At 62.8% G+C, this 111961-nt stretch carries 115 protein-coding genes and 1 tRNA gene (2 of these 116 only partly in view); 60 read left to right on the top strand and 56 right to left on the bottom strand.

From position 1 onward, the window contains the following. The 3 genes from argS to ACN5AZ_RS03730 form a co-directional block, all read right to left on the bottom strand. Positions 1-1489, bottom strand: partial view of an arginine--tRNA ligase gene (gene argS, locus ACN5AZ_RS03720; RefSeq protein WP_419427512.1) — the 5' portion only. The gene continues 257 nt to the left of window position 1, outside the view; 1489 of the gene's 1746 nt are visible here — the first part of the coding sequence; its start codon is at positions 1487-1489; its stop codon lies beyond the left edge, outside the window. Positions 1490-1539: 50 nt separating this feature from the next. Beyond that, on the bottom strand, positions 1540-3450 hold the full coding sequence (locus ACN5AZ_RS03725; protein WP_419427513.1) for a cation:proton antiporter: 1911 nt from the start codon (positions 3448-3450) through the stop codon (positions 1540-1542). A 150-nt stretch (positions 3451-3600) separates the two neighbouring features. Further along, positions 3601-4785, bottom strand: coding sequence for a deoxyguanosinetriphosphate triphosphohydrolase (locus tag ACN5AZ_RS03730; protein ID WP_419427514.1), 1185 nt, complete (start codon positions 4783-4785; stop codon positions 3601-3603). A 136-nt stretch (positions 4786-4921) separates the two neighbouring features. Between ACN5AZ_RS03730 and ACN5AZ_RS03735 the strand changes: the two genes are divergently transcribed. Continuing rightward, positions 4922-5245 carry a HesB/IscA family protein gene (locus ACN5AZ_RS03735; protein ID WP_419427515.1) on the top strand — a complete coding sequence of 108 codons (324 nt, stop codon included), beginning with the start codon at positions 4922-4924 and terminating at the stop codon, positions 5243-5245. Positions 5246-5317: 72 nt separating this feature from the next. Here ACN5AZ_RS03735 and ACN5AZ_RS03740 read toward each other — a convergent pair whose 3' ends face one another. The 3 genes from ACN5AZ_RS03740 to ACN5AZ_RS03750 form a co-directional block, all read right to left on the bottom strand. Beyond that, on the bottom strand, positions 5318-6214 hold the full coding sequence (locus ACN5AZ_RS03740) for a DMT family transporter (protein ID WP_419427516.1): 897 nt from the start codon (positions 6212-6214) through the stop codon (positions 5318-5320). Then, on the bottom strand, positions 6211-7269 hold the full coding sequence (locus ACN5AZ_RS03745) for a DUF6902 family protein (protein WP_419427517.1): 1059 nt from the start codon (positions 7267-7269) through the stop codon (positions 6211-6213). The genes ACN5AZ_RS03740 and ACN5AZ_RS03745 overlap by 4 nt, the downstream gene beginning before the upstream one ends. 65 nt (positions 7270-7334) lie before the next feature. Then, the gene (locus tag ACN5AZ_RS03750) at positions 7335-7874 is read right to left on the bottom strand and encodes a hypothetical protein (protein WP_419427518.1); all 540 of its coding nucleotides are present in this window, start codon (positions 7872-7874) and stop codon (positions 7335-7337) included. A gap of 475 nt (positions 7875-8349) precedes the next feature. Between ACN5AZ_RS03750 and xth the strand changes: the two genes are divergently transcribed. The 4 genes from xth to grxD all read left to right on the top strand — a co-directional run bounded on the left by xth (position 8350) and on the right by grxD (position 9976). Continuing rightward, the gene (gene xth / locus ACN5AZ_RS03755; RefSeq protein ID WP_419427519.1) at positions 8350-9159 is read left to right on the top strand and encodes an exodeoxyribonuclease III; all 810 of its coding nucleotides are present in this window, start codon (positions 8350-8352) and stop codon (positions 9157-9159) included. A 73-nt stretch (positions 9160-9232) separates the two neighbouring features. Further along, a complete protein-coding gene (locus ACN5AZ_RS03760; protein WP_419427520.1) occupies positions 9233-9469 on the top strand; it encodes a BolA/IbaG family iron-sulfur metabolism protein in 237 nt (78 codons plus the stop codon). A gap of 14 nt (positions 9470-9483) precedes the next feature. Continuing rightward, entirely contained in the window at positions 9484-9621 is a 138-nt protein-coding gene (locus ACN5AZ_RS03765) for a hypothetical protein (protein ID WP_419427521.1), read from the top strand. Further along, positions 9614-9976 carry a Grx4 family monothiol glutaredoxin gene (grxD, locus tag ACN5AZ_RS03770; protein ID WP_419427522.1) on the top strand — a complete coding sequence of 121 codons (363 nt, stop codon included), beginning with the start codon at positions 9614-9616 and terminating at the stop codon, positions 9974-9976. The genes ACN5AZ_RS03765 and grxD overlap by 8 nt, the downstream gene beginning before the upstream one ends. 136 nt (positions 9977-10112) lie before the next feature. On the opposite strand, the gene ACN5AZ_RS03775 is transcribed toward grxD, so the two are convergent. Then, positions 10113-10514 carry a cell division protein ZapA gene (locus ACN5AZ_RS03775; RefSeq protein WP_419427523.1) on the bottom strand — a complete coding sequence of 134 codons (402 nt, stop codon included), beginning with the start codon at positions 10512-10514 and terminating at the stop codon, positions 10113-10115. Beyond that, positions 10511-11359, bottom strand: a complete 849-nt coding sequence (locus ACN5AZ_RS03780) for a hypothetical protein (RefSeq protein WP_419427524.1) — start codon at positions 11357-11359, stop codon at positions 10511-10513. Before ACN5AZ_RS03780 ends, ACN5AZ_RS03775 begins: the two co-directional genes overlap by 4 nt. A gap of 247 nt (positions 11360-11606) precedes the next feature. Between ACN5AZ_RS03780 and tkt the strand changes: the two genes are divergently transcribed. Further along, positions 11607-13622 carry a transketolase gene (gene tkt / locus ACN5AZ_RS03785; RefSeq protein WP_419427525.1) on the top strand — a complete coding sequence of 672 codons (2016 nt, stop codon included), beginning with the start codon at positions 11607-11609 and terminating at the stop codon, positions 13620-13622. Between the two features lie 153 nt (positions 13623-13775). Here the strand turns inward: tkt and ACN5AZ_RS03790 are convergent, their stop codons facing one another. From ACN5AZ_RS03790 to frr, 13 genes are all read right to left on the bottom strand, one after another. Then, positions 13776-14258 carry a hypothetical protein gene (locus ACN5AZ_RS03790; RefSeq protein ID WP_419427526.1) on the bottom strand — a complete coding sequence of 161 codons (483 nt, stop codon included), beginning with the start codon at positions 14256-14258 and terminating at the stop codon, positions 13776-13778. A gap of 422 nt (positions 14259-14680) precedes the next feature. Further along, complete coding sequence (gene lpxB, locus ACN5AZ_RS03795; RefSeq protein ID WP_419427527.1) at positions 14681-15811, bottom strand: lipid-A-disaccharide synthase; 1131 nt, start codon at positions 15809-15811, stop codon at positions 14681-14683. Continuing rightward, positions 15808-16587, bottom strand: a complete 780-nt coding sequence (locus ACN5AZ_RS03800; protein WP_419427528.1) for an LpxI family protein — start codon at positions 16585-16587, stop codon at positions 15808-15810. The genes lpxB and ACN5AZ_RS03800 overlap by 4 nt, the downstream gene beginning before the upstream one ends. Further along, complete coding sequence (gene lpxA, locus ACN5AZ_RS03805; RefSeq protein ID WP_419427529.1) at positions 16587-17372, bottom strand: acyl-ACP--UDP-N-acetylglucosamine O-acyltransferase; 786 nt, start codon at positions 17370-17372, stop codon at positions 16587-16589. Before lpxA ends, ACN5AZ_RS03800 begins: the two co-directional genes overlap by 1 nt. Then, a complete protein-coding gene (gene fabZ, locus ACN5AZ_RS03810) occupies positions 17369-17830 on the bottom strand; it encodes a 3-hydroxyacyl-ACP dehydratase FabZ (RefSeq protein WP_419427530.1) in 462 nt (153 codons plus the stop codon). The genes lpxA and fabZ overlap by 4 nt, the downstream gene beginning before the upstream one ends. Before the next feature lie 71 nt (positions 17831-17901). Continuing rightward, entirely contained in the window at positions 17902-18495 is a 594-nt protein-coding gene (locus tag ACN5AZ_RS03815; protein WP_419427531.1) for an OmpH family outer membrane protein, read from the bottom strand. Positions 18496-18498: 3 nt separating this feature from the next. After that, complete coding sequence (gene bamA, locus ACN5AZ_RS03820; protein ID WP_419427532.1) at positions 18499-20850, bottom strand: outer membrane protein assembly factor BamA; 2352 nt, start codon at positions 20848-20850, stop codon at positions 18499-18501. Between the two features lie 203 nt (positions 20851-21053). Further along, positions 21054-21185 carry a hypothetical protein gene (locus tag ACN5AZ_RS03825; RefSeq protein ID WP_419427533.1) on the bottom strand — a complete coding sequence of 44 codons (132 nt, stop codon included), beginning with the start codon at positions 21183-21185 and terminating at the stop codon, positions 21054-21056. 193 nt (positions 21186-21378) lie between these two features. Continuing rightward, positions 21379-22728 (bottom strand): RIP metalloprotease RseP, encoded by a 1350-nt coding sequence (rseP, locus tag ACN5AZ_RS03830; RefSeq protein ID WP_419427534.1) that lies wholly within the window; start codon positions 22726-22728, stop codon positions 21379-21381. A gap of 12 nt (positions 22729-22740) precedes the next feature. Beyond that, the gene (gene dxr / locus ACN5AZ_RS03835) at positions 22741-23928 is read right to left on the bottom strand and encodes a 1-deoxy-D-xylulose-5-phosphate reductoisomerase (RefSeq protein ID WP_419427535.1); all 1188 of its coding nucleotides are present in this window, start codon (positions 23926-23928) and stop codon (positions 22741-22743) included. A 16-nt stretch (positions 23929-23944) separates the two neighbouring features. After that, the gene (locus ACN5AZ_RS03840; RefSeq protein WP_419427536.1) at positions 23945-24742 is read right to left on the bottom strand and encodes a phosphatidate cytidylyltransferase; all 798 of its coding nucleotides are present in this window, start codon (positions 24740-24742) and stop codon (positions 23945-23947) included. Further along, the gene (uppS, locus tag ACN5AZ_RS03845; RefSeq protein WP_419427537.1) at positions 24739-25467 is read right to left on the bottom strand and encodes a polyprenyl diphosphate synthase; all 729 of its coding nucleotides are present in this window, start codon (positions 25465-25467) and stop codon (positions 24739-24741) included. The genes ACN5AZ_RS03840 and uppS overlap by 4 nt, the downstream gene beginning before the upstream one ends. A gap of 264 nt (positions 25468-25731) precedes the next feature. Next, complete coding sequence (gene frr / locus ACN5AZ_RS03850) at positions 25732-26292, bottom strand: ribosome recycling factor (RefSeq protein ID WP_419427538.1); 561 nt, start codon at positions 26290-26292, stop codon at positions 25732-25734. Between the two features lie 194 nt (positions 26293-26486). On the opposite strand from frr, the gene ACN5AZ_RS03855 reads away from it, so the two are divergent. After that, on the top strand, positions 26487-27491 hold the full coding sequence (locus ACN5AZ_RS03855) for a GlxA family transcriptional regulator (protein ID WP_419427539.1): 1005 nt from the start codon (positions 26487-26489) through the stop codon (positions 27489-27491). A gap of 62 nt (positions 27492-27553) precedes the next feature. Here ACN5AZ_RS03855 and pyrH read toward each other — a convergent pair whose 3' ends face one another. Beyond that, positions 27554-28288, bottom strand: coding sequence for a UMP kinase (gene pyrH, locus ACN5AZ_RS03860; protein ID WP_419427540.1), 735 nt, complete (start codon positions 28286-28288; stop codon positions 27554-27556). A 114-nt stretch (positions 28289-28402) separates the two neighbouring features. On the opposite strand from pyrH, the gene miaA reads away from it, so the two are divergent. From miaA to ACN5AZ_RS03875, 3 genes are all read left to right on the top strand, one after another. Further along, on the top strand, positions 28403-29311 hold the full coding sequence (gene miaA, locus ACN5AZ_RS03865) for a tRNA (adenosine(37)-N6)-dimethylallyltransferase MiaA (RefSeq protein ID WP_419427541.1): 909 nt from the start codon (positions 28403-28405) through the stop codon (positions 29309-29311). Continuing rightward, on the top strand, positions 29312-30178 hold the full coding sequence (locus tag ACN5AZ_RS03870) for a helix-turn-helix domain-containing protein (RefSeq protein ID WP_419427542.1): 867 nt from the start codon (positions 29312-29314) through the stop codon (positions 30176-30178). Positions 30179-30266: 88 nt separating this feature from the next. Continuing rightward, entirely contained in the window at positions 30267-31976 is a 1710-nt protein-coding gene (locus ACN5AZ_RS03875) for an ABC transporter substrate-binding protein (protein ID WP_419427543.1), read from the top strand. Here the strand turns inward: ACN5AZ_RS03875 and ACN5AZ_RS03880 are convergent. Continuing rightward, the gene (locus tag ACN5AZ_RS03880; protein WP_419427544.1) at positions 31973-32728 is read right to left on the bottom strand and encodes a hypothetical protein; all 756 of its coding nucleotides are present in this window, start codon (positions 32726-32728) and stop codon (positions 31973-31975) included. The genes ACN5AZ_RS03875 and ACN5AZ_RS03880 overlap by 4 nt on opposite strands. Before the next feature lie 302 nt (positions 32729-33030). Then, a complete protein-coding gene (locus tag ACN5AZ_RS03885; RefSeq protein WP_419427979.1) occupies positions 33031-33585 on the bottom strand; it encodes a lytic transglycosylase domain-containing protein in 555 nt (184 codons plus the stop codon). Between the two features lie 242 nt (positions 33586-33827). On the opposite strand from ACN5AZ_RS03885, the gene ssb reads away from it, so the two are divergent. Further along, positions 33828-34343: a single-stranded DNA-binding protein gene (gene ssb / locus ACN5AZ_RS03890; RefSeq protein WP_419427545.1), complete on the top strand. Its 516-nt coding sequence runs from the start codon at positions 33828-33830 to the stop codon at positions 34341-34343. A 76-nt stretch (positions 34344-34419) separates the two neighbouring features. Here ssb and aroB read toward each other — a convergent pair whose 3' ends face one another. Both aroB and ACN5AZ_RS03900 read right to left on the bottom strand, forming a co-directional pair. Next, positions 34420-35532, bottom strand: coding sequence for a 3-dehydroquinate synthase (aroB, locus tag ACN5AZ_RS03895; protein ID WP_419427546.1), 1113 nt, complete (start codon positions 35530-35532; stop codon positions 34420-34422). Then, on the bottom strand, positions 35529-36125 hold the full coding sequence (locus ACN5AZ_RS03900) for a shikimate kinase (protein ID WP_419427547.1): 597 nt from the start codon (positions 36123-36125) through the stop codon (positions 35529-35531). The genes aroB and ACN5AZ_RS03900 overlap by 4 nt, the downstream gene beginning before the upstream one ends. Positions 36126-36215: 90 nt before the next feature. Between ACN5AZ_RS03900 and ACN5AZ_RS03905 the strand changes: the two genes are divergently transcribed. The 4 genes from ACN5AZ_RS03905 (at position 36216) to ACN5AZ_RS03920 (ending at position 40169) form a co-directional block, all read left to right on the top strand. Next, the gene (locus ACN5AZ_RS03905; protein ID WP_419427548.1) at positions 36216-36365 is read left to right on the top strand and encodes a hypothetical protein; all 150 of its coding nucleotides are present in this window, start codon (positions 36216-36218) and stop codon (positions 36363-36365) included. Between the two features lie 22 nt (positions 36366-36387). Continuing rightward, complete coding sequence (locus tag ACN5AZ_RS03910) at positions 36388-37839, top strand: hypothetical protein (protein ID WP_419427549.1); 1452 nt, start codon at positions 36388-36390, stop codon at positions 37837-37839. Beyond that, positions 37836-38771 (top strand): tyrosine recombinase, encoded by a 936-nt coding sequence (locus tag ACN5AZ_RS03915; protein ID WP_419427550.1) that lies wholly within the window; start codon positions 37836-37838, stop codon positions 38769-38771. The genes ACN5AZ_RS03910 and ACN5AZ_RS03915 overlap by 4 nt, the downstream gene beginning before the upstream one ends. 78 nt (positions 38772-38849) lie before the next feature. Next, positions 38850-40169 (top strand): HlyC/CorC family transporter, encoded by a 1320-nt coding sequence (locus ACN5AZ_RS03920; protein WP_419427551.1) that lies wholly within the window; start codon positions 38850-38852, stop codon positions 40167-40169. Between the two features lies 1 nt (position 40170). On the opposite strand, the gene ACN5AZ_RS03925 is transcribed toward ACN5AZ_RS03920, so the two are convergent. Continuing rightward, positions 40171-41457, bottom strand: coding sequence for a DUF2254 domain-containing protein (locus ACN5AZ_RS03925; protein WP_419427552.1), 1287 nt, complete (start codon positions 41455-41457; stop codon positions 40171-40173). A gap of 157 nt (positions 41458-41614) precedes the next feature. On the opposite strand from ACN5AZ_RS03925, the gene ACN5AZ_RS03930 reads away from it, so the two are divergent. Continuing rightward, positions 41615-42238: a nucleotidyltransferase family protein gene (locus ACN5AZ_RS03930; protein WP_419427553.1), complete on the top strand. Its 624-nt coding sequence runs from the start codon at positions 41615-41617 to the stop codon at positions 42236-42238. 20 nt (positions 42239-42258) lie between these two features. Here ACN5AZ_RS03930 and ACN5AZ_RS03935 read toward each other — a convergent pair whose 3' ends face one another. The 3 genes from ACN5AZ_RS03935 to ACN5AZ_RS03945 form a co-directional block, all read right to left on the bottom strand. Further along, complete coding sequence (locus ACN5AZ_RS03935) at positions 42259-42645, bottom strand: response regulator (RefSeq protein ID WP_419427554.1); 387 nt, start codon at positions 42643-42645, stop codon at positions 42259-42261. Between the two features lie 164 nt (positions 42646-42809). Next, entirely contained in the window at positions 42810-47234 is a 4425-nt protein-coding gene (locus tag ACN5AZ_RS03940; RefSeq protein ID WP_419427555.1) for an Ig-like domain-containing protein, read from the bottom strand. Positions 47235-48104: 870 nt separating this feature from the next. Next, positions 48105-48404: a hypothetical protein gene (locus tag ACN5AZ_RS03945; RefSeq protein ID WP_419427556.1), complete on the bottom strand. Its 300-nt coding sequence runs from the start codon at positions 48402-48404 to the stop codon at positions 48105-48107. A 175-nt stretch (positions 48405-48579) separates the two neighbouring features. On the opposite strand from ACN5AZ_RS03945, the gene phnC reads away from it, so the two are divergent. The 5 genes from phnC to ACN5AZ_RS03970 all read left to right on the top strand — a co-directional run bounded on the left by phnC (position 48580) and on the right by ACN5AZ_RS03970 (position 53383). Then, complete coding sequence (phnC, locus tag ACN5AZ_RS03950) at positions 48580-49401, top strand: phosphonate ABC transporter ATP-binding protein (RefSeq protein ID WP_419427557.1); 822 nt, start codon at positions 48580-48582, stop codon at positions 49399-49401. A 57-nt stretch (positions 49402-49458) separates the two neighbouring features. Beyond that, a complete protein-coding gene (phnD, locus tag ACN5AZ_RS03955) occupies positions 49459-50364 on the top strand; it encodes a phosphonate ABC transporter substrate-binding protein (protein WP_419427558.1) in 906 nt (301 codons plus the stop codon). Positions 50365-50525: 161 nt separating this feature from the next. Further along, positions 50526-51413: a phosphonate ABC transporter, permease protein PhnE gene (phnE, locus tag ACN5AZ_RS03960; protein ID WP_419427559.1), complete on the top strand. Its 888-nt coding sequence runs from the start codon at positions 50526-50528 to the stop codon at positions 51411-51413. A 3-nt stretch (positions 51414-51416) separates the two neighbouring features. Further along, positions 51417-52766: a phosphonate ABC transporter, permease protein PhnE gene (gene phnE, locus ACN5AZ_RS03965; protein WP_419427560.1), complete on the top strand. Its 1350-nt coding sequence runs from the start codon at positions 51417-51419 to the stop codon at positions 52764-52766. Next, positions 52766-53383: a chloramphenicol acetyltransferase gene (locus tag ACN5AZ_RS03970; RefSeq protein ID WP_419427561.1), complete on the top strand. Its 618-nt coding sequence runs from the start codon at positions 52766-52768 to the stop codon at positions 53381-53383. Before phnE (ACN5AZ_RS03965) ends, ACN5AZ_RS03970 begins: the two co-directional genes overlap by 1 nt. Here the strand turns inward: ACN5AZ_RS03970 and phnF are convergent. Then, complete coding sequence (gene phnF / locus ACN5AZ_RS03975; RefSeq protein WP_419427562.1) at positions 53380-54108, bottom strand: phosphonate metabolism transcriptional regulator PhnF; 729 nt, start codon at positions 54106-54108, stop codon at positions 53380-53382. The genes ACN5AZ_RS03970 and phnF overlap by 4 nt on opposite strands. A gap of 81 nt (positions 54109-54189) precedes the next feature. On the opposite strand from phnF, the gene phnG reads away from it, so the two are divergent. The 4 genes from phnG to ACN5AZ_RS03995 are packed head-to-tail and all read left to right on the top strand — an operon-like array spanning position 54190 to position 56904. After that, positions 54190-54657 (top strand): phosphonate C-P lyase system protein PhnG, encoded by a 468-nt coding sequence (phnG, locus tag ACN5AZ_RS03980; protein ID WP_419427563.1) that lies wholly within the window; start codon positions 54190-54192, stop codon positions 54655-54657. After that, the gene (gene phnH / locus ACN5AZ_RS03985; protein ID WP_419427564.1) at positions 54657-55226 is read left to right on the top strand and encodes a phosphonate C-P lyase system protein PhnH; all 570 of its coding nucleotides are present in this window, start codon (positions 54657-54659) and stop codon (positions 55224-55226) included. Before phnG ends, phnH begins: the two co-directional genes overlap by 1 nt. Then, positions 55226-56311, top strand: coding sequence for a carbon-phosphorus lyase complex subunit PhnI (locus tag ACN5AZ_RS03990; RefSeq protein ID WP_419427565.1), 1086 nt, complete (start codon positions 55226-55228; stop codon positions 56309-56311). Before phnH ends, ACN5AZ_RS03990 begins: the two co-directional genes overlap by 1 nt. Continuing rightward, positions 56308-56904 (top strand): HAD family hydrolase, encoded by a 597-nt coding sequence (locus ACN5AZ_RS03995; protein ID WP_419427566.1) that lies wholly within the window; start codon positions 56308-56310, stop codon positions 56902-56904. Before ACN5AZ_RS03990 ends, ACN5AZ_RS03995 begins: the two co-directional genes overlap by 4 nt. 13 nt (positions 56905-56917) lie before the next feature. Here the strand turns inward: ACN5AZ_RS03995 and ACN5AZ_RS04000 are convergent, their stop codons facing one another. Further along, entirely contained in the window at positions 56918-57217 is a 300-nt protein-coding gene (locus ACN5AZ_RS04000; RefSeq protein WP_419427567.1) for a hypothetical protein, read from the bottom strand. A 33-nt stretch (positions 57218-57250) separates the two neighbouring features. Between ACN5AZ_RS04000 and ACN5AZ_RS04005 the strand changes: the two genes are divergently transcribed. From ACN5AZ_RS04005 to phnN, 4 genes are read left to right on the top strand one after another with little or no spacing between them, the layout of a single operon-like run. Next, positions 57251-58117, top strand: coding sequence for an alpha-D-ribose 1-methylphosphonate 5-phosphate C-P-lyase PhnJ (locus ACN5AZ_RS04005; RefSeq protein ID WP_419427568.1), 867 nt, complete (start codon positions 57251-57253; stop codon positions 58115-58117). Further along, positions 58114-58893, top strand: coding sequence for a phosphonate C-P lyase system protein PhnK (gene phnK, locus ACN5AZ_RS04010; RefSeq protein ID WP_419427569.1), 780 nt, complete (start codon positions 58114-58116; stop codon positions 58891-58893). Before ACN5AZ_RS04005 ends, phnK begins: the two co-directional genes overlap by 4 nt. An 11-nt stretch (positions 58894-58904) precedes the next feature. Beyond that, the gene (gene phnL, locus ACN5AZ_RS04015; RefSeq protein WP_419427570.1) at positions 58905-59588 is read left to right on the top strand and encodes a phosphonate C-P lyase system protein PhnL; all 684 of its coding nucleotides are present in this window, start codon (positions 58905-58907) and stop codon (positions 59586-59588) included. Beyond that, positions 59585-60142: a phosphonate metabolism protein/1,5-bisphosphokinase (PRPP-forming) PhnN gene (gene phnN / locus ACN5AZ_RS04020; protein ID WP_419427571.1), complete on the top strand. Its 558-nt coding sequence runs from the start codon at positions 59585-59587 to the stop codon at positions 60140-60142. The genes phnL and phnN overlap by 4 nt, the downstream gene beginning before the upstream one ends. Here the strand turns inward: phnN and ACN5AZ_RS04025 are convergent. Beyond that, positions 60124-60792, bottom strand: a complete 669-nt coding sequence (locus ACN5AZ_RS04025) for a DUF1045 domain-containing protein (RefSeq protein ID WP_419427572.1) — start codon at positions 60790-60792, stop codon at positions 60124-60126. The genes phnN and ACN5AZ_RS04025 overlap by 19 nt on opposite strands. A 49-nt stretch (positions 60793-60841) precedes the next feature. On the opposite strand from ACN5AZ_RS04025, the gene ACN5AZ_RS04030 reads away from it, so the two are divergent. The 5 genes from ACN5AZ_RS04030 to ACN5AZ_RS04050 all read left to right on the top strand — a co-directional run bounded on the left by ACN5AZ_RS04030 (position 60842) and on the right by ACN5AZ_RS04050 (position 66401). Then, complete coding sequence (locus tag ACN5AZ_RS04030; protein WP_419427573.1) at positions 60842-61984, top strand: alpha-D-ribose 1-methylphosphonate 5-triphosphate diphosphatase; 1143 nt, start codon at positions 60842-60844, stop codon at positions 61982-61984. A 171-nt stretch (positions 61985-62155) separates the two neighbouring features. Further along, entirely contained in the window at positions 62156-63085 is a 930-nt protein-coding gene (locus ACN5AZ_RS04035; protein WP_419427574.1) for a TAXI family TRAP transporter solute-binding subunit, read from the top strand. A gap of 70 nt (positions 63086-63155) precedes the next feature. Next, a complete protein-coding gene (locus ACN5AZ_RS04040; protein ID WP_419427575.1) occupies positions 63156-65039 on the top strand; it encodes a TRAP transporter permease in 1884 nt (627 codons plus the stop codon). 20 nt (positions 65040-65059) lie between these two features. Then, positions 65060-65653, top strand: coding sequence for a cupin domain-containing protein (locus ACN5AZ_RS04045; protein ID WP_419427576.1), 594 nt, complete (start codon positions 65060-65062; stop codon positions 65651-65653). Between the two features lie 55 nt (positions 65654-65708). After that, positions 65709-66401 carry a GntR family transcriptional regulator gene (locus ACN5AZ_RS04050; protein ID WP_419427577.1) on the top strand — a complete coding sequence of 231 codons (693 nt, stop codon included), beginning with the start codon at positions 65709-65711 and terminating at the stop codon, positions 66399-66401. A 124-nt stretch (positions 66402-66525) separates the two neighbouring features. Here ACN5AZ_RS04050 and ACN5AZ_RS04055 read toward each other — a convergent pair whose 3' ends face one another. The 6 genes from ACN5AZ_RS04055 to ACN5AZ_RS04080 all read right to left on the bottom strand — a co-directional run bounded on the left by ACN5AZ_RS04055 (position 66526) and on the right by ACN5AZ_RS04080 (position 71966). Then, positions 66526-67398, bottom strand: coding sequence for a dioxygenase (locus ACN5AZ_RS04055; RefSeq protein ID WP_419427578.1), 873 nt, complete (start codon positions 67396-67398; stop codon positions 66526-66528). 12 nt (positions 67399-67410) lie between these two features. Then, positions 67411-68715, bottom strand: coding sequence for a TRAP transporter large permease (locus tag ACN5AZ_RS04060; RefSeq protein WP_419427579.1), 1305 nt, complete (start codon positions 68713-68715; stop codon positions 67411-67413). Continuing rightward, entirely contained in the window at positions 68712-69272 is a 561-nt protein-coding gene (locus ACN5AZ_RS04065; RefSeq protein WP_419427580.1) for a TRAP transporter small permease subunit, read from the bottom strand. Before ACN5AZ_RS04065 ends, ACN5AZ_RS04060 begins: the two co-directional genes overlap by 4 nt. Next, on the bottom strand, positions 69269-70339 hold the full coding sequence (locus ACN5AZ_RS04070) for a C4-dicarboxylate TRAP transporter substrate-binding protein (RefSeq protein WP_419427581.1): 1071 nt from the start codon (positions 70337-70339) through the stop codon (positions 69269-69271). Before ACN5AZ_RS04070 ends, ACN5AZ_RS04065 begins: the two co-directional genes overlap by 4 nt. Before the next feature lie 107 nt (positions 70340-70446). Beyond that, entirely contained in the window at positions 70447-71097 is a 651-nt protein-coding gene (locus ACN5AZ_RS04075) for a malonic semialdehyde reductase (protein ID WP_419427582.1), read from the bottom strand. Beyond that, positions 71094-71966 carry a fumarylacetoacetate hydrolase family protein gene (locus ACN5AZ_RS04080; protein WP_419427583.1) on the bottom strand — a complete coding sequence of 291 codons (873 nt, stop codon included), beginning with the start codon at positions 71964-71966 and terminating at the stop codon, positions 71094-71096. The genes ACN5AZ_RS04075 and ACN5AZ_RS04080 overlap by 4 nt, the downstream gene beginning before the upstream one ends. 82 nt (positions 71967-72048) lie before the next feature. On the opposite strand from ACN5AZ_RS04080, the gene ACN5AZ_RS04085 reads away from it, so the two are divergent. The 7 genes from ACN5AZ_RS04085 to ACN5AZ_RS04115 all read left to right on the top strand — a co-directional run bounded on the left by ACN5AZ_RS04085 (position 72049) and on the right by ACN5AZ_RS04115 (position 78891). Next, entirely contained in the window at positions 72049-72435 is a 387-nt protein-coding gene (locus ACN5AZ_RS04085) for a YciI family protein (RefSeq protein ID WP_419427584.1), read from the top strand. A 59-nt stretch (positions 72436-72494) separates the two neighbouring features. Further along, positions 72495-73805: a malonyl-CoA decarboxylase gene (locus ACN5AZ_RS04090; protein WP_419427585.1), complete on the top strand. Its 1311-nt coding sequence runs from the start codon at positions 72495-72497 to the stop codon at positions 73803-73805. Between the two features lie 9 nt (positions 73806-73814). Next, positions 73815-75323: a malonate--CoA ligase gene (locus ACN5AZ_RS04095; RefSeq protein WP_419427586.1), complete on the top strand. Its 1509-nt coding sequence runs from the start codon at positions 73815-73817 to the stop codon at positions 75321-75323. 36 nt (positions 75324-75359) lie between these two features. Further along, positions 75360-76388, top strand: coding sequence for a TRAP transporter substrate-binding protein DctP (gene dctP / locus ACN5AZ_RS04100; RefSeq protein ID WP_419427587.1), 1029 nt, complete (start codon positions 75360-75362; stop codon positions 76386-76388). A 69-nt stretch (positions 76389-76457) separates the two neighbouring features. Continuing rightward, positions 76458-77063 carry a TRAP transporter small permease subunit gene (locus ACN5AZ_RS04105; protein WP_419427588.1) on the top strand — a complete coding sequence of 202 codons (606 nt, stop codon included), beginning with the start codon at positions 76458-76460 and terminating at the stop codon, positions 77061-77063. A 1-nt stretch (position 77064) separates the two neighbouring features. Continuing rightward, the gene (locus tag ACN5AZ_RS04110; RefSeq protein ID WP_419427589.1) at positions 77065-78393 is read left to right on the top strand and encodes a TRAP transporter large permease; all 1329 of its coding nucleotides are present in this window, start codon (positions 77065-77067) and stop codon (positions 78391-78393) included. Between the two features lie 12 nt (positions 78394-78405). Further along, positions 78406-78891 (top strand): GlcG/HbpS family heme-binding protein, encoded by a 486-nt coding sequence (locus ACN5AZ_RS04115; protein ID WP_419427590.1) that lies wholly within the window; start codon positions 78406-78408, stop codon positions 78889-78891. Between the two features lie 117 nt (positions 78892-79008). Here the strand turns inward: ACN5AZ_RS04115 and ACN5AZ_RS04120 are convergent. Next, a tRNA-Leu gene (locus ACN5AZ_RS04120) sits at positions 79009-79094 on the bottom strand. A gap of 125 nt (positions 79095-79219) precedes the next feature. On the opposite strand from ACN5AZ_RS04120, the gene ACN5AZ_RS04125 reads away from it, so the two are divergent. From ACN5AZ_RS04125 to gap, 4 genes are all read left to right on the top strand, one after another. Beyond that, positions 79220-79876, top strand: coding sequence for an exopolysaccharide biosynthesis protein (locus ACN5AZ_RS04125; protein WP_419427591.1), 657 nt, complete (start codon positions 79220-79222; stop codon positions 79874-79876). 66 nt (positions 79877-79942) lie between these two features. Further along, positions 79943-80410, top strand: a complete 468-nt coding sequence (locus ACN5AZ_RS04130) for a disulfide bond formation protein B (RefSeq protein WP_419427592.1) — start codon at positions 79943-79945, stop codon at positions 80408-80410. Positions 80411-80473: 63 nt separating this feature from the next. Further along, complete coding sequence (locus ACN5AZ_RS04135) at positions 80474-80617, top strand: hypothetical protein (RefSeq protein WP_419427593.1); 144 nt, start codon at positions 80474-80476, stop codon at positions 80615-80617. A 123-nt stretch (positions 80618-80740) separates the two neighbouring features. After that, the gene (gap, locus tag ACN5AZ_RS04140; RefSeq protein WP_419427594.1) at positions 80741-81742 is read left to right on the top strand and encodes a type I glyceraldehyde-3-phosphate dehydrogenase; all 1002 of its coding nucleotides are present in this window, start codon (positions 80741-80743) and stop codon (positions 81740-81742) included. A 60-nt stretch (positions 81743-81802) separates the two neighbouring features. Here the strand turns inward: gap and ACN5AZ_RS04145 are convergent, their stop codons facing one another. The 6 genes from ACN5AZ_RS04145 to ACN5AZ_RS04170 all read right to left on the bottom strand — a co-directional run bounded on the left by ACN5AZ_RS04145 (position 81803) and on the right by ACN5AZ_RS04170 (position 84966). After that, entirely contained in the window at positions 81803-82216 is a 414-nt protein-coding gene (locus tag ACN5AZ_RS04145) for a thiol-disulfide oxidoreductase DCC family protein (RefSeq protein WP_419427595.1), read from the bottom strand. Positions 82217-82225: 9 nt separating this feature from the next. Next, positions 82226-82459 (bottom strand): hypothetical protein, encoded by a 234-nt coding sequence (locus tag ACN5AZ_RS04150; RefSeq protein ID WP_419427596.1) that lies wholly within the window; start codon positions 82457-82459, stop codon positions 82226-82228. A gap of 150 nt (positions 82460-82609) precedes the next feature. After that, a complete protein-coding gene (locus ACN5AZ_RS04155) occupies positions 82610-82768 on the bottom strand; it encodes a DUF1127 domain-containing protein (RefSeq protein ID WP_419427597.1) in 159 nt (52 codons plus the stop codon). A 177-nt stretch (positions 82769-82945) separates the two neighbouring features. Beyond that, positions 82946-83437, bottom strand: a complete 492-nt coding sequence (gene coaD, locus ACN5AZ_RS04160; protein ID WP_419427598.1) for a pantetheine-phosphate adenylyltransferase — start codon at positions 83435-83437, stop codon at positions 82946-82948. 117 nt (positions 83438-83554) lie between these two features. Next, entirely contained in the window at positions 83555-83989 is a 435-nt protein-coding gene (locus tag ACN5AZ_RS04165; RefSeq protein ID WP_419427599.1) for a CBS domain-containing protein, read from the bottom strand. 74 nt (positions 83990-84063) lie between these two features. Further along, complete coding sequence (locus ACN5AZ_RS04170; RefSeq protein ID WP_419427600.1) at positions 84064-84966, bottom strand: LysR family transcriptional regulator; 903 nt, start codon at positions 84964-84966, stop codon at positions 84064-84066. Between the two features lie 126 nt (positions 84967-85092). On the opposite strand from ACN5AZ_RS04170, the gene ACN5AZ_RS04175 reads away from it, so the two are divergent. The 10 genes from ACN5AZ_RS04175 (at position 85093) to ACN5AZ_RS04220 (ending at position 93976) form a co-directional block, all read left to right on the top strand. Next, positions 85093-86589 carry a CoA-acylating methylmalonate-semialdehyde dehydrogenase gene (locus tag ACN5AZ_RS04175; RefSeq protein WP_419427601.1) on the top strand — a complete coding sequence of 499 codons (1497 nt, stop codon included), beginning with the start codon at positions 85093-85095 and terminating at the stop codon, positions 86587-86589. Positions 86590-86873: 284 nt separating this feature from the next. After that, complete coding sequence (locus ACN5AZ_RS04180; RefSeq protein WP_419427602.1) at positions 86874-87311, top strand: hypothetical protein; 438 nt, start codon at positions 86874-86876, stop codon at positions 87309-87311. 65 nt (positions 87312-87376) lie between these two features. After that, the gene (locus ACN5AZ_RS04185; protein WP_419427603.1) at positions 87377-88507 is read left to right on the top strand and encodes a glycosyltransferase; all 1131 of its coding nucleotides are present in this window, start codon (positions 87377-87379) and stop codon (positions 88505-88507) included. Positions 88508-88603: 96 nt separating this feature from the next. Continuing rightward, the gene (locus ACN5AZ_RS04190; protein ID WP_419427604.1) at positions 88604-88858 is read left to right on the top strand and encodes a GlsB/YeaQ/YmgE family stress response membrane protein; all 255 of its coding nucleotides are present in this window, start codon (positions 88604-88606) and stop codon (positions 88856-88858) included. 89 nt (positions 88859-88947) lie between these two features. Then, on the top strand, positions 88948-89976 hold the full coding sequence (locus tag ACN5AZ_RS04195) for a sodium:calcium antiporter (RefSeq protein ID WP_419427605.1): 1029 nt from the start codon (positions 88948-88950) through the stop codon (positions 89974-89976). Positions 89977-90118: 142 nt separating this feature from the next. Then, positions 90119-91258: an acyl-CoA dehydrogenase family protein gene (locus ACN5AZ_RS04200; protein ID WP_419427606.1), complete on the top strand. Its 1140-nt coding sequence runs from the start codon at positions 90119-90121 to the stop codon at positions 91256-91258. 16 nt (positions 91259-91274) lie between these two features. After that, positions 91275-92315, top strand: a complete 1041-nt coding sequence (locus ACN5AZ_RS04205) for an enoyl-CoA hydratase/isomerase family protein (RefSeq protein WP_419427607.1) — start codon at positions 91275-91277, stop codon at positions 92313-92315. Then, positions 92312-93193: a 3-hydroxyisobutyrate dehydrogenase gene (mmsB, locus tag ACN5AZ_RS04210; protein ID WP_419427608.1), complete on the top strand. Its 882-nt coding sequence runs from the start codon at positions 92312-92314 to the stop codon at positions 93191-93193. Before ACN5AZ_RS04205 ends, mmsB begins: the two co-directional genes overlap by 4 nt. 102 nt (positions 93194-93295) lie before the next feature. Then, positions 93296-93643, top strand: coding sequence for an excinuclease ABC subunit A (locus tag ACN5AZ_RS04215; RefSeq protein WP_419427609.1), 348 nt, complete (start codon positions 93296-93298; stop codon positions 93641-93643). A gap of 132 nt (positions 93644-93775) precedes the next feature. Continuing rightward, on the top strand, positions 93776-93976 hold the full coding sequence (locus ACN5AZ_RS04220) for a YgaP family membrane protein (RefSeq protein ID WP_419427610.1): 201 nt from the start codon (positions 93776-93778) through the stop codon (positions 93974-93976). A 3-nt stretch (positions 93977-93979) separates the two neighbouring features. Here ACN5AZ_RS04220 and ACN5AZ_RS04225 read toward each other — a convergent pair whose 3' ends face one another. From ACN5AZ_RS04225 to ACN5AZ_RS04260, 8 genes are all read right to left on the bottom strand, one after another. After that, positions 93980-94939 carry a patatin-like phospholipase family protein gene (locus ACN5AZ_RS04225; RefSeq protein ID WP_419427611.1) on the bottom strand — a complete coding sequence of 320 codons (960 nt, stop codon included), beginning with the start codon at positions 94937-94939 and terminating at the stop codon, positions 93980-93982. A gap of 33 nt (positions 94940-94972) precedes the next feature. Next, on the bottom strand, positions 94973-97843 hold the full coding sequence (uvrA, locus tag ACN5AZ_RS04230) for an excinuclease ABC subunit UvrA (RefSeq protein WP_419427612.1): 2871 nt from the start codon (positions 97841-97843) through the stop codon (positions 94973-94975). A gap of 126 nt (positions 97844-97969) precedes the next feature. Beyond that, positions 97970-99064: an ABC transporter ATP-binding protein gene (locus ACN5AZ_RS04235; protein ID WP_419427613.1), complete on the bottom strand. Its 1095-nt coding sequence runs from the start codon at positions 99062-99064 to the stop codon at positions 97970-97972. 12 nt (positions 99065-99076) lie between these two features. Beyond that, on the bottom strand, positions 99077-100705 hold the full coding sequence (locus tag ACN5AZ_RS04240) for an alpha-amylase family glycosyl hydrolase (RefSeq protein WP_419427614.1): 1629 nt from the start codon (positions 100703-100705) through the stop codon (positions 99077-99079). 175 nt (positions 100706-100880) lie between these two features. Next, a complete protein-coding gene (locus ACN5AZ_RS04245) occupies positions 100881-101420 on the bottom strand; it encodes a hypothetical protein (RefSeq protein WP_419427615.1) in 540 nt (179 codons plus the stop codon). Further along, the gene (locus tag ACN5AZ_RS04250; protein ID WP_419427616.1) at positions 101417-102571 is read right to left on the bottom strand and encodes a carbohydrate ABC transporter permease; all 1155 of its coding nucleotides are present in this window, start codon (positions 102569-102571) and stop codon (positions 101417-101419) included. The genes ACN5AZ_RS04245 and ACN5AZ_RS04250 overlap by 4 nt, the downstream gene beginning before the upstream one ends. Before the next feature lie 38 nt (positions 102572-102609). After that, positions 102610-103611 carry a carbohydrate ABC transporter permease gene (locus ACN5AZ_RS04255; RefSeq protein ID WP_419427617.1) on the bottom strand — a complete coding sequence of 334 codons (1002 nt, stop codon included), beginning with the start codon at positions 103609-103611 and terminating at the stop codon, positions 102610-102612. A 68-nt stretch (positions 103612-103679) separates the two neighbouring features. Beyond that, complete coding sequence (locus tag ACN5AZ_RS04260; RefSeq protein WP_419427618.1) at positions 103680-104945, bottom strand: ABC transporter substrate-binding protein; 1266 nt, start codon at positions 104943-104945, stop codon at positions 103680-103682. 244 nt (positions 104946-105189) lie between these two features. On the opposite strand from ACN5AZ_RS04260, the gene ACN5AZ_RS04265 reads away from it, so the two are divergent. The 5 genes from ACN5AZ_RS04265 to eno all read left to right on the top strand — a co-directional run bounded on the left by ACN5AZ_RS04265 (position 105190) and on the right by eno (position 110835). Continuing rightward, entirely contained in the window at positions 105190-106212 is a 1023-nt protein-coding gene (locus ACN5AZ_RS04265) for a LacI family DNA-binding transcriptional regulator (RefSeq protein ID WP_419427619.1), read from the top strand. A gap of 8 nt (positions 106213-106220) precedes the next feature. Beyond that, complete coding sequence (locus ACN5AZ_RS04270; RefSeq protein ID WP_419427620.1) at positions 106221-107543, top strand: GH1 family beta-glucosidase; 1323 nt, start codon at positions 106221-106223, stop codon at positions 107541-107543. A 3-nt stretch (positions 107544-107546) separates the two neighbouring features. Continuing rightward, positions 107547-108503: an ROK family protein gene (locus ACN5AZ_RS04275; RefSeq protein ID WP_419427621.1), complete on the top strand. Its 957-nt coding sequence runs from the start codon at positions 107547-107549 to the stop codon at positions 108501-108503. Positions 108504-108579: 76 nt separating this feature from the next. Beyond that, positions 108580-109488 carry a DMT family transporter gene (locus ACN5AZ_RS04280; RefSeq protein ID WP_419427622.1) on the top strand — a complete coding sequence of 303 codons (909 nt, stop codon included), beginning with the start codon at positions 108580-108582 and terminating at the stop codon, positions 109486-109488. Positions 109489-109560: 72 nt separating this feature from the next. Then, a complete protein-coding gene (gene eno / locus ACN5AZ_RS04285; protein WP_419427623.1) occupies positions 109561-110835 on the top strand; it encodes a phosphopyruvate hydratase in 1275 nt (424 codons plus the stop codon). Between the two features lie 75 nt (positions 110836-110910). On the opposite strand, the gene ccmE is transcribed toward eno, so the two are convergent. Both ccmE and argC read right to left on the bottom strand, forming a co-directional pair. After that, positions 110911-111360: a cytochrome c maturation protein CcmE gene (gene ccmE, locus ACN5AZ_RS04290; RefSeq protein ID WP_419427624.1), complete on the bottom strand. Its 450-nt coding sequence runs from the start codon at positions 111358-111360 to the stop codon at positions 110911-110913. A 235-nt stretch (positions 111361-111595) separates the two neighbouring features. Further along, a protein-coding gene (gene argC / locus ACN5AZ_RS04295) for an N-acetyl-gamma-glutamyl-phosphate reductase (protein ID WP_419427625.1) crosses the window boundary here: on the bottom strand, positions 111596-111961 show its 3' end. It continues 663 nt past the right edge of the window; only the last 366 of its 1029 coding nucleotides appear in the window; its start codon lies off the right edge, out of view; the stop codon is at positions 111596-111598.

Consider the following 111961-nt stretch of genomic DNA (forward strand, 5'->3'; position numbering starts at 1 on the left):
TGCCCACAAGCGCCAGCTCGGCAGGATCGCTCAATCCCGACAGGTCTTGCGCCGCCAGCGTGGCATCATCAACCGCCACATTCTGCTCGGCCACGGCCTTGCGCAGCACGCTGCAAATCCGCGCGTGGGCGTATTGCACGTAAAAGACGGGGTTTTCCTTGGACTGCTCGACCACCTTGTCAAAGTCGAAATCCAGCGGCGCATCGGATTTCCGCGTCAGCATGTGGAACCGTGCCACGTCCGGCCCGACCATGTCCACCAGATCACGCAGGGTGATAAAGGTCCCTGCCCGCTTGGACATCTTGAACGGCTCGCCGTTCTTGAACAGCTTCACAAGCTGGATCAGCTTGATGTCCAGCGGTACACGGTCCTCGGACAGCGCTTTGACCACGGCCTTAAGCCGTTTGACATAGCCGCCGTGATCGGCACCAAAGATGTTGATCAGCAGGTCATAACCGCGCTGCACCTTGTCGTAGTGATAAGCGATATCCGGCGCGAAATAGGCCCATGAGCCATCTGCCTTGGCCACGGGGCGGTCCTCGTCATCACCGAAATCGGTGGACTTGAACAGCCACTGCTCACGCTCTTCCCAATCCTCGTCGGCCTTGCCCTTGGGCTTGGGCAGCGTGCCCCAATAGACCAGACCCATCTCCTTGAGCCGGTCGATGATCTCCTCGATGCGGCCCGTGCCATACAGCGACTTTTCCGAAAAGAAGTAATCCATCCGCACACCAAGCGCGGCAAGGTCGTCTCGGATCAGATCCATCATCGCCTCGGTCGCGAAGACCCGCACATCCGCCAGCCAGACGCTTTCATCAGCGCCGACATAGGCATCGCCGACCTTGGCCTTGAGCGCCTCACCCACGGGGACCAGATAGTCGCCGGGATAGGTGCCATCGGCGAATTCCACCTCTTGGCCGTGCGCCTCAAGGTAGCGCAGGTAGACAGACCGTGCCAGCACATCGACCTGCGCGCCACCGTCGTTGATGTAGTATTCGCGCGTCACGTCATAGCCTGCATAGGCCAGCAGACCGGCCATCGCGTCGCCCACGATGGCGCCACGGGCGTGGCCCACGTGCATCGGCCCCGTCGGGTTGGCCGAGACATATTCCACGTTGACCTTCTCGCCCTGCCCCATGGCAGACCGGCCATATTCCGTGCCCGCCGTCAGGATCGCGCCGGGCAGCTTTTGCCAGACCGTCTGTTCCAGCCGCAGGTTCAAGAACCCTGGCCCCGCCACATCGGCGCTGGCGATCCGGTCGTCGGCCGCCAGCTTGGCGGCCAAGGCTTCGGCGATATCGCGCGGCTTGGCCTTGGCGGGCTTGGCCAGCACCATCGCGGCGTTGGTCGCCATATCGCCGTGCAGCGGATCGCGCGGCGGCTCGGTCGTGACCGGATCGGTGTTCAGCCCCTCGGGCAGAACACCCTCTCGGGTCAGCTGTGCAATCGCATCAAGGACAAGCGCGCGGATATCGGCAAAGAGGTTCATCGGTCAGGCTCCAAAACTTGATGCCCCCTCTACCACGCCCCGCGCCGGATTCAACCGTCCTGCGCAGGCGGTGTGGGCGCTGTTGTGCCTGCGTTGGACTGGCTGGCGATCTTGGCCTCGCGCGCCTCGCGGGCGTCCTCGCCGCTTTTGCGTTCGGGACGCGCCGGTCCGATCGACAGGATTTTCATGCCGACACGGTCCTGCGGGGTCTCGTCAGGGGCCAGAAAGCGCAGCCGCCCGCCGGGGCCAAGCTCGGCCAAGGCCACCGCCTCTGGCAATTTGGCGCGCCAGTCGTCCAGCCGGTATTCCTCGGACAGAGTGGAGACGCGGAATTCATCCCCCCCGGCAATCTGGGCGTTGGCCTCCATATAGGTCTGGTGCAGCGCCAGCGGTTTGCCCCCCAAAGTCGCAGGCAAAGCATGCCGGGTCGAGGTCTGCTTGACCCGTTTGAGCTGAAAGATGTTGTCGCGCCCCAGTTCCGGCGCAAGGTCGGTGGCCACCAGCGTGTTGTAGGGATCGTTCTCCGAGGCGCAGATCAGCTTTTCATAGGCCATCAGCTCCACCCGCTCCTCTGCCGCCTCCGACAGGATATCGCCAAAGAACACCGGCACACCGGCCTCGCGGGCACTGCGCAGCCGCGCATGGTTGGTGTCCGCGATCATCACCGGCAGCTCCATCTTTTTCAACGCCACCGCCAGTTCCACCGACCAGCGCGAGCCGCCAAGGATCAGCACACCGGGTTTCTCGCCCGCGCTCAGCCCCAGCAGCCGCGCAAAAGGTGTCAGCGTAAAGCCGTGCAGGACCACCGTCGCCGCCACCAGCACAAAGGCCAGCGGCGCGATCCGTTCCCCGTCCGAGATCCCCAGACCGGCCAGCCGTTCGCCAAACAGCCCCGCCACCGCCACCAGCACCACGCCGCGCGGTCCGGTAAAGGCCACCAACAGACGCTCTTTCCACGGCACGTTGGTCAGCGCCAGCGCGATCAGCACCGGCAAGGGCCGCGCCACCAGAATGACCACCGCCACAAAGGCAAAGGCCCGCCAGTCCAGCACCGCAAGCCGCTCAAACGACATGCCCGCCGCCAGCAGGATAAACACGCCCGACACCAACAGGACGGTGGCGTGCTCCTTGAAGCGGTACAGCTCGGTAAAGCTGGGCAGGCCCGCATTGGCGATCCACAACCCCATCAGCGTCACCGCCAACAACCCGCTTTCATGCAAAACGGAATCGGACAGCGCAAAAACGCCAAGCAAAACAACAAACAACACCGGAACCTTCATGTACTCCGGCACAAAGCCGCGCTTGAAGGATTGCGCGATGCCAGCCCCCGCAGCCAAGCCCAGAACGCTGGCCACGCCGATGCCGATCAACAGTTCCTGCACCGCGTGACCTGCGCCGGTGGCGGTCTGCGCGACCACCACGACCTCGAACGCCAGCACGGCGGCCAGCGCGCCCACAGGGTCGTTGACGATGGCCTCCCACTGGAGCAACGCCGCCGGACGCCGCGCCAGTTTTGCCTGCCGCAACAACGGCGCGATCACTGTCGGGCCGGTCACGATCATGATGCCACCAAACACCGCCGACGACGCCCAGCTGAGCCCCGCCACAAAATGCAGCGCACAGGCAGAGGCCAGCCACCCAAGCGGCGCGCCGATCACAACCAGCCGCCGCACCCCTTTGGCCGCGTCGCTCAAGCTGTGGAAATCCAGCGTCAGACCGCCCTCGAACAGGATAATCGCCACGGCGATGGCGATCATCGGCGTCAGCATGTCGCCAAACTGCGCCTGCGGGTCCAGCAAGCCCAGCACAGGCCCCACGATCAGACCCGCCGCCAGCATCAGCACGATCGCCGGCAGCCGCAGCCGCCACGCCAACCACTGACCGCCCACGCCAAGCGCCCCTACAAGGGCAAAGGCCACCACCGGATCCAGCACTCCGGCTGCGGTTTGCGCTGTCGCCATGTCACTCTCCTAAAAATCGTTCCACGGAACGTAGACCGGACAAGCCGCTCCGTCGACGCAAATTGGTAAATGCGGCGACAGACAGGGCCGTACGGGCCGCGCCGGGGCTAGAGCGTCACATCAAGATCGACGCATATTGTATTGAAAAATCTAGACTCTGCGCACGCCAGAGGCTTCGTCCAGACCGTCCAGAATATCGCGCCCCGTCAACTGCCCGTGATGCTGCAGGGCAAAGCGGTCGGTCATCCCGGCGATGTAATCGGCCACCAGACGCGCCAATGCGGCCTGCCCTTCGGCGCGGGCCACATCGCCTTGCCACCGATGCGGCAGCAGCGCCGGATCAGCCATGTAGATCGGGAACAACTCTTCCAAAGCCTGCGTCACCCGCTCCCGCACCGCCATCACCTTGGGGGCGCGATACATGCGGGTGAACAGGAAATGGCGAATTTGTTTCAACTGGGCAAAGCCTTCGTCGGAAAAGGCAATCACGGGCCGCCCCAGATCACGAATGTCCTGCGCCGATGTGGCACCACTGTCAGCCAGCCGCGTGCGGGAGGTGTCGATCAGATCGGTGACCATGACCCCGAACACCCGCCGCAGCGCCTCGTGCCGCCGCCGGTAGGGGTCGATGTTGGGATACAGGCGGTCCACCTCGTCATAGGACGGGCCGACCATAGGCAGCTCGCGGATCTCCGCCTCCGAGAATAAACCTGCGCGAAGACCGTCGTGTAAGTCGTGGTTATTATACGCAATATCGTCCGACAGCGCCGCCACCTGCGCCTCGGCGCTGGCATGGGTGTGCAGCTCCAGATCATGCTTGCGGTTGTATTCGGACAGCGCGTAGGGGATCTCTCCGGTGACCGGCCCGTTGTGCTTGGCGATCCCCTCCAACGTGTCCCACGTCAGGTTCAGCCCGTCGAATTCCGCATAATGCCGCTCAAGCGAAGTCACAATCCGCAGCGTCTGCGCATTGTGGTCAAACCCGCCATAGGGCGTCATCAGCGCGTCCAGCGCATCCTCGCCCGTGTGGCCAAAAGGCGTGTGGCCCAGATCATGCGCCAGCGCCACCGCCTCGGCCAGATCCACATCCAGCCCCAGCGTATTGGCCAAGGTCCGCGCGACCTGCGCCACCTCGATAGAATGGGTCAGCCGCGTGCGGTAGAAATCGCCCTCGTGTTCGACGAAGACCTGCGTCTTGTGCTTCAGCCGCCGGAACGCGCTGGAATGGATGATGCGGTCGCGGTCACGCTGATAGCAAGAGCGGTGCGCGCTTTCGTCTTCGCGGTAAAGCCGCCCGCGTGACTGCTGCGGGGTGCAGGCGAATGGTTCGGTCATACGGAAGTGCCTTACGCTGATGGCCGTTGCGGCACCTGTACCTGTCTGGCAGGCAGGAAACAACCATAGCCGCGCAAAGCCTTGTTGCGGGGCGTGCAATTTCCTACATACTGAGTCCGACAGAAAGGATCAGCCGATGAACCTGCCCCCCACCGTGACCCCCCGCGCCTTTGAACGACTTGCTGAAATCGGTGCCGCCGATCAGGGCAAAGCCCTGCGCGTTGCGGTCGAAGGCGGCGGATGTTCCGGCTTTCAATACGACATCAAGCTTGACGACGCAGCGCAGGACGATCTGGTCATCGCCGAGGGCGCCGAACAAGTTGTGGTCGACCCGGTCTCGCTGCCGTTTCTGGCCGGTGCGGTGATCGATTTCGCAGACGAGCTGATCGGCGCGCGCTTTACCATCGAGAACCCGAACGCCACCAGCTCTTGCGGCTGCGGCACATCTTTCTCGATCTAGGCTTTCCAAAATCCGATCGATAAACGACCAAAAGGGCGCATCACGCGCCCTTTTCTTGCGCATGTGCGACAATCACTCGGCCGGGACCATCCGTGCAGCGCGCAGCCGCCCGATGTGATCCTCCACCACCAGCCAGCCACCAGAGCCCACCACCAGCGCGGCCCCCAGCACGGTGCCAATCCCGGGCACCTCGCCAAAGAAGACAAAGCCGATGGTGACCATCCAGACGAATTGCAGGTTCATCAGCGGCGTCGCCACATAGGCGGGCAGCAGGCGCATCGCCTCCGCCACCACGTAGCGCGCGCCAAACAGCGCCAGCGCATAGACGGCGACCCAGACCACATCCACCAGCCCCATGGGTCGCCAGACAAAGGGCAGCGCACAGGCCATCACCACCAGCAGCGCAAGGTTCGGCCAGAACACCTGCGCCATGGGAGCACGTTCGCGCAGCCCGATCACCCGCGCCGCCAGCAACGCCCCCGTCCCCGACAGCGCCGCGACCAAGGCCCACAGATGCCCCGCCGCAAGCCCCGTCACACCGCCCGGCAGCATGCAGATCACGCCGCCCGCGCCCAAGGCCAAGGCGGCCCAAGCGCTGGGGCGCGGCACCTCGTTCAACACCGGCCCCGACAGCACCGCCGCGATCAGCGGGATCAGCGCCACAAACAGGAACACATCCGCAAAGGGCAGCAGCCGGAACGCCATGTAGAAAGCCACCGACGCCAGAACCGTCAGCCCCGCGCGCCAGATCATCGGCCCGCGCGACGTGATTGTCAGACGCTCCCCCGACGCCCGCGCGCCAAAGACCGAAAAGGCCACCACCAATCCGGCGGACAGCGCAAACAGTTGCGGCGCCGCGTATTGACCCGCGAACAGTTTCGCGATCCCGTCGGCGGCGGCCATCATGCCCGTCGACAGGATCACCAACACCGCGCCCACAGTGGCCGTCGAGACGCGCAGCCCCCTCATGCCGCGCCCGCCCGGGCAAAGCCCGCAAAGAACGCCCCGAACAGCGCGCTGCTTTGTGACGCCGTGGTCAGCACCTCGAGCGAGGTTTCCGACAGCGCGGGCACTATATCGCGCCGCATCTGGTCCCAATCGCCGCTGCGACGGTCCATGGCCAGCATCGCTTCGCTGATCTCACGCAGGGCGGTGCGCGGGCGCAGACCACGGTCGAACCGCATCCGGCCCTGTTCCAGCGGCTTGCGGAACAGCGGCGCGCCAATCACCGCCTGATGCCAGTTCAGCACCAAAAACTCGTGGTAGTCATCGTTCACCGCCACATGATCGCCGGCCTCCACCGCAAAGGCAGCCGTCTCGCGTTCCAGCCAGTCGGTCCAGTCCTGCGGCGGCTCCTGCCCGGCATAGACCAGCGCGATGCAGACCTCGGCCAGCAGATCGGCGTTCTGGTCCAGCAGCGCCGTCAGCCCGACGAAATGCAGGCTGGTCAGCGCCTTTGGCCCCAGTTCGGGGTCGCGGCGGCCATATTCCGACAGGTAGTAGACGATATGGGTCAGCTCGTAGGCGGCCTTTTTGTTGGGCAGGGCAAAGGTCGCAGTGCGTTCACAAAAGCCGCGCAGCCGGTCATCCAGCCCCGGATCACGCAAAGGGTCGACCCCTCGGCGCATCATCAGGCGGCGGGCTTCGGCACGTTGCAGATCGGACAGTTCCGCCTCTGCAAGGCCTTTATCACGGGCAAACTCAACCATTCGTTGTGAAGAATTACCAAAATCGCCCAGCTCTTCAAGATCCAATACAATCGAAAGTAGAAATCGATAATATTGCGGGAAAAATTCCAGCCGCGCCTGCGCCCCATCATAGAATTCCGCATGCGTTTGCAGCGCGGCAGGGGCAACGGTCTGCCCCGTACATTCCAGAATGTTCAGCAGTTCGGCGTTTTCTTTCAGCCAGAACACATCCGCGCCCTTGCGACGGTGTTCGGCGAAACAGCCCAAAAGCGCGGTGATCCGCGCCTCCAGTGGCGCAATCCGGGACGGGACGGTCAGGTGGATGACGTTTTGCACGGTCTTCTCCTTGGTCAAAGCGGCAGAGCCCTCTCGCCCCGCCCGGGTTCACGAATGGTGGTGGATCAGGCCTTTACGGGTGCCGACCAAGAGGTGAACGCCTCGACATTGTCGCTGGAGATCTTGTCGCCTGCCGCAGGGCCGGACCACGAGGTGAATGCCTCGACGTTGTCGCCTGATATCTTGTCGCCCGCCGCAGGACCGGACCAAGAGGTGAACGCCTCGACATTGTCGCCGGAGATCTTGTCGCCTGCCGCAGGGCCGGACCAGGAGGTGAACGCCTCGACATTGTTACCGGAGATCTTGTCGCCCGCCGCAGGGCCCGACCAGGAGGTGAACGCTTCGACATTGTCGCCACGGACGGTTTCGCCGCCCATCGGGGCCGACCACGAGGTGAACATCTCGACAGCCGAGCCGTCGTTCAGATCGCCCGCTGCGGGACCGGACCAGGATGTGAACGCCTCGACCGCGTCACCGTTGTCCATGTCGCCAGCGGCCGGGCCGGACCACGATGTGAACATTTCAACCGAATCACCGGCAAAGGCGCTGGCTTCGGTGCGGGCTGATTCTGCGGCAATCTGCGCGGTCTTGAGAATGGCGGTCATGGGGTAACTCCTTGTCAGGGTTGCATTGTCTGTTTGCCCCTTCACGCTGCCCGCAAAACCTGTTTACCGAAAAGTAATTTCTTGTTAAGGTTGATGAATACCCGATTTATCCACAGGCCATGCCATAGCGAATTCTCCCGCAGGGCGAGGGAATACGACTTGTCCACCGATGTCGATTTTCTGGGGATAACCACAGAATTTGCAGCCAACTGTCACTTTGCAGCCTTGCAAAGCCCAAGCCTCTGATTCTGTGTGATAATCTGCGCTAACACGACCGTGTCAGTCGCTGTTCGGATTTGTGTTAAATTAAAACCGGACCCGACACAAATCACTATCTTCCTGACGTGACATCACATCACACGGATAACGGGAAATTCACGCCCCGTGCCGCCTGTGACGCCCTGCCGCTTGACCTCGCGCCCGGAAAGCGGTCTGCCTTGCCGCCAAACGCCGTCGCAGACCAAAGAGGCCGCCCATGAGAATCGTCACATTCAACATCAACGGCATCAAAGCCCGCCTCGAAACACTGACCAAATGGCTCGAATCCGCACAGCCTGACGTGGTGCTTTGTCAGGAAATCAAATCCGTGGACGAGGCCTTTCCCCGCCAGCCCATCGAGGATCTGGGCTATAACGTGGAAACCCACGGACAAAAAGGGTTCAACGGCGTTGCCATCCTGTCCAAATTCCCCATCGAGGACATCGCACGCGGCCTGCCCGGCGATGACAGCGACGAACAGGCCCGCTGGATCGAGGCCACGGTGACCGGCGATCACAGCGCGGTGCGGCTCTGCGGCCTTTATCTGCCCAACGGCAACCCCGTCACCTTTGACGACGCGGGCCAGCCGCTGCGCGAGGGCAAATACGACTACAAGCTCGACTGGATGGACCGGCTGCATGCGCGCGCCCGCGATCTGATGGCGCAGGAGATGCCCGCGCTGATGGGCGGCGACTACAACATCATCCCGCAGGCAGAGGACGCCGCCCGCCCCGAGGCATGGACCCGCGATGCGCTCTATCTGCCGCAATCGCGTCAGGCCTTCCGCCGCATTCTCAACGACGGCTGGACCGAAGCCTTCCGCGCCCGCATCCAAGGGCCGGGCCACTATTCGTTCTGGGATTATCAGGCAGGCGCGTGGAACCGCAACGACGGCATCCGCATCGACCACTTCTTGCTGACCCCGCAATGCGCCGATCTGATGCGCGACTGCTGGATCGAAAAGGACGTGCGCGCCATGGACAAACCGTCCGATCACGTGCCTGTCTGGCTCGACCTCGACCTGTGATCGCGCTGTCGCCTTGCAGCCCCCGCCCTGACACACTAATTTCCCCATAAGACACCAACACAGGGACATTTATATGCCGATCCACGCACCGGACCTCGAAGCACTGCTGCGCCAGTCCTTTCCCGACGCCGAAATCGCCGTCTCGGGGGATGATGGCGTGCATATGTCCGCCATGGTCATCGACGAAAGCTTTCGTGGCAAGAACCGTGTGCAGCAGCAGCGCATGGTCTACGCCGCGCTCAAGGGCAAGATGGACGGCGCCGACGCGGAATTGCATGCGCTGGCGCTGACCACCAAAGCCCCCGACTGAAGAAAGACACCGATATGGGCGCGTTTCTCGCTGACAGCTGGCCATTCTTTGGCGCCATCGCCTTGGTGGTTGTGATCACCTGGGGCGCCCTGCAACCCTACATTCGCCAGGACCGCAAACGGCGGCAGGCGCAGGAGGAAACAGATGACTGACGCAAACACTCAGATCGACGAAACGGTCAAGGCCTTCGACGTCGTGCTTTTCATGAAGGGCACCAAACAGATGCCGCAATGCGGCTTCTCCCAGCGTGTGGCCGGTGTGCTCAACTACATGGGCATCGACTATCAGGACGTGAACGTGCTGGCCGATGATGCCATCCGTCAGGGGATCAAGGACTACTCCGACTGGCCCACCATCCCCCAGCTCTACGTCAAAGGCGAATTTGTGGGCGGCTGTGACATCATCACAGAGATGACCCTGTCGGGCGAGCTCGACACGCTGCTGGCCGAGAACGGCGTCGACTTCAACAAAGAAGCCGCTGACAAGATCCGCGAAGCCAACGGCTGACCACGCGTCGGCACGCGCAACACACCGTAGGGCGGGGATATTCCCCGCCCTTTTTCATGCCCTGATGTGAACTGGATGCAAAAAAGGGGGCCGAAGCCCCCCGTTTTCTCACATGCGGGCGACCGCCCTGCCCGCCTCAGCCTGCGAGCTTTTCGTCCACCGTCTCGGCCAGCGCCTCGGTGCGCGCGGCGATCTCTGCAAGCGCGTCCTGCACACTGGCGGGGATCACCGGCACCTCGACCTTTTCCGGCTCTGGCGCGGGGGCGTTTTTCAGCGCCTCCAGCTCCGCCTGCACAGCGGCCAGCTTTTGCTCTGACGCGCCCAGCTTTTCCTCAAGACCTGCGGTTTTATCCGCCAACATCAGCCCAGCCATCAACAGCATGCGCGGCTCGGGCAGACGTCCGATCTGCTCGACCAGCACCTGCGCCTCTGCGTCCAGCAACGCCGCTGCGGATTGCAAAAACGGCTGTTCGCCTTCCTGACAGGCCACCTCGAAGGTGCGGCCACCAATGTGAATGCTGACTTCGATCTGGCTCATGCGCTTGTCTCCTCGGTGGCATCTGCGGCCTCGGCCAGCAGCGGCTCCAGTGTGGCGACCAGCGCCTCTGCCTCGGCGATCTCCAGCGCGCGGCTGGCGCGCATGGCTTCCAGCTCGGCGGCCAGTGCCTTGTTGATCAACTGCGTGTCACCTACGCCCATGGCGTTGGCCTCGCGCAGGGCGGTGTTGCTTTCGGCAAGCTGGGCATTGGCCGCTCGCAGGCGCTGCACCTCTGCATCCAACGCCTGTAGCGTATCGCGGTCCGGTGCCTCTGCCGCAGGCGCCGCCTCAGCCGCAGCCGCAGCCCCGCCGGACACCATCCGCTCCTTGAGATGGCGCATCCGTTCGGTCAGCTGCGCATTGGCCAGCTTTTCGTCCTCCAGCGCCTCGCGCACCAGACGCAGCTCATCCTCGACGCGGGCCCAGTCGGCGCTGGACACGCCGCTGTCATTGGCCTGCGCGGCCTCAGCGGCGGCAGCAATCGCGGCCTCCGCCTCCGCGCGCACCGCTGCCAGTGCCGCCTCGTGCATCTCTGCCTCGCGGGCGACCGCCTCTTCGACAGCCGCCGCTATCGCCGCCTCTTGGTCTGCCTTGGCCGCCTCAACCGCGTCGGCGACGGCGCTCTCTTGCGCCAGACGCGCGGCTTCCAGCGCTTCCTCTGCCTTGTCGGCCTGTTGCGCTGCCGCCTCGGTCGTCGCCGCCAAAGCACGCTCGCTCTCGGCCAGCTTGTCCTGCAGCGCGCTCAGCTCTGCGCCACCCGGACCGGGTTCATACGCCTCAAGGCCCTGTCCGATCCGGTCCAGCGCACGTGTGATCCGCGCCTGCAATTCGTCGATCTGGGTCATCTGCCCTCTCGCCCCCGTAACGTTTCGGCCTTTACACAACTGATTCCATTCCGAATCAACCCCCGGCCCTTTTGTGGTAAGTCTATCAACTGGGCTCGGGAAATGCTGCCCCCCTTGAACCTTAGCCGATCCAAGGCCTTACTCGGCGGCTTTCACCCTGTTCCGTGCCGTTTTAATGCGCAAACCTTGCCTTTCGTCCATTTGGTGTTACTCAGCCGGAAACGTCGCAATTCAAGGAACACGACCGGTGGACATCCAAGAGCTTCGCACCCGCAACCCCGATCACTGGATGCGCGCGACCGCCATCCGCGCGCTGGCGCTGGACGCCGTGGCCAACGCCAACTCCGGCCACACCGGCATGCCCATCGGCATGGCCGATGTTGCCACCGTCCTGTTCGGCAAGCACCTGAAATTCGACGCGAAAAACCCGCAGTGGCATGACCGCGACCGGTTCATCCTGTCCGCCGGCCACGGCTCCATGCTGATCTATTCGCTGCTCTACCTCTGCGGCGACCCCGAGGTCACGCTCGACGAGATCAAGAACTTCCGCCAGCTGGGCGCGAAGACCGCCGGTCACCCGGAAAACTTCCTGCTCAAGGCCGTTGAGACCACCACCGGCCCGCTGGGTCAGGGCATCTCCAACTCCGTAGGCTTCGCCATGGCCGAGGAAATGCTGCGCGCGCGCTTCGGCAAGAAACTGGTCGACCACCACACCTATGTCATCGCCGGTGACGGCTGCCTGATGGAAGGTGTCAGTCAAGAAGCCATCGCCATCGCAGGCCGTCACGAGCTCTCCAAGCTGATCGTCTTCTGGGACAACAACGACATCACCATCGACGGCAAGGTGTCCCTGTCCGACAAAACCGACCAGATCACGCGCTTCAAATCCGCAGGCTGGCACGTGCAGGAAATCGACGGCCACGACGCCGAGGCCATCGACGCCGCCATCACCGCCGCCAAAAAGGCCGGCAAGCCCTCGATGATCGCCTGCAAGACCCACATCGCATTGGGCCACGCAGCGCAGGACACCTCCAAAGGGCACGGCGCGCTCACCAACGCCGAGCAGAACACCGCCGCCAAGGACGCATGGGGCTGGACCACCGGCCCGTTCGAAGTCCCCGCAGACGTCAAATCCTGGTGGGAAGAGATCGGCACCCGAGGTGCTGCAGACCGCTCTGAATGGGAAGCCCGCCTCGCAGGGATGTCCGAGAGCCGCCAAAAGGAATTCGCCCGCGTGATGAACGGCGAAGCCCCGAAAAAGCTCTCGGCCACCGTCAAGGCGCTGAAAAAGCAGATCTCGGAAACCGCCCCCAAGGTCGCGACCCGCAAGGCGTCGGAAATGGCGCTCGAAGTCATCAACCCGATCATGCCCGAAACCATCGGCGGCTCGGCGGACCTCACCGGCTCCAACAACACGCTGACCGGCGACATGGGCGTCTTTGACGTGGGCAGCCGCAAGGGCCGCTACGTCTACTGGGGCATCCGCGAGCACGGCATGGCCGCCGCGATGAACGGCATCGCGCTCCACGGCGGTCTGCGTCCCTACGGCGGCACCTTCATGGCCTTTACCGACTATGCCCGCCCCTCCATGCGTCTCGCCGCGCTGATGAAGGTGCCGACGGTCTTCGTCATGACCCATGACAGCATCGGTCTGGGCGAAGACGGCCCGACCCACCAGCCGGTCGAACACCTCGCCATCTCGCGGGCGACGCCCAACACGCTGGTGTTCCGTCCGGCGGACGCGGTGGAAACCGCCGAGGCCTGGGAAATTGCGCTGAAACAGACGGACACCCCGTCGGTGCTGTCGCTGACCCGTCAGGGCCTACCCACCGTGCGGACCGAGCACAAGACCGCCAACCTGTCGGAAAAAGGCGCCTACGTGCTGGCCGAGGCCGCGGGCAAGCGTCAGGTCATCCTGATGGCCACCGGTTCCGAGGTCGAACTGGCGCTCAAAGCGCGCGAGGCGCTGCAGGCCGAGGGCATCGGCACCCGTGTCGTCTCCATGCCCTGCATCGAGCTGTTCGAACAACAAGACGAGGCCTACCGCCGCAAGGTTCTGCCCGCCGGTCCCGTGCGCGTCGCGGTCGAGGCCGCGGTGCAGTTCGGCTGGGACAAGTGGCTGTTCTCGGAGCGTGGCAAGCGTGACAAGGGCGCCTTCGTCGGCATGCCCGGCTTCGGCGCCTCCGCCCCGGCAGAGGTCCTGTTCGAGAAATTCGGCATCACCTCCGACGCGGTCGTCGCAGCGGCCAAGGGCCTGCTCTAAACGCAGCCCTTGCACAGTACAAAGAAAGCCCCGCCGACACACCGTCGGTGGGGCTTATCCTCAGGCAAACAGATATAATCATATGGGTCGCCTATGGGGACAAAGCGGCAATTGGCTGCGGTCTCTCCAATGGCCTCTAACTGATCTTAGATTTTAGTTTTCACCCAAAAGTTCTTGAATCACATCCAATTCCACCAAGATGTATTCGAGGTTTCTTTGGATACATTCGAATTTCTCAGGCGACATTTGTACCCTTTGCAAAGCCCCGTGTTTGCTCCCGTCATCGCGAGTGTGCCTCTTGATGAACTTACAAACTAACAGCCCCTCCTCAGTAACCCAAAGTCCATGTGCAAACTGGCCTCTCAGCTCTGAAGCAAAATCCAGCTTCGAGAGGGTGTTGGTGAAACAGTCTGAGTTGATGCCCACATCATTTTTCAGTTTATCACGAAGCATCTTTTTGCGCTGATCAAAAGTGCCGCGAGCCGCATTGGTCATTTCATTTTCTGTAACACTAGGCACCGCCGATATAGTGCGGAACAACTCGTATTCGATGGCGGTTAGCAAACTCACTGTTCGGCCAATACTCGCATATTGGCCTTCATTGAGACGTCTGAGCGATTTAATCTCCGAATTCATGCACTTCGTCCCCTACGCTACTGGCTATTTCAACTCGCGTTAGATGGTCACTTAAAGCACCAACTTACCATAACTTAATTGGACATTCGTGAAACGCGCGCCCCCAAAAACACTTCGGACGCCAAGCGGCCATTCAAGGCGGCGAGCCTCCCAACGCATCCGTCGCCCGTAGGGTGGGTTTTCAACCCACCTCCCCCGGCCCGTTTTCCCGCAAAACCCGCGCCACGACCGAAACCTTTACAACCGACCGGTTTGATGCGCAAAACCGGTCGGTTCGGACCTTTAAATCTGATGAATTCGAGCGAACTGCGCCGTTAACCTCCGGACGGCCCGCGCGGCAGCCACAACATCTGGACGCCCTGCGCTCCATTTACGGTAAATATCCCACGGGTTTCGATCACGAACAGCGGGTTTTGACCCATTCACAACTTGTTAAGCACAGCTTTCGCGGCCCGCAGCCCCGGTTCCTCGCCATCACGCCCCAACCGCTGCATGGTCAGGTCCATCGCCGCCTGCTGTCCGCCGGGTGCCTCCAGCACCTTTAAAACACCCTCGGCAATCGCCTCGGGCACGCAGTCTTTGCCAATGAATTCAGGCACTTCACGCGTTTCGCTCACGAGGTTGACCAAGGTCACCGTGTCCACCAGCAACAGCCGCGAGATGACCTGCCGCGACAGCCACGACATATCATAAGCAATGACCATAGGCGTGCCCACGGCGGCCAGCTCCAGCGACACGGTCCCACTCGCCGCCAGCGCTACATGTGCCGCCTTGAATGCCGCCTGCTTGCCGGAAACATCCTCAGGATCAATGACTTGCACCGGCACGGACCAGCCTGCGACCGCCTCCGTTACCGCAGTCTTAACCTGTCGCCCCGCTGGTAACAAAAATTGCAGGTCGGGCCTTTGCGCGGCCAGCCGTTCCACGACTTCGCGGAACACCGGTAGCAGCCGCGCCACCTCGGACCGGCGCGACCCCGGCAAAACCAGACACAGCGGCCCCTCCGCCGCCTGTGCGCCCCGCCATTCCGCGGCCTGCTCGGCGGTGGCCACCGACTCCATCACCACAGGATGCCCCACGAAATCGCAAGGGATTCCAACGGCTTCCATAAAGGGCGGCTCAAACGGCAGCAGCGCCAAAACCTGATCGACCACGCCGACCATCTTCTGCGCCCGCCCCGGACGCCACGCCCAGACCGTGGGCGCCACGTAATGCACCACCCGAATGTCCGACGCAGCCTTCACCAGCTTGTTCACGCGCAGCGAAAATTCCGGCAGGTCGATGGTCACCAACACATCCGGTTTCCACTCCAGAACCGCATCCGCCGTCTGTCGGATGCGCCGCTTCAAGGCCCTGTATTCCTTCAGGATTTCCACGATCCCCATGATGGAAATCTCATCCATCGGAAAGATAGAAACCAGCCCCTCGGCCTCCATCAACGGGCCGCCGATGCCGCGAAACTCTGCCTCAGGGTGCAGCTGTTTGACCCCGCGCATAAAGGCCGCGCCAAGCTTGTCGCCCGATGCCTCGCCCGCCGTGACGAAAATCCTCATGCGGCCCCCCTTTCCCGGATCCATAAAAACAGGCCCGACGTCTCGAGCGAGGCCCGAACGCGCGGCTGATCAAGGATCATAACCCCCTGATGTTCCACGATGATACCGCGCAGCCCTTTGGTCGCCGCGCGTGCCACCGTCTGAGGCCCGATCACGGGCAAATCGGCGCGGCGGTCCTGTCCGGGCTTGGGGGCCTTGTACAGCACAGCGCCCTGAGCACCCTCAAGCCCGTCCAGCATCGCATCCGTCCCGGCGTCACTCTCACGCGCCAGCACAACATCGCCACGCAGGACACAGGCCTGCCCCAGATCCGCCGCCGCCTGTTCCGCGCTCACGCGGTCACCCAAGGGGGGCAGATCACCCAGATCGGGCAAGACGCCCCAGACCCCGGCCTCCGGCAGCAGGCTGGGCGCAACCTCATGCGCTGCCACCATGGCAAAGCCAGCGTCCTCAAAGATCGCCATGGCGATGCGCAACGCGCCATCGTCGCCACGACGCAAGGCCCGCACGACACGCGGCACCAAAGGCCAAGTGCGCCATCCGATCCGCCGTAACGACAGCTCCGGTCGTGCAATTCCACCGCAAAAACAAACGCTTGTCACTCCGCGCCCCCGCAGCCAATGCAACAGGGTGCCCAGATGTTCGATCCGGAATTCGCGATCAACCGCCAGCCCCTCGGGTGCGTTGCCAGTCAACGAACAGACCACCACCGGCCCGCCATAGGCGGCAACAACGGCGGCAGGCAAATCCCCCCGTCCGGCGATCAGCGCCAGCATCAGTGCGGCGTCAGGAACGACCGGTCCGTGTCGCCCAGCACAAATTCGACGATCTCGCGGACGTAATCGCTTTGCGTTTCATCGCCCAAACGGCGCGCGCGATCCTGAAACGCGCCCTCCCCTTGCGCCAGCATCTGGAATGCCGCGCGCAAGGCGGTGATGTCCGAACGCGCCACCCCGCGCCGTTTCAGCCCCACAAGGTTCAGCCCGTCGAGCTTGCCACGCGGGCCCTGCACCAGCCCGTAAGGAATGACATCATTGGTCACCATGGTCACCGCGCCGATGATGGCCCCGCGCCCGATGCGCACCCACTGGTGCACGCCAGACAGACCGCCAACGATGACGTCATCCTCGATCACGCAATGCCCCGCCAGCGCGACATTGTTGACCAAAATCACCTTGTTGCCGACCCGCACATCATGCGCCACATGGCAGCCCGCCATAAACAGGCCGTCATCGCCCACCACGGTTTCACCACCACCGCCTTCAGTGCCGGTGTTCATGGTCACATGTTCGCGGATGCGGTTGCGTTTGCCGATCCGCAGCGATGTTTTCTCGCCACGGAATTTCAGATCTTGGGGAATTTCGCCAATGACACCAAAGGGAAAGACCACGGTCTCTTCGCCGATGGTGGTGTTGCCGGTGACGACCACGTGGCTTTTCAGCTCCACCCTGTCGTGCAGGGTCACCTCGGGGCCGATGTGGCAGAACGGACCGATGCGGACGCCTTCGCCAATGCGGGCGCCCGGTTCGATCACCGCTGACGGGTGGATCAGATCGCTCACGCCGGCAGCTCCATCATGGCGGTGAATTCGGCCTCTGCCGCGATTTCACCGTCAACGGTGGCTGTGCCGCCGAATTTCCAGACCTTGCCACCGGGTTTGCCGCGCAGGGTTTCGACCTGCATCCGCAGCTGATCCCCGGGCACCACCTTGCGGCGGAATTTGCATTTGTCGATCGACATAAAGAACACTTTCAGCTCCTTGTCCGCCAGATCAAGTGCTGTGCCCACCATCACAGCCGTGGTCTGCGCCATAGCTTCGACGATTGTAACACCGGGCATGATCGGCAATCCGGGAAAGTGGCCCTGAAAATGCGGCTCGTTCATGGTGACGTTCTTGATGCCCACGGCGCTTTGCGTGCCGTTGATGTCGATCACCCGATCCACCAGCAAAAACGGATAGCGGTGCGGAATGATCCGCTGGATCAACTGGATGTCGGCGGTAAGAAGATCGTCGCTCATGGTCTGGCTCTCTTGTCGTTTGCTCTTTGCAGTAGCAAGGCGGCGCCAAAGGGGCAAGCCGACGGGACCGATCACGGGTCCGTCGGCACGGCCTCGCTGTCTGCGTCAGGGGTCGGGGCCGCCTCTTCGGGCTGGCCCGCATCAATCAGCGCAATGGTGTTGTCGGTGATATCGACGTAGTCCGCAGCGATCAAAACATTGCGGCGTTCCAGCACGACAACCGCATTGGTGGCACGCATGATCTGTTCGATCACCGGCCGTGCCGCTTGCAGGAAATCGCGTCGGCTGTCGTCGCCGCGCGTGCCCAGGGCCTCGGCCTTGGCGTCCTGTTCGGCGCGCAGGCGCTGCACCTTGGCGTCAAAAGCATCGGCGAGCAGACGAAACTGGGCTGGATCCATTGAGGCGCGCTGATCCGTCAGCCGCTGCTCTTCCTCGGCCAGCTGCTCTTCGATCCGACGGTTTTCTGCGGCAATCTCGGCACCCGCCGCCTCTATCTCCGCGTTCAAGGCGCGGCCAAAGGCGCTTTGCAGAAAGGCGCGTTCGAAATCGATGACCAACACACTGCTTTGAAAGCTGCGCGCCTCAGGCGGCGCATCCTGCGCGACCAGACCGCCGGGGGTGATCCCGGCGATCATCAAGGACAGGCTCAGACACAGCCCACGCATGGCTTAGAACTGGGTCGAGACGGTCAGGTTGAAGTTCTTCACGTCATCGTAGTCGTTTTTAACCAGCGGTTCCGCGAAATCCATGCGAAGCGGGCCAAGCGCGCTGTCCCACAGGATCGAGAAACCGATCACGTGACGGGCTTCGAAATCCGACGACACGATGGAGCTGCCCGATGCGGCGTTGGCCCCGTCGTTCACACCCCAGACAGAACCCACATCGTAAAACAGACCGCCGGCGATGCCGTATTCCTCGGGCAGGCCCAGCGGGAACTCGGCCTCGAACCGCGCGACGGCGTAGAAGTTGCCGCCCAGCGGATCATCGTCACCGTCTGCGCCGATCTCACGCGGGCCAATCCCCGCGTAAGAGAAGCCGCGCATGATGTTGGGGCTGGTCTGGAAACGGTCGGTGACGCGGCTTTCCCCTTCGGAGTAGTGCAGCGCCCCCCCTTCCAGCGTGGCCCGCAATGTGACCTCTTCGCTGAACACGCGGGTCTGGGCAATCGCCTTGGCGGAGGTGCGCACATAAGAGGTATCGCCCCCCAAGCCGCCGAAATCCTGACCGAATTCAAGACGCACACGGCTGTTCGGAGACAGCCCCGCCCGCGCGGTGTCATAGGTGTAGGTGTAGCCGATGCCGCTGTCGAAACGCTCGCCCTCTTCAGCCTCGGTCGCGATCACGCCCGGATCAGAGGTATCCGCGCCAATGGCATCTTCCGCCTCGATATCGGAGTAATTGAGCGAATAACGGACCTGCAAACGGCCATTGTCCGACAACGGGAAGGTCAGCGACGGCTGGAACAGGCCGGTCGTCGTGTCGTAATTCGCGGTGCCAAGGCTGTCGGTTTCCGCGAAATTGGCCGTTACACCAAAGGCCAGATCACGGCCCAGCAAGGCCGGTTCAACAAAGGTCAGCCCGTAGCTGCGCGAGGACGAGGCCGTGTTGATGTTGAACCCGAAGGTCTGCCCACGGCCGAGGAAGTTACGCTCCGAGAAGGAGATCGCCGCACCAAAGCCCGAGGAGGACGAGTAGTTGCCACCAAAGGACAGCGAGCCGGTCGGCTGTTCCTCGACGTCCACGTCGATCACAACCTGCTGCGGAGATGACCCTTCGCGCGCATCGACGTTCACGTTGGCAAAGAAGCCAAGCGCCCGAATGCGTTCCGCGCTTTCGCGGATGGCGCGCGGGTTGAACGGGTCCCCTTCGACCACGTCAAACTGGCGGCGCACTACACGGTCCAGCGTGGTGGAGTTGCCTTCGATATCGATCCGTTCGACAAAGATACGCTCGCCGCGCACCAGCTCGAAGGTGACATCAAGCGACAGATCACGGTCGTTGCGGTCAATGCGCGGATCGACACGAACGAAGTTCAGCCCCTCGCGGATGGCCAGCTTTTCGAGACGTTCGATCTCGTTCTCGACGCGCATCGGGTTGTAAGTCACGCCCGGGCGCAGACGCAGGGCGTTCTGAAATTTCTCCACATCCACGTCCGGCAGGTCAGAGGCCACCGTGACGTTGCCCACGCTGAACTGCTGCCCTTCCTCGACGTTGAAGGTCACGAAATAGCCGTCGCGTTCCTGTGCAAGCTCGCCATTCACGCCGGTCACGCGGAAATCCACGTAGCCGCGCGACATGTAGAAATCGTTCAGCAACTGCTTGTCGAACTCGATGCGGTCCTCGATGAAGGTATCCTTGCGGATGACCGCGCGCAGCAGACCGGCCTGCTTGGTGTCGACCACGCGGCGCAGACGACGGTCGGTGTAGACCGTGTTGCCGACAAAGCCGATGCGCTCCACCTCAGAGACGCCGCCTTCGAAGATCTCGAACACCAGATCCACGCGGTTGTCGGCACGGCGGATCACCTTAGGCGCGACGCGTGCCGCCAGACGGCCCTGCACCACGTAAGCCTCGGAAATGCTTTGTGCATCCTGCTCCGCCAGACGCGGGCTAAAGACACGGCGGGTCTGGCTTTGCACCAAGGGCGCGAGATCCTCGTCCTTGATGCGCTTATTGCCCTCGAACACGATCCGGTTGACCGTGGGGTATTCTACAACCGAAATTACGAGCGTGTTGCCCTGCGGCGTGATCTCGACGCTTTCAAACAGGCCGGAGTCCTGGATGCGCTGATAGGCGTCGTTCAACTGTCCCGCGCTGACACGCTGACCGCGGGCGATGCCCGCATAGGTCAGGATGGTGCCGGCTTCGACCCGCTGGTTGCCCTGAATCTCGACGTTGGAGAAGCTGTAGGACTGCGCATAGGCCGCCTGTGGAATGACCACGCTTGTGGCGCCCACACCCAGACCGATCGCCATCGACAGGCAGACGGCCTCGACGATGCGGCAGCGGTTTTTGTTCATTGGTTTTTTCTGCGCAATTTGCGCGGAAATGACTTCGGCCATTTTCGCAATCCACTTCGACATCCCTTGGCGTCGTGAGTATCGGGATTGCGGCACCTTGTCAAAAGCCGATGCGCGGAAAAAATCCAATGACCGGACAAGGGATCGCGGTTGCGTGACCGCGCCCTACGCTATCTGGTGTTCGGGCTGGGCCTTTCTGCGGATTAACCCGCGAAAGTTCCCAGATACGCCCCGAAGAACAGGGCAAAGACGATGGTGCAAATGTAGAGCAGCCGATCATAGTTGATACTGATCAGCAGGCTCATGCTGCGGTAACCGGCGGTCAGGGTCTGCATTTGGTCGGTCCTTGGAATCAGGAGGTGAGTGTCGTTCCCCTGAAATGCCAAATGATTTGGACGGGATTGAGGCGCAGACCGTGCCATTTGTTGCCAAAACCCGGCAGAAACCGTCGCATGGGTAGGAACCGTAAACGAAAACACCGCCACACGGGGGGTGCAGCGGTGCATCGGGTTGATTTTTCCCCGTAACTTACGGGCAGAACAGCAGGTCGTTGGACAGACCAAACAGCATCATGCCCAGCACAATGGTCAGCCCCATGGACATCAGCACCTTCAGCGCGGCCTCGCTCGGCGGCTTACGGAACACGGCCTCGTAGGCGTAGAACACCAGATGCCCGCCATCCAGAACCGGGATCGGGAAGAGGTTCAGCAAGCCGATGGCCGTGGACAGCACCGCAATCAGCCAGATGAAATCAAGCGTACCCTGACTGGCCATATCGCCCGCAGTCTCGGCGATGCCGATTGGCCCAGACAGGTTACAAGAGCTGATCGCCCCCGTCGCCATATGCCACAGACCGGACACCGACCCCGACATGATGGTGCCCACCTGTTCGACGCTGCCCCACAGCGCATCGCCAAAGGACGGTGTCACGGTCTCGGGCTCGAACACCTGACCGCTGCCCAGACCGATCCGGTAGACCGTGCGAAAGCCCCCCTCGGGCAAGGGTTCATCCACGCGGCGCGCTTCGAGCGTTTTGGTCAAAACCTCGCCGTCGCGCCAGATTTCCAATTCAACCGGCGCACCTTCGGACGCCTCGATCACCTCCGGCAATTGGGCAAAGGCGAACACCTCTTCACCGTTGAGATGGGTGATGACATCGCCCACCTGCAAGCCGGCATCCATCGCAGCGGATCGGGGCACCACGCTACCCACAATCGACGCGCGCAGATAGGGGCCCGCCACGGTGATTTCCGCGCCATCGCGCAGCACGGTGTAATCCAGCAGCGGCTGTTCGGGGAGGTTGTTCAGAAAGGTCGAATAGGCCAGCAGATCATCCTGCGAGGGCAGATCAACCCCCTCAATTGCCAGCACCTGATCGCCCTCGCGCAATTCCTGCGTGTAGGGCGTGGGTTTAAGCTCGTCGACGATCAACGGATCGGCGGCCACCCCACGATACAGGAACACAGCCGTAAAGATCACAATCGACAGCACAAAGTTGAATATAGGCCCAGCAGCGACAGTTGCCGCCCGCGCCCACAGCGGCGCGCCGATCATGGTGCTGCGGCGTTCTGCGGCATCCATGCTCTCCATCACGCCCTCTTCGGCCAAGGCGCCAGAGGCATTCCCGTCACCGCGAAACTTGACAAAACCGCCAAAGGGGATCGCCGCCAGCTGCCATTTCGTGCCGTCACGGTCGACCCGCGACCACAACACCGGTCCAAAGCCAAGGCTGAACACCTCGGGGAAAATGCCGGACTTCTTGCCGACGATGTAATGGCCATATTCATGGATGGCGATGATGATCGACAAAGCGATGATGAAGAACACCGCAGTGAAGAGAAATCCGCCAAAACCGGAGGTCAGTGCCATAAAATCCAAAATCAGCCCCTTTTAGGTGTCTTCCGCGATGACCTGCCGCGCCTGCGTACGGGCGAGATGGTCAGCCTCTACGACCATATCAAGGTCAAACAGGTCATCAATGTGACACAGCTGCGTCGAAAGACGGTTAAGAACCTCTTCGACAACTTCCGCCATGCGTGTAAACCCGATCTGCTTTGCAATGAAGGCATCAAGCGCGATCTCTTTTGCGGCGTTGAAGGCCGCGCCGTTCAAACCACCGGCCTCCATCACCTCGCGCGCCAGTCGCAAAGCGGGCCAACGGGTCTCGCAGGCCGGGCGGAACGTCATCTGTCCCAGCGCCACAAGATCCAGCCGTTCGACCGGCAGCGGTTTGCGCTCCGGGTAATGCAGTGCAAAACCGATGGCGTGGCGCATATCCGGCGCGCCCACATGCGCCATCAAGGCCCCGTCGTTAAAACCGACCAAGGCGTGAATCATGCTTTCTGGATGCACCACGGTTTCGATCTGATCCGGCGACAGGCCAAAGAACTCTTTGGTTTCAATCAGCTCCAGCGCCTTGTTGAACATCGAAGCAGAGTCGATGGTGATCCGCTGCCCCATGTCCCAATTGGGATGCGTCGCGGCCTGTTCCGGCGTGGCATGGGCCAGATCCTCGACCGGCCAATCGCGAAACGCGCCACCGCTGGCGGTGATGATCACACGCTCCACCGCGTCCAGATCCTCGCCAATCAGTGCCTGAAACACGGCCGAATGCTCTGAATCCACCGGCAGCAACCGGCCCCCATGGGCCTGCGCCGTGCGCAGCATCAAAGGACCGGCACAGACCATGCTTTCCTTGTTGGCCAGCGCCAAGGTCGCCCCGCGTTGCAAGGCGCGCAACCCCGGTTCCAGCCCGGCAGCGCCCACAATCGCCGACATCACCCAGTCCGCCGGACGGTCCGCCGCCTCGACCAGCGCGGTGCGTCCTGCTGCGGCTTCGACCCCGCTGCCCGCAAGCGCTTGTTGCAGATCCGGCAGCCGCGCCGCATCGGCGGTCACGGCCACCTGCGCGCCCAGCCGGATCGCATCGCGTGCGAGCTGCGCGATGTTCTGTCCCCCGGTCAGGGCGACAACGTCATAGGCGTCCGGCGCACGGGCAATCAGATCGATCGTGCTTTGCCCGATGGAGCCCGTGGCGCCAAAGATCGAAACCCGCCGCCGTGTCTGTTCGCTGCTCATGATCCGATCCCGATCTTCAGGGGGTCACCGGCAGGCCCGGCGGGAAATCGACGATCTGCGTGGCAAAGACAAGGAACACCGCAGCCCCCAACATGCCGTCAAACCGGTCCAGCAATCCGCCGTGACCGGGAATCAAGGACGACGAATCCTTCACCCCTGCTTTCCGCTTCAGCGCGCTTTCGGCGATATCGCCGATCTGGCTGGCCATGCTGACAGCAACCGAAATGCCCGCCAGACCGACGCTGGCCCCGGTGATCCATGCGAACAGCAGACCCACCAGCGCCGCCGCGATCCACCCTGCCGCCGTGCCCGACCACGTCTTTTTCGGCGAGACCTTGGGCCAGAATTTCGGCCCGCCCAAGGCACGCCCGGCAAAGTAGCCGAACACATCGGTGACAACGACCGTGATGATCAGCCACAGCATCCAGATCAGCCCAAGATCATCACGCAGGCTCATCATGCCGAAGCCCGCAAACACAATCAGCGTGGTGAACACGCCATAACGTGTGGCCCCCTGCTCCATCCGGGCAAAGCCCAGCATCGCAGGCACCATCAACAGCGGAAGCGCGAAACTGCCCGGCAAGCGGATGGCAGCCATCGCCACAACAAAGGTCGCAATGCCCAGAATGTACTGTGTGCGTTGGCGGCCCGTGTCCAGCAGGCACACCAGTTCCCAGACCATCACGCCGGAGGCTGCCGCGATCAGGACGTGGAACACCCAGCCGCCCATGGCCACGCCAAACACGCCCACAACGATCATCACAACGGCAGAGGCCAGCCTCACCCGCAGGTCGTCCCAACGATGTGCGCTCATGCCTTCACCGCGCCATAGCGGCGATCCCGCTTGCCATAGGCACCGCACAGGCGAGCGAATTCCTCGGGCGTAAAGTCCGGCCACAGCGTGTCGACAAATTCGTATTCCGCGTAGGCCGACTGCCACAGAAGGAAATTGGAAATCCGCGCCTCACCACTGGTGCGGATCACCAGATCGGGGTCCGGCAGAACATGTGTGTCGAGATAGCGTGGCAAGGTTTCCTCGGTGATGTCTTGTGGCAGAAGCGACCCGTTGGCCACGTCCTCTGCCAGTCTTTTGGTGGCACGGGCCACTTCGTCCCGCCCGCCGTAATTCAGCGCAATGGTCAGATTGGTGCCTGTGCACTGCTCTGTCATGCGTTCGGCTTCGTCCATAAGACCGCGCAGCTTGTCATCCAGACGGGGACGGTCCCCGATAAAACGCACGCGGACGTTTTCTTTCACGAAGGCCTGCATCTCTTTCATGATGTAGCGGCGGAACAGGCTCATAAGCCCGGCCACTTCGACCTGTGTGCGCCGCCAGTTCTCGGTCGAGAAGGCGAAGATCGTCAGATAGTCCACATGACAGCTTTTGCAGGCCTCGACGATCTCGCGCACGCGCCGCGCTCCGGCGTGATGTCCGAACAGGCGCGGACGTCCCCGCATCGTCGCCCACCGGCCATTGCCATCCATGATAATCGCCACATGGCGCGGCCCTGCATCGGCGGGACGTGGCTTGGCGGTCATGGAGGGTCCTCCCGGTTGGTGATCTTAGCGCTTAGGCCCCCCTCTTAGACGAAAGCCGCGCCAGTGCCAAAGGGGAAGTGGATGAATTGCGACACATCGCAATGCGTTCACGCGGATTTACCGCAAGACACGAAAAAGCGGACCGATTGGCCCGCTTTCGTCAACAATCTTTAGGATTTGCAGGGGCGCCGAGTGGCGCCATCCTTCGGAACGCAGCCCTTTGATTGACCAAACGCTTGGCCCCGCTTGCGCGGGGCCCGTCAATCAAACTTGCATGATTTCTTCTTGTTTGGTTTCCAGCGCGGTGTCGACCTTTTTGATGTAGAGGTCGGTCAGCTCCTGCACTTCGCCTTCCCACAGCTTCACATCGTCTTCGGACATGCTGTCCTTGCCCTTGCGGATCTGTTCCATGCCGTCACGGCGCACGTTGCGGATAGAGACACGGGCGTGTTCTGCGTATTGACCTGCGACCTTGCCCAGTTCGCGACGGCGTTCCTCGTTCAGCTCGGGGATCGGCAACATGATGATCGTGCCATTCAGCTGCGGGTTGATGCCAAGGCCGCTTTCGCGGATCGCTTTTTCAACCTTCCCGACCAGGGATTTGTCCCAGACGTTGATCGTCACCATGCGCGGCTCGGGGACGTTCACCGTGCCCACCTGATTGATCGGGGTCATCGATCCATAGGCGTCCACCTGAACCGGCTCAAGCATCGATGCCGAGGCCCGTCCGGTCCGCAGCGAAGCGAATTCCGTCTTCAGGTTGCTCATGGCGCCTTCCATGCGACGCTGGAGATCATCGGTGTCGAGTTCGAATTCTTCGGACATGCGCGTTTGCCTCGTTGCCAGACCTGTGTTGATGCGCAGACGTAGCTTGTCCCGCGCATTAGATCAATGACCTAGCCGCAGCGCCGTTAATCATAAGGGTACGTTAACACATCCCGTGGCAAACAGGGTTTACGGGCCGCGCTGATGCCCGAAGCACCAGATTTCATACCTGAAAAGACCACGGCGGATTTACCATGCATGTGTGCATCATCCTGTTCCCCGGCTTTCCGATGCTGGGTTATGTCCTGATCCGCGAAGCTTTGCGCATTGCCAATCTCTGTGCGGGCCAACCCTTGTTCACCTGCCGAATCCGCACGGTGACCGGCGCACCTGTGACCGCCTCCGACGGGACGGAAATCGCTGCGGATGCACAGGATTGGGAGGGTGCGCAGGGCTTCGATCTGATGGTGCTGTGCGCTGGTCCCGATCCGCTGGGCCATCTGCCGATGGGTCTGCGCGGCTTTCTTCACCGCGCAGAGGCGGCGGGCGCCACGCTGGCCGGTCTGGATCAAGGGGCGTTGATCCTTGCGCGCTTGGGGATGCTCGACGGGCGCGAGGCGGTGCTGCCGCCCGACCCGGATCGCAGCTACCCTGCGGTGTCCCGATCCCGTCGAACGCATGTGTTTGACCGCAACAGATTGACCTCCACCGGCGGGCTGGCTGCGGCAGAGGCGCTGCTGGACTGGATCGCGCGTGCACAATCACCGGCATTGGCCGCCCGAACCGGCGAGGCGATGGCCCTTGGCCGCCTTGCCGACCACAGCGACCGGCAACGTCTAACAGACAGCGCCGATCCGGTCATGCAGCGGATGCAATCCATCATGGCCGCCCATATGCACGACCCGCTGCCCCTGCCCCGCATCGCCGCCGAACTGGACCTCAGCATGAAACAACTGCGCCTGCGCTGTGACAAGGCGATGGGCAAAACCCCGATGCAGGTTTACACCGACATCCGCTTGCGGCGGGCGGCGCAACTCGTCGAGGATACGGCCCTTTCTGTGCAGGAAATTGCCTCTGCCACCGGGTTTGCCTCGCCTTCAGCCTTTACACGCAGTTACCGCAGTCATTTTGGCAAGCCCCCGCGCGCGGAACGGGCGGCCCAAAAGCGCCGCCCTACGAAGGCCGTACAGAGTTGGGAACAGGCCAGCGCCGCGTCCCAACCATCGGGTGCCAAACCGGCGCGAACACAAAGCGCGTAACGAAAACGCGCCGCGAAATTCCCTCGCGGCGCGCTGTTCATGCAGGAAATGACGGATTTCGGTCAGGGAATGACACGGGTGAAGGTGCCTTTGCCCTCCATAATGCCGCGGAAACCGCCCGGCTCATCCAAAGAGAACACGACCAACGGCATCTTGTTGTCCCGTGACAGCGCAATCGCCGAGGCATCCATGACCTTCAGGTTGTCGCGCAGCACTTCGTCATAGGTGATCTCGTCAAAGCGTTTGGCGTCTGGGTTGGTCTTGGGATCACAATCGTAGATCCCGTCGACGTTCTTGCCCATCAAGATCGCCTCGCAGGCCATCTCGGAGGCGCGCAGCGCCGCAGCGGTGTCGGTGGTGAAATACGGGTTGCCCGTACCGGCGGCGAAAATGCAGATCCGCTTCTTTTCAAGGTGGCGCACGGCGCGGCGGCGAATGTAGGGCTCGGCCACCTCATCCATGCGAATGGCCGAGATCACCCGGCAGAACACACCCAGACCTTCCAGCGCGGATTGCATGGCAAGCGCGTTCATCACCGTCGCCATCATCCCCATGTAATCGGCGGTGGTGCGCTCCATCCCTTGCGCAGACCCGGCAAGGCCGCGAAAGATGTTCCCGCCGCCGATCACCATGCAGATCTCGGTGCCCAGATCATGCACCGCCTTGATCTCGCGCGCGACGCGTTCGACGGTCGGGGGGTGCAGGCCATAGCCCTGATCTCCCATCAGCGCCTCCCCCGAAATTTTCAGCATGACACGATTATAGGTGGTCGCGGGCGTGGTTTCGCTCTCGCTCATGTTGCGCTCCATCTTCGGTCGGGGGTAAATTTGCGCCACTTCTGGCGCAAAACCCGTTCCTGTGCAATGGCTCAGTGCCCCGAATTGCCGCCACTTTCAAAAGGATTCCCCCCTATGCCCCTGTCACAGGCACTGCTTCGACAGATTGATGCATTGGACCCCACGCGTCCGGTGCTGATTGCGGGGCCGACAGCCTCGGGGAAATCGGCTTTGGCCTTGGAAATCGCACAGCGGCAAGGCGGGGCGGTCATAAATGCGGATGCCTTGCAGGTCTTTGACGACTGGCGCGTGCTGACCGCGCGTCCCTCTGCTGCGGATGAGGCGCGCGCCCCCCATATGTTATACGGTCACATCCCCGGAACCCACGCCTATTCGGTGGGCGATTGGCTGCGGGATTTGCGCCCCTTGCTGCGGGACGGACCCCGCCCGATCATCACCGGCGGGACCGGTCTGTATTTCACCGCGCTGACCGACGGTCTGGCCGAGATTCCCGCCGTGCCAAGCGACATCCGCACCACCGCCGACGATCTGTTGGCCACCAAAGGTCTGGAGGCCATGGTGGCCGATCTGGACCCCGAGACCGCCGCCGCCATTGATCTGCGCAATCCGATGCGGGTGCAACGGGCGTGGGAGGTTTTGCGCGCCACGGGACGGGGCTTGCGCGCCTGGCAGCGGGACACGCCGCCCCCTTTGCTGCCCGCAAATCAGTGTCACAAGTTCGTTCTGGATGCGCCCAAGGACTGGCTGACCCCGCGGATCGAACGGCGCTTTGACCTGATGTTGCAAGAGGGTGCGCTCGACGAGGCCCGCGCCAATCTGGACACATGGCACCCTGCCCTGCCGTCGGCCAAGACCATCGGCGCGGCAGAGCTGATCGCGCACCTACGGGGCGAGATGACCTTGTCCGAGGCCAGCGAGCGCGCCACGGTCCTGACCCGACAATTTGCCAAACGCCAAAGGACGTGGTTCAAATCGCGTATGTCGCAATGGTCGCGCCTTGGCCCGCACGATCTGGACGGCTGATTGCCCTTCGCCACGGATATCCGCGCCATGCCCCGTCCCGGTTTTCTCAACAATCCGATGCCGCCCGCACCGGTGCATCTGCACCGTCCGATCCGCGCGGGATCTTTTATGCCCGAACTGCAGGCTGCGCCATGGCGCTACCATCTGGCCCATGACCGCGAAGACAGCCTGCTGCTTTGGCTGACCAAGGGTCAAGGCCGCATCATGGTGAATGGCGTGCTGCGCGGTGTGTCCATGCATCACGCGATCTGGCTGCCTGCGGGGACGCTGTTTTCAGTTGAGCTGCAACCGGGGTCGCAGGCGCTTTACGCACAGGTGCCACCACAGCCCGGGACGCACCAACCTGCAAACGCTGTGATCTTGCCGATCCGTGATGGGCGCGCGCAGGCAGAGCTGACCGCAGAAATTGACGCGATGCAGCGCGAATTGCACGCGCGCCAACCCATGATGCAAGACGCGCTGGAGGCGCGCGCCACATTGCTGGGCATCTGGTTGCAGCGCCAGATCACCGCCGGTGCTGCGGAGAGCCGCCCAGCCGGTGCTGCACAGCGCTTGGCGCAACGATTTGCCCGAGATCTGTCACAACACTTTCGCAGCCCCCGCACCATCGCAGCCTATGCCGATGCGCTGGACGTCACAGCAACACATTTGACGCGGGTCTGCAGACGCTGTTGCGGCAAAACCGCCGCTGACCTGTTGTCGGAACGCCGCCTGCATGCGGCCCGCGTCGCGCTGCAAAGCCCCAAACCCCCGCTCAAGGATGTGGCCGCCTCGCTCGGCTTTTCGTCTGCCGCCTATTTCACCCGCTTTGTTCAGGCACACACGGGGCAATCGCCCTCGGCCCTGCGCAAATCCGCCCGAGCCTGAGACTGTCATAACCGCCGGGCAAAATGGGTGTGGTCGCCGCAGCGCTTCGCATCATATGATCCTCTGACATCCGCCAAAGGAGACCGCCATGACGACCAAGACCGATCCCCGCCGCCTGCCGCGCGTGGCCCGATCGCAATTGGCGGATTTCGAACATGGCCGGCTGTCACGACGGGAGTTTCTGACCCGGATCACGGCTTTGGGCGTGCCAGCCGCACTCGCCTATACGTTGGGCGGCCTGCCTGCGCGCGCGCAGGATATCGCGGCCGCCCAGACAAAACGCACCATGCGTATCCAGCAAGAGGTGCGCCCGATGAAGGATCCGCGCACCTTTGACTGGACGCAGATCGCCAATTTCGCGCGCGGGTGGCTGGAATATCTGGTGGAATACCGCCGCGACGGGTCATTGCACGGCATGCTGCTGCGAGACTGGGAGGTCAACGACAACGCCACCGAATATCTGCTCCATCTGCGCGAAGGCGTGACTTGGACAACCGGAGAGCCCTTTACCGCCGAGGATGTTCAACGGGTTTTTGCATATTGGGCCGACACCACGGTCGAGGGCAATTCCATGGCCGCGCGGCTAGGGGCGCTGATTGATCCCGCCACGGGCCAGTTGCGGCCCGACGCGGTGGAGATCGTCACCCCGATGCAAGTCCGGCTGCACCTGTCGCGTCCTGACGTGACGCTTATGGTCAACCTTGCGGATTACCCGGCCGCCGTAGTCCACAGCAGCCATACGCCGGAAACCATGCTGACCAACCCGGTGGGCACCGGCCCATATCTGCCCGAAAGCTACGTTTTTGGCGAACGCGCTGTACTGGTGCGCAACGATGAACATGACTGGTGGGGCCACTCTGCCGAGGGCTATGGCGGCGCGACATTGGAGCGGATCGAATTCATCGACTATGGCACCGATCCTGCATCCTGGATTGCCGCTATACAGGCCGACGAAGTCGACCTTTTGTATCAGAACGTCGGCGAATTTATTGGCGTCGCGGATGAACTTGGCCTGCGGCGTTCGGACGTGGCCACCAGTGCCACCGTTGTTGTCCGCTTTAACCAGCAGGCGATGGTGGATGGCCAGAAGATCTATGCCGACCCCGCGCTGCGTCGCGCGATGGTGCAGGCGGTGGACAACGCGATCTGCCTAGAGCTTGGCTATGACGATCAGGGGATCGTGGCCGCGAACCACCATGTCGCGCCGATCCAACCCGATTTCGCCGATATCGGGCCAGCCGTGTTTGACCCCGATGGCACCGCCGCGACGATTGCCGAACTGGGATTGGAGGATCTGGAACATGTTCTGGTCTCGCTTGACGATGGGTTTACCCGCAAGACGGCTGATGCGGTGGCCACGCAGTTGCGTGACGCGGGGGTGAAGGTCCGGCGGCAGGTGCTGCCCGGCTCCGCCTTTTGGGCCGACTGGGTGCGCTATCCGTTTTCGATCACCGAATGGAACCACCGTCCGCTGGGCATCCAACCGCTTGCTTTGGGCTATCGGTCGGGTGCGGCATGGAACGAAAGCGGCTACGCCAATCCCGACTTTGACGCCAAAATCGACGAGGCGCTGTCGATTGCCGAAGCGCGTGACCGTATCGGTGTTATGGCAGAACTTCAGACCATTTTGCGCGAAGATCACGTGATCATACAACCCTACTGGCGATCCTTGTACCGGCATATGCGGTCCGATGTGGTTGGCGCAGAAATGCATCCGACCATAGAATTGCACCCCTATCGTCTGGGGTTCCGCGCAGGCGCACCGGTCGATGACGCCAACCTCCCTGACAGCGATTAGGGCGGACGCTGTTGAACGCTCGCGACCGCAGGGGCCATGTTTTCTTCCCGTTTGGGAAAAGTGGCTTTGCGCACGGGAAAGGGTGAGATCGTGGAACGTGCCAGCAATTTGGCATGTTCCGGCGCTCTCAAAGCCTGAACAAATCGCAAGTCAACCAGATCCGCTTGTGTACGTGTCGACACCGCGTCCACTACCGGATGACCACGCACCTGCAATTGCACCGTGCTTCCATCTGGCAGGTCTTCTCCTGTCGTTAATTGAAACCGAAATCCGCCCCGCCCCAAGGTCACGATCAGACCGTCACAGGCCCGGTCATCCACGTACAGGGTGGCGACGATACGGCAGGATCGACGGTCCAATGCACGCGCAAAGCCCCAGCGTATCGCCGCATCAATCGCACACATCAGTGCGATCACGGCGAGCATGGCCACCAAAGCCATCGCGCCAATCACATGGGGTTTTTCTTCCAGCAACCGGTTGACGTTGTCCCAATCCACGCGATCCTCAGTGAATTGCCCGAACAGCCCGTCGGGCAACGGTCCCTTGTCGCGGTTCTCTGCATGGGAGCAGGCCAGCCGAAGCTGATTGCCAAACGCCCGCAACATGGTGCGGATCGCGCGCCCGTCATAAGGGGCACCAATTTGCGCCAGCCGCGCGCCTTGCGTGGTGAGCTGTCGCGCGCTATCGGCCAGAACCTCCAACCGCGCTTCATGCAAATCGCGCAAAAGCTTCTGTTCGGACAAACCACGCATGTCTGCGGATAATCGCGCAGCGAAATCTGCATCTATCTGGCCGCTTTGTGATGGCAAACGTGACAACGTATCAAGCAAGTCAGCCAGTTCAGGCGGCGGGCCGCAGCGCGCATCCTGCGCAGACACTGACGGCGCAAGGCACATCAGCAGCACACACCATGCCGCCAGACATACCACTATCCTGTGCCACCACCGTCGCATCAATCCATCCAATCCGCTCACTGTGCGGAGGATGCGAGACACCGATGAAGCAAAGGTTTACGTCAACAATTGTCGGTAAAGAAGACCGGACAGCAAAGCCGTCAACTGCCCCAGATTTTCTTCACATAGTTGCGCGTTTCGCGATACGGGGGAACGCCATTGTGCTTTTCGACCGCGCCGGGACCTGCATTATACGCCGCAAGGGCCAGCTTCCACGACCCGAACTTGCGATATTGGATACGCAGGTATTTTGCCCCGCCTTCAAGGTTTTGCTGCGGGTCATGCGGATCGACGCCCAGCTCTTTGGCGGTGGCGGGCATCAGCTGGGCCAGACCGATGGCCCCCTTGTGCGACAACGCCTTTGGGTTGAACCCGCTTTCCTGTCTGACAAGACGCAAAAACAGATCCTCGGGGATGTCGTGTTTCTGGGCCGCCAGCCGTGCCATCGTGGCGTAGGGACCGTTATAACGCCCGCGATATTTAGGGATATCCGCGCTTTCGCCCGCGTTGCCGTATTTCGTCGGTGTCACCACCTTTGGCGGCTGGAGACGGACAGAATTGTTATACTGTTTCGCCGCCCGGCTATCCAGAACGCTGGTCTGTGAGGAAAACAACATGGCGCGATTCTTGGTCGACAGGGTTTCCGCGACAGTCATCTGCCCCGCAAACACCAACGCGCAAACCGCGCCCAGCAAACCAAAACCGCGCGCGGAAGTGCCAGAACCTGTCCCCGTCATGGGCCTGTCTCCTTGCATCGCGTCCCGAAACTGCGCGGAGACTAGCCGACAAATCCACAAACGGGAACCCCTGCCCCGCCCCGGCGTTTACGGCAGTCCGAGGCTCCGTTAGAAACGGCAGACATTCGCCGATGCGATTCTAGGTTTCGAGAGGGAAAGACATGGCCGGTTCCGTGAACAAGGTAATTCTGGTGGGCAATCTGGGACGCGACCCCGAAGTCCGCAGCTTTCAAAACGGCGGCAAGGTCTGCAACCTGCGCATTGCCACCTCCGAGACGTGGAAGGATCGCAACACCGGCGAGCGCCGCGAAAAGACCGAATGGCATTCGGTCGCGATCTTCCAAGAAGGTCTGGTGCGCGTGGCAGAGCAATACCTGCGCAAAGGGTCCAAGGTCTATATCGAAGGCCATCTGCAAACCCGTAAGTGGCAGGACCAGTCCGGCCAGGACCGCTACTCGACCGAGGTTGTGCTGCAGGGCTACGGCGGCACGCTGACCATGCTGGACGGCCCGAACGGCGGCGGCTCCGGCGGTGGTGGCAACTATGGCGGTGGCGGCGACAGCTACGGCGGCGGTGGTGACAGCTACGGTGGTGGCGGTGACAGCTACGGTGGCGGCGGCGGCTCTGCCCCTTCGCGTGCACCGGCCCGCGACATCGACGACGAAATCCCGTTCTAACTGACGAAAAACGTTATCAAAAAGGCCCGTGGCACAGCGCCACGGGCCTTTTTCATTCGTCCAAAGAAAATGGTCTTCAGCGCTGGGACAGCTGTTCCGTCAGCAAGTCCAGAACCGCCTCGCGTGGCACATCCGACGTCACAAAGGCCGCACCGATCCGGCGGGCCAGAATGAACCGCAACTGCCCGTCGATCACCTTTTTGTCCTGCCCCATCAGATCCAACAGCGCCTCTGCATCCGGCAGCTCACCGGGGATCGCCTTGAGGTCGCGACACATGTCCGCCTCTGCCAGAAGGGCGCGCACGCGGCTGGGGTCTTCTTGCGGGCACAGACCCAAACGCGCGGACAGATCAAAGGCCAGCGCACAGCCGATGGCCACACCTTCGCCATGCAACAGGCGATCGCCGTAGCCCGTCGCCTTTTCCAATGCGTGGCAGAACGTATGCCCAAGGTTGAGCAAGGCGCGGTCGCCTTGTTCGGTTTCATCCCGCAGAACAATCTCTGCCTTCATCTCGACCGAGCGGCGCACCGCGTATTGGCGCGCCTCTGCGTCGCCGTCGATTACGCGGGCAGCGTTCTGTTCCAGCCATTCGAAGAAATCCGCATCGCCCAGCATGCCATATTTCACGACCTCCCCCATGCCGGCGCGGAAATCGCGCGGCGTCAGCGTGTCCAGCACGTCAATGTCCGCCAACACGCGGCTGGGCTGGTGGAAACTGCCGACGAGGTTCTTGCCCTGAGCAGTGTTGATGCCGGTCTTGCCGCCCACAGAGCTGTCGACCTGCGCCAGAAGCGACGTGGGGATCTGAACAAAGCGCACGCCACGTCGCAGCACCGCCGCGGCAAAGCCCACAAGATCCCCGATCACCCCGCCGCCAAGCGCGATGACCACATCGCGGCGTTCGACCTTCTGCTCCAGCAGCCATTCGACGGTCTGCCCAAGGAACGGCCAGCTTTTGGTGCCCTCGCCCGCAGGCAGGGTCATGGCCACACTGTCGATGGATTCGGCGCGCAAGGCCGCCTGCAGGGTCGCGAGATGTTTGGCCGCCACGGTCTCGTCCGAGACGATGGCCACGCGCGGTCGCGCCAAGAGCGGGGCAATTTCCGCCCCGGCGCGGCCCAGCAGACCCTGCCCGATACGCACATCATATTCCCGCCCCTCAAGGGGCACCGCCACTGTATCGATCATGTCACTGTCTCCATCACGTCGGGGCGTTCGCGCAACAAGGCCTGCGTCACGCGGTCTGCCATGGCATCCACGCTCAGCTTGGGTTCTGACGCCACGGCGATATCGGCCTGCCGGTAGACGGGCACACGCGCCTCATAAAGGCCCTGCAGGGTCGCCTTGGGATCGGGCGTGCGCAGCAGCGGGCGGGTGTCCTTATGGCGCACCCTTTCCCACAGCAGATCCAGATCCGCGTCCAGCCAGACCGACACGCCCATTTGCGAAATCATCCGCCGGTTGGCTTCGCTCATAAAGGCCCCGCCGCCGGTGGACAGAACCCCCGGCGTGCCCTTGAGCAGCCGTTCGATGATCTGCGTTTCCTTGCGGCGAAAGAACGCCTCGCCATCGCGGGCAAAGATCTCTGCAATGCTGCGCTGCGCGGCTTCCTCGATCTCGTGATCCGAATCGCGAAAGGCCACGCCAAGCTGCGCGGCCAGCGCACGGCCCACCGCCGTTTTGCCCGCACCCATCATTCCGACGAAAACAATCGTCTTGTGCAACACCACCGACGGCGCACCCGCAGCAGTCAAACCCTTGTGATCTGTCCCTTCGGCCATTCCTTGCCCATCTCTTGCCTGTTGCGTGAATGACGTGAACCGGACAAAAAGGCTAGGTATAAAGCGAAAAAACCTGAGGCAGGGGTGCGCATGAGCCGACTGATCAAATGGCTGTTCTATCTTCTGGTGCTGGCGGCACTGGCCCTTGTGGCCTATGCCTATGTCGGCCCGTTCTTCGGCGCGGATTTCAGCCCTCCGCAATCCGAGATCCGGGTGCCTGTCCAGCTTGATGATTCTTAAAATGACACCGGCGGGCCGGAAGGTGCGGCACATCGCATGGGCCTTGATTGCTGCGCCGACGGTTCTGGTTGCGCAGGCCGAGCCCGTGTCCGAAAGCGCCCTGCCCCCTGCCGTGGAAAGCCAGTCATTGTCAGCGGTCAACATCGGGGCTGCGGGCCTGTTGGGGACGGCCACGACCGGCCTGCCGGACACCATCTGGCGGACCTCGGACGCGCGCGCGCTGGCCACTCTGGTGGCCGCCGTCGATCTGCCGGTGCCTGCGATGACGCGCCTGATGCAGACCCTGTTGCTGGCAGAGGCGCAGCCGCCCGCCAGCGATCGCCAGCTTGATTTCCTGTCCGCGCGGCTCGAATGGCTGGTGGCCCAAGGCGCGCTGGAAGAGGCGCTCGCGCTTCTAGAGATCACAGGCGTCGAGGATCCGCGCCTGTTTGGCACATGGGTCGATTTGTCGATGCTGCTGGGCGAGACGGAACCGGTCTGCCGCGCCTTGGATCAACAGCCCTCGCTGACCGACAATCTGTCCTTGCGCGTGTTTTGCACGGCGCGCTCCGGCGATTGGCAGCGCGCGGCGCTGATCTTGAATACCGGTCAGGCGCTTGGCGACATCACGGCCCGCCGGGCCGAACTGTTGACCCGCTTTCTGGACCCTGAGCTGGCCGATGACACGGCGCTGCTGCCACCTGTCCGGCCCACCCCGTTGGAATTCCGCCTGTTCGAGGCCTTGGGCGAGCCGCTTCCCACGGCCCCGCTGCCGCTGCCCTTTGCGGTGCTGGACCTCGGCGGCGACAATGGCTGGCGCGCCCAGATCGAGGCGGCCGAACGGCTGGCCCGCGCCGACAGCCTGCCCGCCAACCGCCTGCTGGGCCTGTACACGCTGCGCAGCCCTGCGGCCTCTGGCGGGATTTGGGACCGCGTCGCAGCCTTGCAGGACTTTGAGACAGCGCTTTTGACCGGCAGCAGTGATGCGGCGTCTCAGGCGCTTGGCCCTGTGTGGACGCAGATGGCGCATGCGCGGCTCTTGTCCCCCTTTGCCGAGATGTTCGCCACAGCCACCTTGGACAAAGGGTTGGCCCCGCGCAGTGCGCAAACCCTGCGTCGCATGGTGTTTCTATCCAGCGATTACGAGGAACTGGCCGCAAAGCTTAGCGACGACAGTGCGGAGGCCACGTTTCTGACCGCCATCGCACAGGGCGAGACACCGACCGGCCTGCCTGACAGCCTGCCCCATGCGGCCCCCATTGCCGATGCCTTTGGCGATGCGGCCATGCCCGAGGTGCTGCGCGCCCAACTGGCCGAGGGGCGATTGGGCGAGGTGATCCTGCGCGCCATGGCGCTGTTTGCCTCCGGCGCAGACGGCAACCCGCAGGATCTGACCGATGGTCTGGCCACCCTGCGCGCCGTCGGGCTGGAGGACGTGGCCCGCCGCGCCTCGCTGGAGCTGATGATCCTTGATGCGGAGCGCGCGTTACAATGACCCTTCCCGCCGCCCGATGGGTTCCCCTGTTTCTCGATGCCATTGCCGCCGAGCGTGGAGCCGCCGCCAATACGCTGGCCGCCTATGCCCGTGACCTGACCCATGTGGCGGAATGGCTTGCCGGACGCGGGCGCGATTTCACAGACGCCAGCCGCGACGACATCGAATCCTATCTGGTGGATTGCGACACCGAAGGGCTGTCCCGCGCCACCCGCGCGCGCCGCCTGTCGGCGATCAAGCAGCTTTACCGCTTCGCCTTTGAGGAAAGCCTGCGCGAAGACAATCCAGCGGTGCAGATCAGCGGCCCGGGGCGCGACAAACGCCTGCCCAAAACGCTGACCACCGAAGAGGTCGACCGACTGCTGGACGCCGCCGAGGCCCATGGCCGTGGCCCCGCCGACCGCGCGCGCAATGCCTGCCTGATGCAGGTTCTCTACGCCACTGGCATGCGCGTGACCGAACTGGTGTCCTTGCCCGTGTCCTCGGCGCGCGGTGATCCACGCATGCTTTTGGTGCGCGGCAAAGGCGACAAGGAGCGCATGGTGCCGCTCTCGCCGCCCGCACGCGAGGCGCTGACCGTCTGGCTGGACCACCGCGATGGCGCCGAAGAGGCCGCACAGAAAACACGCGGACAGCCGCTCTCGCCGTTTTTGTTCCCCTCGCACGGCAAGGCGGGGCACCTGACGCGGCACGCCTTTTACATGCTGATCAAGGAATTTGCGGTCGAGGCGGGCGTTTCTCCGGCGAAGGTGACGCCGCACACCCTGCGCCATGCCTTTGCCACGCATCTGTTGGCCAATGGCGCCGACCTGCGGTCGATCCAGACGCTGCTGGGCCATGCGGATGTGGCGACCACCGAAATCTACACCCATGTGTTGCAAGAACGCCTGCGTGAGCTGGTCATGGATCACCATCCGCTGGCCAAGGACTAGCCCCGCACAGCCCCCCACTTGAAGGATGCGCCCGCGCACCCCATAACCCTTGCAAGACTTGTATAGGGGCCCATCACGATGGACACGCAAACCGTTTTCGACGCTGCTTTCTGGATCACATCGGGGGCGATCCTCTGCCTGATCACCATGTCGGCGTTCTTTTCGGGCTCTGAGACCGCGCTGACCGCCGCATCGCGCGGCAAGCTGCGTGCCGCCGCCGACAAAGGCGCGACCGGTGCAGAGCGTGCGCTGCGCATCACGGAAGACAACGAACGGCTGATCGGATCGGTTCTGCTGGGCAACAACCTTGTGAACATTCTGGCCACGTCGCTCGCCACGGCATTGTTTACCAATATCTTCGGCGACAGCGGCGTGGCACTTGCGACCTTGGTCATGACCGTGATCGTTCTGGTCTTTGCCGAAGTGCTGCCCAAGACCTACGCCATCACCAATCCCGAAACCGCCGCCGCCCGCGTGGCCCCGCCGATCTCTATCGTGGTGCGGGTCTTTGCCCCGGTCGTCTCAGCGGTGCGCCTGTTGGTGCGCGGCGTGCTGCGCGTCTTTGGCGTGAAAACCGACCCCGACAGCCAGATCCTTGCGGTGCGCGAGGAAATCGCCGGCGCACTGCAGCTTGGCCATTCCGAGGGCGTGGTCGAAAAGGAAGACCGTGACCGCATCCTTGGGGCGCTGGATCTGGGCGACCGCACGGTCGAGGAAATCATGCTGCACCGGTCCAACATCGAGATGATCGATGCGGATGCCGCCCCGCAGGACATCGTGCAGCAATGTCTGGAATCCAACCACACCCGCCTGCCCGTCTACCGCAACGATCCCGAAAACATCATCGGCGTCGTCCATGCCAAGGACCTGCTGCGGGCCATGTACAAGCTGACGACCAGCGAACAAAGCCTCGCCACGGCGCTGGCGGGCTTTAGCGTCACCGGCGTGATGATGAAGCCCTATTTCGTGCCCGACACCACCGCGCTGGACGACCAGATGCGCCAGTTCCTGCGCCGCCGCACGCATTTTGCGCTGGTGGTGGATGAATATGGATCGCTCAAAGGATTGATCACCCTCGAAGATATCCTTGAGGAGATCGTGGGCGAGATCACGGACGAATTCGACCCGCAGGCCGATCACCAGATCCTGCGCAGCGATGACGGGCAAATGCTGGTCGACGGGGCCATGACAATCCGCGATTTCAACCGCGCGACCGATCTGACCCTGCCCGATGACGAGGCCAACACCGTCGCCGGACTGGTGATCTTTGAAAGCCAGATGATCCCCACCGTGGGGCAGGTGTTTTCCTACCACGGCTTCCGCTTCGAGGTGTTGGAACGCGAAAACAACCGTATCACCAAGCTGAAGGTCATCCCCTTGGGCGACCGCGCAAGCTGATTTAGCCGCGCCCTTTGGTGCTTTCGGCTGCGCGGCGCAGGCGGTCCTGATCCGGCGCCCATTCCAACGCGGCCAAAGCCCGGTCGAGGTATTCGGCGGCGCGGTCCTTGGCTGCCTTGCGCAGATCCGCATCCGGGTGGCGGGCCAGCCCGCCCAGGACCTTTTGCAGACGCTCCTGCACCTCACGCGTGGCGGCACCGTCGCGGGCAATGGAATCAAAGGCATCGGCCACCAGCGCCTCTGCCTGTAGAGGGCGCACGTAGAGGTTCGGATGGCGCGGGCTCTTATCGCTTTGGGTCTCGTCGCGGTAGCTTGACAGGAGGCGGCCCGCCCGATCGATCACGTCAATCGCAGTGCCCGCATCATTGATGCCCGGTGACAGCGCCTTTGACCCGATCTGCCCCAGTGTCAAAAGCCCGAAGCGCGGGTCCTGATCGTAGGTGCGTTCGTCGCCCAACACCACATTGGCGTGGATCGCCTTGGTCAGCCGCTCCACCGCCTCGTCATCTTGGGCACCGCCGCACACCATGGCCAAGGGCGCGCGGACAAAGACAAAATCCCCGATAGCCTCTGGCAGGTAGATGTCACAGCCCAGCTCCTTGGCCAGCGATTGCAGCGGTTCGGGGTGGATGATCTGGATATAGCCGGTCTCTGGCGCGGCGATGGTGCGCGCGCCCTCCGGCGCCTCCTCCGTCAACGGCACGGCGCCCAGACAGGGGTTTTCCAAACGGTCCTGAAACTGCAGTTCTGTCATGCGTTCGACCTGACGGGCCGAATTGATCAGGGAGCCCAGCGTTTGCAGATGCTGCATCCAGCGGATCAGCGACCAGACGATCAGCGCCAGCATCGCCACGGTCATCCCGAACATAGCCAGCGCTTTTTCGTCGCTGATATATCGGGTTTCCCGCAGCACGATGGCCACCAGCGCATAGACATAAGAGCCGATGAACGTGGCCAAGGTGTTCTGCGTCACCGCATCTTGGCGGATCAACTGCTGCATCCGCGGCGTGAACTGGGACGCGGTCGCATGGTTTGTCGACACCATCACCGTCAGCGAAAACGTGGTCACCGTCAGCATGGCGGTGGCGATAATGTCGAGCAGCCGGTCCACCGATGAACCCGACACCAGATCGGTCAGCCCATCGGGCAGCCATGCCTCCACCACCTGACTGAGCGGGATGGACAGAACCGCCAGCAGCCCGAAGACAAGCACGCGCACCCACAGGATTCGGATCAGCCCACGCAATTCGCGCAGCAATTTGTTCGGCAAAGTGTTCAGTGCATCCATGGATCACAGATAAGACGCAGGCCGCCCGTGGCCAGAGACCAGCAGCCCCTTACAACCATTGGGAGATTCTTCATCATGCCGCAGCGCGGCGTACATGGCTGCACCTGCGGCGGATAATCTTCTGTCATTTGCCCGCCAGATTGCGTATCACCAAGACATGCGAGACATAGCCATCCTGATCCCCGCCGCAGGGGAAAGTCGCCGTATGCGCGGCTCTGACAAGCTGTTGGAACCGGTTTGCGGCACTCCGCTGCTGCGCCGAACGGCGCTTGCCGCCAGCGCCACCGGCGCCCATGTGGCCGTCACTCTGCCCGACTATGACCACCCGCGCGCGGTGGCGTTGTCGGGTCTGCCTGTGCAACTTGTGGCTGTGCCGGACCGTGGCGATGGCATGTCGGCCTCGCTGCGGCGCGGCGTCGGAATGTTGCCACGGGGCATGCGCGCCGTGATGATCTTGCCCGCTGATATGCCGGATCTGGACACAGCGGACCTACGCGCCGTGATCGATGCGTTCGAGAACACCCCCCACCCGATGTTGCATCAGGCCACCACCGAGGATGGCCGCCCCGGCCACCCAGTGCTGTTCCCGTCGGATTGTTTTTCTGCGATGGCGCAGCTGACCGGCGATCAAGGCGCGCGGACGGTCATTCGGGCCAACCGGCACCGGTTGCGCCGGATTGCCCTGCCCGGGGATCGCGCGCTTGTGGATCTCGACACGCCAGAGGCGTGGGAGGATTGGCGCGCCCGCAGCCCCGAACAGGTCCGCCTGCCCGCAGAATAATTCGGAAAAACCTAGGTAAATCAGCGCGCCGCGTGGCTTCGCATCACCCGCTGCACCGACGGCCCTATAAACTCGCGCTTTGACCAGACCTCTCGCACATTGGCGGCGCGCGCCTTGGCGTACATGAACGGCGAGGGGAAATCACTGACGATCACGACGGGCACGCCCTTCCAGTCGCGCGACTGGACCATCTCCTGCACGAAATCGACGCCAAAGCCATCGGGCAACGCATTGTCGAGAAAGACAATGGAGACATCACCGTCCTTGAGCCGTGCGCGCGCCTCTTCAAGATTGCGAGCCACGACCAAGGGCACATCCGGACATTCCTTGGCCAAAACACGGCGCATCATGCGACGGTCAAATTCCTGATCATCCACAATCAAACAGCGTTTTTCCGATTTGCCCATGCCACAAACCCCGTTTCAGACCCACCAAATATGGGCATCAGCCGTCAACAACAGGTAAACCGTCCAAATCGCCTAAAATAATAGGAAACGGGGCGACCTCCCCCAAGGCCGCCCCGTCCCACGTTCCGTTCCCAAAGCATCGCTGCGGGAACCGGCTGCATATCTTAGTTGACCAACAGGGCCGCTTCGTGCCGCTTCAGCGACCGGCGGGCGGCGGCATAACCGCGCAGACCCTCGGCCTCGGCCAGTTCGGGGAACAGTTCAAGGATTTCCTGACGCTGTGCGTTGCCAATCCCCTTGAGCGAGTAATCCCCCGGCTGGAAGCTTTCGGTCCATGCGCCGTTCGACAGGACGACCTCGTGCTGTTCGAACATGATGTGGATGTAGGACACGCTGCCCACCGACATCTCTTCGATCCCGTCGACACCCAGCAGATGCTTGGCTGCGACCAGCACTTCGCGCTCCTCAAAGTACAGCGCGGTCTTGTCGTTGGCCACCAGAACACGGTGGTTCGGGGACACCAGCATGTCATGCTCCGGCAGACCGTTGCCCAAGGCACCCTGTTTGATCAGGATCGGAGCAAGATGCGGTTTGCGGGCCAGCTCATGACCGGTCAGGTTCTTGCGACCCACCCAGCGGATGTCCTGAATGCCGTTGTCGCGGGTGATCACACGGTCACCAACTTCCAGATCCTCGACCAGCTTTTCGCCGCTGGGCGTCGCGATCAGCGTGCCCGGTGTGAAACAGGGCACAACCTGTTCGATCTCGAAGAAGTCCATGGTGCCGGTGACAGCGCCGGTCCCGTCGAGGAATTCGACAGTGCCGTCGATGCCGTTGCCGTTGGAGTCCGTGACCGTATCAACGATGCGCCAGTCCTCACCGCGCACGCCCACGCCCGTCAGATCCAGAACGTCGAAATCGCCGTTCTCGGGGTCGGAGGGGTCCGCAGTGTCGACAAACCCGTCAGAGCCGCCGTCAACCGTGTCACCACGCCCGTGCGTCGCGCTGTCCACGATGATCGTATCGCGGCCTTCACCACCGAAGATGCTGTCGCTGCCCGCGCCGCCGTTGAGCGTGTCATCGCCCTGGCCACCGATCAGCGTATCGCGATCCGCGCCACCAAAGATCAGGTCATCGTCGATGCCGCCATCCAGCAGGTCGTTGCCAGACCCGCCTTCCAGCGTATCGTCATCGTCGCCACCCAGAATGGTGTCGTCGCCTCGGAAGCCCTGCAGCAGATCGCGGTCGTTCTCGGTGTTGACGTCAACGTCATCGGTCTGTTCCAGCGCCGCGATGTTCGAGCCATCGATAAAGTCATTGCCCTGACCGCCATCGATGGTGTCAGACCCGTGACCGCCGATCAGGCTGTCGTCATCCGCATTGCCGCGGATCAGGTCATCGTCAATGCCGCCATAGATGGTGTCATTGCCCTGACCGCCCGAGATCGTGTCGCGGTCATCGCCGGTTTCGATATAATCGTCGCCGGTGTTGCCATCAACGCTGTCGCGGCCGTCTTCCTGATTGGGGTCGTTGGTAAAGCCCAGGGTGTCGTTCAGGAAAGCACCGGGGGCAAAGGCCTCGTCATCACCTTCGTAGTCCGAGAACGTATCCGTGCCCACGATGATGGTGTCGTTGCCCGCACCGCCGGAAATCGTGTCAGCGCCCTGCGGATCGTAGATGTAATCGTCACCACCGCCCAGACCAACGCGGTCATCGTCGATACCGGAATAGACTGTATCGTTGCCACCGCCGGCGTTGATCACATCGGCATCATCACCGGTAGAGATCAGATCTGCGCCCGAGGTGCCGGTGACCGTGTCCAGATCATCGGTCGGGTCGGCGTCCTCGTCCAGACCATCCAGCGGGTCAAGCGGCTGCAGCGCGGGATCCACCGGGAAGACGTCGGTGTCGATCACACCAAGACCGCCGTTCGCCGTGCCCACACCGATGGTGATGGTCGCCGTGTCTGTGCCGCCCTCGCCATCGTCGATGGTGTATTCCAGCGTATCGACGCCGGTGAACTCGGGGTTCGGGGTATAAAGGATCTCGCCCGTGGTGGGGTCCAGCTCGGCGGTGCCGTTGTCAGGCTGCGTGATGCTGGTGATGGTCAGCGGGTCCCCATCGGGATCGCTGTCATTGGCCAGCGGCGTCAGCGTCAGCGGCGCGTTCGGGCCGGTTTCATAGGCGTCGTCGATGGCCTCGGGCGCAGAGTTGTCATCCGTGACGGTGATCGTGATGGTCGCCGTGTCGGTCCCGCCGTTGCCGTCGGAGACCGTGTAGTCCACGGTGCCTTCGCCCACGAAACCTGCGTCCGGGGTGAAGATTACGTTGCCGGTGACCGGGTCGATCTCGGCGGTGCCGTTGGTCACGCCGTCGATGCTTTGGACGGTGAGCGTGTCGCCCTCGGGGTCGGTGTCATTGCCAACCGCGTCGATGGACACGGGCGTGTCGACCGGCGTGGTGTCCGCATCATCCACAGCGGTGGGCGCGGTGTTGATCGGGTCATCCGTTACGGTGATCGTGATGGTCGCCGTGTCCGTGCCGCCATTGCCGTCGGAGACCGTGTAGTCCACGGTGCCTTCGCCCACGAAACCTGCGTCCGGGGTGAAGATCACGTTGCCGGTGACCGGGTCGATCTCGGCGGTGCCGTTGGTCACGCCGTCGATGCTTTGGACGGTGAGCGTGTCGCCCTCGGGGTCGGTGTCATTGCCGACCGCGTCGATGGACACGGGCGTGTCGACCGGAGTGGTGTCCGCATCATCCACAGCGGTGGGCGCGGTGTTGATCGGGTCTGTCACATCGATGGTGATGAACCCTCTGTCCGTGCCCCCCTGGCCGTCGGAGACGGTGTATTCCACCAAAGCTTCGCCGACGAAATCGGGATCGGGCGTGAAGATCACGTTGCCGGTGGCGGGGTCGATCTCGGCCGTGCCGTTGGTCACGGTGCCCAGTTCGGTCACGACCAGCGGGTCGCCATCGGCATCGGTGTCGTTGCCAACCGCATCGATCACCACAGGGGTCTCGTTGTCGGTGGTCGCGTCGTCATCAATGGCAACCGGCGGCGTGTTGGGGTCCGCAGGATCGCTGACGATTACGGAGATCTCGCCCTGGTCGGTGCCGCCCTGACCGTCGGACACGGTGTAGGCGATGGTCGCCTCGCCGGTGAATCCCGGTGTCGGTGTGAAGACCACGTTGCCGGTGACCGGATCAACCTCTGCCGTGCCGTTGGTCACGGTGGTGATTTCGCTGACCGTCAGAGGATCGCCATCCGCGTCGGTGTCGTTGCCCACGGCATCGATAGACACAGGCGTATCAATATCCGTCGTCGCAGCATCATCCACAGCAACCGGCGGTGTGTTGGGATCGGTCGGATCACTCACGGTCACCATGATGGTGCCGGTGTCTGTGCCGCCCTGCCCGTCCGCGACGGTGTATTCAATCATCCCCTCGCCGACAAAGCCTGCGTCGGGGGTAAAGATCACCTCGTTGGTGACCGGGTCGATGGTGGCGGTGCCGTTTGTGACCGAGGTGATTTCGGTGACGACCAGCGGATCGCCGTCCGCATCGGTGTCATTGCCTGCGGCATCGATGCTCACTGGCGTGTCCACGTCGGTTTCCGCAGCATCATCCACGGCCACCGGCGGTGTGTTGGGATCGGTCGGATCGGTGACTGTCACAGTGATCAGACCGGTGTCCGTGCCACCCTGCCCGTCAGACACGGTATATTCGATGGTCGCGTCACCAATGAAACCCGCAGCCGGAGTAAAGTTCACATCCCCCGTCACCGGGTCGATTTCGGCGGTGCCGTTGGTGACGGTGCCCAGCGAGACCACGCTCAGCGGGTCGCCATCGGCATCGGTGTCGTTGGCCACCGCATCGATGGTCACCACAGTATCCAGATCGGTTGTCGCGCTGTCATCGACGGCTTCGGGCGGGGTGTTGTCCACCACATCCACGGTCGAGAATTCGACGTCGGAAATGGTGATACGCTGGTCAGAAGTGCCGCCGTTGGCGTAATCGATGACGATGCGGGCCACGGGGCCTTCGACGTTGACGAGGACAGAGCCTGCCGCATCTTCAAGACCGGTGGTGGTTTCACCATCCAGCGTGTTGCCGGTGACGGAAGCGGTGCCCGCCGGGGTGAAGGTCACGGGAACCTCGTTGCCCTCTGCGTCAAAGGCACGGACGGTTACGAAATCCTCGAACCCGCCGCCAAGGCCGGACAGATCGCCGGTGCTGCCGGTGTCGATGTCATTGATGCGGAAGGACACATTCTGCACCTGATCGGTGAACAGATCGTTGGTCGACCGGAAATCCAGGGTGGTGGTCGATGTCGCGCCCGGTGCAGCCGCATTGTCGCCGAACAGCTTCAACCATGACTGCGGGTCATAGGTCTCGCCCGGCGCGACATAGCCACCTGCGTTGAACGTAAACGCCTGCGCGCCCTGGTTCGCCCCGTCAAAGGTGACGTCAACCGCCACGCCGCCGGTGTCTACGGTTGCAGACGGTGCCCCGCCCAGATCATCAGTGTCGGACAGAACGGTGCCGTAAGCTCCCAGAGCGCCCCAATCGAGTACCAAATCAGCCATTACCAAGCCCTCATATACCTGTCGGGCGCAAGCCCTTGCCGACAAACGGCAACGACAATGCCCACGGCACTGCCCTGTTCCTCATTTCGTCTGCTCTGATGGTTTCGACGTATCGCCGTGCCTCTGCCCACGTCTTTTCGTGGACGAAGCTACGCTTTGGCGGCGCGGGCAGAATACACCCGTCGCGTCACGTCGGCCCTAAAGCAGAACCTGTTCGATCAGCGGCCGCCCCCGTGGCCTAATCTTCACCCCCCAGTTGGGCTTGAGACCAAATTAAGGCATGCCCCCCGTTACAGAAAGGGAAAATTGACGGAATTGAGCCGCGTTACGCCAAATAAATGCCTTGGGAGCTTAGCGAAAATGCAAGAATCGCATGTGGACAGACAGGCTCCGTCAACCAGAACGAAACAACAGTCGCTGAAATCTGCTGAAAATTGGCTTAAATCGCAGGTTAGCGAGCATTTTCCGCCAAATCAGGGGAAATATCGGAAACAGTTTACCCTGCGCGCTTTCTGCCTTTTTCTGACACGGCCCGACACAATTTCCCCGGTAGGGTTGTTTCCAACTGGCGTAAAATTAAAGCGAACTCGCCAAATTGGACGGCTATCGGAATATGGCATGACCGAATCGGGTGCCGAATCCGGTCGAAGGCCGCATTCCCTGTCACTCTCTCTTAAGTATATAGCAACTATCCTTAGCAGTGTGGCAGCCGCCATATTGCCGCATTCTCTCCCGATGCGACGGGTCTTGCTGCCAGATTCAGATAGGGAGTCGGGACAAAGTGACGGAAATAGGGCAGCAACGATCGTCCGCAATCGCACCGCTTGCCTTATTGTCAAAAGGAATGTCAGCGCCGATTGGGCCGCGCGATCAGGACTTGTCCAACGGGGGTGCCATGTCTTGCCAATGCTCCCCCATCGCCACGATGCAAGAGGTGCCATTCGCATAAGACTGTACCAGAATCCAGTCGCCGGAGGCCGGGGTGACCCACATTTCGATCAGCGCATCGGGGCCGCGCACACCACGGCCCTGCCGCTCTGCCCCGTGGCGGGACTCCAGCGTGCTTTGCATCCGTTGGCTGTCATCGCAGATCACATCCCCCAAAGCGGCCCCGCCCGTGCTGGGCAGACCGGCGAACAGACACGTTATAATGGGCAGGATGTGACGCATGACCCTAGCATAGCAGACCTTGCGCCCATGTAACAGTTTTATGACGCGCATTTGCCGAAGCAGACCAGACCGGCGTTACATTTTCGTTACCTCAAGTTCACAAAGCGGAATCAAATCCGTCGCACATCCTTCACAGCCAAGGCGTACTTCGCCGGTCAACGCGAAGGATAAACAAATGCTTGAGCTTCAGTCCGTCACGAAACGATTTGGTAATAAAGCGGCCGTGGACAGTGCCAGCTTTACCGTTGATCGCCCGATGATGATCGGGATCATTGGCCGTTCCGGGGCCGGGAAATCCACCCTGCTGCGCATGCTGAACCGTCTGGGGGATGCGAGCTCTGGCAAGATCTTGTTTGACGGGCGCGACATCACTGCCCTGCGCGGGGCCGACCGTCGGGAATGGCAGTCACGCTGCGCAATGATCTTTCAACAGTTCAATCTGGTGCCGCGTATGGATGTGGTGTCCAACGTGTTGCACGGCACGTTGAACCGCCGCTCCACGCTGGCGACGATGTTCAACCTCTACCCGCAGTCCGACATCCACCACGCCATCGAGATCCTTGACCGTCTGGGCATCGCCGAACAGGCCCCCAAACGTGCCGAGGCGCTGTCGGGCGGACAGCAGCAGCGTGTCGCCATCGCCCGTGCCCTGATGCAGGACCCGGCGATCATTCTGGCCGATGAACCCATTGCCTCGCTCGATCCAATGAACGCGCAGATCGTCATGCAGGCGCTGCGCGACATCCACGAACAGGACAACCGCATGGTCATCGCCAACCTGCACACGCTGGATACCGCGCGCCGCTATTGCGACCGGGTGATCGGCATGCGCGACGGGCGCATCGTGTTTGACGGCACGCCCGAGCAACTGACCACCGGCATGGCCCGGGAGATCTATGGCGCAGGCAATGATTTTTCCGAGGCCGCCACCTCGACCGAGATCGACACGCTTGACCGCGAGACTGTCGAAATCGCCAAGGCCGAAGCCCTCGTCTGAGTTTACCATCCCACGCCCCGTCCATAAGGGGCGGGCCTTTCATCAATGGAGAGACTGATGAAAACCACCCTCGCTATCGCGCTTTTGACGACCACACTGGCCGCACCGGCCTTTGCTCAGGAGATCGAGGAATTCCGCATCGGTATCCTTGGCGGCGAAAACGCCCAAGACCGCATGAACTCCTACTCCTGCCTGCAGGACTACGCCTCCGAAGAGCTGGGCGTTCCGGTCAAACTGTTCGCGCCTGCTGACTACAACGGCGTGATCCAGGGCCTGCTGGGCGGCACCATCGACATGTCATGGCTGGGCGCGTCCTCTTACGCCGCCACCTACCTGCAAGACCCCGAAGCGGTCGAGCCCGTGCTGGTCAAGGTCAACATGGACGGCTCCATCGGCTATCACTCCATCGGTTTTGCCCGCACCGACAGCGGCATCGCATCGCTCGACGACATGCAGGGCAAGGTCTTCGGCTTCGGTGACCCGAACTCCACCTCCGGCTACCTGATCCCCTCCATCGAAATCCCCGAAGCCACCGGCGCATCCATGGAATCCGGCGACTACTTCGGCGAGGTCAAGTTCACCGGCGGTCACGAGCAGACCATCGTCGCCGTGTTCAACGGTGACATCGACGCGGGCGTGACCTGGGCCGACGGTCAGGGCAACTGGGAAGACGGCTACAACTCCGGCGCGCTGCGCAAGGCTGTGGACGCCGGTCTGGTCGACATGAACGAGCTGACCCAGATCTGGAAATCCAAAGTCATCCCCGAAGGCCCCGTGGTTCTGCGCAAGGCGCTGCCCGCCGATGTGCGCGAGAAGATGACCGCGCTGGTCGACGGCCTGTACGAGCGTGACACCGAATGCGCCTATGGCGTGGCCGCAGGCGAGACGCTGGGCTTCCAGCCGGTGGACCACTCCACCTATGAATCCGTGATCGCTGCCCGTCAGGCAAAGATCGGCGGCTAAGCCACTGAACAGAAGGGGTCCGGCAGCCAGTGCCGGGCCCTTTTTGCATCCGCCTTCCCGTTGGGGCCGCTGCGGTGGTGCCGACCTCCTCCCCGGTGTGCTGTGCCGCGCGCCCTGACGGGAGGGTGGATAACGCGTTTCCCTGTGACCCCGAGGTCCCCATGACAGATATCCCATTCGGCGGCGGCTCCGTCGCGACGATCCGCAGCAGCTATATGGAGCAGGTCCATCGCCGCAGGCTGTATGGTGGGCTGACGCTGATGATCTTTGTGCTGCTTCTGGTGTCGGGATTTATGACGGCGGACGCGCGCAACGCGGGCGGGTTCTGGGACGGGCTGGCCAATGTGGGCGACTACCCCGCCGACGTCTTGTCGGAAGCATGGGAGAAACGCGCCGATCTGCCTGCACTGATGGCTAAATTCCTCCCCGCACTGGTGGAGACGATCAACATCGCCGCCGTGTCCACGCTACTGGGTGCCATGGCGGGGTTGGTGCTGTCGCTGTTGTCTACGCGCGGACTGGCCCGCTGGCCGCGCCTGATCGGGCTGTTCCGCCGCACCATGGACATGATGCGCGCGATCCCCGAAATTGTCATCGCCTTGGTGCTGATCTTTGTCTTAGGCGGCGGCCCTGTCCCTGCGATGATTGCCATTGCAATCCACACCGCGGGTGCCTTGGGCAAGATGTTCTCGGAGGTGGCGGAAAACGCGGACCTCAAACCGGTCGAGGGGCTGGCCTCCACAGGGGCGACATGGGCGCAGCGCATGTGGCTGGGCATCCTGCCGCAGGTTGCGCCGAACTACGTCAGCTACGCGCTGCTGCGGTTTGAAATCAACATCCGCGCCTCTGCAATCCTTGGCTTTGTCGGTGCAGGCGGGCTGGGATACGAGCTGCGCAATGCGATGGCCTGGGGGCCGGGCCGCTTTGACGAGGCCGCCGCGATCTTTGTGCTTCTGTTCGGCACGATCATCTTTTTCGACCAACTCTCTGGCTATATGCGCAACCGTCTGACCACGGGCGACAGCCAACGCCAGACAAAGGGGGCCTGAGCCATGACCGCCACCGATTTTCCCGTGATGGACGCCAAAACCCAAGCGGACCGGCTGTTCCAGCGCAAACGCCTGCTGGGCTTTGCTGCCCCTGCCGTGGTGCTGGCCTATTTCGTCTATATCTTCTTTGCCTTCGATGTGGCGGGTCTGGCTGGTCGGGCCAATTGGGACAACGCTGTGACGCTGGCCTCTGACAGCTGGAGCTACAAGACCCATGTGACCCGCTCCAACCGTGACGGCACGATGGACTACGCGGTCGAGGGCGAGCGCAAGGGCCGCTACCCCGAAGGCATGCGCCCCGATTGGGTCACCGGCCCCACAGTGGATGCCGCCACCGGCGAGAGCGTGACAACCGTCGATCTGGGGCGCGGCCATCTGGTGCGCCTGCTGCCCGAGCAACGCACCGAGATCGTCATTCCCGATTTCGGAACAGTCCACGCGCAGGCCGAGGGGCGCAATGTTATCACCGATCTGCCCGACGATCTGCCGGAGTGGATCAATGCCTCTGACCGGCGGGTGACGCTGACGCTACCCGAGGGCCGTGTGACCCTGACCGGCAGCAAGACCGAGGTGTTCAACTACTTCATGGGGTGGGAGCTGTTCTGGTTCACCTTCGCCTCTCCCTATTACGGCCACGGGTTGACCGAGATCCTGCTGGGCGACCGGATCGATCCGGCGCGCAACAATATCGTGGGCGCGTGGCAGGATTTCTGGGGCAATCCCATGTGGCGGCACGGCGATGTGGCGTGGGCCATCTCCGAGACCATCCTGATGGCCTTTCTGGGCACGGCGGGCGCTGCGATGATCGCTCTGCCGCTGTCTTTTCTCGCCGCCCGCCGGTTTGCGCCGCTCGCCGCTCTGCGTATGGCGACGCGCCGCCTGTTCGACTTTGTCCGTGGGGTGGACGCGCTGATCTGGACGGTTGTGCTGGCGCGCGCCTTTGGCCCCGGTCCGCTGACCGGCGCGCTGGCCATTTTGATCACCGACACCGGCACCTTCGGCAAGGTCTTCTCGGAGGCGCTGGAGAACACCGACCAGAAACAGATCGAGGGCATCGCCTCTACCGGCGCGAACCCGATCCAGCGTTACCGCTTTGGCGTGATCCCGCAGGTGATGCCGGTTCTGCTGGCGCAGGTGCTGTATTTCTTTGAATCCAACACCCGCAGCGCGACGATCATCGGGGCCATCACCGGCGGTGGCATCGGTTTGTTGCTCACCCAAGCGATCCAGACGCAGCAAAGCTGGGAGGAAGTGGCCTACTACATCATCCTCGTGGTGCTGATGGTTATTGGTATGGACTGGCTGTCGGGCAAGCTGCGCGCACGGCTGATCGGCGGCAAGGACAGCCATTGATGCCGCGCCTGTCCGCAGACCAGCCGCTGATCCACCCGGACTGTCAGATCACCGACAGCGACTTTGGCGCCTATACCGAAATCGGACGCGGCAGCCGTATCGCCCACAGCCAACTGGGCGACTACAGCTACTGCGACCGCTATGCGGATATCGCCAATGCCAATGTGGGCAAGTTCGCCAATATCGCGAGCTTCTCGCGCATCGGGGCCACCGATCATCCGCTCGACACCGCCGCCTGCCATCATTTCCTGTATCGCTCGGACGATTACTGGGAGGACGCGGACCGCGATGCGGCGTTCTTCGCGCATCGCCTGTCGCGCCGCGCGACGATTGGCCATGACACATGGATCGGCCACGGGGCGATGATCAAACCGGAGGTCACCTTGGGCGACGGTGCGGTTGTGGCCTCGGGCGCGATTGTGACGCGCGATGTGGCGCCCTACACCATCGTCGCGGGCACCCCGGCAAAGCCGATGCGCCTGCGCCAGCCGCCCGAAATCGCAGACCGGCTGATGGCATTGGCGTGGTGGGATTGGTCGCATGACCGCCTGCGCGCGGCGCTGCCGGATTTCCGCACCCTCAGCGCCGAGCGCTTTCTGGAAAAATACGAAGCCTAGTCCTCAAGCGTGAGCGTGATCCGGTCACCGGGCCACCATGTGGTGCCGCTTTCGACCGGTGCGCCGGTCCGGTCCACGTTCAGACTGCGCGTGCGCAGCAGCGGCGCGCCCTCGCGCAGATGCAGATGCAGGGCTTGCGTCGCATCCGCCGCCACCGCAGTGATCTGCGTTTGCGCGCGGGTGTAGTCGGTGACGCCCACCTGCCCCAAGGCCCATGTCACCCCCCGCCCCTGCGCCAAAGCCTCGGCAATGCCGGGCAGACGGTCCACCGGATACAGCGATTGCGCCAAGGCCACCGGCTGGGCATCGGCCAGCGACACGCCCCAAACCACCAGCACCGGCGCGCTCTCGGGCAAGTCCAGAGCAACGGCCTCTTTGTCGGTGGCGGCGCGGGTTTCCGTGGACAGAACGCTGCGCCCCGGCAATCGCCCCGCGCGCGTCAGGTTTTCGGTGAACCGTGTGCGCTTGCCGATGGGGTATTCCGTTGGCACAGCCGCCACAAAGGCTCCCGCGCCGCGCCGCGTGCGCACCAACCCGTCATCGACCAGCGCCTTGAGCCCGTGGCGTACCGTATGCCGGTTTACGCCGAACCGCGCGGCCAGCGCCGCCTCTGTCGGCAGTTTGTCCCCCGCGCGATAGCGGCCCGCCGTGATATCGGCGCGCAGCGCATTGGCAATCGCCTGCCAGACCGGCGTGCGGCCCCTCTCCCCTGCCGTGTCACCCAAAGTTCACAAATCTCCACTGTCTGCCGCAAGCGAATCTGCTAATATGTGTCTAGTTGTATAGTACTTGCGAAAGTTGTCGAGATGAAAGACCAGGCCCCCACCGATCCCGATCCCAATGCCGCGCGCAAGGCGTGGATGGGCCTGCTGGCCAAGGCCCCCGAGGGCCGCGTCCCCGAGCTGCTGGACGCCTGCGGGCCGCGCCCGCGCTTTGACTGGCTACGCGCGCCTGAAATCGGAACCACCATGGTGCGGGGCCGCGCAGGCGCGACCGGCGCGCCGTTTAACCTTGGGGAAATGACCGTGACACGCTGCGCTCTGCGGCTGCCCTGCGGCACGGTGGGCCACGCCTACGTCCAAGGCCGCCGCAAAGCCTGCGCCGAGGCCGCAGCCCTCGTCGATGCCCTGATGCAGACCGACCGCTTCGAAGCGATCCGCGCCGCCGTGCTGGACCCGCTGGAGCAAGAGGCCACGGCCCGCCGCAACAGCCGCGCGGCCAAGGCCGCTGCCACAAAGGTGGATTTCTTTACCATGGTGCGAGGGGAAGACTGATGCTGACACAGATGCTTGACGGTGGCTTTGCCGATCCTGCGCGCGATGCGGCCCATGCCTTTCGCGCGGTGATGGAGGCGATGGCCCGCCCTGCCACCACATGGACCCTGCGCGGTGCCACGCCGCCCGCGCCCCTGTCCCCCGCCGCCGGAGCGGTTGTGCTGACACTGTGCGACACCGACACGCCGCTGTTTCTGGCCGGTGACTTGGATTGCGACGCGGTGCGCGGCTGGATCGCCTTTCACACCGGCGCGCCTTTGACCGACCGCGCAAGCTGCGCCTTTGCGCTGGGGGCGTGGGAGGATCTTGCACCGCTTGAGGGCTACCCTGCAGGCACCCCGGAGTATCCCGACCGTTCCACCACGCTGATCGTGGATGGCCCCTTGCCCGCGGCAGACCGCGCGCGTCTGACCGGACCGGGCATCGCGTCAGAGACCACGATGGCGCTGCCGGATCTGGCCGCGCTGGAGCGCAATGCGGCGCGCTTTCCCTTGGGCGTCGATCTGCTGTTCACCCAAGAGGATCGCGTCACCGCCCTGCCCCGTTCAACCAAAGTGGAGCCCGCCTGATGTATGTTGCCGTCAAAGGCGGAGAAGCCGCCATCAACAATGCCCACGCATGGCTGGCCGAGGAACGGCGCGGCGACACCGATATCGCCGAGCTGTCGGTGGCGCAGATCCGTGAACAGCTTGCGTTGGCGGTCAACCGCGTCATGGCCGAAGGGTCGCTCTATGACGCCGATCTTGCGGCCTTAGCGATCAAACAGGCGCGTGGCGATCTGATCGAGGCGATCTTTCTGATCCGCGCCTACCGCACGACGCTGCCGCGATTTGGGGCGTCGCGTGCCGTGGACACCGCGCGTATGGCCTGCGACCGCCGCGTGTCCGCCACGTTCAAGGACGTCCCCGGCGGACAGATCCTTGGGCCGACGTTCGATTACACGCACCGTTTGCTTGACTTCAAACTGGCCGCCGACGGCGATGCGCCCAGCGCGCCCAGTCGTGACACGCAGCCCGCAGAGGTGCCCCATGTGACCGGTTTTCTCAACCGCGAGGGGCTGATCGAAGAGGCCCCAGCGGAAGAGACCACGCCACCGGATCTGACGCGCGAGCCGCTGGAAATGCCCGCCACACGGCCCCTGCGTCTGCAGGCGCTGACCCGCGCGGACGAGGGGTTCACCCTGTCGATGGCCTACTCCACCCAACGTGGCTACGCCCGCAACCATGCCTTTGTCGGCGAGCTGCGCATCGGGGCCGTGCCGGTCGAAATGGACATCCCCGAGCTGGGCTTTGCCATCGAGATCGGGGAAATCACCCTGACCGAATGCGAAACCGTCAACCAGTTCAAAGGCTCCAAAACCGAGCCGCCGCAGTTCACGCGCGGCTACGGGCTGGTCTTCGGGCAAACCGAGCGCAAGGCGATTTCGATGGCTCTGGTAGACCGTGCTCTGCGTTGGGAAGAGCTGGGCGAAGACAACGAAGGTGCCCCCGCGCAGGATGCGGAATTTGTGCTGTATCATGCGGATAACATTCAGGCGACGGGGTTTCTCGAACACATCAAACTGCCCCATTACGTCGATTTCCAGTCCGAGCTGGAGCTGGTGCGCAAGCTGCGCCGCGAGGCGTCGGGCCAGATGCAGGAGGCCGCAGAATGACCGCGACACATATCGTCTTTGATATCGGCAACGTGCTGGTGGATTGGCAGCCACGTCTGGCTTGGCCAGAGCTGTCAGAGCCGGAAGCCGCCGATTTCATGCAGCGCATCGATTTTGGGGCGCGCAACCTGCGGGCCGATCATGGCGAACGCTTTGCGGATTTGGCGCAGGAGCTGGACCGCGCGGAGGATCGCGACCGGTTGAACCAGTACGTGCCGCGCTATGCGCAAACGGTGCGGGACGCCGTGCCGGGCAGCTGGGAGATCGTCGACCGGCTGATCGCGCGCGGCCTGACGCTTGGGGCCATCACCAACTGGTCGGTGGAAACTTGGCCTGAGGGGCTGAAATCCCACCCCCGATTGGCCGAGATCTTTGATACTCTGGTGATTTCCGGCAAGGAAAAGCTGATCAAGCCGGACCCCGCGATCTATCGACTGTATTGCGCGCGGGCGCAGGTGGCCCCACAAGACTGCGTCTTTATCGACGACAAGCTTGAGAACTGCGAAGGTGCGCGCAGCATCGGTATGGATGCCATCCACTTCACCAACGCCCAAGATGTGGCGCAGGCGCTGACAGAGCGGGGCCTGCTATGACCCCGCAGCCAATTTATCCGCGTGCGACTGGGTCGAACACACCGCAATTGCGCTGCGTGTCGATCAACCAGCCATCCGGCCCCGCGATATCATTGGGCAGGATCGGGGCCGCCCAGCGCACCACCCAGCCAATCACGCGTTCCATCGCAACCACCGCCACACAGGCCAGCACGACACAGGCCAACACGTATCCAACAAATCCAAGCATCACGTCCCCCAGACGTTGCAGCCCCGCAGGGCCATTGAATTGCGCAAGGCCAAAGCAGATTCGTGAGACAGTCTTATGACACACGGACCGATCAGCCTGCGACAAGCCGCCCCCTGCCCCCCGCATGAGGACCGTCCCATGACCGATGACACCGCCTCCGCCTATAACTTCGCCTATCTCGACGAACAGACCAAGCGCATGATCCGCCGCGCGATCCTCAAAGGGCTGGCCATTCCCGGCTATCAGGTGCCCTTTGCCTCTCGCGAGATGCCGATGCCCTACGGCTGGGGCACGGGCGGGGTGCAGGTCTCTGCTGCGGTGCTGACGCCCGAGGACCGGCTGAAGGTGATCGATCAGGGCGCGGACGACACCACCAATGCGGTCTCGATCCGCAGCTTCTTTGAACGCACCGCAGGGGTGGCCACCACCACACAGACCGCGCAGGCCACGGTCATCCAGACCCGCCACCGCATCCCCGAAGAGCCGCTGGCCGAGGGCCAGATCCTTGTCTATCAGGTGCCCATCCCCGAACCGCTGCGCTTTCTGGAACCGCGCGAAAGCGAGACACGCAAGATGCACAGCCTTGAGGAATACGGGCTGATGCACGTCAAGCTTTACGAGGATATCTCGCGCCACGGGCATATCGCCACCTCCTATGCCTATCCGGTGCGGGTCGAGGCGCGCTATGTCATGGACCCCTCGCCCATTCCGAAATTCGACAACCCCAAACTGTCCGACAGCCCCGCGATCCAGTTGTTCGGGGCGGGCCGCGAACAGCGCATCTATGCGGTGCCGCCCTATACCCGCGTCACCAGTCTGGATTTCGAGGATCACCCCTTTGATCCCTCAAAGGCGGACCATCCCTGCGGGCTGTGCGGCGCAACCGACAGCTATCTCGACGAGGTCATCATGGATGACGCAGGCGGGCGGATGTTTGTCTGCTCGGACACGGATTATTGCGAAACGCGGCAGGCGGCCGGACATCGCGGAAAGGACGCGGCATGACCCGATCCCCTACCCCATTGCTGTCGGTTGACGGGCTGACCAAGACCTATGGCAGCCATATCGGCTGCGCGGATGTGTCCTTTGATCTTTACCCCGGCGAGGTCATGGGCATCGTCGGTGAAAGCGGGTCTGGAAAATCCACGCTTCTCAACTGTATGGCGGGGCATCTGGCCCCTGACGCGGGGCGGGTGGTGTTTGATACCCGCACCGGCCCGCGCGACACCCTGCAGATGTCAGAGCCCGAACGCCGGATGCTGTCGCGCACCGATTGGGCCTTTGTCCACCAACATGCGCGTGACGGGCTACGCATGGGCGTCAGCGCAGGTGGCAACGTGGGCGAACGGCTGATGGCTGTGGGCGCGCGCAACTACGGCGATATTCGCGGACAGGCCGTTGACTGGCTGGGCCGGGTGGAGATTTCGCCCAGCCGCGTGGATGACCGCCCCACCACCTTTTCCGGCGGCATGCAGCAGCGGCTGCAAATCGCGCGCAATCTGGTGACAGGGCCGCGACTGGTCTTCATGGACGAGCCGACCGGGGGCCTGGATGTCTCCGTGCAGGCGCGGCTGTTGGATTTGCTGCGCGGTCTGGTGCGGGACATGGGGTTGTCGGCCATCATCGTCACCCATGATCTGGCGGTGGTGCGGCTGCTGGCGGACCGTTTGATGGTGATGAAATCGGGCCATGTGGTCGAACAGGGGCTGACAGATCAGGTTCTGGACGACCCCCAGCATGGCTACACCCAATTGCTGGTCTCCAGCGTGCTTCAGGTCTGAGGAGGCCGCAAATGTTCGAGATCGAAAATGTCACCAAGACCTTTACCCTGCACAACCAAGGCAGCGCGGTGATCGAGGTGCTGTCCGGTGCCTCGCTCAACGTCGCTGCGGGCGAATGTGTGGCGCTGACGGGGGCCTCGGGTGCGGGCAAATCCACCCTGATGCGCATGATCTACGGCAACTACCGCACGCAAAGCGGCGCGATCCGCATTGGCGGCACCGATATCGTGCAGGCCGAGCCGCGCGAGATCATCCGCCTGCGCCGCGAAACGCTGGGCTACGTCAGCCAGTTTTTGCGCGTGGTGCCCCGTGTGCCCACACTCGACGTTGTGGCAGAGCCGCTGCGCGCCGTGGGTGTCGATCAGGCACAGGCCGAGGCGCGGGCCCGCGATCTGCTGGCACGGCTGAACATCCCCCAACGGCTTTGGTCGCTGTCGCCCACGACGTTTTCAGGTGGCGAGCAGCAGCGGGTGAACATCGCGCGCGGCTTTGCCCACAGCTACCCCGCCATGCTGCTGGACGAGCCGACCGCCTCGCTGGATGCGTCCAACCGCGAGGTGGTGCTGTCGTTGATCGAAGAGGCCAAGGCACGCGGCGCGGCGGTCATCGGCATTTTTCACGACGAAGCGGCCCGCACCCGCGTCTGCGACCGCGAAATCGATGTCAGCCGCTTTGCCGCGCAGGTGGCCGCATGACCCCCGCCGGTCGTCTGGTCGCTGTGGTCGGCCCCTCTGGCGTGGGCAAGGATTCCGTGATGGCGGGGCTGCACGCGCGTCTGCCCGATCTGCGCCCTGTGCGCCGCACCATCACCCGCGCGCCGGATCTGGGCGGAGAGGACTACACCCCCGCCACGGTCGCGGAATTTGACCGCTTGCGCGCCCAAGGGGCGTTCTGCCTGCATTGGGGCGCGCATGGTCTGTTCTACGGCATCCCGATGGAGACCTTACAGGCCGTCCGCGATGGTCACGACTGTCTGGCCAACCTGTCTCGTGGTGCGCTGGTTCAGGCGTCACAGGTCTTTCCCGCCCTTACCGTTTTGCATATCACCGCCAGCCCCCAGACCTTGGCCAAGCGGCTGGCAGGGCGCGGACGCGAGACCGAGGCCGAGATCGCCGCCCGTCTGGCGCAGGCGGCCAAGCCCCTGCCCGAGCTGCCCACCCCTGTCCGCGTGATCGAGGTTGCCAATGACGGGGCCTTGGAGGACGCGATAGGCTCAGCCGCGCAGGCGCTTTATCCGGTCAGGGCGTAGCGATGGATCAGTTCGAACCGGCCATCGGGTCGCTCCCCCACAAGGGCCACCTGATCCAGCACAAAGGGACGCGGCAAATCGGGCAGATGCGCCGCCACATGGTCGGCCCAAAGCGGCAGGTCACGTTTGTGCAGCTTGCCCGTCAGGGTCAGGTGAAAGCGGAACTGCTCCATCACATAAGGATAGCCCCAGCGCAGCAGCAGCGCCTCTTGCGCCTCGGACAGGCCCGCCTTGCGGCGCCGTTCCAGATCGGCGTCGCTGAGCGGCGCGCGAAAGGCATCCAGCGCCTTGACACAGGTGGCGGCCACACGGGCGATGCCGCTGTTGTCCCCATCGGGCGTCAGCGCCAGAAACCTGCCCAGCGGCGTCAGCGACAGCCCCTCTGCCGCAGCGGGTGCCAGACTGGCGGCCATCTTTGCCACGCCTGCCTGCACATCCGCCTGCGTAACCCCGTCCGCCAGACGGAACGGCGGTTTCAGCGTTCCGTGAAAGCCGTATTTGCGCGGTGTCATCGTGGCGTCATCAAGACCGGGCACAGCAAACTGATCCGCCGGTTGACCGCTGAGTGCATCCCAGCCCAGCCAGCGCGCGCCGAACTCTGCCAATGCCCCCTCGGGCATCCAATAGACCGCAAAGCGAGTGTATGACATGAATTCTCCCTTCTCTCCTGCCGCTATGCCGGAAACGCATGACGCTTCCATGTCAGGCTCTGTCACGCTTGCCAATGCCCGCCTTGTGCTGCGCGACCGCGTGACCACCGGCTGTGTGACCATCACCGATGGCACCATCACCGACGTAACCGAGGGCGCGCATATCCCAGACGGGGCCATCGACTGTCAGGGGGATTTTGTCACCCCCGGTCTGGTGGAACTGCACACCGACAATCTCGAACGGCATATGGAACCCCGCCCCGAGGTCGACTGGCCGCATCTGCCTGCGCTGATCGCCCATGACGCAGAGCTCGCCTCTGTCGGGATCACCACCGTGTTTGACGCGCTGCGGGTGGGCTCGATCGCCGGAGGCAAGGCCCGCTACAGCGCCTATGCCCGCAATGTGGCCAACGAGCTGCTGCAGGCGCGCGCCGAGGGGGCGTTCAAGATCAGCCATTTCATTCATCTGCGCGCGGAGATCTGTTCGGAAACCCTGCTCGACGAGATGGCCCAGTTCGGCGTCGAGGACCGCGTTGGCATCGTGTCGTTGATGGATCACACCCCCGGCCAGCGGCAATTCCGCGATCTGGGCGCGCTGCGGGTCTACCTGACGAAAAAGCGCAACCTGACAGAGGAAGAATTCCTCGAGCATGTGGCCAACCTCAAGGGGTTGCAGGCGCGGCTGGGGGCGGCCCATGAACAGGGCGCCGTGGCCGAGGCCAACCGCTACGGTGCGGTGATTGCCAGCCACGACGACACCACCGCCGATCAGGTGGCGGTGTCGGCGCGCAACGGTGTGGGTTTTGCCGAATTCCCCACCACTGTCGAGGCCGCCGAGGCCTGCCGCGCGTCGGGGATTGCGGTGATGATGGGCGCGCCCAACCTGATCCGGGGCGGGTCGCATTCGGGCAATGTGGCCGCGCGCGATCTGGCAGAGCGTGACCTGCTGGATATCGTCTCCTCGGACTACGTGCCCTCGGCACTGCTGCTGTCGGCTTTCCGGCTGGCAGAGATCTGGGATGACCTGCCCCGCGCCATCGCCTGCGTGACCGACGCGCCGGCCCGTGCGGCGGGTCTGACGGATCGGGGCCGTCTGGACGAAGGCCTGCGCGGCGACGTCCTGCGCATCCGCGCCAATGGCGACACCCCGCTGCTGCGTGGCGTCTGGAGCCGTGGCGCACGCGTCGCCTGAGATACAACAAACCCCATTGGCAACAGGGCTGCGGCACGCCATGCTGCAGCCCTTGGCCATTGTCGAGGAACCGGACGCGCGACGGCTTGCAACATGCGCCTCAAATAATATCGATATTTTTCTTGAAATGCGTTTTTATCGTCTTTAACCTCCCACACAGGGAGGACGATCATGAAAACACATATGCTTTGCGCGCTGACGCTTGCCGCCAGCGCATCCATCTTTGCACCCGCCGCCATGGCCGAGGAATACCGCATCGGCACCGCCAGCGTCGGCGGCGCATTCTTTCCCATCGGACAGGGGATTTCCAATCTTGTGAACAAATACGGTGGCGGCGACATCACCATGGTGCCCATCGTCACCCAAGGGTCGGTGCAAAACCCCCGCCTTGTGGCGCAGGGCGAGGTCGAGATCGGCATCACCAACGCCAACCTTGCCGCCGATGCGGTCGCGGGGCGCGGGGCCTACAACGGCAATGCCATCGATATCAAAGCGCTTGGCCCCCTGCACCCCAGCGTGCTGCATATGGTCGTGGCGGATGGGTCCGACATCCAGAGCTTTGCCGATCTGGCGGGCAAACGTGTGGCCGTGGGTCCGGCAGGTGGCGGCACCATGGGTTTTCTCAACAACATCCTGCCGGTCTACGGTCTGACACTGGATGATATCACGCCCAGCTTTCTGAGCTATGGCGACGGCTTCAGCCAGCTGTCCGATGGCAACGTGGATGCAGCCCTTGCGCTGTCCGGCTACCCTGCAGCCGCAGTGATGCAGGCGGCGGCCTCTGGCCCTCTGCGCATGATCACGATGGAAGACGACAAGCTGCAGCAGATCCTGACGGACAATCCGGCCTATTCCACCTTTGACATCGCGGCGGACGTCTATGACATGCCGTCGGATGCCACGGTGTTGGGGGTGACCAATATGCTGATCGTGCCCACGGATATGGCTGCCGAGATGGCGGAAAAGATCGCAGCCTCGGTCTATGATCACCTTGACGAGTTCGCGGCTGAAAATGCCAACGCCCGCCAGATTGATCCGGCACGGGCCGCCAGCCTGTCCATCGACCTACATGACGGCGCGCAGGCCTATTTCAGCAAATAAGCTGGGCCGCACCCAAAGGGGCCGGTCGCGGCCCCTTTTCCCTGTCTGACCATCAACAAAAGGACGCGCCATGACCGGCTTGCGTGAAACCCTGACCCCGTCGCGGCTTTTGGCTGTGGTGGCCTTTGCCTTTGGCGCCTATCACCTGCTGATCGTGTCGGGTGTGATCTCCATGTCCACGATGGAGATGCGCCTGACCCATCTGATGCTGGCGCTGACGCTACTGTTTGCGCGCAAGCCCGTGGCAAAGGGGATGGAAGGCAACGCACTGGCCCGCGCGCTGGATGCGGTGCTGATCGTGGCAGGCATCGTGGCAAGCCTGTGGCTGTTGTCCCGTTGGAAGCCCATCGCCTTTAGCGGCGGGATGACCATCGAACAGGATTACTGGGCGGGGCTTGTCATCATCGCGCTGGTGTTCGAGGCGGCGCGACGCGGCATCGGCCTGATCCTGGCGCTGATCACGGCGGTGTTCTTCCTCTATCCCTTTGCCAGCCCGTGGCTGCCCGGCATTCTGGGCGGTCGCGGCTATGGTCTGGAACGGGTGGTGACCTTTCTGACCACCGACACCCAAGGGATCTACGGCATCCCCATCGGCGTGGCCGCCACCTATATCATCACCTTCACGATCTTTGGCGCGCTGCTGTCCCGTCTGGGCGCGGGAGATTTCTTTTTCGAGATCTCTTTCCGTCTGACACGGGGGATGCGCGCGGCGTCGGCGAAATCGGCTGTGCTGTTCTCCTCGCTGATCGGGATGGTGTCGGGGTCTGCGGCGGGCAACGTCGCGGTGACCGGCACACTGACCATTCCGCTGATGACGCGCGAGGGCTACAAACCGCATCAGGCCGCCGGGATCGAGGCCGTGGCCTCCACCGGGGGGCAGATCATGCCGCCGGTCATGGGGGCCGCTGCCTTTATCATGGCCGAGGTGGTGGGTGTGTCCTACACCGAGATCATGAAAACCGGCCTACTGCCGGCGCTTTTGTTCTTTGGCACAGCCTTTGTGGTGGTGCATCTGCGCGCCGTGCGCAGCGACATCGCGCCGGTCACCACGCCGTCAACCGATGAGCGCAGCACCGCGCGTGTGCTTTGGGACGGGATGCCGTTCATCGCGGCCTTTGCCGCGCTTCTGGGTCTGATGCTGATGGGCTACTCCCCGTTCAAGGCTTCGCTCTGGGCCATGGGCGTCATGATCCTTGGCACCGTGATCTGGCAGCGCCGTCTGGACCGTGACCTGCTGACCAAGATCCTTGGCGCGGTGACCGAGGGGGCCAATAATGTCGTCATCATTTCCGCCGCCTGTGCCGCTGCCGGGATCATCGCCGGCGTGCTGGGCCTGTCCGGATTGGGGTCAAAGATCGCGGTGCTGATCGATATGGGATCGGGCGGCAGCCTGATGATTGCGCTGGTGCTGACCATGCTGGTGTCGATCATCCTTGGTATGGGACTGCCCACCACCGCCGCCTATCTGATCCTTGCCACGGTTGTGGCACCGGGACTGGTCAAGATGGGCGTGCCCATGCTGACCGCGCATTTCTTTGTCTTCTATTTCGGCTGCATCTCGACGATCACGCCGCCTGTGGCCCTAGCCGCCTATGTGGCGGGCGGGATCGCCGGAGCCGATATCAACAAATCCGGCTGGACCGCTGCCGCCTATGCCGCGCCCAGCTTTCTGCTGCCCTTTGCCTTTTGCTTTGGCCCCGGTCTGCTGCTGCAGGGCGGGTGGGCTGAAAACATCGCCGCCGTCGTCACCGGCGCGCTTGGCGTAAGTGCCATTGCCATTGCGGTGATCGGCGTACTGACCCGACCGCTATCGCTCCCCGGTCGGGTCGTCGCGGCGCTGGCGGGGGTTCTGCTGCTGTTTCAGGACCTCACCAGCGCCGTGCTTGGAACCGCCCTGTTGGTGGCGCTGTACACCCTGACCGAATTGCGCGCCCGCAAAGGGCAGACCATCTGATCCAAGAAGGACCAAACCCAATGAAAATGACTGAATTCCGCCGTGTGGTCACAGGCCATGACGCCACCGGCAAAGCCATCATTGAAAGCGACCAGACCGCCAGCCAGTTTCTGGAACGGCCAAACCGGCCCGGTGTGCGGCTGACCAACTTCTGGATCTCTGACGGCACCCCTGCGGAATATGACGGGGCGACAGAAACCTGCGTCGGCGATTTCACCCTGCACCCGCCCAAGAACGGCAGCGTGTTCCGCGTCGTGGAATTCCAGCCCGAAGACCCCGAGGTCATGGCCACGCTCGACGGCCCTGCGGCCTTTGCCGAGATGGGGGCCGGTGCCAACATCGTCCAAGGCGCGCGCCACCCGTTCATGCACCGCACCGACAGCGTGGATTACGCGCTGGTTCTGACCGGCGAGATCTGGATGCTGATGGACGACGAAGAGGACGACGTGCATCTGAAAGCGGGCGATGTGGTCATCCAGCGCGGCACCAACCACGCGTGGTCCAACAAGGGCACAGAGACCTGCATCATCATGTTTGTGCTCAATGACGGGGTGACAACGCGGGAGGCCAGTGGCGCGGCCCGCACCGGCATTCCCGCCCGCGCGCCCGCATGATCGCGGCCTGCGCAACGGGCTTTGTCTTTTCCTACAGTAAGGCTAAACGTCAGGTATGAGTATTGTTGAGAACCCGGCCGTGCCCGAGCCGTCACAGGTCATTTCGGCCACCCAGACGACCTATCAGGCGATCCGCCAGATGATCATCACTGGCGAACTTGCCCCCGGTGAAAAGCTCAAGATCGAGCGGCTGAAAGATCGCATCCAGACCGGCGCCTCGCCCATCCGCGAGGCGCTGACCTTGTTGGTCGCCGACAAGCTGGTGGAGCGGATCGACCAGCGCGGCTTTCGCGCAGCGCCAGTAAGTCAGGAAAACTTTGCCGAAATCCTGCGCCTGCGTTGCGCGCTGGAAGACATGGCCCTGCGCGAAAGCATCGCAGCGGCGGATGACACGTGGGAGGAACAGCTGGTGCTGTCGCATCACCGGATGGTGCGTGTGGGGGCTGCGGATGTCGCCACCTTCGAGGAGCATCACAAAGCGTTCCATATGGCGCTGCTGGCGCGCTGTAACTCGCCGATCCTGTTGGGCTATTGCAGCCAGCTTTATGATCTCAACGTGCGCTACCGCTACCTTGCGGGCCGGTCACGCAACTATGGCAAGCGTGACGTGCGCGCGGAACACCGTGACATTCTGGACGCAGCCGTTGCCCGCGAGGTGGATCTGGCATCGCAGCGACTGCTGAGCCACTACCAGCAAACCGGCTCTTTCCTGCGCGAAACGCCGGACGTGCCCCAAGATCAGGACTGAGGTCATCAGTATCAAACGAAAACGGGCAAAGGTCGTCCTTTGCCCGTTTGTTTATGTGCGCTGGGGTGTCCGCGGTGGGTGATCCGCGCGGGCAGCGGGCGTGGGGCCCCCTGCCCGCCTTGGGTCACTCCCCCTTGGCCACCAGTTTGAAATCGAAATCCACCCGCGACCACGCATCGGGCACCTGACCGGACAGGGCGAACCCCTCGGGGAAGCTGCCTGCCGGTTGCGGGGCGTAGTGCATCACCAGATCCTCGCGCACGCCGAACACCGTATCCTGATCGAGATAGGGATCATCCTCGGGGAAGACCTCTGTGACCAGATCGCGGTAGCCATCGGCCTTGATGATGAAATGCAGATGCGACGGACGCCACGGATGCCGTCCCGCCGCATTCAGGATCTGCCCCACCGGACCATCAGTCGGCACGGTATATTCCACGGGCCGCACAGTGGTGAAGGCGTAGTAGCCGTCCTCATCCGCCGTCATCAGCCCGTGAAACGACATGATGTCCATGTCCGGGTCCTGACTGGAATACAGACCGTTCGGCGCGGTCTGCCAGATATCGAGCTGCGCATGCGGGATCGGCGCGCCGTTAAGGTCGCGGACATAGCCCTGAACCAGCAGAACCTCGCCCTCGAAATCCTCTTTCAGGTCGGCCCCGATCTCCATCGGCGGCGCGTCAGAGACATGGAACGGGCCAAGCACGCTCGACGAGGTCGCGTCCGGGTGGGAGTTGATCATATCCACCAGCGACGACAGGCCCAGCACGTCGGAGAGCAGGACAAATTCGTTGCGTTCGGGCGTGGTGATCTGGCCGGCCCATTCCACGGCCTTCAGCCCTGCGCGCCATTCGTCATGGGTCAGCCCCACCTCGCGCGTAAAGGCGTGCAGATGCTTTGCCAGCGAGGACATGATTTCCTTGAACCGCGGATCGGTGTCCGGGCCAAAGTAGCCGGCAAAGACGTCAGAGATATTGTCGGGTGTTACGTTACGCATGTGGTCGTGTCCTCACAAAAGGGCAAGGGAGAGAGAGGGAAAGGCGATCAGCAGGACGAGCACCACCAGCATGACGGCGGCAAAGGGCAAGGCCCCCATGAACACGTCCTTCAGCGTGATGCGCGGATCGTCCAGCGTCGCCTTGATGACAAAACAGGAGATGCCCAGCGGCGGGGTCAGCAGGCCGATTTCGGCCCCGATGACGGTGATGATGCCAAACCACACAAGGCTCAGCCCCATGGGTTCGATCAGCGGCAGAAACAGCGGCACCACGATCAGGATGATCGACGAAGTGTCGAGGATCGTGCCAAGGAACAACATCAGGATAACATAGGCCACCATGATCAGCGCAAAGCTCAGATCGCTGGCCGCAAGGATCGCCTCAAGCTCCCTTGGGAGGCCCGCCAGACCAAGCATCCGGCTGTAGATCGAGGCGGCAGTGATCAAGAACAGGATGGCTGCCGTGATGTGGCCTGTTTCGATCAATGTGTCCCACAGCCCGCGCCACGTCATGGTGCGGCGCACGGCAGCGATCAGAAGGCCAAGCGCGGCGCCAGCGGCCCCCGCCTCTACCGGGGTCATGATGCCCAGATAGATGCCGCCGATGACGGTTACGATCAGGATGATCATAGGCAGGGTGCGGCGCGCAACCTCGGCCCAGCTCATCGGTTCGTAATCCTCCGCCGGACGGCCGCCTACGAATTTCGGCGTAAAGCGGCCCATCAGCCAGATCGCCCCGATATAGGCCCCTGCCAGCATCAAGCCGGGGATGACGCCTGCAATGAACATCTCGCCCACGGATTGTTCCGCCACAAAGGAATAGATGATCAGCATGGCCGAGGGCGGAATGATCATGCCCAGCACCGACGATCCGGCCACCACCCCCACGGCAAAGCGCGGGTTGTAGTCGTATTTCAACATCTCGGGCACAGCCACCTTGGAGAACACCGACGCCGAGGCGATGGAGCTTCCGGTGACAGCGGCAAAGGCTGCGTTCGCCCCCACCGTGGCCATGCCGATGCCGCCCAGCACCCGCCGGAAGGCCGCGCTCATGACCGCATAGATGTCAGAGCCAAGCCCCGCCTTTGACACCACCAGCCCCATGAAGCTGAACAGCGGTATCGTGGCAAAGGGATATTCCATCGCGCTTTCGCTGATGGTGATTTTCAGCAGGTTCAACGCAAGGGTGAAGTTGTCGCGCATCAGCCAGATCGACACAAAGGAGACGGCCGTCAGCGCGATGGGAATGTAGACGCCAAGATAGATCAGGGCCACGATGGCCAAGACCGAAACAGCGCCAATGTCTATGGGAGTCACAGGTCGGTTTCCCTTCCGGGTCGCAGGACTTTGAGGGCAAAGATGATCGCGCACAGGATGGCGCTGGCCAGAATGCACAGTTTGATCGGCCAGTAGGGTGCGGTGAACACACCGGGCGTGCCGAAATAATCCTGCGAGTGCCACATCTCGACGAAGATCGGATAGGACGCCACGGCAATCATCGCCATGACGGCAAAGGACAACAGGTCCACGGCGCGGCGCAACAGCCCCGCCAGACGGGGGGCGCGTGTCTCCAGCAGGCCCAGAAACCCGTCAGAGCGCGTCAGCCGCCCCGCACGGATCACATCCGGCAATTGCAGGAACACGATCAGCACCATGGCGAATTGCACCAGCTCGACGGTGCCACGCAGCGGCGCATTGGCCAGCGTGCGCGCCAGCATGTCGTAGTTGACCACCACAACCAGCGCCAGAACCATCAGCGTGCCAGAAGCATTGGCCCCCAGCGCCACAGCGCGCGCCAGCCACGCCGCAGCACCGTGCAGCCGCCGGTAGCCTGATGCTACCGGCGCACTGCTTTGGCCGTTTGGCCTGCTCACTGGGTCAGACCTGCGGTCCAGTCCCGCAAGGGCGCATCATCGCCGCTGACCTTTGCCAGATAGGCGGCCAGCATCTGCGATCCGGGCTTGCCCTTGGCATCCAGATCCGCAGCCCATTCGGCAGCGATATCAGGCAGGCTCGCGGCCCATGCGGCGCGCTGCTCGGCGCTCATGGGGACGATCTCGCCGCCCGCTTCGGTATAGGCGGCCTCGGCCTCTGCCGCGCGGTCCATGGCTACCTCTGCCACATGATCACGGTAGGATGTCGCCGCCTCGCGTATGGCGGTCTGGACCTCTTCGGGCAGCCCGTTGAAGAAATCCTTGTTCGCGGTCAACGTCTTGGAGTTCACAGCCCCCAGATCGGCGTCCAGCATGAACGGCCCCACCTCGGAGATCTTGAAGGTCGCCGCAGCCTCCGGCCAGAGCATGGCATGTTCCACCAGACCGGTCTGAAGCATGTTGTAGAAATCGGTCAGACCGCCGCGCACACCGGCGGCGCCTTCGATGCCTTCCACATAGCGCAGGTTCATACCCGCCCCCGCGATCTTCGCACCTTCCAGATCCGCAACGGTTTCGACCTTTTCGGATGAAAACAGCTGGTAGGTGTCCAACACGACGCCGGTCGTCAGGTAGACTTGGTTCTGGGCATCGAATTCCTCGGCCATGGTGGGGAATTCCTGCGCGATCTCATCGACCGCACGCGCCACCACCCGCGCGTCCGAGGACACAAAAGGCGTCACCGCGGCAATCGCCTGACTGGGCAGTTTCGAGCTGTGGAAAATGGTGGTGACAATGCCGATGTCGCCAAGACCCAGTTGCAGCCCTTCGAGCACGCCCTTGGGTTTGACCACCGTGCCACCATAGCTTTCACGCCAGTCGATCTGGTAGTTGCCCGTCTCGGCCAGACGTTTGTCCACTTCGGGGATGAAATGGTTGGTCAGCTCCTGCACCCACATGGCGCGGGCGGGATAGCCGTCGATCATATTGATGGTGATCGTCTCTTGCGCCATCGCGGGCAAGGCCGCAGCCCCCGCCAACAGCGCCGCTGTAACAGTCATGAAACGCATGGGTTTCCTCCTCCCTATGGTGCGCCTTTCGGCGCGAAATGCCACGCCCGATTGTCGGGTCTGCGGCGTCGTTGGGTCGGGCGCGGCTCCTCTTCCGCGCCTGCCCCTCAGACAATCGTGTTCACATCGTCAAAGCCGAAGCGCGGCAACTTGCCGAAAAGGGCACGCTCATCAGCGTAGCCAATGTTACACAAAAAGTTCGACTTCCAGCCGGTGTCGGCAAAGAACTCTGCATCGACGATGTCATTTGAAAAGCCCGACATCGCCCCCACATCCAGCCCAAGCGCCCGCGCCGCGATCATGAAGTACGCGCCTTGCAATGACGAATTGCGCAAGGCCGTAATCTCGCAGTGCTCGGGCTTGTCGCGGAACAGAGGACGGCGGTCCTCATGCGGAAAGGTCTCCGGCAGACGGGTCCAGAAGTTCGGGTCATAGGCGATGATCGTCGTCACCGGCGCCTGACGCATCTTGTCGATGTTCTTGTCCTTCAGTGCCTTGGCCAGCCGATCCTTGGCTTCTTCGCTGCGCACATGCACATAGCGCGCAGGCAACGTGTTCATCGATGTGGGGCCTGCGACCGTGATCTCATGCAGGGCATGCAGCATCTCGTCGGACACGGGCCGATCCGTCCAAGCGTAATGCGACCGCGCATCGCGCAGGATCAGATCAATGGACGCATCATCAAGCCGCGTGATCCGCTGGCGCAGGTCGCGCACCGCCGCCTGCGCGGTTTCGCGTGGGTCCAGTGTCACGTTCATTCTGCCGCCTGCGCCAAATCGGATTCGTCCACGATGGGCGAGGCGCAGATGCCGATGCCTTCGATCTCGATCTCGATGACCTCACCGGGTTTCAGCCAGCGCGGCCCCGGCTTCTTGGCGTGACCCACACCCGGAGGCGTGCCCAGCGCGATCAGGTCGCCCGGTTCCAACGTGGTGAATTCGGACATGATCGCAATGGTCTGCGCCACGCCCCAGATCATGTTCGAGGTGTTCGAGCTTTGCAGGATCTCGTCGCCCACGCGGCTTTCGATCTTCAACCCCTTCGCCCCGTCGGGCAGATCGCCTTCGGTCACCACAAAGGGGCCAATCGCGCCGGTCTGGTCAAAGTTCTTGCCCGGTGTCCACTGATGCGTCTTGCGCTGGTAGTCGCGCACCGAACCGTCGTTGAACACCGTGTAGCCAAACACATGGTCGAGCGCGTCCGCCTCCGAGATATGACGCCCGCCTTTGCCGACGATCAGCATCAGCTCTGCCTCGTAGTCGAGCTTTTCCGAACAGTTGGGGCGCACCAGCGCCTCGCCCGCGGCCATGATGGACTGACGCGTACGCATGAACATCGCCGGATAGTCGGGAATGTCATAGCCGCCTTCCTTGATGTGTTCGATGTAGTTCAGGCCAAGGCACATGATCTTGCCCGGTGCCTCGACCGGCAGCGCGGGCGTCACTTCGGACACCGGCACTGTCTCGCCGGTTACATCGGCAGCTTGCGCCATCAACGCATCCGATTCGATCAGTGCCTGCAAATCGGTCCCGACCTGCGGCAATGCCTCGGTCAGATTGGTGGCCACATCCCCGTCCACACGGAACACCCCGCGCTGGCCTGCCACTGTCCCCACAAGAATTTTCATGTCGTCTCCTCTCAGATTTCCCTTTCTTTTGCCGATAAAAAATGTGTAGGTCAATAAATATCGATATTATTGGGAGGGAAAAATGCCTGAATGGAGCAGCTATCTCGAAACGGCGCGGGGCCGCGGGGCGCTTGCGCTGGAACTCTATGTGACCATCACCACGCCTGAGGCAGACGGCCCGGCCATTCCGGACGTGCTGCCCGATCACCTCGCCTATCAGCGCAAATTGGAACAGGCGGGGCAGCTGTTTCTGGCGGGGCCGCTGTCGGATGAAACCGGCACCCAGATCGAGGGCGCAGGGCTGGTGATCTATCGCGCGCCCTCGCTCGAGGCCGCGCGGGCATTGGCCGATGGCGACCCGATGCACGCCCGTGGCGCACGCAGCTACACCCTGCGCCGCTGGATGGTGAACGAGGGATCGCTGACGCTGGGTCTGGGCCTATCGACCGGTCAGGTGGCCCTGTCCTGACGGCTTCGCAATTCCTCGACATTTCTTTGCAGTCTCGCCAATCACAAAGGAGCGGCCCCATGCAGTTGATCCAGTCGACCTATCTGGTGGATCTGTTGTCCACGATCACGCTGCGCAATCGCACGTCACCGCGTGCCACAGATGCGCGCAGCCCGCAGGAACTGGCAGAGCTTTTGCTGACCGATCTGGGGGATGTGTCCTCGTCCAAGGTGTCGCGCGCTTTGCTGGCGCAATACCGCGACATGACCGGAGATGAGAAATCCGCCTTTTTCCAGATGCTGGCGCGCGATTTCGACATTGACCGCGACCGGCTCAAGGATCTTGCAGCCCGTTATGCCGACACCCCCACACCCGATACGCTGGCAGAGCTGACCGATTGCGCCGAGCCGCGCCGTCAGGAATTGCTGCGGCGACTGAACCGTGTGGCCGGGGCGACCGCCGATCTGGTGGCCATGCGCTGCGATCTGCTGGCACGGATCAAGGACGACCCCGCGCTCAAGGCCATTGATCTGGATTTCCTGCATCTGTTCCGGTCATGGTTCAATCAGGGCTTTCTGGTGCTGCGGCGCATCAGCTGGGACACGCCTGCGAGCATTCTGGAAAAGATCATCGCCTATGAGGCGGTGCATGCCATCGACAGCTGGGACGATCTGCGCCGCAGGCTGCTGCCCGAGGACCGGCGCTGTTACGCCTATTTCCATCCCGCCATGCCTGACGAGCCGCTGATCTTTGTCGAGGTCGCGCTGACCCACGGTGTCGCAAACAATGTCCAGGCCGTGCTGGCCGAAGATCGCGCAGCGCTTGACCCCGAGGACATCGACACGGCCGTGTTCTATTCGATCTCCAACTGCCAAAAAGGGCTGCGCGGCATCTCCTTTGGCAATTCGCTGATCAAACAGGTGGTCGAGGATCTGCATGGCGCGCTGCCGGGGTTGAAAACATTCGTCACCCTGTCGCCCATCCCCGGCTTTCGCGCATGGGCCGAGGGGCAGATGTCCGCCCTGCCCGCCCCCGAGGCCGCCCCGCTGGCCGAGGCCATCCGCAGCGCCGAGACCGGCGAGGCCGGGGCCTACGCCCTGCGCAGCTATGTCGCGCGCTACCTGATCCTTGAACGCCACCGCCGCGGCGGGCCGCTGGACCCTGTGGCCCGCTTTCATCTGGGCAATGGCGCGCTGGTCCATGACATCCACATCGGTGCGGACCGTTCGGACAACGGCCTGCGCCAGTCCTGCGGGGCGATGGTCAATTACCTCTATGATCTCGACCAGATCGACCTCAACATCGAAAAACATTCCTCTCAAGGGACCGTCGCCCATGCGCGCGCTCTGGCGCCCTTGCTGAAATCCAACGCCGTTCCGGCCAAGACCTGAGACACCACCATGACCAATCACCTCTTTGATCCGCTATTTGGCCGCCACGCTGGCAGCACTGCCCCCTTTGTCACGCCCAAGGGTGGCGCGCCGCTGAGCTATGCGGCGTTTCTCGACCTGTCAGCGCGCATGGCGCACGTCTTTGACGGGCTTGGCCTGAAGAAGGGCGACCGCGTCGCGGTGCAGGTGGGCAAATCGGTGCCTGCGCTTGCGATCTACGCCGCCTGCCTGCGCAGCGGTCTGGTGCTGCTGCCGCTGAACACCGCCTACACGGTCGCCGAGCTGGAATACTTCCTTGGCGATGCGGAACCGGGGCTGGTGGTCTGCGACCCCGCCAAGGCCGATGGCCTGCAGCCGATCCTGCCCGAGGGCGCGACGCTTTTGACGTTGGACGCCACCGGCGCGGGCACGCTGATGGAGGCGGCGGACAAGGCCCCCGCCGACCACGCGCCCTTGCCCTGTGGCCCCGATGATCTGGCGGCGATCCTGTACACCTCGGGGACGACGGGACGGTCCAAAGGCGCGATGCTGACCCATGACAACCTGCTGTCGAATGCGCGCACGCTGGCGGAGCTGTGGCGCTTTACGGCGGATGACGTCTTGCTGCATGCGCTGCCGATCTTTCACACCCACGGGCTGTTTGTGGCAGTGAATGTCTGCGCCATGGCGGGGGCGTCGATGCTGTTCCACCCCGGCTTTGATCTGGACGCCATGCTGGCGGATCTGCCGCAGGCCAACACGCTGATGGGGGTGCCCACCTTCTACACACGGCTGTTGTCCGACGCGCGCTTCACCCGCGATGCCACGGCACATATGCGGCTGTTCGTGTCCGGCTCTGCCCCCCTGCTGGCGGAAACCCACGAGCAGTTCGAAGCCCGCACCGGCCACCGCATTCTGGAACGCTACGGGATGACGGAAACGAACATGAACGTCTCCAATCCCTATGAGGGCGAGCGGCGCGCGGGCACTGTTGGCTTTCCCCTGACCGGGGTCGATCTGCGCATCACCGATCCCACCAGCGGCGATCCCCTGCCCGACGGCGAGATCGGCATGATCGAGGTGCGTGGCCCCAACGTATTCAAAGGCTACTGGCGCATGCCCGAGAAGACCGCCGAGGAGCTGCGCGGCAACGGGTTCTTCATCACCGGCGATCTGGGGCGCGTCGACGAGGACGGCTACGTCTCGATCGTAGGACGCCAGAAGGATCTGATCATTTCCGGCGGCTACAACATCTATCCCAAGGAAATCGAGGTCGTGCTGGACGAGATGCCGGAGGTGCTGGAAAGCGCTGTCATCGGCCTGCCGCATGCGGATTTCGGCGAGGCGGTGCTGGCCGTCGTGGTGCCTGCGCCGAACACCAGCCCCGACCCTGACGCCCTTTTGGAGGCGCTGCGCCCGCAGCTTGCCCGCTTCAAACACCCGCGCGCCATTCGCATCGTCGACGCCCTGCCCCGCAACACCATGGGCAAGGTGCAAAAGAACGTGCTGCGCGAGGCTTTTGCCACCACCCCGGCCTGAGGAGACCGGATCACATATCATCGGGAGGAGAAAACGATGACCCTGAAGACCCTGACACTGGCCGCGCTGGCGGCCAGCACCCTTGCGGGGGCCGCCCCCGCCGCCAATGTGGACGGCCCGTCCGTGTTCTGGAAGATTTCCATGTACGGCAACCCGCGCGCGCTGACATCGGGGATGGAGGCGATGGCCGAACATGTGGCCGCCGAGACCGATGGCAAATTCCGCATCAAGATCTTTTACGCAGACCAGCTTGGCCCGGCGCGTGAAAACCTCGACGGGCTGAAGCTCAACGCCTTCGAAGGCGCGGGCATCTGCAACTTCTACCACCCGGGCAAGAACCCCGCATGGATGGTGTTCTCGCTGCCTTTCCTGCCCATCGAAAGCCCTGCGGTGGACCGCTACGTGCGCAAGCGGATGTTCGAACACCCGGCAATCGTGGCGGATATGGCCAAGTGGAACGCGATCCCCTACGCCTCCGGCCTGCTGCCGCAATACGAGATGATGGGCAAAGGCACGCCGCCGCAAACGCTCGACGATTGGGCGGGCTTGCAGGTGCGCGCGGGCGGCGGTTTGGGCGACGCGATGGAGATGCTGGGCGCGACCAAGCAGACCCTGTCGGCAGCCGAAACGCTGACCGCCTTCCAGAACGGCACCATCGATGTGGCGGCCTTTCCCTTCACCTATGCCCATGTGGCGTTCAAGATCAACGAAGAGGCGGATTGGTACACCGCCAACATGTCGCCGGGATCGTCGGAATGTGGCTGGGTGTTGAACAAGACAGCCTTCGAGGCGCTCCCCGAGCAGTACCAGAAACTGATCTGGGACAGCCGCGATCTGGTTCTGGACACCGAGCTGGCGGCCTATGCGGCGCAGGATGAAAAGAACATCGCCATGTTCGAGGAAACCCTGACCAAGATCGAATATGACGCCGACGCGCTGGAGCAGTTCCGCGCCACCGCCGGTCAGCCGATCTGGGACAAATGGGTGGCCGACAACCCAGATTTTGACGCCCAGGGCGTTCTGGATGCCTTCCTTGGCTACGCCTCTGAGGCAAGCACGCAATAAGCGCTTTGGCGGTGGCCCGATGCAGGCCACCGCCCACCCCCTTCCCTAATTCGAACGGATTTACCTCAAATGAGACACGCCCCGCCCCCGACGCGCGGCCCCGTCGCCCGTGCAGACAGGCTATTGTCCCCTGTCGAAGACGCCACCAACCTGATTGCCGCCTTGTTTGTTTTTGCCCTGATGTGTCTGGGCATTGCGCAGGTGGTCATGCGCACCCTGTTTGACACGCCTCTGACCGGCTACGTCGATCTGGTCGAACTGTCGATGGCCGGCATGGCCTTTCTCGGCGCGGCCTACACGCAGCGCATGGGGGCCCATATCCGTATGGAGCTTGCCTTGGGTCAGCTTTCGGGGCGCAAGCTTTGGGCGGCAGAGATCCTTGGCGCGCTGATCGGGATGGCCGTGATCGGCGTGCTGATCTGGTACAGCGCCGGGCATTTCTGGCGGTCTTACGAGCTTGGCGACACCACGATGGATGCGGAATACCCCGTCTGGCCATCGAAACTGGTGGTGCCTGTCGCCTTTTCCCTGTGGTTTCTGCGGCTTGCGATCCAGTTGGCCGGTGCCGTGCGGCTGTTCATTGACCCTGCGCGCGACCCGCAAGGCGTCACCTTGATGAAGGACGCGGCCCAGACCGCCAAGGAAGAGGCGGATGCCGCCCAAGAGGAGCGCTGAGATGCTGATCGGACTAGGATTTGAACACCCGCTGACCGTGGGTTTGATCGGTGTCGGGCTGCTGATCGTGCTGGTGGCCATCGGGGTGCGCGTGGTCTTTGCCGCTGCCACCATCGGGCTGTTGGGACTGGTCGAGCTGATCGGCTGGGGACCGGCTGCGGGCATCGTGGGCATCGTCCCGCATGCCAAGGCCACGACCTATGCGCTGTCGGTGCTGCCCATGTTTGTCTTTATCGGCTTTGTCGCCTTCCACGCGGGCATGACATCACAGCTGTTTGATGCGGCGCGCAAATGGCTGGGCTGGATGCCCGGCGGGCTGGCGGTGGCCACGGTCTTTGCCACGGCGGGCTTTGCCGCTGTGTCCGGCGCCTCCACCGCCACTTCCGCCGTCTTCGCCCGCGTCGCCATCCCCGAGATGCTGCGCCACGGCTATGACAAGCGCCTGTCGGCAGGTGTCGTGGCTGCGGGCGGCACGCTGGCCACGCTGATCCCGCCCTCGGCCATTCTGGTGATCTACGCCATCATCGTCGAGGAATCCGTGGGCCGTCTGCTGTTGGCGGGCTTCCTGCCCGGTCTGGTGTCGGCCATCGTCTATGCCGCGATTATCATCGTCTGGGCGTTGGTCCGTCCCGACCACGCCCCCGCCACACCGCGTGCCGAACGCCCCGACTGGCCAGAGCGTATCCGCGCGCTGCCGCCGCTGTTGCCAATCATGGCGGTGGTGTTCGTCATCATCTCGGCCATCTACCAAGGCTGGGCCACGCCCACCGAGGCAGGCGCCTTGGGCGCGGGCATCATCTTTCTGGTGGCGGTGGCGCGCGGCACGGGGCTTAAACCCATCACCGAAAGCCTGATGGAAACCGCCAAGCTGACGGTGATGATCTTCTCGCTGATCTGGGGGGTGACGATCTTTGTCCGCTTTCTGGGCTTCTCGGGTCTGGCCGAGGCCTTCACCGGCCTTGTCGTCGGCATCGACGCCCCGCCGATGGTGATCATGATCTGCATCCTGCTGGCCTATGCGGTGCTGGGCATGTTCATGGATGCCATCGGCATGCTGCTGCTGACGCTGCCGGTGGTCTATCCGGCGGTCATGGCCTTGGGCTTTGATTCCATCTGGTTCGGCATCATCGTGGTCAAGATGGCCGAGATCTGCCTTGTCACGCCACCCATCGGGCTGAACTGTTTTGTGGTGGCCGCCGTGCGACCGGACATCTCCCTACCGGATGTGTTCAAGGGGATCACATGGTTCTTTGTCGCCGATGTGATCACCATCATCGCCCTGCTGGCCTTCCCCGAGATCGTCACATGGCTGCCCGACCTTATGCGATAAAAAGGAAAACACATGAAACTTGCATCATCACTATCGCTCGCCACCGCCGAGAAGATCGTCGACGAGGTGCTGGCCATCGGCCTGCGCGAAGGTATGAAGCCGCTGACCTGCGTGGTCATGGACAGCGGCGGGCGCATGGTCTGCATGAAAATGTCCGATGGCTGCGGGCTGCTGCGCTTTGACATCGCCTTTGGCAAGGCGTGGGGGTCGTTGGGCATGGGGTTTTCCAGCCGCACGATTCGGGATTACCTGTCCGGCCGCCCGACCTTTCAGAACGCGATCGCCGCGGCCTCTGACGGGCGATTCATTCCCGTGCCCGGCGGCGTGCTGATCGAAGACGCCAAAGGCATGACCATCGGGGCCGTGGGCGTGTCGGGCGACGCGTCAGAGCGTGACGAATACTGCGCCATCCACGCGATCAAAGCCGCAGGTTTCGCCCCAAACCCCGAACAAGAGGCCGAGGACTGGCGCGCCGCTTCGCTGTCAGACAAACACTAAAGCCCCGCCCGCACCGGCCCACCTGACACATCAGGTGCGGTCGGTGTGTGGCACACCTGAGATCTGTCAAAGCTGTCTGAAGATCGGGACAGGGGCTGGCGGAAATGCCCCTGATTTTGGTACCCAAGGCCGGACTCGAACCGGCACGCCCGCAAGGGCGGGGGATTTTGAATCCCCTGCGTCTACCATTCCGCCACTTGGGCCCGGACCTGCGTTTAGCCTGCGTGGAAGGCGGCGTAAAGAGGCATTTCGCAAATGCTTGACGGTTGCGGGTCTGCGTGGTCTTTGCCCTGCGTAAGGGGGAGGTCCCCATAGGCAGGAGAGCGCCATGACCGCACATCACACAGCCCCCGTGGCGGGCACCGGCGACAGCACGGCGATCTCGGACCGGCTGGATAGCCTTGTGGGCGAGGCGCGCGCCGCCGCAGGCGAAAGCGCACAGCCCGCCGTGTCCCTGGAATGGGTGCTGGCGCAGCTGCATGAACGCGCCTTTGGTCTGTTTTTGCTGATCCTCGCCCTGCCCTGCTGCATTCCCTTTCTCTACGGCATCCCCCAAGTGGTGGCCCTGCCGCTGATGTTTGTCTCCGCGCAGATTCTTGCGGGACGGCGGACCCCGTGGCTGCCGCGCCGTCTGGCAGAGCGCACCGTGGCCGTCAGCGGGCTGGAGGGTCTGTCGCTGCGCGCGGGTCCGTGGTTGCGCCGGATCGAGGCCATCAGCCGCCCCCGTCTGGCCGCCCTGACGCGTGCGCCTGCGGACCGACTGGTCGGGCTGGCGCTGGTGCTGTTCAGCGCCTCGATCCTTGTGCCGCTGCCGGGCACCAATACGGTTCCGGGCTTTGCCGTTGTTGTGGTGGCGATGGGTCTGCTGCAACGCGACGGGCTTTTGGTGATCCTCGGCGCGATCCTTGGCACCGCGTGGATCGCCACGCTGATCTTTGCAGGGGCCACATTGGTCAGCGTTTTGCGCGCATGGATCGGCATCTGAACGGCTTTGTGACTTGCATCCCTTTGCGCGCTGCGCGACCCCTTGCCCAAAGAGCAGGAGACCAAGATGACCCTGAACCGCCGCTTTCTGACAGCCCTAGGCACGCTTGGCTCGGTTGTGCTGATCCTTGGCGCGCTGGCGTTCCAGCATCTTGGCGGCATGGCACCGTGCAAGCTGTGCTACTGGCAACGTTACGGCCATTGGGCGGCCATCGCCTTTGGCGCTCTCGCGTTGTTTGTGCCGCAGCGCTGGCTTTTGTGGCTGGCCGCCGCCGGGGCCGCAGCCTCTGCCGGTGCGGGCCTGTATCACACCGGCGTCGAACGCAAATGGTGGGAGGGTCCCGCCTCCTGTTCGGGCAGCGATATCGGCGCGCTGTCTGCGGATGAGCTGATGAACCAGATCATGTCGGCCCCGTTGATCCGCTGTGACGACATCCCGTGGCAGCTGTTCGGGTTGAGCATGGCCAACTACAACGTGCTGGCGTCCTTGGTGATTGCAACCCTCTTTATCCTCGCCGCCCGCCGCCCGACCTGACCGCCAAGGCGTGACAGAGCCCGCGCCACCTGTCATGAATGACCCAAAGACCGGAGCCTTTTCATGACCAATTCGCTTGCCATTGTCCTTGGCCTGATGATCGCACTGTTTCTGGGCGTGGATTTTCTGGCCTTTGACGGCGATGCCACCCTGTTTCTGGCGCGCAAGCTGTACTGGCTGATCGACTACGTCGCCTTCTGGCGTTGATCGGCTGACAGGCTTCCCTTGGGTTGACTTCTGCGTCTGCGGGTGCATGTTAGCGCTAAATTCTCGGCAGCGCCGCAACGGCTGCGGCGCGCCATTTCTGACCAGCTAAGGGGGAGCTTTCCCATGACTGTCACCGTCGCAATCAACGGGTTTGGCCGCATCGGCCGTAACGTCCTGCGGGGCATCGTAGAATCCGGCCGCACCGACATCGAAGTGGTCGCGATCAACGATCTGGGCCCGGTGGAAACCAACGCCCACCTGCTGCAATATGACAGCGTGCACGGCCGTTTCCCGGTCGAGGTCAAGCACACCGACGACACCATCGATGTGGGCCGTGGCCCGATCAAGGTGACCGCGATCCGCGACCCCAAGGATCTGCCCTGGGACAACGTGGACATCGCGCTGGAATGCACCGGCATCTTCACCGCCCGCGAAAAGGCCGCGATGCACCTTGAAAACGGCTCCAAGCGTGTGCTGATCTCTGCCCCCGGCGCAGGCGCGGACAAGACCATCGTTTACGGCGTGAACGACAGCGTTCTGACCGCCGAAGACACCGTGGTGTCCAACGCCTCCTGCACCACCAACTGCCTGTCCCCCGTGGCCAAGGTGCTGAACGACGAGATCGGCATCGTGAAGGGCTTCATGACCACGATCCACAGCTACACCGGCGACCAGCCGACGCTGGACACCATGCACAAGGATCTCTACCGCGCGCGTGCGGCGGCCCTGTCCATGATCCCCACCTCCACCGGCGCGGCCAAGGCCGTTGGTCTGGTTCTGCCCGAACTCAACGGCAAGCTGGACGGTGTCGCGATCCGCGTGCCCACGCCGAACGTGTCGGTTGTCGACCTCACCTTCGAGGCGGCGCGCGAAACATCGGTCGAGGAAATCAACGCAGCGATCCGCAAGGCCGCCGACGGCCCTCTGAAAGGCGTGCTGGGCTACACCGACAAACAGCTGGTCTCGGTTGATTTCAACCACGACCCGCATTCGTCGATCTTCCACTGCGACCAGACCAAAGTCATGGAAGGCACCATGTGCCGCATCCTGACATGGTACGACAACGAATGGGGCTTCTCCAACCGCATGGCGGACACCGCCGTGGCCATGGGCAAGCTGATCTGATCCAAGATCTGGACCGAGTTACAGAAAACGGGGCCCGCGTGGCCCCGTTTTGCGTTCGTGTCACTGTGATGGATTGCGCGGGGTTGCCCCCAGCCGCGTGGCGATCCGTGACAGACGCGGACGTAAGGGCAGAAAGCCGCGATAGAGGCCTTCCAGAACCGGCGTGACACCGGGGAGCCGCGCAAGTTTGGCCAGCCAGCGCCAGCGGGGCAGTTGCGCCCAGAGCGCCACAAACCCTGCCGCCCCCGAGGCCAGCGCGCCATCCGCCTGCCGCACGTGAAAGCGCCGCATCGCCGTATCAGCGTCAAGGTCCGCACCCAAAGACGCGCCCTCTTGCGAGACGTCCACAAAAGCAAGCTGCCCCGCGCGCGCGCATTTTTCGTAATGACCAATCTCGACCGAACACAACGGGCAAGAGCCGTCGTAATAGACGGTCACAGGCGCATCTTCGGGGGTGGCTGGGGTCTTGGGCATCTCGGACATCTAATGCAGGCTCAACATGACTTCGATGTCGCGGCGGGTCAGCCGTTGCATCAAGGCGCGCTCGTCCTGATTAAGGCCCCGCCCCTCGGCGATGTCCTGTTGCAGCATGGCAGCAATATCGGTCGTCGCGGTGTAATAAATGTCAGGATGCGCGCCGCTGAGCTCGGCCACCATGCGCTGCAGCAGCCGTTTCTGCCGCTCCGCGTCCAGATCGTTGCGTTTGTCCTGTAACATATGCTGCGCCTCCGTTGTTGGGGCAAAGATAGCTCCCGTGGCAGAGGGGACAATCAGCGGGCGTGGCACGCGATGTCGCAGCCGGGAAACGCAAAAGGCGCCGCCCCCGTGGGGACAGCGCCTTTTTCAATGACAAAGTTGTCAGAGCGATCAGCCGTAGACAGCCTGATATGCAATGCGCGGTACGTCAGCACGGGCGATGTTCAGGTCGCGCATGTCAGCTTCGGATAGGGCGGACAGTTCATTTACAGTGCGGCGGTACTTGGCGCGTTTTTCAAGACGGGCGCGGAGCGAAGTCATCATGGTCATTTTCATCATCCTCATGTGAGCGGGTATCGTTTCTGTTGCCGCTAACATGGGGGATGCTGCGCCGCAGCACAATTGACAGATCTTTCTAGTCGCCATGCAAAAATCGCATAGCCCGCCTAGTCATCCGTTAATGCTGCATCGCAGCGCAACCTGAAGATGGGTTGGACAAGAGCCGCTTTACCCGAGCCGCTCTTTCAACGCAGCCTCGACCGTTGGGGTGACGAATTTCGACACATCCCCCCCGAGACGCGCGATTTCCTTCACCAGTTTGGAGGCAATCGCCTGATGCTGTGCCTCGGCCATCAGGAACACGGTCTCGACCGATTTGTCCAAGGCGCGGTTCATGCCAACCATCTGGAATTCATACTCGAAATCGGCCACGGCGCGCAGGCCGCGCACAATCACCTGAGCGCCCACATCGCGGGCGCAATCGATCAGCAGGTTCTCGAACGGGTGCACAACGATCTCTGTGCCGGTGTCGGCTGTGATAGAGGCGCATTCCGCCTCGACCATGGCGACACGCTCTTCGAGAGTGAACAAGGGGCCCTTGTCGCGGTTGATCGCCACGCCAATCACAAGGCGGTCGACCAAGGTCGCACCACGGCGGATGATATCAAGGTGACCCAAGGTGATCGGGTCGAATGTGCCGGGATACAGGCCGATACGCATGAAAAGGCTCCCCTGCCTTTGTCGAAAGTTGCGCCGCAACGCAACAATATTGCGCAGGTGAATGCAAGGCGCAAAACAAATCACGGGGCGGCAAAACTGCAACCCCGTGTCGCGCCGTCAATGGCCCATGATCATCCCTTCGAGCGCGGAGTTCTCCATCGCGAGTTCCGACAGGCGCGCCTTCACGACGTCGCCCAGCGTGATCAGCCCGACCATCTGGCCGTTTTCGATCACCGGCATGTGGCGAAACCGCCCCTCTGTCATCTGTGACAGCACCGCGTCCGCCTGATCGGACAGGCCACAGGTCACCAGCTTGCTGGTCATGAAATCGTCCACGGGCCGGTCCATGCACACAGCCCCCTCAGAGGACAGAACCCGCACCACGTCGCGCTCTGACAGGATGCCCTCGGCCTTGGTGCCATCGGTCGACACCACGACTGTACCGATACGTTTTTCGGCCAGAATGGCCACCGCATCGGCGACTTTGGTGCCGGGCGCGACCGTAAAAACCGTATCCACCCCTTTGCTCTTCAAGATCTGTTGGACCTGCATCGCGTTCCTCCTCCGCTATAACGATCAGCCTGTGGCACGGTGGAAATCCTGTCAAGTCAGGCCTTAACGTAGGGTTACTGAACGCGATCCAGTTGCGATTCCAATTGCTGCAATTCAAGGCGCATGCCGTCGACCAGCGCCTCGGCAAAGCGGTTCATGCGTTCCAGACGGCGGTCGTCCTCATGGCGCACAAGGTGAAAGGCCCGCGTCAGCGACACCTCGTCGGTCAGGATGCGCCGCAGCCCCGGCGCCAGTGGCAGGCTGAAATCATGCACCACGCCCAAGCCCGCCCCCTGACGCAGCCAATGGAACTGCACCGCCACGGAATTGGACGCCAGCGGCACCTGTGACAGCCCCAACTCGGCAAGGTAGTCGAGCTCTTTGTCAAAGATCATGTCCTGAATGTAGCCCACCATGCGATGGCCCTGCAGGTCGGCCTTTGTCCGGATCGGCGGGTGCTGGTCGAGATAGGCATCGGATGCGGCCAGATGCAGCCGGTAGTCTGCGATTTTCTGCACCATCAGGCGACCGGCGGTGGGACGCGAGACCGTAATCGCCATGTCCGCCTCGCGTCGGGACAGGTTGACCAGACGTGGCAAGGCAACGATCTGGACCTCAAGATCCGGATTGTCGCGGGCGATGCGGGCGCAGACCTGCGGCAGCAGAAAGTTGGCGCAGCCGTCCGGCGCACCGATACGGATCTGTCCCGACAGCCCGTCGGATCGGCCGCGCACGGCTTCCTCCGCCATCAGGGCGGCCTGCTCTGCTGCCTGCGCATGATCCACCAGACGCCCGCCCGCCTCTGTCAGCGCGTAGCCTTGTGGGGATTTCGCAAACAAGGGCGTGCCGAGTTTTTGTTCCAGCCGCGCGACGCGTCTGCCCACCGTGGCCGGGTCCATCCGCAGCACCTTGCCCGCCGCCGACAGGCTTTCGCCGCGCGCCACGCCCAGAAACACCCGCAAATCATCCCAATCCATCGCAGCGCCCCTCTGCCCCCTTTGCGTTATCGCAAAGCCCGTTTGCCAATCTGCCCCTGTTGCGGGCAAAATTGCAAGAGTATGGTCAGCACAAAGCCACTTTGGCAGACCCCAACAGGAGCCCCCATGGAACTGAGCAACTGGATCGACGGCGCACTGGTCAAATCGACCTCGGGCCAATTCACCGACGTCTACAACCCCGCCACCGGAGAAGTGCAGGCCAAAACGCCCCTGTCCACGGTCGAGGAACTCAACGACGCCGTGGCCCGCGCCAAGACAGCGCAAAAGGCATGGGGCGCAACCAATCCGCAGCGCCGCGCCCGCGTGATGATGGCCTTTGGCGCGCTGATCAACAAACACATGGACGAGCTGGCCGAGCTGGTCGCCCGTGAACACGGCAAGACCATCCCCGATGCCAAGGGCGACGTGCAGCGCGGCCTTGAAGTGGTCGAGGTCTGCATGGGCGCGCCGCATATGCTCAAGGGTGAGTACACCGACAACGGCGGCCCGGGCATTGATCTGTATTCCATGCGCCAGCCGCTGGGCGTGGTCGCGGGCATCACGCCCTTCAACTTCCCCGCCATGATCCCGCTGTGGAAGATGGCCCCCGCGCTGGCCTCTGGCAACGCGATGATCCTGAAGCCGTCCGAGCGTGTGCCCTCGACCTCGCTGCGCCTCGCGGAACTGCTGCAAGAGGCCGGCCTGCCCGATGGCGTGCTGCAGGTGGTCAACGGGGACAAAACCGTCGTAGACGCAATCCTTGATAACGAGGACATCGCCGCCGTGGGCTTTGTCGGCTCGACCCCCATTGCGCAGTACATCTATGGCCGTGCCGCCAACAACGGCAAGCGCGCGCAGTGCTTTGGCGGCGCGAAAAACCACATGATCATCATGCCCGATGCGGACCTCGACAAGGCAGCGGACGCGCTGGTGGGCGCGGGCTACGGTGCTGCGGGCGAACGCTGCATGGCGATTTCCGTGGCGGTCCCCGTCGGCAAGGAGACGGCGGACAAGCTGATCGAAAAGCTGGTCCCGCGTGTCGAAAAGCTCAAAGTCGGCCCCTACGCCTCCGACAGCGAGGTCGATTATGGCCCCGTCATCACAGCGCAGGCCAAACAACGCATCGAAGGGCTGATCGCCTCCGGTGTGGAACAAGGCGCCGATCTGGTGATCGACGGTCGCGGCTTCCAGCTTCAGGGCTATGAGGACGGATTCTTTTGCGGGCCGTCGCTGTTCGACAATGTGACGCCGGACATGGACATCTACCAGCAAGAGATCTTTGGCCCCGTGCTGTCCACCGTCCGCATGGACACCTATGAGGATGCGCTCAACCTGATCATCGACAATGATTATGGCAACGGCACCGCGATCTACACCGCCGATGGCGACACGGCGCGCGACTTTGCGCACCGCGTGAACGTGGGCATGGTCGGCATCAACTTCCCCATTCCGGTGCCGCTGTCCTACCATACCTTTGGCGGCTGGAAGAAATCGGCATTTGGCGATTTGAACCAATACGGCCCCGACGCCTTCCGCTTCTACACCAAGACCAAAACGGTGACCGCGCGCTGGTTCTCCGGCATCAAGGAAGGCGGCGAATTCAACTTCAAAGCCATGGATTGATACAGTCCCAAGCCCGCGTCACCAGATGGCGCGGGCTTGGCTCACCCCATATGGAAGCACAGCCTATTGGAATGAGTCATAACTTAAATCACTCAATAGTTGTAATTATATCCCATCCGCCCTTTAATTCGTGATATTTCCGCGAATACGAGACGACCGCCGGCAAAAGCCTTGGTCCGGCCCGTCGCAGGCAGTATCACAAAATGGCAGCACCACATGCCTGCCCACTCACCCTGAATTGTATCATGGCGCGCCCCTCTGCCGCGTCGATAGCGACAAAGCCAATGGCCATAGACATCACCGTTGCCGCCGACCGCGGCCTTGCCTATTTCCGAATGTCCGGCACGGTGGACACACAGGCTGCGGCCAAAGCCTATGCCGTTTTGCTGGAACATCCCGCCTTTCGCCCCGATCTGGTGATGCTGACCGACACGCGCCAATTGCACACCATCAACACCAGTTTTCTGGGCATCATGGCAGCCGTGCAACGTCTGGTGCCCCTGTTCGGTCGCTACTCTACAGATGTCCAGTCGATCGTTCACGCGCCGTCTGATGTGGCCTATGGATCAGCGCGCATGTTGCAGCAAGTGGCCGAACCGATCAGCCCGTTCCGGTTTTCGATCCACCGGACAGAGGAAAAAGCCCTGCGACAAGCGGGCCAGACCGAGGCCAGCTTTGACGCGCTGGAAGCGGCGCTTGGCACCTTGGCGCGCGCCGCGTGACCCTGCCCCTTGCCGCCCTGCCCGCCAAAGGCTAGGCACGGCGCAAAGCCACCAAGGGGCCGCCCATGAAAGTTGCCATCGCCACCTCTGACTATTTCGTTCAGGGCGAGACCTTCATCAACCGTCACATCGCCCATATGTTCGCGGGCCGCACCTGTGTGGTCTGCGGGCGGCACAACGGACAGAACCCGCTGGACAAACCCGTGTTCGAACGGCGCGCCCGCCTGTCGGTTGCGGACAAGCTGCGCGTGCCCTTTGCCATGGCAGCGGGGGCTGCTCGACACGCCACGTCCCGCGTGCCATTTGGCGACAACCGCCGCGCGCTGGAACAGTTTCTGCACGAGCAGAAAGTCGATGTCATCCTGTCGGAATTCGGCACGCAGGCCATCGTGCTGGCACCGCTGGCCAATGATATGGGTATTCCGATCTTTACCTATTGGCGGGGCACCGACGCCTCCAAGATGCTGCGCGTCAAACAGCGCGTGCGCTCCTACCGGCTGATGATGCCGCGACTGGCGGGGATGTTTTCAGTCAGCCAGTTCCTGCTCGACAATCTCGCAGCGCATGGCATCACCCATGACAACGCCCATGTGGTGCCGTCGGGTGTCGATATCCGCCGCTTCACCCCCGGTGACAAACAGCCCGGCAGCTTTCTGGCTGTGGGGCGGATGGTCGAAAAGAAAGCGCCCGAGATCACCTTGCGCGCTTTTGCCGAGGCTGCGCGTGGACGCGCGGCGCATCTGACCTTTATCGGCGATGGCCCCTTGCTCGCGCGGTGCAAATCGCTGGCAGCGGAGCTGGGCGTGGCCGATCAGATCACCTTTACCGGCGCCCTGCCCCATGACGAGGTGCGCGCCCACCTGCACCGCACCGAAGTCTTCCTGCAGCATTCGATTACGGCCAAGGACGGCAACACCGAAGGTCTGCCCACCGCCATCCAGGAGGCGCTGGCCTCTGGCTGTATTACTCTGTCGACCCGCCACGCAGGCATCCCCGAGGCGGTGGAGCACGGCGTCAACGGACTGCTGGTCGATGAATGGGACGCCGAAGGCTTTGCCATACAGATCACCGAGATTCTGGACATGCCGGACCGCACCGCCATGGCGCAGGCCGCCCGGCGCACCGCCGAGACAAAGTTCGACAATGACGACGGTCTTGCACGGGTGGAACGTGTGCTGCGGCAGGCCATCGCCTAAACCGCCGTCCCATCGGAACGAATTGTCGCATCCTTCGTTGGTCCCCCAGAAGGCCGGATATGTCCGGCGATATGGATCATCTCGAAGGGATACAACATGACCGGACTTGGTTGGTTTGCAGCCATCATCGTCGGCGGCATCGCTGGCTGGCTGGCAGAAAAGTTCATGCATTCGAACATGGGCATCATCATGAACATCATCCTCGGCATCGTGGGCGCGGTCGTGCTGAACGCGATCCTGATGGCCGTGGTGGGCAGCACGCTGGGCGGCTGGATCGGTCAGCTGATCATCGGCTTTATCGGTGCCTCGCTGCTGATCTGGGTGGCCCGCGCCGTGCGGGGACGCGCCTGATCACGCCCCTTTTCCGTGACTTAGACAACAGACGCGCCGGTCCTCCCCCGGCGCGTCTTGCGTATTGAGCCTTCCGCATTCGAGGTCCCATGTTCGCCGACCTGCCCCTGCCCCTGTTGCTGATCGTCTTTGCCGTCGCCGCAGCGGCGGTGATCGCCGCCTCCATCCGGGCCATGCATCTTGCCGATACCATCGCAGACCGCACCCGCATGGGCGAGGCACTGGCAGGCGGTGTGATCCTTGGGGCCGCAACCTCGCTGTCCGGTGTCGTGGTTTCTGTCACCGCGGCAAGCGGCGGGGACGCGAGCTTTGCCATGTCGAACGCGGTGGGCGGCATTGCGGTGCAGACCCTGTTTCTCGCCCTGGCCGATATGCTGTGGCGGGGGACCAATCTGGAACATGCCGCCGCCGAGCCTGCCAACCTGTTTCAAGCGGTGATGCTGATCGTGCTGCTGGCCTTTCCCGTGCTTGCCGCCTCTGGTCCCGATGTTGCGATCCTGTCGGTGCATCCTGTCAGCGTCATTCTGTTTCTCTCCTATCTCTACGGTTTGCATCTGTCCGCTGCGGTCTCAAACGACCCGATGTGGGAGCCTGTGCGCACCCGTGACACCCGCGAGGACGTGCCGGATACCGAAGACGAAGCCGACAAATCGGCCCGTGGCCCGGCCATGGTCTTTGTTGTTCTGGTCGTGATCATGGGGCTGTGCGGCTGGGTGATCTCGCAGGTGGGCGGCACGTTTATCACTCGGTTCGGGCTGTCGTCGTCGCTGGTGGGGGCCTTGCTAACAGCGGTGGTGACATCGCTGCCGGAACTGGTGACCACCGTGGTCGCGGTGCGCAAAGGTGCGCTGCAACTGGCGGTGGGCGGGATCATTGGCGGCAACACCTTTGACACGCTGTTTCTGGTGTTCTCCGATGTGGCCTACACAAAGGGATCAATTTACCACGCGGTCGGGCTGACGGATCTGTACTGGCTGGCCACGGGCCTGTTGATGACGGCGGTGCTGCTGGGCGGTCTGGTTCTGCGCCAACGCGAAGGCCCCGCCCGCATCGGCATCGAATCTGTTATGCTGATCGCGATCTATTCGTCTGCCGTCGCGGTGGAGCTCTTCGCCTGACGCCCCGCCCCTGCAAAGCCGCAAGACCGGATTGCGCCCACGCCGCTTGCATTTCAGGCCAGCTTGGGGCGTAATCTGAACAAATGTTCATTTACACCGCGCGGAGGAGGCTTGTCCGCGCGCAGGCTTGGGAGGGCCGGAAATGGATTTTGCACTCAGCGACGAACAAACCGCCATTTTCGACATGGCGCATGCCTTCGGGCAAGAGCACATCGCCCCGCATGCCCGCGCGTGGGAGGCCGAGGGCACCATTCCCAAAACGCTCTGGCCGGAACTGGCCGCGCTGGGGTTTGGCGGCCTGTATGTGTCAGAGGACAGCGGCGGCTCTGGCCTTAGCCGTCTGGATGCGACGCTGGTGTTCGAGGCATTGTCGATGGCCTGCCCCTCTGTCGCGGCGTTTTTGTCGATCCACAATATGTGCGCCAAGATGATCGACAGCTTTGCCGGCGACGACCTGCGCGCCCTTGTGCTGCCCGATGTGCTGAGCATGAAGACGGTTCTAAGCTACTGTCTGACCGAGCCGGGGTCGGGTTCCGACGCAGCGGCGCTGAAAACCCGCGCGACCCTTGGCGCGGATGGCTATACGTTGAACGGGACCAAGGCGTTTATCTCCGGCGGGGGGTATAGCGACGCCTATGTGGTGATGGTGCGCACCGGCGCGGACGGCCCCAAGGGGATTTCCACCCTACTGGTCGAGGACGGCACCGATGGTCTGTCCTTTGGCGGGCTGGAGGACAAGATGGGCTGGAAAAGCCAGCCCACCCGTCAGGTCCAGTTCGACGACTGCACCGTGCCTGCCGCCAATCTGATCGGCGAAGAGGGACGCGGGTTCAGCTATGCCATGGCGGGGCTCGACGGGGGGCGGCTGAACATCGCGGCCTGTTCGCTGGGGGCCGCGCAATCGGCGCTGGATATGACGCTGGCCTATATGTCTGAGCGCCGCGCCTTTGGTCAATCCATCGACCAGTTTCAGGCGCTGCAGTTCCGCCTTGCCGATATGGAGATCGAGCTTCGGGCCGCGCGGGTGTTCCTGCGGCAGGCCGCGTGGAAGCTCGACACCGGCGCGGCGGACGCCACACAGCATTGCGCCATGGCCAAGAAATTCGTCACCGAAGCCGGATCGCGCATTGTGGATCAATGTCTGCAGTTGCACGGCGGCTATGGCTATCTCGCAGACTATGGCATCGAAAAGCTGGTCCGCGATCTGCGGGTGCACCAGATCCTTGAAGGCACCAATGAAATCATGCGCATGATCACCGCCCGCCACATGCTTGCCCGCTAAACCAGAAGGCCGCGATATGTCCGATCTGTCGATCCGCACCGAAGGCCGCGCAGGCCGCATCACCCTGACCCGCGAGGCGGCGCTGAACGCGCTGTCTTATGATATGTGTCTGGCCATCGAGGCCGCACTGGACCGCTGGCGCGATGACACGTCCGTGGCGCTGGTCATTCTGGACGCCGCAGGCCCGCGCGCCTTTTGCGCCGGTGGCGATATTGCCCAGATGTACCACACGGGGCGTGCGGGCGAATACGACTATGCCCGCAGGTTCTGGCGCGATGAATACCGGCTGAATGCCAAACTGGCGGCCTATCCCAAACCGGTCGTCTCCTTCATGCAAGGGTTCACCATGGGCGGCGGGGTTGGTCTTGGTGGTCATGTTAGCCACCGCGTCGTTGGCGAAACCGCCAAGATCGCCATGCCGGAGGTGTCTATCGGCTTTATCCCCGATGTGGGCGGCACCTATCTGCTGGCCCGCGCCCCCGGTCATCTGGGGGAATACCTAGGGCTGACGGCGCATCGCATGACAGCAGCGGATGCCATCCATGCCGGGTTCGCCGATCACTACATCCCCGAGGACCAATGGCCGAGCGTCAAGGACCGCTTGGCCGAGACTGGCGACATTGCCCCCCTACAGAATGCGCAGCAAACGCCGCCCGTCTCTGCACTGGCCGCGCAACAAGAGCGGATTGATGCGGTGTTTGGCGCCGCCGATATCGCGCAGATCCTGTCGCAGCTTGGTGACAGCGACTGGGACAACACCACGCGCGAGACGCTGCAGCGCATGTCGCCCCTGTCGCTTGAGATGACCCTGCGTCTGGTCCGAGAGCTGCGCGGGCCGGATATGACCATGCCGCGCGCCTTGCAGGCGGAATATCGCATCAGCCACCGCATCATGGAGCGGGGCGATTTCCTTGAAGGGATCCGCGCCGCCATTATCGACAAGGACAAATCACCAAAGTGGCAGCACGCCCATGGGCAAGTGCCACCTGACGAGGTCGCGCAGATCATGGCCCCCTTGGGCAATGATGAGTGGACATTCACGGAGGGACAGACATGAAGATCGGCTTTATCGGACTGGGCAACATGGGGGCGCCGATGGCGCGCAACCTTGCCGCGGCTGGCCATGAGGTGACCGGCTTTGACGTGGCGGGCGTCACCGCCGAGGGCGTAATCCCCGCCGACAGCGCAGCGCAGGCCGTGGCCGCCGCAGATGTGGTCATCACCATGCTGCCCAACGGGGATATCCTGCGCAGCGTGGCCGCCGACATCATCACCCATATGACGGCCGGCGCGGTGCTGCTGGACTGTTCAACCGTTGACGTGGGGTCTGCGCGGGCAGTTGCCAACTTGTGCGAACAGGCGGGCATGGGGTCGCTGGATGCGCCGGTCTCTGGCGGGATCGGCGGGGCGGCTGCGGGCACGCTGACCTTTATGGTCGGCGGCGCAGAGGCGGATTTTGCCAAGGCCAAGCCGCTGTTCGACATTATGGGCCAGAAGGCCGTGCATTGCGGCGCCTCTGGCAATGGGCAGGCGGCCAAGATCTGCAACAACATGATCCTCGGGGTGACAATGATCGCCACCTGCGAGGCGTTTTCGCTGGCCGATAAGCTGGGCCTGTCGCGCGAGGCCATGTTCGATGTTGTCTCGACCTCTTCGGGTTATTCATGGTCAATGAATGCCTATTGCCCCGCCCCCGGCGTGGGGCCGACCTCGCCCGCAGACAATGAGTATACCCCGGGGTTTGCGGCGGAACTGATGCTCAAAGACCTGCGGCTGAGCCAACAGGCTGCCGAGGCCGCGCAGGCTGACACCCCCATGGGCCAAACCGCAACAGAGCTGTACCGCGCCTTCGTCGAGGATGAGGACGGCCGTGGTCGCGACTTTTCCGCCATGCTGCCACGCTTGGCGGCACGAAGCCGCCCGAAACAAGATTGATATCAAGCGGATTTTCGCGCTCAGGCCACAGCGGCCAAAAAAAATGCGACCAAACCCTTCGGTTCCTGCGTTAAGTCCCTGAACGCAAAACAGGAGAGCAGAATGTTTCGCATCCTCACCGCCGCCGCTGTGGCCGCCTCGACCCTCATGCTGCCCATGCAGGCCAGCGCCGCAAACAATGGCTGCCCGCCGGGACTGGCGAAAAAGCACAATGGCTGTCAGGCCCCGGGTCAGGCCAAAAAGCAGGACGACCGCCGCGACTATGACCGCCGCGATTACAGCCGGGGCGACCGTCTGCCAGACACTTACGTGATCATTCAGAACCCCGAACGCTACGGGCTGCGCCGTGACCGCACCTACTACCGCAATGGCGATCAGGTCTATCAGGTGGACAAGGACACGCGCAAAGTGCTGGCCGTGATTGGCGCAATTGCCGCGCTGGCGGACTGATCGACAGATTAACCCACGTGTCTCGCGCTGTTCACATTTGCGCGGGATGCGGCCCCGTTTGACAGAAATCAATTCACATAAAGAATTCTGAATACATACTACCCCCAGACCATACATTCAGGGGAGTACGAGATGAAAAAGAACGTAGGCAAGACAGATCGCATCATCCGCGCCATCGCGGGCGCAGTATTGCTGATTGCAGCGCTTACCGCACTTGGTGGCGGGTTGGCATGGGTTGTCGGGATTATCGGCGCGGTCCTTTTCGGCACAGCGGCGGCAAGCCACTGCCCGCCCTACACGCTTTTGGGCATCAACACCTGCAAAACCCGCTGAGCGTCATTCGGCGGCAATGCTTTCTGGCGGGGCGGTAAAGGGCTGCGCCGGGTCCTCTAACACACCGCAACTGCGCTGGGCCAAGGCGATGATCCGGTCCGCCCGTTCGCGGGTCATGGCGGCCCCGATATCAATCGCCTCCGCCGCACGGTAGAGTTCGAGTATCGATATATGCACCAGCTCGCCTTTGATCGTCAGATCGGGCGGGTCTGCGGCCTCGCGCGCTTTGCGCATGAATTCCATCATGATACCGATCGAGACGGACAAAACCTCGCCATAGGCGGGGGTCGGCTCGCGCCGCCCGCCTTCGGGCAGGACACCGGCCAGTTGCGCGGGCAAAGCATTGCGCAGGCTGGACACACCCATTTTGTCCCACAGACCGGGGCGATCCTGCGGCTCCCACAGGACGCCATCCTCTGGTGGGGCATCAGGGTTGATGGCAATGCAGCAATCCGCCCCCAGCGCGCGCACCGCAGAGCTGGGCACCGGGTTGATCAGCCCGCCATCCAGCAGCCAGCGTCCGCGCACTTTGGTCGGGGTGAAGATACCGGGGATGGACACAGAGGCCCGCACCGCGTCGGCCAGATTGCCCTCATGCAACCAGACCTCGCGCCCCGTGGCCATGTCGCAGGCGACCGCAAGGTAAGGTTTGTCCAGATCCTCGATCCGTTCGGGCAAGCCGATGTCGCTCAGCAGTTGCGCAACGGCCTTGCCCTCGACAAAGCCACCGCCCGCCATGCGCAGATCAAGGTATTGCAGGAACTTCGCCTGGGTCAGCCCGCGGCTCCATTCCTCCAGCGCGTCGAGCTTGCCACCGGCCCAGGCCGCGCCGACCAGCGCACCGATGGAACAGCCTGCGACCACGTCCGGTTCGACGCCCATGTCGCGCATCGCTTTGAGCGCGCCGATGTGGCACCACCCTCTTGCCCCACCGGCACCCAGCGCCAGACCCAGTTTGCTCACCAGCCACCCCTTTCACAGGCAGGCGGGGAAGCGTTACTCGGCAGCGACCTTCCCGGCCTGCAACATCGGTTTCAGATATTGTCCGGTATGGGAACGCGCGACCTCGGCCACTTGTTCCGGCGTGCCTGCGGCAACGATCTCTCCACCGCCGTCGCCACCTTCGGGACCGATGTCGATAATCCAGTCGGCGGTCTTCACCACGTCGAGGTTGTGTTCGATCACAACCACCGAATTGCCCTGCTCCACCAGCTCGTGCAGCACCTCCAGCAGCTTGCGAACGTCCTCGAAATGCAGGCCCGTGGTGGGCTCGTCGAGGATGTACAGCGTCCGCCCGGTGGACCGCTTGGCCAGCTCCTTGGACAGTTTGACCCGCTGCGCCTCGCCCCCCGACAGGGTCGTCGCCTGTTGGCCCACCTTGATATAGCCAAGGCCCACACGCATCAGCGCATCCATCTTGTCGCGGATCGACGGCACCGCCTGAAAGAACTCCTGCGCGTCTTCAACCGTCATATCAAGAACGTCGGCGATACTCTTGCCTTTAAACAGAATTTCCAGCGTTTCGCGGTTGTATCTCTTGCCCTTGCAGGTCTCGCAGGTGACGTAGACATCCGGCAAAAAGTGCATCTCGATCTTGATGACACCATCGCCCTGACATGCCTCGCAGCGGCCGCCCTTGACGTTGAAACTGAACCGACCGGCCTTGTAGCCGCGCGCCTTTGCCTCTGGCAGACCGGCGAACCAGTCACGGATCGGCGTAAAGGCCCCGGTGTAGGTGGCCGGGTTTGATCGTGGCGTGCGCCCGATGGGCCGCTGGTCGATGTCGATCACCTTGTCGAGATGTTCCAACCCCTTGATCGTCTCGCACGGCGCAGGCGTCTGCCGCGCACCGTTCAGCGCCATGGAGGCGGTCTTGAACAAGGTCTCGATGGTCAGCGTGGACTTACCGCCCCCCGACACGCCGGTCACGCAGACAAATTTGCCCAAGGGGAATTCGGCGGTGACGTCTTTGAGGTTGTTGCCCGAGGCTTTCACCACCTTGATCTTTTTGCGGTTGCCCTTGCGCCGCTTGGCGGGCACGGCGATCTCGCGCGTGCCGGCAAGGTACTGCCCCGTGACCGAAGCCGGATCCGCCTGAACCTGCGCAGGCGTGCCATGGGACACCACCTGCCCGCCATGCACACCGGCGCCGGGACCAATGTCGAACAGGTAATCGGCCTCGCGGATGGCCTCTTCGTCGTGTTCAACCACAATCACCGTATTGCCCTGATCACGCAGGTTTTTCAGCGTGTCCAACAGGCGGGTGTTGTCGCGCTGGTGCAGGCCGATGGACGGCTCGTCCAGCACGTAAAGCACACCCGTCAGCCCCGACCCGATCTGGCTGGCCAGACGGATGCGCTGGCTTTCGCCGCCCGACAGGGTGCCCGCGTTGCGCGACAGCGTCAGGTATTCGAGACCCACATTGTTCAGGAACCCCAGACGCTCGCGGATTTCCTTCAGAATGGCGCGGGCGATTTCGTTCTTCTGGTTGGTCAGCGCGGCGGGAACCGTTTCGCACCAGTCAAAGGCCTGTTTGATCGACATCTCGACCACCTGACCCACGTGGCGCAGGTCACCTTCGGTGCCGATCTTGACCGCCAACGCCTCTTCGCGCAGGCGGTAGCCGTCGCAGGTGCCGCAGGGGCGGTTGTTCTGGTAGCGTTCGAACTCTTCGCGGATCCAGTTGGAATCCGTCTCGCGGTAGCGCCGCTCCATATTGGGAATGACGCCTTCGAACACGCGGGTGACGTTGTAGATGCGACCGCCTTCGTCATAGCGGAAGTCAATTTCCTCGTCGCCGGAGCCATGCAGGAACACCTGCTGGACATGGGCGGGCAGATCCTTCCAACGGGCGTTCTTGTCGAACTCGTAGTGTTTGGCGAGGCTGTCGATGGTCTGGATGAAATAGGGCGACTTGCCCTTGCGCCACGGCGCCAGCGCCCCGTCCTTGATCTTTAGTGTCTGGTCGGGGACCACCAGCCGCTCGTCAAAGAACAGCTCGACCCCGAGACCGTCACACTCCGGGCAGGCCCCGAACGGCGCGTTGAATGAAAACAGGCGCGGCTCGATTTCGGGGATGGTGAAACCGGACACCGGACAGGCAAAGTTTTCCGAGAACGTGTGACGCTCCGGCTCGCCCTCCTTGGGTGCGGTTTCCAGAATGGCGATGCCCTGGGCGAGATCCAGCGCGGTGCGGAAGCTGTCCGCCAGACGGGTCTGCATGCCATCGCGCACCACCACACGGTCGACCACCACGTCGATGTCGTGGCGGAATTTCTTGTCCAGCGTGGGCGGCTCGTCGAGCTCGTAGAAGGTGCCGTCGACCTTCACCCGCTGGAAGCCCTGCTTGCGCAGCTCCAGAAATTCCTTGCGGTATTCGCCTTTGCGGTCGCGCACGATGGGGGCCAGCAGATAGGCGCGGGTGCCCTCCTCCATCGCCATGACGCGGTCCACCATATCCTGCACCTGCTGCGCCTCGATGGGCAGGCCGGTGGCGGGGCTGTAGGGCGTGCCAACGCGGGCAAAGAGCAGACGCATGTAGTCGTAGATCTCGGTCACCGTGCCGACGGTGGACCGGGGGTTCTTTGACGTGGTTTTCTGTTCGATGGAAATCGCCGGAGACAACCCGCTGATGTGGTCCACATCGGGCTTTTCCATCATGTCGAGGAACTGGCGCGCATAGGCCGACAGCGATTCCACGTAGCGGCGCTGCCCTTCGGCATAGATCGTGTCGAAGGCCAGCGACGACTTGCCCGACCCCGACAGGCCGGTGATCACAACCAGCTGATCGCGCGGAATATCCACGTCGATGTTTTTGAGGTTGTGTTCGCGCGCGCCGCGCACTTCGATATTCTTGAGCTCAGGCATGGCAGTCCTCGGCAGTCTCGACCGCCCTTACATAGGGCAGTTGCTAACGCAGGCCAATGGGGCGCAAGGAACATTTAACGAACATAACCATCGGGCCGGCAGAAATTCCACCGGCCCGCCCGCCGATCAGGCGTCGCGATACAAAAGCGATTGCCCGTTGGCGAAGATATGCACCTTGGCAGGCTCTGCACCAAGGCTGACGGTCTTGCCGCGCATCCCCTCGTGGATGCCGGGCAGTTTGGCGACCACGGGGGCCGCCCCGTCCTGTGCGGCAAAGTACAGCAAAGTGACCTCGCCCAAGGCTTCGGTGATGTCGACCCTGCCGGTAAAGGCTGCTGTATCGGAGGTTTCGACAAAATCCTCAGGCCGGATGCCCACGTTGACGGCCAGCCCGATATCGGACGCGGCTGTGGGCACATCGGACACCACCTCGCCCCCACCGGCCAGTCGGATACGGGTCTGCGGGCCGGTTTCTGTCACCTCGCCCGCCAGCAGGTTCATCGACGGCGAGCCGATAAACTGCGCCACAAACTCATTGCGCGGACGCTCATACAGCTCAAGAGGCGCGCCCACCTGCGCGATGCCCTTGTTGGCCAGAACCACGATCCGGCTGGCAAGTGTCATCGCCTCTACCTGATCGTGGGTGACATAGATCATCGTGCGATCCGGCATCGTCTCCTTGAGCTGCGCGATCTCGATCCGTGTCGCCACGCGCAGCGCCGCGTCAAGGTTCGACAGCGGCTCGTCGAACAAGAACACCTTGGGATCGCGCACGATGGACCGCCCGATGGCCACCCGCTGCCGTTGCCCGCCCGACAGCGCCTTTGGCAGACGGTCAAGATAGGGATCAAGCTGCAGCATCTTGGCCGCCCGCGTCACCGCCGCGTCGATCTCGTCGGGGGTTTTCTTGGCCAGCTTCAACGCAAAGGCCATGTTCTCGCGCACGGTCATATGCGGGTACAGCGCATAGGACTGGAACACCATGGCGATGCCGCGCTGCGCGGGCGGCACATCATTGACCACCTGCCCGTCAATCTCCAGCGTCCCGCCCGAGATCTTTTCCAGCCCCGCAATCATCCGCAACAGGGTCGATTTCCCGCAGCCGGAGGGGCCGACGAAGACGATCAGCTCCCCTGCCTCGATTTCAAGGTTGATGTCTTCAAGGACGCTGACCGCGCCCCCGTAGAGCTTGTCGACATGCGTCAGTTTCAATCCGGCCATCGGTGTTCCCCCTTAGACTTTGAGCGCCAGCGCAGGCTGCCACGGCCCCAGATGCAGTTTGCCATCCGGCCCCGGCGCGACGCTGCCCAGCTCTTGGCCGATCTGGTGCCACTGGCCTGCGGGTGCGTCGATGGTTGCGGGATCACCCGACAGGTTGACCGCGACAAAGATCACCTCGTCCCCATGGCTGCGCGTAAAGGTGACCACATCGCCCTCATGGGTGACCTTGGAATGCGCGCCCTTGGTCAACGCCTTGTGCGCATGACGAAAGCCGATGGCCCGCCGGTAGTGATGCAGCAACGCGCCGGGGTCGCGTTCCTGTTCGGACACCGCATTGGGCAGATGCATATGCGAAACCGGCAGCCACGGGCTGGCCGCGGTAAAGCCGCCGTTCTGGTTCGAATTGTCCCACGGCATCGGCGTCCGGCACCCGTCGCGGCCTTTGAACTCGGGCCAGAACTGGATGCCGTAGGGGTCTTGCAGATCCTCGAAGGGGACATCCGCCTCTGGCAGGCCCAGCTCTTCACCCTGATAGATGCAGACCGACCCGCGCAGGCACATCATCAGCGTGGTCATCGCCCGTGCTGCTGCAGGCCCCAGATCCCAACGTGTCGGATGGCGCACCACGTCATGGTTGGAATAGGCCCAGCAGGCCCAGCCTTCGGGGGCCTTTTCGTCCACGTCCTCCATCACCTGCACAACGCGTGCGGCGGTGGGTTTGTCGCTGGCAAGGAATTCAAAGGAATAGCACATGTGGACGCGGTTATCGCCCTTTGTGTACTCGCCCATGATCTCCAGCCCCATCTGGCTGTCACCAACCTCGCCCACGGCGGTGGCTGCGGGGTATTCATCCAGCAAGGCGCGGAACCGTTCCAGAAAGGCAAGGTTCTCTGGCCGGTTCTTGTCGTACAGGTGCAGCTGGTGATTGTAGGGGTTCACCTTTGGCGCGGTGCTGTCGTTGCGCTCCTCCGGTGGCAAGGGCGGGTTGTCACGCAATTCCAAGTCGTGGAAGTAGAAGTTGATCGTATCCAGACGGAAGCCATCCACCCCCCGGTCCAGCCAGAAGCGCACCACATCCAGCAACGCATCCTGCACCTGCGGATTGTGCAGGTTCAGGTCGGGCTGTTCGACCAGAAAGTTGTGCTGGTAATATTGTTCGCGGCCCGCATGCCATTGCCAGCCCGGCCCGCCAAAGATCGACAGCCAGTTGGTGGGCGGCGTGCCATCGGGCTTGGGATCGGCCCAGACATACCAATCGGCCTTGGGGTTGTCCTTGGACGACTTGGATTCGATGAACCACGGATGATCCTTCGAGGTATGCGACAGCACCAGATCGATCATGACCTTGATGCCGTAGCTGTGCGCGGTCTCCACCAGAACGTCGAAATCGCTCAGCGTGCCGAACATAGGATCGACATCGCAGTAATCGCTGACGTCGTAGCCGAAATCCTTCATCGGAGAGGTGAAGAACGGCGAAATCCAGATCGCATCCACCCCGAGCGAGGCAATATGCGGTATACGGCCCGTGATGCCGTTCAGGTCGCCAATGCCGTCGCCGTTGCTGTCCTGATAGGAGCGCGGGTAGATCTGGTAGATCACCGCACCGCGCCACCAGTCCTTGTCTACTGTCTGCTCATTCATTGTATCGTCTTCCATTGTCTTCACGCGGAGGAGAGCGTGGTGAGTGTTTCGTCTTGACCCGCAATAGCGTAGGTCGTTTGAATAGCTTTCAGCCGCAACCTGTGGATTTTCAGAAGCTTAGTCATTTTGCTCAGCATTTCTTAAGGTTCGTTAACCCGCCGCTCCGGGTCGTGGTTCAACTTGAAGGGCTGCACCATTTTGCCTTGTAGTCGATCAGCGCCTGCGCCAACGCAAGGACGGGTGTGATGTCTTTCGCATCGAGGATCTCGTGAATCACGAAGCCCTGTGGCTGGGGTTGACCGAGGAGATGCGCGCCGCCGCCCGTTGGCGTGGCCTCGAAGCCTTCGGCCAAGGTGAGGATGATCTCTGCGCCGACCTCCAGATGCGGCAGCGGCGGATAAAGACCGTTCTCCGGGCCCGCTGGGTCGGGAATGGTGGTGCGCGCCAGATCAAAGGTCAATGCGCTGTCCAAGTCGATCGGGAACGGCGGGCCTTTGGTCATCCGGCGCTGCGTCACCAAGCAGCCGTCGAGCTCGAACAGGGTGACGGTGGACCACCCTGTCGGCTTCTTGGGAGACCACGGCCACCGGCCATCACTCATGCCAGGCACTTCGCTCCGCGACAGGGCCTCAATAGCACGGGCGTCTTGTTCCTGCGCGGTTCCGGCAGCCCAGAGGGGCGTGGCCGCGAGGAGGAAAACGGGCAGCAGTCTCACTTTACAGACCCCGCAAGCAGGCCGCGGACGAGGTAGCGTTGCATGGCAAAGAACACGGCCAGCGGCACAGCGATTGATACAAAAGCCGCAGTGGCGAGGATCTCCCAGTTGCCACCGCGCGATCCCAAAAGCTCGACGATGCGGTTGGTCATCACCGTCGTCTGGCCCGTGGCATCGATCAGGAAAACCTTGGCCACCAGCAGGTCGTTCCATGTCCACAGGAACTGGAAGATCGCAAAGCTGGCCAGCGCCGGAAAGCTCAGCGGCAGGATGATCTTGGTGAATATCTGGAACTCTGTCGCGCCGTCCACACGGGCGTTTTCGATGATGTCACGGGGCAGACCGGCCATGTAGTTGCGCAACAGATAGATCGCCAGCGGCAGCCCGAACCCCGTATGCGCCAGCCAGACGCCAAGGTATCCTTTGCCGATACCGATGCTTAGGTGCAGTTTGAGCAAGGGGATCAACGCCAGCTGCAGCGGCACCACCAACAGCCCCACCACAAAGGCCACCAACAACGCGCGGCCCGGGAAATCCATCCACGCCAGCGCATAGGCAGCAAAGGCCGCAACGACGATGGGGATGATTGTTGCGGGGATTGTCACGGTCATGGTGCTGAAAAACGCTGTCGCCATGCTTTCGGACGCGTTGCCGCCACCCAGAACCTGTTCGTAGTTGTCCAGCGTGAATTCCGGTGGCACCACAGCGGTCACAAAGATCCGCTGCCCGCGCCGCCCCTTTATCTCGCTGTCGGCCTCCATGCGGTAATCACCGTTTTCCTGCAGCGTGATCCGCTCGCCGCCACGGGTTTCTGCGGTCTCTCCGACATCAAAGGCGCCGACATCGCGCGAGGAGATCCCCCAAGCAGAGATCGGCGCGGCGGGCATGCCCTCTTCGTCGAACAGATTGCCCGCGATCACCCATTGGTCCCCCTCGCGCACCTGCGCCGACGGGGCCGCCGTGCGCAGCGTCAGGTTCTGCTCGGCGGCAAAGGGCGCCTTCCACCATCCGGTCGTGGCAATCTGGTCTGCGGTCCGAAAGGACGACACAAACAGCCCCACCGTCGGGAACAGCCACAGCGCCACGATCAACACGACCGAGATATTCACCGCCCAAGTCAGCGAGGATTTCGAGCCCGCAATATTGTCCATTGGTCTTCCTTCTCGCAGCCTGTGCGATGTCGCGCCTGTCAGCGCATCTCCCGGCGTGCCTGCACCACGTTCCACACAAGGATCGGGGTCACGAGCACCATGATGACGATGGCCGACGCCGATCCCACACCCCAGTCCGAGGCGCGAAACAGCTTGTCGTACATGTAGTTGGCCAGAACCTGCGTGCCCCATTGGCCGTTGGTCATGGCAAAGACGATGTCAAAGATTTTCAGCACCACCAGCGTGATCGTCGTCCAGACCACCATGATGGTGGGATAGATCTGCGGCACCTTGATCTTGAAGAAGATCTGGAACGGCCCCGCCCCGTCGACGATGGCGGCCTCGACCGTTTCTTCGGGAATGCCCCGCAGCGCGGCAGACAGGATCACCATGGCAAAGCCCGTCTGGATCCAGATCAGCACCGCCATCAGGAAAAAGTTGTTCCAGAACGGCAAGGTCAGCCATTGCTCCGGTGCGTTGCCGGTCGCCCAGACATAGACCGCGTTCAACACGCCGATCTGCTCCGCCCCTTCGGGCCGCGCGTCATAGACCAGCTTCCAGATCACCGATGCCCCCACAAAGGAGATCGCCATCGGCATAAAGATCAACGACTTCGCGATATTGCCCCAGGACAGCCGGTCGGTCAGCTGCGCCACGATCAGGCCAAAGACCGTCGACAGAGCAGGCACCACGATCAGCCACAGCATATTGTTGCGCATGGCCTCCCAGAACTTCGGCTCTGAAAACATCTGGTTATAGTTGGCAAGGCCCACAAACGCCCCGCCCTGATCGCGGTCGGTCAGCGACAGGCGCAGCGTCTCGACCACGGGATAGGCCAGATACAGTGTCAGCGCGAACAGCGCGGGAAAGAGAAACAGCCACGGGCGGATCATATTGGCGCGGTTGATATTGCGGCCCGCATTGGCCCCACGCGCGGGAAACAGCACCCGGTCAAGCAGCTGGTTCGACAGGTAGAAATAGGCAAGACACGCCCCTACCCCGATCACGATGGTCAACAAACCCTGAATTGCCGGATGCATTCTACGCCCTTCCTTAAGGAACGGGGGCACCCCGCGCGCAGGATGCCCCCAAGCCTTTGCCTTTTGACTTACTTCAACGCGTCCCAGCTGGACTGGATTTCGCTGGCCACTTCAGAGGCATCCTTGCCGCCCGCGTAATCGACCATGCCGGTCCAGAAGGTGCCCGCGCCGATGCCGCCGGGCATCAGGTCAGAGCCGTCAAAGCGGAAGGTCGTCGCGCCCAGCAGGATTTCGTTCATGGCACGGCCGGTGTCGTCCGCGAACTTGTCTGCATCCACGCCGGTGTGCGGCGTCAGGAAACCGCCCTTTTCCATCCACATCTCGTGAGCGATGGGATCACGCAGGAATTCGATCAACTCATGCGCGCCGTCGCTTTCGTTGGTGATCGCAAACAGCGTGCCTGCGCCCAGAACCGGATTGCCCAGATCCTTTTCGGCATAAGACGGGAAGTAGAAGAAATCCGCGTCCAGACCGACTTCTGTGCCCTCGGGGAAGAAGGCCGGGATAAAGGACGCCTGACGGTGCATGTAGCACTGCGGCGGCGAGGCAAACAGACCTTTGGGGCTGTCGCGGAAGTCGGTCGAGGCCACAGCCCCCTGCCCGCCTGCCACTTTGCCGTCTTCGATGAACCAGCCGAATTCCTCAATCGCGCCCACGACCTTGGGGTCGTCAAAGGGCATGTCGTTGCTGACCCATGCGTCGTAATCCTCGGGCGATTGGGTGCGCAGCATCAGATCCTCGACCCAGTCGGTGGCGGGCCAGCCGGTCGCGGCCCCCGATCCCAGACCGATGCACCAAGGCGTCTCGCCATCGGCCACCATCTGTTCGGTCAGCGCCTTGAGGTCTTCCATGGTCTCGGGGATCTCGTAGCCCGCATCCTCGAAGTTCTCGGGCGAGTACCAGACCAGCGATTTCAGATCGACACGGAAGAACATGCCATACAGGTCTTCGTTGCCATCCGCGCCCTCGAAGGTCGCAAGATCAACCCAGGATTGCCCAGCGGCATAGTTGTCCTTGATCCATTCGGCGGTGCCATCCTTGAGCGGCGCAAGGAAGCCGCGGCGCGCCATATCAGAGGCCAGACCGGGCTGCGGGAACACGGAGACATTCGGGGCAGACCCCGCCTCCGCATCGACGATGATCTGCTGCTCGAAGCTGTCAGAGCCGACATAGGTCACGTCGTGGCCCGATTGTTCGGCAAAGACGTCGAGAATTTCCTGAATGATCTGATCCTCGGGGTTCAGCCAAGGGCCCGCCACGGTGATCTTTTCGGCCTGCGCCGCGCCTGCTGTGATGACCGACAGCGCCACACCGGCGTATAGCGATTGTTTCATGTTGTCTCCTCCCACATGCCCGACGTTATGCGGGCCGATGTCCTATCTTGGCACGATGGTGATTCCAAAAACCAAAGCGCTTTGAATTCCTGCAACCTGCGGCAAGCCATGCCCCAAGTCAACCGGCTGCGCTGTTTGTTGCCGAATTTCAACGCCGCACCGCAGAACTGCCTTCTGCACCGCGGCGCAGATTCATCGGGTTTGATGCTTGACTATCCAAAGCGCTTTGGCCGACATAGGCCACATGAACCTCAAAGAGCTTGCAGAGCACCTCAACCTGTCCCAGACCACCGTCAGCCGCGCGCTGAACGGCTACCCCGAGGTGTCTGAACGCACCCGTCTTCGGGTTCAGCAGGCCGCGCGGGATCTCAACTACAGCCCGAACACCCGCGCCAAAAGCCTTGCGACCGGGCGCACCCATGCCATCGGTCACGTTCTGCCGATCTCAGACAGCCACGAGATGGTGAACCCCGTTTTCGGTGACTTCATCGCCGGTGCGGGTTCGGTCTATTCGCAAAACGGCTATGAAATCGTCATCAGTCTGGTCAAAGACAGCGACGAGGCGGAGGCCTATCGCAGCCTGCATGCGCGTGGATCGGTGGACGGAATCATCGTCCACGGGCCCCGCATGGGCGACACGCGTATTCCACTTTTGCGCGAATTGGGCCTGCCCTTTGTGGTGCATGGCCGCGCCTCGCACGAGACCGGCGCATATTCATGGATCGACATCAACAACCAGCGCGCCTTTCAACGCGCCACCGAGTTTCTGATTGATCTGGGCCACCGGCGGATTGCGCTGCTCAACGGGCTGGAGTTCATGGACTTCGCCTATCGCCGCCGGTCCGGCTTTACCACCGCCATGACCAGTCGCGGCCTGACACCGGACCCCGCCCTGATGCGCGGCGAGGAAATGACAGAGGTCTCCGGCTACCGCTCCGCGCGCGAGATGCTGGCGCTGGACCAACCACCGAGCGCTTTTCTGGCCTCGTCCATGATCACCGCCATCGGGGTGCGCCGCGCCATCCACGAAGCCGGGTTGGTGATGGGGCGCGACGTGTCGGTCATCACCCATGACGACGATCTGGGCTATCTCAAGAACGGGCATTCCGTGCCGATCTTTACCGCTACACGGTCGTCGGTGCGCACCGCTGGCGAAGGGGCCGCGGCCATGTTGCTGGACCTGATCAGTGACCCCACCCTGCCGCCTCAATCCCAATTGCTGGAGGCCGATCTGATCATCGGGGCCTCCACCGGACCTGCCATTTAGGACATATCATGCGACACAAACGCTCTGACTTTCCCGAAGGTTTTCTCTTCGGCACCGCCACATCGTCCTACCAGATCGAAGGCCACGGACAGGGCGGCGCTGGCCGCACCATCTGGGACGATTTTGCCAACACCCCCGGCAACGTCGTACGTGCAGAGGACGGCGCCCGCGCCTGCGACCACTACACGCGCTATCCGCAGGATTTTGACCTGATCCGCGACGGGGGCTTTGACGTCTACCGCTTTTCGCTGTCTTGGGCGCGCGTCCTGCCTGAGGGTCGCGGGACCCCCAATGCCGAAGGGCTGGATTATTACGACCGCGTGACCGACGCGCTGCTGGAACGCGGGCTGAAACCGGCGGCCACGCTGTACCATTGGGAGCTGCCCTCTGCCTTGCAGGACATGGGCGGCTGGCGCAATGGCGACATCGGGGAATGGTTTGCCGATTACACCCGCGTCATCATGGACCGTATCGGGGATCGCATGTGGTCGGTCGCCCCGATCAACGAGCCGTGGTGCGTGGCGTGGCTGTCGCATTTCATGGGCCACCACGCACCGGGCGTGCGCGACATCCGCGCCGCCGCCCGTGCCATGCACCATGTGCTCAAGGCGCATGGCCGCGCCATTGAAACCATGCGCGATCTGGGCATGTCCAACCTTGGCGCGGTGGTGAATATGGAATGGGCCACCCCTGCCGACGACAGCCCCGAATCCGCGCTTGCCGCCACACGCTATGACGCGATCTACAACCACTGGTTCCTGTCCGGCCTGTTCAAAGGGGAATACCCGCAGGCCGCGCTGGACGGGTTGGAGCCGCATCTGCCCAAGGGCTGGCAGGATGACTTCACGACCATTCAGGCCCCGCTGGACTGGTGTGGCGTGAACTACTACACCCGCAAGCTGCTGGCGCATGACGACACGCCTTGGCCCTCACTGAAAGAGGTCGAAGGCCCGCTGCCGAAGACCTTTATGGACTGGGAAATCTATCCCGAGGGGCTGTATAAATTCCTCACCCGGACGGCGCGGGAATACACCGGCGACCTTCCGCTGTTTGTGACCGAAAACGGCATGGCCGCCCCCGATGTACTACAAGACGGGTCGGTCCCGGACGAGGGGCGCATCGCCTATATCGACAATCACCTGACCGCCGTTCAACGCGCCATTGCCGAAGGCGCCCCGGTGCAGGGCTATTTCATATGGTCGCTGCTGGACAATTACGAATGGGCGCTGGGGTACGAAAAACGCTTTGGTCTGGTGCATGTGGATTTCGACACGCTTGAGCGGACGCCGAAATCTTCCTATCACGCGTTAACCAAAGCGCTAAAGGACTGACCCATGCAAATGCCCGTCTCCGTCACCGTCGATATCGGCGGCACGAACACCCGTGTTGCCCTGTGTCAGGACGGGGACGTGCTGGGCGATACGGTGCGGCGGTTCCGCAACGCGGAGTATCCGGCGCTGGAGCCGATCCTCGACATCTACCTTGCCGATTATCCGCTGGTCGGCGCCATCTGCATCGACATGGCAGGGCCGGTTAAGAACGGCATCGGCACGTTGACCAATCTGGACTGGACCATCGACGCCGCCGCCTTGTCCGTGCGCACCGGCGGGGCGCGCGTCGTGGTGTTGAACGATCTGCAGGCGCAGGGCCATGCGGTGCCGCATCTGGATCGCGACAGCCTGCTGACGCTGATTGACGGGCAACAAGGCCCGTCAGACGTGCGGCTGGTGGTCAATGTGGGCACCGGGCTCAACGCCGTGCCCGTCCACAGCGAAGGCGCGCTCACACTGGTGCCCGCCGCCGAGGCCGGTCACATCACGCTGCAGGCCCGCAACGCCGAGGAGCTGCGCCTGCTCAACTGGCTGGAGGCCCGCCTGCCCTCCTGCGGGGTCGAAGAGGTGCTGTCCGGCCGCGGGCTGGAACATCTGCACGCCTTTGTCTGCCATGACGAGGGCACGGGCGACCCGCTGGACGCCGCCGCCGTTAAGGATGCGTTTCTGGCAGGCGCGCCGCAGGCCCTGCGCGCCGCGCGCCTGTTCGCGCGCTATCTGGGACGCTATGCAGGGGACCTCGCCCTCACCAACCTGCCCTTTGGGGGCGTGTTCCTTGTGGGCGGCGTCGCAGGCCATATCGGCCCACACCTGATGGATCTGGGCTTTGCCGAGGCGTTTCTGGACAAGGGACGGTTCAAACCGTTTATGGAGCAATTCCCCGTTCATCTCGTCCAGGACGACTACGCCGCCTTGCGGGGCTGTGCCGCACACTTGGCCGAGCTGCAAACCGCCACGTGACCAGCCCTTTCGCCGCACAGCCCCTGTGCGGCGGTTCCGCCTTGCGGGGCGCGGGAATTTTCATCACAACCTGTGCATGATCCTGCGCGCCATTCTTCTTATGATCCTGTCGATGGCACTGCTGTCGGGATCTGATGCATTCTTTAAACTCGCGACCAGCACGGCCCCCGTCGGTCAGGCCATGGCGCTTGTGTCGCTGGGCGGAACGTTGCTGTTTATTGCGCTGAGCCGTGCCCGCGGCGTCACGCTGATCACCCGCGACGCGCTGCACCCGATGATGCTGCTGCGCAACGGCTTCGAGATGATCGCCGCCATTGGTCTGGTGACAGGCATCGCCAATGTGTCGCTGCCTGTCTTCGCCGCCATCATGCAAACCGGCCCCTTGGTGGTCACCATTGGCGCGGCCTTGTTTCTAAAGGAACATATCGGCCCGCGCCGGTGGGCCGCAGTGGCCGCAGGGATCCTTGGCATGCTGCTGGTGATCCGTCCGTGGTCCTCCGCCTTCACAGGGTGGGAGCTGTTTGCCGTGATCGGGGTCACCGCCCTGTCCTGCCGTGATCTGGTCACCCGATTGTCGCCGCCGCATATTCCGGCGCTGGCAATATCCACATGGGGGTTTGCAGTGCCCTTGCCCGCCGGCCTTGCCCTGTGGTGGGCCAGCGACGCCCCGTCTGATTGGTCCACCGGGGCGCTCTGGGCGATTGGCGGCGCCGTGGTGGTCACGGCGCTGGGGTATCTCGCGATCACAACGGCCATGCGCATGGCACCAGCCTCTGTGGTCGCCCCCTTCCGCTATGCAAGGCTGGTGTTCACCACCTCACTGGGCATGCTGTTCTTCGGCGACCGGCCCGATGCCATGACGTACCTCGGCGCGGCGATCATCCTTGTTGCAGGACTTTATACATTCTTCCGCGAACACGTGCTGGCCCGCAGTGCACGTTCCACACCCATTGGGGCCACCATGACCCCGCCAAAGATGCGTTAGCGGTAACGCGACCGTTTACTTTCCCACCGCGCCTGATAAACCTTCGCGCAAATGCCGCTTTGGGAGAGAGCCATGAGCACAATCATCGACATCCACGCCCGCGAAATCCTCGACAGCCGGGGCAACCCCACCGTCGAAGTCGACGTCACCCTCGAAGACGGCACGCTGGGCCGCGCCGCTGTGCCCTCGGGCGCATCCACCGGCGTGCACGAAGCCGTCGAAAAGCGTGATGGCGACAAGTCGCGCTACATGGGCAAAGGCGTCCTCGAGGCGGTTGCCGCCGTCAACGGCGAAATCGCCGAGGCGCTGGTTGGCTTTGACGCGACCGAGCAGGTTGCCATCGATATGGCCATGATCGAACTCGACGGCACCGACAACAAGGGTCGCCTCGGCGCGAACGCCATTCTGGGTGTGTCGCTGGCCTGCGCCAAAGCCGCTGCCGATTTCTCCGGCCAGCCGCTGTTCCGCTATGTGGGCGGCACCTCCGCCCGCACCCTGCCGGTTCCGATGATGAACATCATCAACGGCGGCGAACACGCGGACAACCCCATCGACATTCAGGAATTCATGATCATGCCGGTGTCGGCATCGAATATCCGCGAAGCGGTGCAGATGGGCTCCGAGGTGTTCCACACCCTGAAAAAAGAGCTCTCCGCCGCTGGCATGTCCACCGGCCTTGGCGACGAAGGCGGCTTTGCGCCGGAACTGAAATCGACCCGCGACGCGCTGGATTTCATCCTCAAATCGATCGAAAAGGCCGGCTACAAACCGGGCGAGGACATCTACCTCGCACTGGACTGTGCTGCGACCGAATACTTCAAGGGCGGCAAATACGAGATGAAGGGCGAAGGCAAATCGCTGACCGCCGCTGAAAACGTCGCCTACCTCGAAGCACTGGTGAACGACTACCCGATCATCTCTATCGAAGACGGCTGCGCCGAGGACGACTGGGACGGCTGGAAACTGCTCAATGACACCATCGGCGACCGCTGCCAGCTGGTGGGCGACGACCTGTTCGTCACCAACCCCGCGCGCTTGTCCATGGGCATCGAACGCGGGTCGGCGAACTCCATGCTGGTCAAGGTCAACCAGATCGGCACGCTGACCGAAACGCTGCAGGCCGTCGAAATGGCGCACCGCGCGCGCATGACCAATGTGATGTCGCACCGCTCGGGCGAGACCGAGGACGCGACAATCGCCGATCTCGCCGTGGCCACCAACTGCGGCCAGATCAAAACCGGCTCGCTTGCGCGCTCTGACCGGCTTGCCAAATACAACCAACTGATCCGCATCGAGGAAATGCTCGACGACACCGCCATCTACGCGGGCCGTTCAATCCTGCGCTGATCAAACAGCTATCGCCAAAACAAAAGCCACGGTTCACATGAACCGTGGCTTTTTTGCGCACCCAAAAGCGCCGCTTCAGGTATCAGGCGCCTGATAGACCCCCTGCTCCTTGAGCGCATCCATCACTTCCTTGGGCATATAGGTCTCATCGTGCTTGGCGAGGATCTCAGAGGCGACAAAGACCCCGTCCACATAGCGCCCCGTCCCGACCATGCCCTGATTTTCCTCGAACAAATCGGGCAAAACACCGGTATAGGTCACTGGCACAGTGGCCCCGCCATCGGTCACCGAAAACCGTACGGTCTCGCCAGCGTCGCGCACCAATGTCCCCGCCTCGACCAGACCCCCGATCCGGAAAGTCTCGGACGGCGAAGGCGGCGCCTCTACAACTTGTGACGGCGAGCGAAAGAAATTGATCCCATCGCGCATCGCATAGCCGATCAACACGGTCGACACGATCAATGCCACAGCCGCGAGGGCGATCACCTGAATGCGCCGCTGCTTCTTCAATGACCTCAACGCCATGCCAGTCTCCACACCATCACAAATCACGTCCCTTCTGCACCGCCCGCGCCCCCAAACGGAAGGTGACATTCTGCCCCAAGGTCTGGCTTTTCCTTGGGCCAAATACCTATGCACCTTGATCCGCGCAACAAATCGCGGGTCATGGTCTGCGTCACATCAGCGTATTTCCCAGTCGCACTCTGCGGAATTAGGTATTTTAACCAAGGAAAAACAGGGGGCAGCGCCGGTTTACAGCCTAGGGGAAGCAGGGCGCGAGCATGAGGCCCGAAAGCTCATCGACACCGAGCATCAAGTTGGCATTCTGCAACGCCTGACCGGACGAGCCCTTGCACAGGTTGTCGAGTGCCGCGACCACGATCACGCGCCCTGCGCGCCGGTCGGGAACCACGCCGATATGGACAAAGTTGGACCCTCTGACATGGTGGGTCGAAGGCGTTTCTCCCATAGGCAGCACTTGGACAAACGGCTCGTCAGCGTAGGCCGCCGAGAGCGTTTCAAAGACTGCGTCCGCCGCGCCGCGCAGGTAGGCGGTGGCCAGAATACCGCGATTGAACGGGCCGAGGTGCGGGGTGAACTGAATGTGCACCGGGCGCCCGGCAAG

This window comes from Sagittula sp. SSi028 (genome assembly GCF_048553715.1).
GTDB lineage: Bacteria > Pseudomonadota > Alphaproteobacteria > Rhodobacterales > Rhodobacteraceae > Sagittula.

Bases quoted from the DNA above. Each gene is read 5' to 3' on its own strand.
- ACN5AZ_RS03780 (WP_419427524.1), bottom strand. From the start codon at position 11,359: ATGACCCAGATCGACGAATTGCAGGCGCGGATCACACGTGCGCTGGAC.
- dxr (WP_419427535.1), bottom strand. From the start codon at position 23,928: ATGAGCAGCGAACAGACACGGCGGCGGGTTTCGATCTTTGGCGCCACG.
- ACN5AZ_RS04170 (WP_419427600.1), bottom strand. From the start codon at position 84,966: ATGGATTGGGATGATTTGCGGGTGTTTCTGGGCGTGGCGCGCGGCGAA.
- ACN5AZ_RS03840 (WP_419427536.1), bottom strand. From the start codon at position 24,742: ATGAGCGCACATCGTTGGGACGACCTGCGGGTGAGGCTGGCCTCTGCC.
- ACN5AZ_RS03815 (WP_419427531.1), bottom strand. From the start codon at position 18,495: ATGCGTGGGCTGTGTCTGAGCCTGTCCTTGATGATCGCCGGGATCACC.
- ACN5AZ_RS03915 (WP_419427550.1), top strand. From the start codon at position 37,836: ATGACCCTTCCCGCCGCCCGATGGGTTCCCCTGTTTCTCGATGCCATT.
- ACN5AZ_RS03790 (WP_419427526.1), bottom strand. From the start codon at position 14,258: ATGAATTCGGAGATTAAATCGCTCAGACGTCTCAATGAAGGCCAATAT.
- ACN5AZ_RS04070 (WP_419427581.1), bottom strand. From the start codon at position 70,339: ATGCGTTTCATGACTGTTACAGCGGCGCTGTTGGCGGGGGCTGCGGCC.
- ACN5AZ_RS03800 (WP_419427528.1), bottom strand. From the start codon at position 16,587: ATGCTGGCGCTGATCGCCGGACGGGGGGATTTGCCTGCCGCCGTTGTT.
- eno (WP_419427623.1), top strand. From the start codon at position 109,561: ATGAGCACAATCATCGACATCCACGCCCGCGAAATCCTCGACAGCCGG.
- mmsB (WP_419427608.1), top strand. From the start codon at position 92,312: ATGAAGATCGGCTTTATCGGACTGGGCAACATGGGGGCGCCGATGGCG.
- ACN5AZ_RS03750 (WP_419427518.1), bottom strand. From the start codon at position 7,874: ATGACCGCCATTCTCAAGACCGCGCAGATTGCCGCAGAATCAGCCCGC.
- ACN5AZ_RS04240 (WP_419427614.1), bottom strand. From the start codon at position 100,705: ATGAATGAGCAGACAGTAGACAAGGACTGGTGGCGCGGTGCGGTGATC.
- aroB (WP_419427546.1), bottom strand. From the start codon at position 35,532: ATGATCGATACAGTGGCGGTGCCCCTTGAGGGGCGGGAATATGATGTG.
- ACN5AZ_RS03990 (WP_419427565.1), top strand. From the start codon at position 55,226: ATGTATGTTGCCGTCAAAGGCGGAGAAGCCGCCATCAACAATGCCCAC.
- ACN5AZ_RS03730 (WP_419427514.1), bottom strand. From the start codon at position 4,785: ATGACCGAACCATTCGCCTGCACCCCGCAGCAGTCACGCGGGCGGCTT.
- ACN5AZ_RS04155 (WP_419427597.1), bottom strand. From the start codon at position 82,768: ATGACCATGATGACTTCGCTCCGCGCCCGTCTTGAAAAACGCGCCAAG.
- ACN5AZ_RS03760 (WP_419427520.1), top strand. From the start codon at position 9,233: ATGCCGATCCACGCACCGGACCTCGAAGCACTGCTGCGCCAGTCCTTT.
- xth (WP_419427519.1), top strand. From the start codon at position 8,350: ATGAGAATCGTCACATTCAACATCAACGGCATCAAAGCCCGCCTCGAA.
- ACN5AZ_RS04215 (WP_419427609.1), top strand. From the start codon at position 93,296: ATGTTTCGCATCCTCACCGCCGCCGCTGTGGCCGCCTCGACCCTCATG.
- ACN5AZ_RS04040 (WP_419427575.1), top strand. From the start codon at position 63,156: ATGACCGGCTTGCGTGAAACCCTGACCCCGTCGCGGCTTTTGGCTGTG.
- lpxB (WP_419427527.1), bottom strand. From the start codon at position 15,811: ATGAGGATTTTCGTCACGGCGGGCGAGGCATCGGGCGACAAGCTTGGC.
- ACN5AZ_RS03935 (WP_419427554.1), bottom strand. From the start codon at position 42,645: ATGGGCAAATCGGAAAAACGCTGTTTGATTGTGGATGATCAGGAATTT.
- ACN5AZ_RS04125 (WP_419427591.1), top strand. From the start codon at position 79,220: ATGACCGCACATCACACAGCCCCCGTGGCGGGCACCGGCGACAGCACG.
- ACN5AZ_RS04185 (WP_419427603.1), top strand. From the start codon at position 87,377: ATGAAAGTTGCCATCGCCACCTCTGACTATTTCGTTCAGGGCGAGACC.
- ACN5AZ_RS03905 (WP_419427548.1), top strand. From the start codon at position 36,216: ATGAGCCGACTGATCAAATGGCTGTTCTATCTTCTGGTGCTGGCGGCA.
- ACN5AZ_RS03775 (WP_419427523.1), bottom strand. From the start codon at position 10,514: ATGAGCCAGATCGAAGTCAGCATTCACATTGGTGGCCGCACCTTCGAG.
- ACN5AZ_RS04005 (WP_419427568.1), top strand. From the start codon at position 57,251: ATGACCGATGACACCGCCTCCGCCTATAACTTCGCCTATCTCGACGAA.
- phnN (WP_419427571.1), top strand. From the start codon at position 59,585: ATGACCCCCGCCGGTCGTCTGGTCGCTGTGGTCGGCCCCTCTGGCGTG.
- ACN5AZ_RS04235 (WP_419427613.1), bottom strand. From the start codon at position 99,064: ATGGCCGGATTGAAACTGACGCATGTCGACAAGCTCTACGGGGGCGCG.
- ACN5AZ_RS03970 (WP_419427561.1), top strand. From the start codon at position 52,766: ATGCCGCGCCTGTCCGCAGACCAGCCGCTGATCCACCCGGACTGTCAG.
- phnH (WP_419427564.1), top strand. From the start codon at position 54,657: ATGCTGACACAGATGCTTGACGGTGGCTTTGCCGATCCTGCGCGCGAT.
- ACN5AZ_RS03945 (WP_419427556.1), bottom strand. From the start codon at position 48,404: ATGCGTCACATCCTGCCCATTATAACGTGTCTGTTCGCCGGTCTGCCC.
- ACN5AZ_RS04050 (WP_419427577.1), top strand. From the start codon at position 65,709: ATGAGTATTGTTGAGAACCCGGCCGTGCCCGAGCCGTCACAGGTCATT.
- ACN5AZ_RS03725 (WP_419427513.1), bottom strand. From the start codon at position 3,450: ATGGCGACAGCGCAAACCGCAGCCGGAGTGCTGGATCCGGTGGTGGCC.
- ACN5AZ_RS04035 (WP_419427574.1), top strand. From the start codon at position 62,156: ATGAAAACACATATGCTTTGCGCGCTGACGCTTGCCGCCAGCGCATCC.
- ACN5AZ_RS04275 (WP_419427621.1), top strand. From the start codon at position 107,547: ATGCAAATGCCCGTCTCCGTCACCGTCGATATCGGCGGCACGAACACC.
- uppS (WP_419427537.1), bottom strand. From the start codon at position 25,467: ATGACCGCCAAGCCACGTCCCGCCGATGCAGGGCCGCGCCATGTGGCG.
- ACN5AZ_RS04255 (WP_419427617.1), bottom strand. From the start codon at position 103,611: ATGCATCCGGCAATTCAGGGTTTGTTGACCATCGTGATCGGGGTAGGG.
- ACN5AZ_RS04270 (WP_419427620.1), top strand. From the start codon at position 106,221: ATGCGACACAAACGCTCTGACTTTCCCGAAGGTTTTCTCTTCGGCACC.
- ACN5AZ_RS04190 (WP_419427604.1), top strand. From the start codon at position 88,604: ATGACCGGACTTGGTTGGTTTGCAGCCATCATCGTCGGCGGCATCGCT.
- ACN5AZ_RS03920 (WP_419427551.1), top strand. From the start codon at position 38,850: ATGGACACGCAAACCGTTTTCGACGCTGCTTTCTGGATCACATCGGGG.
- uvrA (WP_419427612.1), bottom strand. From the start codon at position 97,843: ATGCCTGAGCTCAAGAATATCGAAGTGCGCGGCGCGCGCGAACACAAC.
- ACN5AZ_RS04145 (WP_419427595.1), bottom strand. From the start codon at position 82,216: ATGCCCAAGACCCCAGCCACCCCCGAAGATGCGCCTGTGACCGTCTAT.
- ACN5AZ_RS04265 (WP_419427619.1), top strand. From the start codon at position 105,190: ATGAACCTCAAAGAGCTTGCAGAGCACCTCAACCTGTCCCAGACCACC.
- ACN5AZ_RS03925 (WP_419427552.1), bottom strand. From the start codon at position 41,457: ATGGATGCACTGAACACTTTGCCGAACAAATTGCTGCGCGAATTGCGT.
- ACN5AZ_RS04220 (WP_419427610.1), top strand. From the start codon at position 93,776: ATGAAAAAGAACGTAGGCAAGACAGATCGCATCATCCGCGCCATCGCG.
- ACN5AZ_RS04175 (WP_419427601.1), top strand. From the start codon at position 85,093: ATGGAACTGAGCAACTGGATCGACGGCGCACTGGTCAAATCGACCTCG.
- phnE (WP_419427559.1), top strand. From the start codon at position 50,526: ATGACAGATATCCCATTCGGCGGCGGCTCCGTCGCGACGATCCGCAGC.
- ACN5AZ_RS04200 (WP_419427606.1), top strand. From the start codon at position 90,119: ATGGATTTTGCACTCAGCGACGAACAAACCGCCATTTTCGACATGGCG.
- ACN5AZ_RS04130 (WP_419427592.1), top strand. From the start codon at position 79,943: ATGACCCTGAACCGCCGCTTTCTGACAGCCCTAGGCACGCTTGGCTCG.
- ACN5AZ_RS04205 (WP_419427607.1), top strand. From the start codon at position 91,275: ATGTCCGATCTGTCGATCCGCACCGAAGGCCGCGCAGGCCGCATCACC.
- coaD (WP_419427598.1), bottom strand. From the start codon at position 83,437: ATGCGTATCGGCCTGTATCCCGGCACATTCGACCCGATCACCTTGGGT.
- ACN5AZ_RS04105 (WP_419427588.1), top strand. From the start codon at position 76,458: ATGAGACACGCCCCGCCCCCGACGCGCGGCCCCGTCGCCCGTGCAGAC.
- ACN5AZ_RS03735 (WP_419427515.1), top strand. From the start codon at position 4,922: ATGAACCTGCCCCCCACCGTGACCCCCCGCGCCTTTGAACGACTTGCT.
- ACN5AZ_RS04280 (WP_419427622.1), top strand. From the start codon at position 108,580: ATGATCCTGCGCGCCATTCTTCTTATGATCCTGTCGATGGCACTGCTG.
- gap (WP_419427594.1), top strand. From the start codon at position 80,741: ATGACTGTCACCGTCGCAATCAACGGGTTTGGCCGCATCGGCCGTAAC.
- ACN5AZ_RS03995 (WP_419427566.1), top strand. From the start codon at position 56,308: ATGACCGCGACACATATCGTCTTTGATATCGGCAACGTGCTGGTGGAT.
- ACN5AZ_RS04045 (WP_419427576.1), top strand. From the start codon at position 65,060: ATGAAAATGACTGAATTCCGCCGTGTGGTCACAGGCCATGACGCCACC.
- ACN5AZ_RS04165 (WP_419427599.1), bottom strand. From the start codon at position 83,989: ATGCAGGTCCAACAGATCTTGAAGAGCAAAGGGGTGGATACGGTTTTT.
- ACN5AZ_RS03765 (WP_419427521.1), top strand. From the start codon at position 9,484: ATGGGCGCGTTTCTCGCTGACAGCTGGCCATTCTTTGGCGCCATCGCC.
- ACN5AZ_RS03930 (WP_419427553.1), top strand. From the start codon at position 41,615: ATGCGAGACATAGCCATCCTGATCCCCGCCGCAGGGGAAAGTCGCCGT.
- frr (WP_419427538.1), bottom strand. From the start codon at position 26,292: ATGTCCGAAGAATTCGAACTCGACACCGATGATCTCCAGCGTCGCATG.
- phnC (WP_419427557.1), top strand. From the start codon at position 48,580: ATGCTTGAGCTTCAGTCCGTCACGAAACGATTTGGTAATAAAGCGGCC.
- ACN5AZ_RS04025 (WP_419427572.1), bottom strand. From the start codon at position 60,792: ATGTCATACACTCGCTTTGCGGTCTATTGGATGCCCGAGGGGGCATTG.
- ACN5AZ_RS04030 (WP_419427573.1), top strand. From the start codon at position 60,842: ATGTCAGGCTCTGTCACGCTTGCCAATGCCCGCCTTGTGCTGCGCGAC.
- ACN5AZ_RS04115 (WP_419427590.1), top strand. From the start codon at position 78,406: ATGAAACTTGCATCATCACTATCGCTCGCCACCGCCGAGAAGATCGTC.
- ACN5AZ_RS03940 (WP_419427555.1), bottom strand. From the start codon at position 47,234: ATGGCTGATTTGGTACTCGATTGGGGCGCTCTGGGAGCTTACGGCACC.
- phnG (WP_419427563.1), top strand. From the start codon at position 54,190: ATGAAAGACCAGGCCCCCACCGATCCCGATCCCAATGCCGCGCGCAAG.
- ACN5AZ_RS03900 (WP_419427547.1), bottom strand. From the start codon at position 36,125: ATGGCCGAAGGGACAGATCACAAGGGTTTGACTGCTGCGGGTGCGCCG.
- ACN5AZ_RS04080 (WP_419427583.1), bottom strand. From the start codon at position 71,966: ATGAAAATTCTTGTGGGGACAGTGGCAGGCCAGCGCGGGGTGTTCCGT.
- phnE (WP_419427560.1), top strand. From the start codon at position 51,417: ATGACCGCCACCGATTTTCCCGTGATGGACGCCAAAACCCAAGCGGAC.
- ACN5AZ_RS04055 (WP_419427578.1), bottom strand. From the start codon at position 67,398: ATGCGTAACGTAACACCCGACAATATCTCTGACGTCTTTGCCGGCTAC.
- ACN5AZ_RS03875 (WP_419427543.1), top strand. From the start codon at position 30,267: ATGACGACCAAGACCGATCCCCGCCGCCTGCCGCGCGTGGCCCGATCG.
- ACN5AZ_RS04135 (WP_419427593.1), top strand. From the start codon at position 80,474: ATGACCAATTCGCTTGCCATTGTCCTTGGCCTGATGATCGCACTGTTT.
- ACN5AZ_RS03880 (WP_419427544.1), bottom strand. From the start codon at position 32,728: ATGCGTGGTTTGTCCGAACAGAAGCTTTTGCGCGATTTGCATGAAGCG.
- ACN5AZ_RS04150 (WP_419427596.1), bottom strand. From the start codon at position 82,459: ATGTTACAGGACAAACGCAACGATCTGGACGCGGAGCGGCAGAAACGG.
- ACN5AZ_RS03740 (WP_419427516.1), bottom strand. From the start codon at position 6,214: ATGAGGGGGCTGCGCGTCTCGACGGCCACTGTGGGCGCGGTGTTGGTG.
- pyrH (WP_419427540.1), bottom strand. From the start codon at position 28,288: ATGAGCGAGAGCGAAACCACGCCCGCGACCACCTATAATCGTGTCATG.
- bamA (WP_419427532.1), bottom strand. From the start codon at position 20,850: ATGAACAAAAACCGCTGCCGCATCGTCGAGGCCGTCTGCCTGTCGATG.
- phnL (WP_419427570.1), top strand. From the start codon at position 58,905: ATGTTCGAGATCGAAAATGTCACCAAGACCTTTACCCTGCACAACCAA.
- ACN5AZ_RS03825 (WP_419427533.1), bottom strand. From the start codon at position 21,185: ATGCAGACCCTGACCGCCGGTTACCGCAGCATGAGCCTGCTGATCAGT.
- ACN5AZ_RS04090 (WP_419427585.1), top strand. From the start codon at position 72,495: ATGCAGTTGATCCAGTCGACCTATCTGGTGGATCTGTTGTCCACGATC.
- ACN5AZ_RS04085 (WP_419427584.1), top strand. From the start codon at position 72,049: ATGCCTGAATGGAGCAGCTATCTCGAAACGGCGCGGGGCCGCGGGGCG.
- ssb (WP_419427545.1), top strand. From the start codon at position 33,828: ATGGCCGGTTCCGTGAACAAGGTAATTCTGGTGGGCAATCTGGGACGC.
- ccmE (WP_419427624.1), bottom strand. From the start codon at position 111,360: ATGGCGTTGAGGTCATTGAAGAAGCAGCGGCGCATTCAGGTGATCGCC.
- ACN5AZ_RS04180 (WP_419427602.1), top strand. From the start codon at position 86,874: ATGGCCATAGACATCACCGTTGCCGCCGACCGCGGCCTTGCCTATTTC.
- fabZ (WP_419427530.1), bottom strand. From the start codon at position 17,830: ATGAGCGACGATCTTCTTACCGCCGACATCCAGTTGATCCAGCGGATC.
- phnK (WP_419427569.1), top strand. From the start codon at position 58,114: ATGACCCGATCCCCTACCCCATTGCTGTCGGTTGACGGGCTGACCAAG.
- ACN5AZ_RS04095 (WP_419427586.1), top strand. From the start codon at position 73,815: ATGACCAATCACCTCTTTGATCCGCTATTTGGCCGCCACGCTGGCAGC.
- ACN5AZ_RS04250 (WP_419427616.1), bottom strand. From the start codon at position 102,571: ATGGACAATATTGCGGGCTCGAAATCCTCGCTGACTTGGGCGGTGAAT.
- miaA (WP_419427541.1), top strand. From the start codon at position 28,403: ATGCCCCTGTCACAGGCACTGCTTCGACAGATTGATGCATTGGACCCC.
- ACN5AZ_RS03855 (WP_419427539.1), top strand. From the start codon at position 26,487: ATGCATGTGTGCATCATCCTGTTCCCCGGCTTTCCGATGCTGGGTTAT.
- ACN5AZ_RS04075 (WP_419427582.1), bottom strand. From the start codon at position 71,097: ATGAACGTGACACTGGACCCACGCGAAACCGCGCAGGCGGCGGTGCGC.
- ACN5AZ_RS03885 (WP_419427979.1), bottom strand. From the start codon at position 33,585: ATGACTGTCGCGGAAACCCTGTCGACCAAGAATCGCGCCATGTTGTTT.
- ACN5AZ_RS04260 (WP_419427618.1), bottom strand. From the start codon at position 104,945: ATGAAACAATCGCTATACGCCGGTGTGGCGCTGTCGGTCATCACAGCA.
- phnD (WP_419427558.1), top strand. From the start codon at position 49,459: ATGAAAACCACCCTCGCTATCGCGCTTTTGACGACCACACTGGCCGCA.
- grxD (WP_419427522.1), top strand. From the start codon at position 9,614: ATGACTGACGCAAACACTCAGATCGACGAAACGGTCAAGGCCTTCGAC.
- dctP (WP_419427587.1), top strand. From the start codon at position 75,360: ATGACCCTGAAGACCCTGACACTGGCCGCGCTGGCGGCCAGCACCCTT.
- ACN5AZ_RS04195 (WP_419427605.1), top strand. From the start codon at position 88,948: ATGTTCGCCGACCTGCCCCTGCCCCTGTTGCTGATCGTCTTTGCCGTC.
- ACN5AZ_RS04110 (WP_419427589.1), top strand. From the start codon at position 77,065: ATGCTGATCGGACTAGGATTTGAACACCCGCTGACCGTGGGTTTGATC.